This is a genomic window from Rhodohalobacter barkolensis (genome assembly GCF_002834295.1).
GTDB lineage: Bacteria > Bacteroidota > Rhodothermia > Balneolales > Balneolaceae > Rhodohalobacter > Rhodohalobacter barkolensis.
Genome location: NZ_PISP01000006.1, coordinates 1 through 115,343, shown reverse-complemented (window position 1 = coordinate 115,343; position 115,343 = coordinate 1). Strand labels below are relative to the sequence as shown.

Annotated in this window: 95 protein-coding genes and 1 tRNA gene (1 of these 96 running past the window's edge); 45 read left to right on the top strand and 51 right to left on the bottom strand. The window is 44.1% G+C overall.

Annotated features, from left to right (window positions below; translation table 11 throughout):
• A protein-coding gene (gene tyrA, locus CWD77_RS13970; protein WP_101074202.1) for a bifunctional chorismate mutase/prephenate dehydrogenase crosses the window boundary here: on the top strand, window positions 1-344 show its end. It extends 787 nt beyond the left edge of the window; the window shows 344 of its 1,131 coding nt (coding positions 788-1,131); its start codon lies off the left edge, out of view; the stop codon is at window positions 342-344.
• A gap of 165 nt (window positions 345-509) precedes the next feature.
• Here the strand turns inward: tyrA and CWD77_RS13965 are convergent, their stop codons facing one another.
• Window positions 510-1,271: a peptidase gene (locus tag CWD77_RS13965; protein ID WP_101074201.1), complete on the bottom strand. Its 762-nt coding sequence runs from the start codon at window positions 1,269-1,271 to the stop codon at window positions 510-512.
• Between the two features lie 117 nt (window positions 1,272-1,388).
• Between CWD77_RS13965 and CWD77_RS13960 the strand changes: the two genes are divergently transcribed.
• The gene (locus tag CWD77_RS13960) at window positions 1,389-1,856 is read left to right on the top strand and encodes a GNAT family N-acetyltransferase (protein WP_101074446.1); all 468 of its coding nucleotides are present in this window, start codon (window positions 1,389-1,391) and stop codon (window positions 1,854-1,856) included.
• A gap of 267 nt (window positions 1,857-2,123) precedes the next feature.
• Here the strand turns inward: CWD77_RS13960 and CWD77_RS13955 are convergent, their stop codons facing one another.
• Entirely contained in the window at window positions 2,124-4,181 is a 2,058-nt protein-coding gene (locus CWD77_RS13955) for a glycoside hydrolase family 97 protein (protein ID WP_101074200.1), read from the bottom strand.
• Window positions 4,182-4,421: 240 nt separating this feature from the next.
• Between CWD77_RS13955 and lpdA the strand changes: the two genes are divergently transcribed.
• The 8 genes from lpdA (at window position 4,422) to CWD77_RS13915 (ending at window position 11,473) form a co-directional block, all read left to right on the top strand.
• Entirely contained in the window at window positions 4,422-5,843 is a 1,422-nt protein-coding gene (gene lpdA / locus CWD77_RS13950; RefSeq protein WP_101074199.1) for a dihydrolipoyl dehydrogenase, read from the top strand.
• Between the two features lie 226 nt (window positions 5,844-6,069).
• Window positions 6,070-6,771, top strand: coding sequence for an energy transducer TonB (locus CWD77_RS13945; protein ID WP_101074198.1), 702 nt, complete (start codon window positions 6,070-6,072; stop codon window positions 6,769-6,771).
• A 79-nt stretch (window positions 6,772-6,850) separates the two neighbouring features.
• Window positions 6,851-7,591, top strand: a complete 741-nt coding sequence (gene lipB / locus CWD77_RS13940; protein WP_101074197.1) for a lipoyl(octanoyl) transferase LipB — start codon at window positions 6,851-6,853, stop codon at window positions 7,589-7,591.
• 32 nt (window positions 7,592-7,623) lie between these two features.
• On the top strand, window positions 7,624-8,502 hold the full coding sequence (gene lipA / locus CWD77_RS13935; RefSeq protein WP_101074196.1) for a lipoyl synthase: 879 nt from the start codon (window positions 7,624-7,626) through the stop codon (window positions 8,500-8,502).
• Between the two features lie 68 nt (window positions 8,503-8,570).
• Complete coding sequence (gene plsY, locus CWD77_RS13930; protein ID WP_101074195.1) at window positions 8,571-9,266, top strand: glycerol-3-phosphate 1-O-acyltransferase PlsY; 696 nt, start codon at window positions 8,571-8,573, stop codon at window positions 9,264-9,266.
• Window positions 9,263-10,273, top strand: a complete 1,011-nt coding sequence (locus CWD77_RS13925) for an NAD(P)H-dependent glycerol-3-phosphate dehydrogenase (RefSeq protein WP_101074194.1) — start codon at window positions 9,263-9,265, stop codon at window positions 10,271-10,273. Before plsY ends, CWD77_RS13925 begins: the two co-directional genes overlap by 4 nt.
• A 60-nt stretch (window positions 10,274-10,333) precedes the next feature.
• Complete coding sequence (locus tag CWD77_RS13920) at window positions 10,334-11,011, top strand: AlbA family DNA-binding domain-containing protein (RefSeq protein ID WP_101074193.1); 678 nt, start codon at window positions 10,334-10,336, stop codon at window positions 11,009-11,011.
• Window positions 11,012-11,029: 18 nt separating this feature from the next.
• Entirely contained in the window at window positions 11,030-11,473 is a 444-nt protein-coding gene (locus tag CWD77_RS13915) for a HesB/IscA family protein (protein ID WP_101074192.1), read from the top strand.
• Between the two features lie 70 nt (window positions 11,474-11,543).
• Here CWD77_RS13915 and hslO read toward each other — a convergent pair whose 3' ends face one another.
• From hslO to CWD77_RS13895, 3 genes are all read right to left on the bottom strand, one after another.
• Window positions 11,544-12,449: an Hsp33 family molecular chaperone HslO gene (hslO, locus tag CWD77_RS13910; protein WP_101074191.1), complete on the bottom strand. Its 906-nt coding sequence runs from the start codon at window positions 12,447-12,449 to the stop codon at window positions 11,544-11,546.
• Window positions 12,450-12,642: 193 nt separating this feature from the next.
• Window positions 12,643-13,467 carry a DUF6159 family protein gene (locus tag CWD77_RS13905; protein ID WP_133120244.1) on the bottom strand — a complete coding sequence of 275 codons (825 nt, stop codon included), beginning with the start codon at window positions 13,465-13,467 and terminating at the stop codon, window positions 12,643-12,645.
• 110 nt (window positions 13,468-13,577) lie between these two features.
• Window positions 13,578-14,750 carry a Glu/Leu/Phe/Val family dehydrogenase gene (locus CWD77_RS13895; protein ID WP_240596830.1) on the bottom strand — a complete coding sequence of 391 codons (1,173 nt, stop codon included), beginning with the start codon at window positions 14,748-14,750 and terminating at the stop codon, window positions 13,578-13,580.
• 336 nt (window positions 14,751-15,086) lie between these two features.
• Between CWD77_RS13895 and recJ the strand changes: the two genes are divergently transcribed.
• The 6 genes from recJ to CWD77_RS13865 all read left to right on the top strand — a co-directional run bounded on the left by recJ (window position 15,087) and on the right by CWD77_RS13865 (window position 22,266).
• The gene (gene recJ / locus CWD77_RS13890; RefSeq protein ID WP_101074188.1) at window positions 15,087-16,799 is read left to right on the top strand and encodes a single-stranded-DNA-specific exonuclease RecJ; all 1,713 of its coding nucleotides are present in this window, start codon (window positions 15,087-15,089) and stop codon (window positions 16,797-16,799) included.
• A gap of 83 nt (window positions 16,800-16,882) precedes the next feature.
• Window positions 16,883-16,955 (top strand) — tRNA-Phe (locus tag CWD77_RS13885).
• Window positions 16,956-17,343: 388 nt separating this feature from the next.
• On the top strand, window positions 17,344-17,817 hold the full coding sequence (locus tag CWD77_RS13880) for a response regulator (RefSeq protein ID WP_101074187.1): 474 nt from the start codon (window positions 17,344-17,346) through the stop codon (window positions 17,815-17,817).
• A gap of 10 nt (window positions 17,818-17,827) precedes the next feature.
• Entirely contained in the window at window positions 17,828-21,265 is a 3,438-nt protein-coding gene (locus tag CWD77_RS13875) for a CheR family methyltransferase (RefSeq protein ID WP_101074186.1), read from the top strand.
• A complete protein-coding gene (locus tag CWD77_RS13870) occupies window positions 21,262-21,711 on the top strand; it encodes a response regulator (protein ID WP_101074185.1) in 450 nt (149 codons plus the stop codon). The genes CWD77_RS13875 and CWD77_RS13870 overlap by 4 nt, the downstream gene beginning before the upstream one ends.
• Before the next feature lie 141 nt (window positions 21,712-21,852).
• Complete coding sequence (locus CWD77_RS13865; RefSeq protein ID WP_101074184.1) at window positions 21,853-22,266, top strand: response regulator; 414 nt, start codon at window positions 21,853-21,855, stop codon at window positions 22,264-22,266.
• Here CWD77_RS13865 and CWD77_RS13860 read toward each other — a convergent pair.
• The 3 genes from CWD77_RS13860 to CWD77_RS13850 are packed head-to-tail and all read right to left on the bottom strand — an operon-like array spanning window position 22,250 to window position 25,454.
• A complete protein-coding gene (locus CWD77_RS13860) occupies window positions 22,250-23,257 on the bottom strand; it encodes a YhdH/YhfP family quinone oxidoreductase (protein ID WP_101074183.1) in 1,008 nt (335 codons plus the stop codon). The genes CWD77_RS13865 and CWD77_RS13860 overlap by 17 nt on opposite strands.
• 2 nt (window positions 23,258-23,259) lie before the next feature.
• Window positions 23,260-24,627, bottom strand: a complete 1,368-nt coding sequence (locus CWD77_RS13855; protein ID WP_206018031.1) for an aldehyde dehydrogenase family protein — start codon at window positions 24,625-24,627, stop codon at window positions 23,260-23,262.
• Window positions 24,624-25,454 carry an SDR family NAD(P)-dependent oxidoreductase gene (locus tag CWD77_RS13850; RefSeq protein WP_133120243.1) on the bottom strand — a complete coding sequence of 277 codons (831 nt, stop codon included), beginning with the start codon at window positions 25,452-25,454 and terminating at the stop codon, window positions 24,624-24,626. Before CWD77_RS13850 ends, CWD77_RS13855 begins: the two co-directional genes overlap by 4 nt.
• Before the next feature lie 295 nt (window positions 25,455-25,749).
• Between CWD77_RS13850 and CWD77_RS13845 the strand changes: the two genes are divergently transcribed.
• The 7 genes from CWD77_RS13845 (at window position 25,750) to CWD77_RS13815 (ending at window position 34,826) form a co-directional block, all read left to right on the top strand.
• Window positions 25,750-27,408, top strand: coding sequence for a M28 family peptidase (locus CWD77_RS13845; protein ID WP_101074181.1), 1,659 nt, complete (start codon window positions 25,750-25,752; stop codon window positions 27,406-27,408).
• 150 nt (window positions 27,409-27,558) lie between these two features.
• On the top strand, window positions 27,559-28,431 hold the full coding sequence (locus tag CWD77_RS13840) for a ChaN family lipoprotein (protein WP_101074180.1): 873 nt from the start codon (window positions 27,559-27,561) through the stop codon (window positions 28,429-28,431).
• A gap of 14 nt (window positions 28,432-28,445) precedes the next feature.
• On the top strand, window positions 28,446-29,438 hold the full coding sequence (gene hemB, locus CWD77_RS13835) for a porphobilinogen synthase (protein ID WP_101074179.1): 993 nt from the start codon (window positions 28,446-28,448) through the stop codon (window positions 29,436-29,438).
• A gap of 195 nt (window positions 29,439-29,633) precedes the next feature.
• Window positions 29,634-30,524: a protease HtpX gene (gene htpX / locus CWD77_RS13830; protein WP_101074178.1), complete on the top strand. Its 891-nt coding sequence runs from the start codon at window positions 29,634-29,636 to the stop codon at window positions 30,522-30,524.
• A gap of 154 nt (window positions 30,525-30,678) precedes the next feature.
• Entirely contained in the window at window positions 30,679-31,983 is a 1,305-nt protein-coding gene (hemL, locus tag CWD77_RS13825; protein ID WP_101074177.1) for a glutamate-1-semialdehyde 2,1-aminomutase, read from the top strand.
• 966 nt (window positions 31,984-32,949) lie between these two features.
• The gene (locus CWD77_RS13820; RefSeq protein ID WP_101074176.1) at window positions 32,950-33,438 is read left to right on the top strand and encodes a YehS family protein; all 489 of its coding nucleotides are present in this window, start codon (window positions 32,950-32,952) and stop codon (window positions 33,436-33,438) included.
• A 137-nt stretch (window positions 33,439-33,575) separates the two neighbouring features.
• Window positions 33,576-34,826, top strand: a complete 1,251-nt coding sequence (locus CWD77_RS13815) for an MFS transporter (RefSeq protein WP_101074175.1) — start codon at window positions 33,576-33,578, stop codon at window positions 34,824-34,826.
• Window positions 34,827-34,917: 91 nt separating this feature from the next.
• Here the strand turns inward: CWD77_RS13815 and CWD77_RS13810 are convergent, their stop codons facing one another.
• The 9 genes from CWD77_RS13810 to pckA all read right to left on the bottom strand — a co-directional run bounded on the left by CWD77_RS13810 (window position 34,918) and on the right by pckA (window position 44,659).
• Window positions 34,918-35,277, bottom strand: coding sequence for an MmcQ/YjbR family DNA-binding protein (locus CWD77_RS13810; protein ID WP_101074174.1), 360 nt, complete (start codon window positions 35,275-35,277; stop codon window positions 34,918-34,920).
• A gap of 40 nt (window positions 35,278-35,317) precedes the next feature.
• Complete coding sequence (locus CWD77_RS13805) at window positions 35,318-36,214, bottom strand: cation diffusion facilitator family transporter (protein WP_101074173.1); 897 nt, start codon at window positions 36,212-36,214, stop codon at window positions 35,318-35,320.
• A 5-nt stretch (window positions 36,215-36,219) separates the two neighbouring features.
• Window positions 36,220-36,987: a ZIP family metal transporter gene (locus CWD77_RS13800; protein WP_101074443.1), complete on the bottom strand. Its 768-nt coding sequence runs from the start codon at window positions 36,985-36,987 to the stop codon at window positions 36,220-36,222.
• A 461-nt stretch (window positions 36,988-37,448) separates the two neighbouring features.
• Entirely contained in the window at window positions 37,449-39,662 is a 2,214-nt protein-coding gene (locus tag CWD77_RS13795) for a carbohydrate binding family 9 domain-containing protein (RefSeq protein ID WP_101074172.1), read from the bottom strand.
• A 122-nt stretch (window positions 39,663-39,784) separates the two neighbouring features.
• Window positions 39,785-40,180: a DUF423 domain-containing protein gene (locus tag CWD77_RS13790; RefSeq protein ID WP_101074171.1), complete on the bottom strand. Its 396-nt coding sequence runs from the start codon at window positions 40,178-40,180 to the stop codon at window positions 39,785-39,787.
• Between the two features lie 440 nt (window positions 40,181-40,620).
• Window positions 40,621-41,082, bottom strand: a complete 462-nt coding sequence (gene tnpA / locus CWD77_RS13785) for an IS200/IS605 family transposase (RefSeq protein WP_101074170.1) — start codon at window positions 41,080-41,082, stop codon at window positions 40,621-40,623.
• Between the two features lie 536 nt (window positions 41,083-41,618).
• On the bottom strand, window positions 41,619-42,272 hold the full coding sequence (locus tag CWD77_RS13780; protein ID WP_101074169.1) for a CDGSH iron-sulfur domain-containing protein: 654 nt from the start codon (window positions 42,270-42,272) through the stop codon (window positions 41,619-41,621).
• 89 nt (window positions 42,273-42,361) lie between these two features.
• Window positions 42,362-42,928, bottom strand: a complete 567-nt coding sequence (locus tag CWD77_RS13775; protein WP_101074168.1) for a DUF3347 domain-containing protein — start codon at window positions 42,926-42,928, stop codon at window positions 42,362-42,364.
• Window positions 42,929-43,069: 141 nt separating this feature from the next.
• The gene (gene pckA, locus CWD77_RS13770; protein WP_101074167.1) at window positions 43,070-44,659 is read right to left on the bottom strand and encodes a phosphoenolpyruvate carboxykinase (ATP); all 1,590 of its coding nucleotides are present in this window, start codon (window positions 44,657-44,659) and stop codon (window positions 43,070-43,072) included.
• A gap of 258 nt (window positions 44,660-44,917) precedes the next feature.
• Here pckA and CWD77_RS15455 point away from each other — a divergent pair, with 258 nt between their 5' ends.
• The gene (locus tag CWD77_RS15455) at window positions 44,918-45,088 is read left to right on the top strand and encodes an LPXTG cell wall anchor domain-containing protein (protein ID WP_108722900.1); all 171 of its coding nucleotides are present in this window, start codon (window positions 44,918-44,920) and stop codon (window positions 45,086-45,088) included.
• Between the two features lie 70 nt (window positions 45,089-45,158).
• Here the strand turns inward: CWD77_RS15455 and CWD77_RS13765 are convergent, their stop codons facing one another.
• The 11 genes from CWD77_RS13765 to CWD77_RS13715 all read right to left on the bottom strand — a co-directional run bounded on the left by CWD77_RS13765 (window position 45,159) and on the right by CWD77_RS13715 (window position 60,628).
• A complete protein-coding gene (locus CWD77_RS13765) occupies window positions 45,159-45,656 on the bottom strand; it encodes a DUF411 domain-containing protein (RefSeq protein ID WP_101074166.1) in 498 nt (165 codons plus the stop codon).
• On the bottom strand, window positions 45,653-46,039 hold the full coding sequence (locus tag CWD77_RS13760; protein WP_101074165.1) for a DUF302 domain-containing protein: 387 nt from the start codon (window positions 46,037-46,039) through the stop codon (window positions 45,653-45,655). Before CWD77_RS13760 ends, CWD77_RS13765 begins: the two co-directional genes overlap by 4 nt.
• A 113-nt stretch (window positions 46,040-46,152) precedes the next feature.
• Window positions 46,153-47,535, bottom strand: coding sequence for an MBL fold metallo-hydrolase RNA specificity domain-containing protein (locus tag CWD77_RS13755; protein ID WP_206018030.1), 1,383 nt, complete (start codon window positions 47,533-47,535; stop codon window positions 46,153-46,155).
• A gap of 4 nt (window positions 47,536-47,539) precedes the next feature.
• Entirely contained in the window at window positions 47,540-48,382 is an 843-nt protein-coding gene (locus CWD77_RS13750; protein ID WP_101074163.1) for a restriction endonuclease, read from the bottom strand.
• A 161-nt stretch (window positions 48,383-48,543) separates the two neighbouring features.
• A complete protein-coding gene (locus CWD77_RS13745) occupies window positions 48,544-50,181 on the bottom strand; it encodes an alpha/beta hydrolase (protein WP_101074162.1) in 1,638 nt (545 codons plus the stop codon).
• A gap of 263 nt (window positions 50,182-50,444) precedes the next feature.
• Window positions 50,445-51,284 carry a universal stress protein gene (locus tag CWD77_RS13740; protein ID WP_101074161.1) on the bottom strand — a complete coding sequence of 280 codons (840 nt, stop codon included), beginning with the start codon at window positions 51,282-51,284 and terminating at the stop codon, window positions 50,445-50,447.
• Window positions 51,281-53,725, bottom strand: a complete 2,445-nt coding sequence (locus tag CWD77_RS13735) for a Lon protease family protein (protein WP_206018029.1) — start codon at window positions 53,723-53,725, stop codon at window positions 51,281-51,283. Before CWD77_RS13735 ends, CWD77_RS13740 begins: the two co-directional genes overlap by 4 nt.
• Window positions 53,726-53,934: 209 nt before the next feature.
• Window positions 53,935-54,606, bottom strand: coding sequence for an SDR family oxidoreductase (locus CWD77_RS13730; RefSeq protein ID WP_101074160.1), 672 nt, complete (start codon window positions 54,604-54,606; stop codon window positions 53,935-53,937).
• A gap of 183 nt (window positions 54,607-54,789) precedes the next feature.
• Window positions 54,790-58,050 carry a S41 family peptidase gene (locus CWD77_RS13725; RefSeq protein ID WP_101074159.1) on the bottom strand — a complete coding sequence of 1,087 codons (3,261 nt, stop codon included), beginning with the start codon at window positions 58,048-58,050 and terminating at the stop codon, window positions 54,790-54,792.
• A gap of 141 nt (window positions 58,051-58,191) precedes the next feature.
• Window positions 58,192-60,255, bottom strand: coding sequence for a copper-translocating P-type ATPase (locus CWD77_RS13720; protein WP_101074158.1), 2,064 nt, complete (start codon window positions 60,253-60,255; stop codon window positions 58,192-58,194).
• A gap of 79 nt (window positions 60,256-60,334) precedes the next feature.
• Entirely contained in the window at window positions 60,335-60,628 is a 294-nt protein-coding gene (locus CWD77_RS13715) for a hypothetical protein (protein WP_101074157.1), read from the bottom strand.
• A 611-nt stretch (window positions 60,629-61,239) separates the two neighbouring features.
• Between CWD77_RS13715 and CWD77_RS13710 the strand changes: the two genes are divergently transcribed.
• From CWD77_RS13710 to CWD77_RS13680, 7 genes are read left to right on the top strand one after another with little or no spacing between them, the layout of a single operon-like run.
• Complete coding sequence (locus CWD77_RS13710) at window positions 61,240-62,028, top strand: MotA/TolQ/ExbB proton channel family protein (protein ID WP_165779159.1); 789 nt, start codon at window positions 61,240-61,242, stop codon at window positions 62,026-62,028.
• Entirely contained in the window at window positions 62,028-62,780 is a 753-nt protein-coding gene (locus tag CWD77_RS13705; RefSeq protein ID WP_101074155.1) for a hypothetical protein, read from the top strand. Before CWD77_RS13710 ends, CWD77_RS13705 begins: the two co-directional genes overlap by 1 nt.
• A 17-nt stretch (window positions 62,781-62,797) precedes the next feature.
• The gene (locus CWD77_RS13700; RefSeq protein ID WP_101074154.1) at window positions 62,798-64,366 is read left to right on the top strand and encodes an FHA domain-containing protein; all 1,569 of its coding nucleotides are present in this window, start codon (window positions 62,798-62,800) and stop codon (window positions 64,364-64,366) included.
• A gap of 60 nt (window positions 64,367-64,426) precedes the next feature.
• Window positions 64,427-65,827, top strand: coding sequence for a protein phosphatase 2C domain-containing protein (locus tag CWD77_RS13695; RefSeq protein WP_101074153.1), 1,401 nt, complete (start codon window positions 64,427-64,429; stop codon window positions 65,825-65,827).
• A gap of 11 nt (window positions 65,828-65,838) precedes the next feature.
• A complete protein-coding gene (locus CWD77_RS13690; RefSeq protein ID WP_101074152.1) occupies window positions 65,839-66,558 on the top strand; it encodes an FHA domain-containing protein in 720 nt (239 codons plus the stop codon).
• On the top strand, window positions 66,555-67,868 hold the full coding sequence (locus CWD77_RS13685) for an FHA domain-containing serine/threonine-protein kinase (protein WP_101074151.1): 1,314 nt from the start codon (window positions 66,555-66,557) through the stop codon (window positions 67,866-67,868). Before CWD77_RS13690 ends, CWD77_RS13685 begins: the two co-directional genes overlap by 4 nt.
• Before the next feature lie 5 nt (window positions 67,869-67,873).
• Window positions 67,874-70,084, top strand: coding sequence for a serine/threonine-protein kinase (locus CWD77_RS13680; protein ID WP_101074150.1), 2,211 nt, complete (start codon window positions 67,874-67,876; stop codon window positions 70,082-70,084).
• 50 nt (window positions 70,085-70,134) lie between these two features.
• Here CWD77_RS13680 and CWD77_RS13675 read toward each other — a convergent pair whose 3' ends face one another.
• The 12 genes from CWD77_RS13675 to CWD77_RS13620 form a co-directional block, all read right to left on the bottom strand.
• Window positions 70,135-71,925 (bottom strand): LytTR family DNA-binding domain-containing protein, encoded by a 1,791-nt coding sequence (locus CWD77_RS13675; RefSeq protein ID WP_101074149.1) that lies wholly within the window; start codon window positions 71,923-71,925, stop codon window positions 70,135-70,137.
• Between the two features lie 281 nt (window positions 71,926-72,206).
• The gene (locus tag CWD77_RS13670) at window positions 72,207-74,021 is read right to left on the bottom strand and encodes an efflux RND transporter periplasmic adaptor subunit (protein WP_101074148.1); all 1,815 of its coding nucleotides are present in this window, start codon (window positions 74,019-74,021) and stop codon (window positions 72,207-72,209) included.
• A gap of 84 nt (window positions 74,022-74,105) precedes the next feature.
• A complete protein-coding gene (locus CWD77_RS13665) occupies window positions 74,106-75,623 on the bottom strand; it encodes a TolC family protein (protein WP_165779158.1) in 1,518 nt (505 codons plus the stop codon).
• A 131-nt stretch (window positions 75,624-75,754) separates the two neighbouring features.
• A complete protein-coding gene (locus tag CWD77_RS13660; protein ID WP_101074146.1) occupies window positions 75,755-79,522 on the bottom strand; it encodes an efflux RND transporter permease subunit in 3,768 nt (1,255 codons plus the stop codon).
• A 322-nt stretch (window positions 79,523-79,844) separates the two neighbouring features.
• Window positions 79,845-80,291, bottom strand: coding sequence for a hypothetical protein (locus CWD77_RS13655; protein WP_101074145.1), 447 nt, complete (start codon window positions 80,289-80,291; stop codon window positions 79,845-79,847).
• 283 nt (window positions 80,292-80,574) lie between these two features.
• The gene (locus CWD77_RS13650) at window positions 80,575-81,657 is read right to left on the bottom strand and encodes an NHL repeat-containing protein (protein WP_101074144.1); all 1,083 of its coding nucleotides are present in this window, start codon (window positions 81,655-81,657) and stop codon (window positions 80,575-80,577) included.
• A gap of 80 nt (window positions 81,658-81,737) precedes the next feature.
• Window positions 81,738-84,494, bottom strand: coding sequence for a TonB-dependent receptor (locus CWD77_RS13645; protein ID WP_101074143.1), 2,757 nt, complete (start codon window positions 84,492-84,494; stop codon window positions 81,738-81,740).
• A 318-nt stretch (window positions 84,495-84,812) separates the two neighbouring features.
• Window positions 84,813-86,204 carry an alkaline phosphatase PhoX gene (locus CWD77_RS13640; protein WP_101074142.1) on the bottom strand — a complete coding sequence of 464 codons (1,392 nt, stop codon included), beginning with the start codon at window positions 86,202-86,204 and terminating at the stop codon, window positions 84,813-84,815.
• Between the two features lie 153 nt (window positions 86,205-86,357).
• Window positions 86,358-86,951, bottom strand: a complete 594-nt coding sequence (locus tag CWD77_RS13635; RefSeq protein ID WP_101074141.1) for a choice-of-anchor V domain-containing protein — start codon at window positions 86,949-86,951, stop codon at window positions 86,358-86,360.
• Between the two features lie 95 nt (window positions 86,952-87,046).
• The gene (locus CWD77_RS13630) at window positions 87,047-88,063 is read right to left on the bottom strand and encodes a Vgb family protein (RefSeq protein ID WP_101074140.1); all 1,017 of its coding nucleotides are present in this window, start codon (window positions 88,061-88,063) and stop codon (window positions 87,047-87,049) included.
• Between the two features lie 420 nt (window positions 88,064-88,483).
• Window positions 88,484-88,864 carry a fluoride efflux transporter FluC gene (locus CWD77_RS13625; protein ID WP_165779157.1) on the bottom strand — a complete coding sequence of 127 codons (381 nt, stop codon included), beginning with the start codon at window positions 88,862-88,864 and terminating at the stop codon, window positions 88,484-88,486.
• Window positions 88,861-89,250 (bottom strand): fluoride efflux transporter FluC, encoded by a 390-nt coding sequence (locus CWD77_RS13620; protein WP_165779156.1) that lies wholly within the window; start codon window positions 89,248-89,250, stop codon window positions 88,861-88,863. The genes CWD77_RS13625 and CWD77_RS13620 overlap by 4 nt, the downstream gene beginning before the upstream one ends.
• 86 nt (window positions 89,251-89,336) lie before the next feature.
• On the opposite strand from CWD77_RS13620, the gene CWD77_RS13615 reads away from it, so the two are divergent.
• Window positions 89,337-90,008 (top strand): DUF4159 domain-containing protein, encoded by a 672-nt coding sequence (locus CWD77_RS13615; protein ID WP_101074137.1) that lies wholly within the window; start codon window positions 89,337-89,339, stop codon window positions 90,006-90,008.
• 967 nt (window positions 90,009-90,975) lie between these two features.
• Here CWD77_RS13615 and CWD77_RS13610 read toward each other — a convergent pair.
• Window positions 90,976-91,977, bottom strand: a complete 1,002-nt coding sequence (locus CWD77_RS13610) for an NAD(P)H-dependent amine dehydrogenase family protein (RefSeq protein ID WP_101074136.1) — start codon at window positions 91,975-91,977, stop codon at window positions 90,976-90,978.
• Window positions 91,978-92,251: 274 nt separating this feature from the next.
• Here CWD77_RS13610 and CWD77_RS13605 point away from each other — a divergent pair, with 274 nt between their 5' ends.
• Entirely contained in the window at window positions 92,252-92,509 is a 258-nt protein-coding gene (locus CWD77_RS13605) for a hypothetical protein (RefSeq protein ID WP_101074135.1), read from the top strand.
• Here CWD77_RS13605 and CWD77_RS13600 read toward each other — a convergent pair.
• A complete protein-coding gene (locus tag CWD77_RS13600; RefSeq protein WP_101074134.1) occupies window positions 92,506-92,844 on the bottom strand; it encodes a TraR/DksA C4-type zinc finger protein in 339 nt (112 codons plus the stop codon). The two genes, CWD77_RS13605 and CWD77_RS13600, sit on opposite strands and share 4 nt — an antisense overlap.
• A gap of 69 nt (window positions 92,845-92,913) precedes the next feature.
• Between CWD77_RS13600 and CWD77_RS13595 the strand changes: the two genes are divergently transcribed.
• Together CWD77_RS13595 and CWD77_RS13590 are read left to right on the top strand one after the other, a co-directional pair.
• Window positions 92,914-93,270 carry a hypothetical protein gene (locus tag CWD77_RS13595; protein WP_101074133.1) on the top strand — a complete coding sequence of 119 codons (357 nt, stop codon included), beginning with the start codon at window positions 92,914-92,916 and terminating at the stop codon, window positions 93,268-93,270.
• 136 nt (window positions 93,271-93,406) lie between these two features.
• Entirely contained in the window at window positions 93,407-93,898 is a 492-nt protein-coding gene (locus CWD77_RS13590) for a hypothetical protein (protein WP_101074132.1), read from the top strand.
• A gap of 72 nt (window positions 93,899-93,970) precedes the next feature.
• Here the strand turns inward: CWD77_RS13590 and CWD77_RS13585 are convergent, their stop codons facing one another.
• The 3 genes from CWD77_RS13585 to CWD77_RS13575 all read right to left on the bottom strand — a co-directional run bounded on the left by CWD77_RS13585 (window position 93,971) and on the right by CWD77_RS13575 (window position 99,154).
• Window positions 93,971-95,539 (bottom strand): Na+/H+ antiporter NhaC family protein, encoded by a 1,569-nt coding sequence (locus CWD77_RS13585; RefSeq protein WP_101074131.1) that lies wholly within the window; start codon window positions 95,537-95,539, stop codon window positions 93,971-93,973.
• A gap of 207 nt (window positions 95,540-95,746) precedes the next feature.
• The gene (locus CWD77_RS13580; RefSeq protein ID WP_101074130.1) at window positions 95,747-98,449 is read right to left on the bottom strand and encodes a serine/threonine-protein kinase; all 2,703 of its coding nucleotides are present in this window, start codon (window positions 98,447-98,449) and stop codon (window positions 95,747-95,749) included.
• 144 nt (window positions 98,450-98,593) lie between these two features.
• Complete coding sequence (locus CWD77_RS13575) at window positions 98,594-99,154, bottom strand: ECF-type sigma factor (protein ID WP_276307528.1); 561 nt, start codon at window positions 99,152-99,154, stop codon at window positions 98,594-98,596.
• Window positions 99,155-99,369: 215 nt separating this feature from the next.
• Here CWD77_RS13575 and CWD77_RS13570 point away from each other — a divergent pair, with 215 nt between their 5' ends.
• Window positions 99,370-100,212: an alpha/beta hydrolase family protein gene (locus tag CWD77_RS13570; protein ID WP_133120242.1), complete on the top strand. Its 843-nt coding sequence runs from the start codon at window positions 99,370-99,372 to the stop codon at window positions 100,210-100,212.
• Between the two features lie 131 nt (window positions 100,213-100,343).
• On the opposite strand, the gene CWD77_RS13565 is transcribed toward CWD77_RS13570, so the two are convergent.
• Entirely contained in the window at window positions 100,344-100,577 is a 234-nt protein-coding gene (locus CWD77_RS13565; protein ID WP_101074127.1) for a hypothetical protein, read from the bottom strand.
• A gap of 17 nt (window positions 100,578-100,594) precedes the next feature.
• Here CWD77_RS13565 and CWD77_RS13560 point away from each other — a divergent pair, with 17 nt between their 5' ends.
• The 6 genes from CWD77_RS13560 (at window position 100,595) to CWD77_RS13535 (ending at window position 106,034) form a co-directional block, all read left to right on the top strand.
• Entirely contained in the window at window positions 100,595-101,992 is a 1,398-nt protein-coding gene (locus CWD77_RS13560) for a M28 family metallopeptidase (protein ID WP_101074126.1), read from the top strand.
• Between the two features lie 216 nt (window positions 101,993-102,208).
• Window positions 102,209-103,639, top strand: a complete 1,431-nt coding sequence (locus CWD77_RS13555) for a pyridoxal phosphate-dependent decarboxylase family protein (protein ID WP_101074125.1) — start codon at window positions 102,209-102,211, stop codon at window positions 103,637-103,639.
• Window positions 103,640-103,726: 87 nt separating this feature from the next.
• Window positions 103,727-103,933 (top strand): MazE family transcriptional regulator, encoded by a 207-nt coding sequence (locus tag CWD77_RS13550; RefSeq protein WP_101074124.1) that lies wholly within the window; start codon window positions 103,727-103,729, stop codon window positions 103,931-103,933.
• 4 nt (window positions 103,934-103,937) lie between these two features.
• Complete coding sequence (locus tag CWD77_RS13545) at window positions 103,938-104,324, top strand: type II toxin-antitoxin system death-on-curing family toxin (RefSeq protein ID WP_101074123.1); 387 nt, start codon at window positions 103,938-103,940, stop codon at window positions 104,322-104,324.
• 97 nt (window positions 104,325-104,421) lie between these two features.
• Window positions 104,422-105,024, top strand: coding sequence for a hypothetical protein (locus CWD77_RS13540; RefSeq protein WP_101074122.1), 603 nt, complete (start codon window positions 104,422-104,424; stop codon window positions 105,022-105,024).
• A 77-nt stretch (window positions 105,025-105,101) separates the two neighbouring features.
• The gene (locus CWD77_RS13535; RefSeq protein WP_101074121.1) at window positions 105,102-106,034 is read left to right on the top strand and encodes a response regulator; all 933 of its coding nucleotides are present in this window, start codon (window positions 105,102-105,104) and stop codon (window positions 106,032-106,034) included.
• Here the strand turns inward: CWD77_RS13535 and CWD77_RS13530 are convergent.
• A complete protein-coding gene (locus CWD77_RS13530; protein WP_101074120.1) occupies window positions 106,031-106,999 on the bottom strand; it encodes a mechanosensitive ion channel family protein in 969 nt (322 codons plus the stop codon). The two genes, CWD77_RS13535 and CWD77_RS13530, sit on opposite strands and share 4 nt — an antisense overlap.
• A 153-nt stretch (window positions 107,000-107,152) precedes the next feature.
• Here CWD77_RS13530 and CWD77_RS13525 point away from each other — a divergent pair, with 153 nt between their 5' ends.
• Together CWD77_RS13525 and CWD77_RS15580 are read left to right on the top strand one after the other, a co-directional pair.
• Window positions 107,153-108,568 (top strand): L-lactate MFS transporter, encoded by a 1,416-nt coding sequence (locus tag CWD77_RS13525; RefSeq protein WP_101074442.1) that lies wholly within the window; start codon window positions 107,153-107,155, stop codon window positions 108,566-108,568.
• Window positions 108,565-108,705, top strand: a complete 141-nt coding sequence (locus CWD77_RS15580) for an MFS transporter small subunit (protein WP_165779154.1) — start codon at window positions 108,565-108,567, stop codon at window positions 108,703-108,705. The genes CWD77_RS13525 and CWD77_RS15580 overlap by 4 nt, the downstream gene beginning before the upstream one ends.
• 251 nt (window positions 108,706-108,956) lie before the next feature.
• Here CWD77_RS15580 and CWD77_RS13520 read toward each other — a convergent pair whose 3' ends face one another.
• From CWD77_RS13520 to CWD77_RS13505, 4 genes are all read right to left on the bottom strand, one after another.
• Window positions 108,957-111,416: a glycogen/starch/alpha-glucan phosphorylase gene (locus tag CWD77_RS13520; protein ID WP_101074119.1), complete on the bottom strand. Its 2,460-nt coding sequence runs from the start codon at window positions 111,414-111,416 to the stop codon at window positions 108,957-108,959.
• Between the two features lie 69 nt (window positions 111,417-111,485).
• Window positions 111,486-112,355, bottom strand: a complete 870-nt coding sequence (gene ispE, locus CWD77_RS13515; RefSeq protein ID WP_101074118.1) for a 4-(cytidine 5'-diphospho)-2-C-methyl-D-erythritol kinase — start codon at window positions 112,353-112,355, stop codon at window positions 111,486-111,488.
• A gap of 30 nt (window positions 112,356-112,385) precedes the next feature.
• Window positions 112,386-112,643: a SemiSWEET transporter gene (locus CWD77_RS13510; protein ID WP_101074441.1), complete on the bottom strand. Its 258-nt coding sequence runs from the start codon at window positions 112,641-112,643 to the stop codon at window positions 112,386-112,388.
• Between the two features lie 16 nt (window positions 112,644-112,659).
• On the bottom strand, window positions 112,660-114,084 hold the full coding sequence (locus CWD77_RS13505) for a CCA tRNA nucleotidyltransferase (RefSeq protein ID WP_101074117.1): 1,425 nt from the start codon (window positions 114,082-114,084) through the stop codon (window positions 112,660-112,662).
• A gap of 96 nt (window positions 114,085-114,180) precedes the next feature.
• Between CWD77_RS13505 and CWD77_RS13500 the strand changes: the two genes are divergently transcribed.
• The gene (locus tag CWD77_RS13500; protein ID WP_101074116.1) at window positions 114,181-115,116 is read left to right on the top strand and encodes a cation diffusion facilitator family transporter; all 936 of its coding nucleotides are present in this window, start codon (window positions 114,181-114,183) and stop codon (window positions 115,114-115,116) included.
• Window positions 115,117-115,343: the final 227 nt, after the last annotated feature.

Sequence of the window (115,343 nt, the reverse complement as noted above, 5' to 3'; positions counted from 1 at the left end):
CCCTGCTGCACGGATCGTTTATGAAAGAGTATGATTTGAATCCGGAGGAGATGTTGGAGTACTCCAGTCCAATTTACCGCGCGGAGCTGATGATGACCGGACGGATATTTGCCCAGGACGCTGAACTTTATGCGGATATTGTGTTTGCCAATAAAGAGCGTCGGGAACTGCTTCTTACCTTTTTCAACCATCAGAAAAAACTGATGGAGATGGTTGAGAAGGATGACAAATCTGGCTTTATCAAAGAGTTTGAATCGGTTACAGACTTCTTTGGCAGTTTTGCCTCACAGGCACTGAAGGAGAGCGGATACCTGATAAATCGGCTTGCAGATCGGTTTTCATAAGTTTTCCCGGGGATAAATCCCCGGCCTGCCTTCCAAAGCTAAAGCGCAGGCAGGCTCGTGCATGAAACCCATGAATGGGTTTTTCAATAGCAAGATTTTGATGAGCAAAAAGCACCAAAGCTGTGGGGCTTAATACACGAGCCGGTCATTCATGACCGGGCTATACTACTTCCCGCCCACTGCCTGTAAATCCGCCACACAATTTTCATCCAGTTCAGGAATATTTCCTCCAAAAATATTAGCGAACAGATCAGCATTACGGAAAGCGTAGAACATCAGACATTGATCGTTGTCGCAGTGACGGCCGTTATCTGTATCCTGATGGTTGGTTTGCATATCCACCCCATTATTTACAAGCCCTAAGATGTGCCCAAATTCATGCCTCAATACAATAGTCTCGACATCCTCTTTAGAAGGGCTCCCAATTCCGCTGCTCACTTCATTAAACTTTGGCCCGAAGAGTGCCATGGATGTATTGAAATGGGCAATACCGAGAACATCACTTTCACTATACTCTCCGTCCACAATAATAAAATAAGCTGCAATTTCATTTTCTGAAGAGAACTGAGTTCGGTGTTCACGCTCCAGATCGCGAATATCATTCGCTGTGTAGGAACTCTCGCCGGAAGCCGGTATTTCTTCCGGTTCCATTATTGTAACAGTTGATTTATTCAACCGGTCACTTAGAAATGATTCCAGATTTTGGAGTCCTTCCTGCGTCGGTTCATATCCCTGCATATATTGAACCTGAATAACCAAACGTTCAAAATCATCATCAGTCAGAAATTCCGTGGCCGACTGACCCGGGTTGATTTCGTGATCGAACGAAAATTCATTTTCGTCTGTATCGGTAACAGAACCGGAGTCGCAAGATGTAAGAATCAGCAGAATTGTTATTAGTAATGATAGAATGTATCGAATCTTCATGTCTGTCAATCTATGATTTGTAATGGTTTCTGCTATTTTTATGGTTTACAACTGCAAATGTTTCCGCCGGAACAATTTAAAAAATTACAAAAAGATAAAATTCAAACAAATCCAGGTATGAAGGAGTTGGTAATTGTTGAGACCGATTTGAATAACCCAAAACATGCAGAAGCTGTTTTGTTCAGTACCGATCAGTATGCCAGAGATGCCATGGGTATGAAGCGGCCGTTGGATGAAAATGTTAAGAAGCAATTGATTGGTCGCTTGAAAGAATTCCCATCCTATGTAGGGTTTTTAGCATTTATGGATGATCAGCCGGCCGGTGTTGCTAATTGTGTGTACAGTTTTTCCACATTTAAAGCCCAAAAGGTGATCAATATTCACGATCTGGCGGTAAATCCACAGTTTCGCGGAAATGGAATCGGAGAGGCACTGTTGGCTGAAGTGGAGCGAAAAGCAATAAAAGAGAACTGCTGCAAAGTCACTCTTGAAGTTCGGGAAGATAATCGGGCCCGGAATCTCTATGAACGAGCCGGATTCTCTTATGGTGAACCCCGAATGTTTTTTATGGAGAAGGAGATTTGAATTAGCCACGGAAAAGCATAGAATTTTCGGTGTTAATCCGTGGTTCCGTGGCAAAGTGGGAAGGCAATGTTTAAACGTATAAATCAATTAAACACACCCCTCAATCCCCTCTCGAGAGGGGAGGAATATCACGAAAGAGAAACCGGGATGAATTCCGCGCTCTTGTGTTAAATCCATGAATGGTTTTTGATGTTTAGTATGTTGTATAAAAAAGCCCCAAATCTGGGGCTTAATATGCGAGACGGTCATTCATGACCAGTAATTCTATTATTCACTCACATGCATAAACCGAACGGCTTGTCCGCCACCCGGCGCAAGGTTAACGGTAAACTCAGTGTCTGAATCCACCTCCATCTCCTCAACTACAAACCCGTAAGGATTGGAATCCCAGTCGGCATCTTCACTGTCACGATAAATTTGAGCGATGTACGAGTCTCCATCATTCAAAAAGTCGAGTGTAAAGGTAAACTCGCGAGGTTCCTCATCGGTGATGCTGCCCAAGTACCAGTCCTCACTGTCTCGGTCTTTTCGAACCGTGGTGATATACTTTCCTATCTCACCGTTCAGCACTTTGGTATCGTGCCAGTCAGCCGGAACATCCTTGATAAACTGAAGGGCATCGGAACGCTCTTCGTAATTTTCAGGCAGATCGGCCGCCATTTGCAGCGGACTGTAAATGACTACATAGAGAGCAAGCTCCTTCGCCAGTGTGTGGTTGATGCGATTATCCGGTTTGTACTCATCAAAAAGTAGGTCTACAATTCCCGGTGTGTAGTCAAACGGTCCGGCAAGATTCCGGTGGAATGGTAAAATGGTTACATAATTGGGTGGATTTCCGGGACCGTCCCATACATTCTCACCGCTTCCCCATGCATTGTACTCTTGCCCGCGGGCTACTTCCCGGGTCATCAGGTTGGGCCAGGTTCTGCGAAGCCCGGTGTCTTTTACGCCCTCATGTACGTTCAGGGATATGTTATATTTCGCTGCCAACTCCACTACTTTTTGATGATGACGAACCATGTGTTGCCCGTGATGCCATTCATAATTTCGGTTGCCATCCTCATCGGTCCAGAAAATCTCCTGTCCGTGACCCACATATCCCATTTTAACAGATCGAACTCCCAGCTCTTCATATAGCTGGAAAGCCTCTTCCATCTGGCCTTCATAGTGTTCCACAGAAGCGGATGTTTCGTGATGCCCCATCAGTCTTACTCCATTATCGAGAGCATATTCGGCAACCTGTTCCAGATCAAAGTCGTCCATCGGGCGGGTGAAATCGAACACAACACCGTCAGCAAACCAATCGCCGTCCCAGCCGGGATTCCAGCCTTCAACCAACACGTGGTCAAAACCGTGCTCTGCGGCAAAATCAATATACTTCATCGCGTTTTCGGTTGTGGCGCCGTGAATGGGTCCGGATCCCCATGTAGATTTGTCGAGGTGCATTTCCCACCAGATGCCTACATATTTTGCGGGTTCAATCCACGAAGTATCTTCAATTTTATTTGGTTCATTCAGGTTCAGAGTCAGATATGACTCGACCAAATCTCCGGCTTGTTCACCTATTTGAAGTGTTCTCCACGGCGTTTTGAATGGCGTGGATGCGCGAACCAGAACGCCATCATGCCAGGGGATCAGGTTGGCTTTCAATTGGTTATCCCCGGTATGCTCAATATTCATCGTTGAGTAGTCAACCAAAGCTGCTTCGTGCAAAGCCAGATACAGGCCGTCTTCCGTTTTCATGGTGAATGGAGTAACTACGGTATCCACTTCAGCCAGACGGGTGTGCTCGGGCAGGTACTCATACCGGTTCCACTGAAGTGCGCCGATCCACCAGCTTTCGTGGTCACCGGTCATGTTAAATTCGGTGAGTTCATCCATAATATTGAACTCCTGCAGATTGGATTGATCGGGGAATTCGTACCGGAAACCGATACCGTCATCGTAAGCGCGGAAAACGACGGATAGTTCACGGTTTGGCTCTTCGGTCTCTTTCAGGGTTACTTTTAGTTCGTTGTAGTGATTCCGTATCTCTTCTTTTTCACCCCAAACCTGTGTCCAGGTTTCGTCAAAAGAGGATTTTTCAACAGATGAGATCTCAAATCCGCCATCCAAAGCCGGTTGATCCTGTAACTCAAACCCTAACCGGGATGAAGTTATGACCGGAGAGTCTCCATGTTGAACTGCGTAGTAGGGGACTCCTTCATCGAGGAAAAATTCGATGCTGTTGGCGCTTCCCGGCGACTCAATTCGAGTGTTTTGGTTGGTGCAGGCTGAAAACAAAACGAGAGAGATGACTGAAAAAAGAATGGTTTGAATTCGCATAAGTTCGGCTTGATAAATGAATAAATTGAACCTGTAAAATAGCTGAATTTTAACTTCCTATTAAAGTCAAAAGTGACGTGGGTTTGTAATCATGAATTGGCTCGTCGATCCATTTAATTATCTGAATTAGATTCCGTAACTTTATGTGCTGTTTAAATACGTATTCAAGCAGCAGGGCTGATTTTTGGAATAGAGGATGGTCCTGTAATAACTATTGAAATCATAAGATCTTAATTCGACATGGCAAAAGAATTCGACGTTTGTGTAATTGGAAGTGGACCTGGTGGTTATGTAGCCGCCATTCGCGCTTCTCAACTGGGCTTTAAAACTGCAATTGTAGAAAAGAGATTTTTAGGCGGTGTTTGCCTGAATATTGGTTGTATTCCAACCAAGGCGCTCCTTCGTTCAGCAGAAGTAATTGAAACGGTTTCACACGCTTCAGACTATGGAGTGGATGTAAAAGAGTTCTCCCCTAACTTTGAAGGGATGATTAAAAGAAGCCGCGGTGTTGCCGACAAGATGAGCAAAGGCGTTCAGTTTTTAATGAAAGCCAATAAAATTGAAGTACTGAATGGAACCGGCGTATTCAAATCGAATAAAGAGCTGGCTATTCAGGATGAAAAAGGAAAAGAACAGGAGACTGTAAAAGCGAAGCACTTTATCGTTGCAACAGGTGCTCGTCCGCGTCAGCTTCCAAATCTTGAGATCGATGGCGAAATGATCATCGATTCCGAAAAAGCAATGCAGCTTGATAAGCAGCCAAAGAAGATGGTGATTATCGGGGCCGGAGCCATTGGCGTTGAGTTCGCCTATTTCTACAACTCCATTGGTACAGAAGTGACCCTGGTTGAACTCCAGAAAACGCTGGTTCCTGTTGAGGATAAAGATGTTGGGAAAGAGCTCGGCAAGATCTACAAGAAGAAAGGAATTAATATCTTTACCGAAAGTTCGGTTGAAAAAGTAGAAAAGAAAGGGAAAGGCGTAAAAGCGACCATTAAGACCAAGAAAGGTACCGAAGAGGTGGAAGCCGATGTGGTTCTTTCTGCCGTGGGTGTTACCGGAAATATTGAAGATATCGGTCTTGAAAAAGCCGGTGTGAAAACCGAAAAAGGCGCTATTAAAGTAGACATGAGCACTTACAAAACCGATGCTGACGGTATTTACGCCATCGGTGATGTGATCGGTGCTCCATGGCTGGCTCACAAAGCTTCTCATGAAGCTACGGTTTGCGTAGAGCAACTGGCCGGCGAAAATCCTCATCCGATTAACTACAACAATATTCCTGGCTGTACCTATTGCGAGCCGCAAATTGCTTCTGTAGGAATGACCGAAGAGCAAGCGAAAGAGGAAGGATACGACGTGATGGTCGGCAAATTCCCATTCTCTGCCAGTGGAAAAGCTTCTGGTCTTGGTCACGAAGAAGGCTTTGTAAAAGTTGTTTTTGACTCGAAATACGGTGAATGGCTAGGTTGCCATATGATCGGTTCACATGTTACTGAACTGATCGCTGAAGCCGTTGTGGCGCGCGATCTCGAAACCACCGGACACGAAATCATCAGCGCGGTTCATCCACATCCAACGATGAGTGAAGCGGTGATGGAAGCTGTGGCTGAGGCGTACGGAGAAGGAGTTCACCTCGGATCCAAGCCGAAGAAGAAATAAGCGCTGATTTATATATCGGTATTGATTTCACGGGCCAAGATTCGTGAATATTTTTAAAAAAGGCAGGTTTAACGACCCGCCTTTTTTTATTTCCATTTATTTTTAGATAAAAAGGTATTAAACTATAAATAGTACATCGTTTCTTTACAATTATGTACTAAATTGAGAATAGAGAGTAAAAATAAGTCACATAACAAGCTATCGTAGAAAAGATGAGAGGTTGGATATGGAAGCAAAGAATAATAAGCCCGGAATTGAAGGGAAAAAGAAAAAAGAGTTAGACCTTCGTAACTACTATACCATTTTATGGGAAACAGGTTTAATAGTGGCTCTTCTGATATTCATCATTCTGTTTCGGATTGATTTTGTGCCGACACAGGAAGAAGAGAATTATGTTGTAGAAACTCAGGAAGAGGTCGTTGTGGAGGAAATTGTACAGACGCGGCAGCAGCCTGAAATTCCGCCGCCACCCCGCCCACCGGTTCCGGTTGAAGTACCCAACGATGAAATTATCGAAGATATTAATATCGAAATAGATTCCGAGCTGGATATTTTCTCCGAAAGCAAATTACCGCCCCCACCACCTCCATCAGCAGAAGAAGAAAAAGATGAAGAGGAGGAAGAGGATTTCTTCGTGTTTGTAGAAGAGATGCCTAAACTAAAAGGGGACTTGATGGAGTTACAGTCAAAAGTAAGATATCCGGAATTAGCCCGAAAGGCAGGTATTGAAGGTCGTGTTCATATTCAGTTTGTTGTAAACGAAATGGGCGAGGTAGAAGACCCCCGGGTGATTAGAGGAATAGGAGGGGGTTGTGATGAAGAGGCGCTTCGTGTAATCCGACAAGCAGAATTTACGCCAGGACTGCAGCGAGGTAAACCGGTCAGAGTTCAATTTTCACTGCCTGTATACTTTAAAATTAAAGAGTAAAGTAAAACGAATTACTATGTGGTAATGATTCATAGACCGGGAAGATTAATTATGCAGAATTTTAATTATCTTTCCGGCTATGATGAAGTATATCGATGTATATGACTTGGGCAATGCACCCTACCGCCCTGTTTGGGATCTTCAAAAAAAGTTGCAGCACGGATTAATCACTCAGAAACGAAATATCCGTGACGGACTCTTAGACACCTATAAAAGTAATGACATACTCCTTTTTGTGGAGCATCCGCATGTCTATACCCTTGGAAAAAGCGGCGATTCCTCCCATCTTCTGAAAGCCATTGAAGAGCTTTCGCAAATAGAGGCAGAATATATTGAAATCGATCGCGGTGGTGACATCACCTATCACGGCCCGGGCCAGATTGTAGGCTATCCCATTCTCGACTTGGATCGTCATTTTACCGATATCCATAAATATCTTCGCTTCCTGGAAGAGGTAATCATTCGTACCTGCGCCGATTTCGGAATAAAAGCAGGTAGAATTGATGGACTAACCGGTGTTTGGGTAAGTCAACAAAAGATATGCGCTATGGGAATACGTTGTTCGAGATGGGTAACCATGCACGGTTTTGCCTTCAACGTAAATACCGATCTCTCCTACTTCGACCATATAGTGCCATGCGGCATAAGCGATAAGTCTGTTACCAGTTTAGCTGATCTAACGGAGAGCTACATCGACCCCGAAAATGTAAAAGAGTGTTTGGTTGAGCACTTTAGCGAAATATTTGATGTTTCGATAAATCTGAAAGAGCAAAAACCTGAACCCGAGCAACAATTTTCTTACCTTAGTACACTTAAATAAAAAGCCGAATAACGGCGAAGACAGATTGTGTTATGATTAAAGAACTTGAAATAATTGACAAAAAAGGACCTTCTAACCGGCGACCTGATTGGTTAAGGGTTAAACTGCCATCCGGTGAGAAGTTTAAAGAAGTTTCACAGACCATTCGCGACAATAATCTAAACACCGTTTGTTCCGAAGCGCGCTGTCCAAATATGGGCGAATGCTGGGGAGCCGGAACGGCTACCTTTATGATTTTAGGTGATGTTTGTACGCGGTCATGCTCATTCTGTGCTGTTAAAACCGGTCGGCCGGTTCAGGGACTCGATTGGGATGAGCCTCGCCGTGTTGCTGATGCTGCTGCAAAAATGAAACTAAAACACGTTGTTCTCACTTCAGTAAACCGCGATGAACGCAAAGATGGCGGAGCTCCAATTTTTGCAGAATGTCATAAAGTGCTTCGCGAAACGATTGACGGCGTAACCATTGAGTCGTTAATTCCGGATTTTAGAGGAGTATGGGATGCACTGCAAACGGTGATCGATACCCCTCCTGATGTTTTAAGTCATAACCTGGAGACAGTACCAAGACTCTACAGAACAGTTCGACCCCAGGCTAAATACGAACGTTCACTGGAACTTTTAAAAAGAGTTAAAGCTCAGGGAGTTCGTTCCAAAACTGGAATTATGGTTGGGTTGGGAGAAACCCGGGAAGAGGTTATTGAACTGATGCAGGACTGCGTGGATCATAACGTTGATGTACTTACCATTGGCCAGTACATGCAGCCTACAAAAATGCACCATCCGGTAGTGGAGTGGGTTCACCCCGACCTTTTTGCTGAATACAAAGAGATTGGCGAAAAATTAGGTATTGAACACGTTGAAAGTGGCCCGCTTGTAAGATCATCTTATCACGCAGAGCGTCACGTCTAGTTATTGGTTTTCGTTATTGTGATGCGACTTTGGATGAATACAAACCCTGATTAAACGGAACCGCTTCCATGCTATCCATACTTGTTGTTTTTATTCTCTGCTATCTGGTTGGAGCCATTCCAAGCTCACTCTGGATGGGTAAAATATTTTTTAAGGTAGATATCCGTAAACATGGAAGCGGGAATGCAGGAGCTACCAATACATTTCGGATTTTGGGATGGAAAGCCGGAACCATTGTACTCCTCTTTGATTTCGGGAAAGGATTACTGTCCACCTTGGTATTGAGTCAGCTTGCCTACAGTATCGGAAGCGGACCGGTTAGTTTTTATGAAGGCTGGGATGTGGATTCCATGCTGCTAATCCTGTCCGGCCTGGCTGCGGTTATCGGGCACATGTTTCCGGTCTATGCAAACTTTAAAGGCGGAAAAGGGGCCGCCACCGCATGCGGTATGCTCTACGGAATTGAGCCGGTTTCGATTAGTGTCTCTCTGGCGCTATTCCTGATATTGATGTTTTCCACACGATATGTGTCTGTGGGATCCATATTTGCTTCATTGATCTATCCATTTTCTCAATTATTTCTACGGTATGGTTTAGGTTGGGATATCGATGGAAGTATAATCCTATTTAGCAGCGCAATTGCATTGGGAATTATCATCAAACACAAAGGAAATATTAAACGCCTTTTGAATGGTACGGAAAATCGAATTCAGTCGTTTAAACCATCAAACGGTAGATTGAAAAAAGAAGAGAATTCAGCGTGAAAAATATAAGTATCATCGGAGCCGGAAGTTTTGGAACGGCATTGGGTGTCGTTTTGGGTAGTAAAGAATACACTGTAACCATCTGGGCCAGGGAAAAAGAAGTAGTGGAAGGGATTAACAATAAAAAATTTAATCCGGCCTACCTTAAGGATGTTGGACTACCTCATTCTGTTAAAGCAACAAACTCGTTAGAAGAGGCTGTTAAAAGTTCAGAAATGATTGTATTTGCAACTCCTACTCATGCATTGCGGGAAGTTGCTGCTAAAGTAAAACCCTTTTTGAACGGAAAGGAAATCATTGTCAGCATCGCCAAGGGAATAGAGAAAGATACCCTGATGACTCCCTCTCAAATTTTAGTTGATGTACTGGAAGGAACCGTTCTTGAAGATCAGATTGGCGTGTTGACCGGGCCGAGTCACGCCGAGGAGGTTGCCACGTTAAAGCCGACAACGGTTGTATCTGCAGCCTATTCAAAGCGAGTGGCTCGAATCATACAGGAAACTTTTATGACTGCCCGTTTCCGGGTGTATTTGAATAATGACATTATTGGAGTGGAAATTGGCGGTGCACTGAAAAACATTATGGCCATTGCGGCCGGAATAGTTGATGGGGCCGAATTTGGTGATAATGCCAAAGCAGCACTGATGACCCGCGGTCTGCACGAAATGAAGCGTATGGGCGCTGTGCTGGGAGCTTCAATGGATACATTTTCGGGGCTGACCGGAATGGGAGATTTGATTGTTACCTGCACAAGTAAACATAGCCGAAATCGGTTTGTTGGATTTCATATTGGTCAGGGTAAGAAACTTGATGAAATCACTTCAGGTATGAACATGGTTGCAGAAGGTGTTAAAACGACGGAATCTGTATGTCAGTGGTCACAAAAAAATAATGTTGAGATGCCGATCACAAATGCCGTTTATAAAGTTCTTTTTGAAAACATCTCTCCGGTTCAAATGGTGGAAGAGTTGATGACCCGAAATCCCAAAGAAGAAAAAATGATCTAAATACTCTTCACTTTTGTTCGTTGACAAATAGTTATCAGAAAAAACCAGTTAGTTAGCATTATGAAATTGCCGAACGGTGAAATTGTCATTTCAGACATGAACCCCTCCGACCTCCGCCATCTGATTCAAACCGGTGAAGGCACTTTTCTTGAATTTAAAAAGACAGTACCGGCACCGGCTAAAATTGCACGCGAAATCGCTGCATTTGCAAATACATCGGGCGGAACCATCCTTATTGGTGTAGAAGACAATAAACAGATTACAGGGATTCGTTCTTATTTCGAAGAGGAATTCTTGCTACAGGAGGCAGCTCAAAAACTGTGTGTGCCTGCTGTTCAGATTTATATCGAGTTAGTGCATCTTCCGGATACTGATGTGATGGTAGTTCGTGTTCCCGAAGCAAAGAAAAAACCGGTCTACCTGAAGGGAAAGAAGAAGCGACAAGTGTTTGTCAGGTTTCAGGATGAGAGTGTTCTGGCCAGCGATGAACAGACCGAAATATTAAAGCAACAATATTCAGATACCGGTGTTACGTTTGAATATGGAAAGCATGAGCAGATGCTCTTTCGATATTTGAATGAATATGGTGAGATCAATGTTCAAAAGTTCTCTGAATTGATTAACGTAACGACCTATCGTGCGTCCAAAATTCTTGTTAATTTAGTGAGTGCCGGAATTCTGAAACTGTTCAGAAAATCGGAAAAAGATTATTTTACCTTTGCAAACCCTGTGAAGTAACTGCAAAAGATTTTATTTATGGCTATTAAAGATGAAAATTTAAACGACGTAATTGCTTCCCTTATCGATGATGAGCCGAAAGAGGATAGCGGGGAAAAGCAATTTCATCAACAATTTGAAGGTCAGCCTGAGAAGAAAAACGTAGAGCTGACTGAACGTGCGGCGAAACAGATTCAAAAAATTAAAGAGAAAGAGGATCTGGATGCTGAACTCTATCTTCGTGTAGCTGTCGAGGGCGGAGGTTGTTCGGGCCTCAGTTATAAACTTGGTTTCGACATTCGAACGGACGAAGATGAGATCATAAAATCCCAGGGAATGGAAATTGTGGTCAATCCCGATCACTTGATGTACCTGAATGGAATTGTGATCGACTACCCCGACGGACTGGACGCCCGCGGATTTACCTTCGACAATCCCAATGCCAGCGAAGCGTGCGGCTGTGGTTCATCATTTGCTATTTAACAGCTATGTTTTGCTGATTTCGTTTGCAACACTTTGTAAACTCAGCGATTTGCCAAACCTTACTTAAATATCAGTTCAGTTTGGCTTTCGCTGTTTCAGCCATCTCTGCAATCTCCTCTTTTGAGATCTCCATTTTTGTGCCACAGTAGTTACAAACTACTTCCTGGCTCTCGCCTTCCATCTCTTTCAAATCTTCATATCCCAGCATGGAAAGGGCGTTTTTAAACCGTTTTGGAGAGCAACGGCAGAAAAAGTGAACCGGTTGACGGTCCAACTCTTTTACTGAAAATGGCTTGGTTGCCATCTCCATGATATCATCAATGTAGTAGTCATTCTCAAACAGCTCACTGAGTGGTGGCAGGCTTGTTAATGTTTTCTGCAGCTGCTCCACTTTTTCCTCTTCAGCTTCCGGCAGTCGCTGCACTAAAACTCCCCCAGCGTGCTTGACAGATCCGTCGTCGTTCAGACTCACATCCAGTAAAAATCCGGATAGAATTTGCTCAGATTGTGCCATAAAGTGAGCGACGTCGGCATTGATATCTCCGGCTACAAGTTCTATTGAACTTCTTCTCGGTTCCGCTTCATTGTAAAGCGTTTTGGTAACCGTGAGTATCCCGGCCCCAAGCCCGTCTCCGATGGTTGTGTCCGGATGGCTGTAATCCAATTCCGCGGATGGATTGGCAGAGTAACCCCGCACTTCACCAACACGGTTAGCTTCGGCTGTGAGCATGCCTACCGGGCCACTGCCTTCAATACGAACCTGAATACGCTCTTCTCCCTTAAGTTCTGATGCGAGCAGCATCGACGCAGTAAGGGTTTTGCCCAGCAGAACCGTATTCAACAGAGATAAATTGTGATTTTGCTGAGCTGTTTTAACCACATCCGTTGTTTTAACAACGCTGATTTTAAACTGCCCGTCAGGGTCGATTCCCTTGATTAGCCTGTCTTTGAACTGAAACTTCTTTTTGAGTGACATAAAAATTACTACCTGTCTGTAAAATGTTTATTTAAACGTTGGTTGCTTTGAAGTTGTATCGGATTTTTGCTTACATCCTCTTATGAAGAGGAGGAATTGCAGGTGAATAGTTCATCCCGAAACAGCTTATTGTGAGTTGAAACACAGTTGCGTATCCATTACCGGATATGAAACGAAAGGATTCGGGTTGATATTATCTGACAGCCTGATCAATCTGTGTTTGTGTAAATGAACTCGCAAGCCGATCCTCACGTACGTAAAGATAAAGAGTTGCCATGAAAATAGATTGAAGAATCCATTGAAATATTCCGAGTACCAAACCAAACAGAATCAGCAGCGCAATTCCGATAATTATGAAGATCTCTCCGAGTAGAAACAGAGGTATGGTGATAGCTCCCGCTCCAATGAGTATGATTGCAAATATCAGTCCAAAGCTGAAGTGACCAATCAGCTGTTCACCCCATGATTTTTTAAGCATACCTGCCGACTCTTTCAGAGATTCAATGGGGCCCTTTTTCTCAATCACCAAAACCGGCAAAACCAGGAAGCTGGTTACAGTCCAGCTCAAACCGATTATGCCGGCCACTATTTTTCCAATAAAATCCGATTGGTTTTCGATGGAATTGATGATGATTCCTACGGTTGCAGCGATAGCCGTCCATCCCAGCAGATGTCCGAGCCGATCTCTCAATTCGTTGAAAACCTCACCGAATGTAGGCTCCTCTCCCCGGATATGTTTGATTGCATAAAGAATAGCTCCCGAGTTAAAGAATATGATCACAAAGTAGTTCAGGTAATAGAACATGAATAGCGTAAAAAACATCATTGTATCGGACAATGATTCAAAGATGCCAATCGAATTGATGCCTTGGGTAAACAGTAGCGGCATAATAAACGTGAACCCCACGATAAGAGTACAAATTCCTGAAAAAACAGGGAATAGTAACATTCTTTTGTCTTCAAGAAGAATATTTAATGAGCTCTTCATGAGCGACCAGGTAGCGGAAAATCTATTCATAGGAAGAGGTGATTGAGTTGTAAGGTCAGGATAATCTTACACTTTCACATAAAAAAAGCAACCCGGTTCTCACCGGGCTGCTCAGTTGAATAGTCAGGGTATGTAGTATGTTAGGATCTGTCTCTCAAATACTGCTCGCCTTTTCGATTTGAAAAGTGACTTTTTGAAGAGTAGATCGTACCGACTTTACCTACAGCTTCAATTCTCTTTTCTGCAAGAGCATTGGATGCTGCAATAGTCGGGATATTGTTCTCTTCGGCGTAATCAAAAATATCGAGAACGGTGTCGTAGATTCTGGATGTCTTGTTCATTGCCAGATTCTCGTTATACCCTTCAAGTTCGCTGGCAACGTTTATCAAGCCACCGGCATTGATTACATAATCCGGTGCATAGAGAATTCCTTTTTTAATCAATTCATTCCCATGTTTGTCCTCATCATCCAGAATATTATTGGCACCACCGGCAATAATATCGCATTTGAGGTATTCAATGGTGTCGTCGTTCACCACGCCACCTAATGCACATGGACTGAAAATGTCTACATCGAGCGTGTAGATATCATCCGGTTTTACAACTTTGGCACCGGTAGCTTCAGCCAATTGATTGGCTTTCTCTTCAAAAATATCGCTAATGAAAAGTTCTCCATTTTCCTTACTGATGTAGTGCGCCAGGTGAGAGGCAACTGACCCTGCTCCCTGAATAGCTATACGTTTGCCTTCAAGTGAATCACTGCCGTAGGCTCGTTTAGCTGAAGCTTTCATCCCCATGTAGACTCCATATCCTGTTACCGGAGATGGGTTGCCGCTTCCGCCAAGCTCTTTAGGGATGCCGGTTACAAATTTCGTTTCAGAGAAGATCCACTCCATGTCTTTCTCTGTCATTCCTACATCTTCGGCGGTGATGTAGCGTCCACCGAGCCCGTCCACAAATCGGCCAAAAGCACGGAAAAGTGATTCCGTTTTTTGAGTTTGTGCATCACCGATGATTACGGCTTTACCGCCCCCCAGGTTCAAACCGGAAATAGCCGATTTATAACTCATGCCGCGAGACAGGCGAAGTACATCACGAATAGCCTCGGCTTCAGATTTGTAATCCCACATTCGGGTTCCGCCAAGTGCCGGTCCGAGTGTAGTGTCGTGGATTGCGATGATCGCCTTCAATCCAACTTCCGGTCGTGAGCAGAATACAATCTGTTCGTGCTCAAGGGTGTTTAAATCATTAAAAAGTTGAAAATCTTCGTTGATGTCGCTCTCTTTGTCAAGCATGTTTTTCAATTCATTCATAACTACAGGTTTTAATTTCGTATCGGATACCATCCTTATGGAAACGCTTCCAAATTACTAATTTTCAGTGAGAATTGACAGGATGAGGAGTTCTAATTTTATGGTTCTCATGGGTCATAACGTTCTTAAGTTTATGATAAATTACGAACATGTGATGAAGAATAAGTCACTAATCCTTAAAATTCAGAATGGGATTTAATCTCATTTTCTCCTGACCTTTTGTTATAATAGAATATTAAGCTATTGTTAAGGTTATTACTGTATAAATGTACAGTTTGGCATTGTCGGGATGACACTCCTCTGCCTTTTAAATGAGAATAAAACAGGAAACAAATCATGGCATATCGATGGGTTTATGCGCAACCCGAAAGGGAGGAGTCTGTTCATTATTTACAGCAGGAACTTAATGTACCCTCGGAGATTGCCCGCTTACTGGCAATTCGGGGCATAGAGAGTTTTGATGATGCGAAATCTTTTTTCCGCCCGGAAAAACAGAAGCTCTACGATCCTTTTTTAATGAAGGATATGGATAAGGGAGCTTCGAGATTAGCCGAAGCGATCTGTAATCATCAAAAAGTATTGATTTATGGTGATTATGACGTTGATGGCACAACCGCCGTTAGCATACTTTACACATTTCTCAGAAGTTTCGGGATTGATGTTCACTACTACATTCCTCACCGGTTTAAAGAGGGTTACGGTATCAATCCGGATGGTATCCGCCACGCAATTGATATTGATGCCGACCTGATCGTTTCTGTCGATTGTGGAATTACCGCATTTGAAGAAGCAAAAGTTGCAAAGGAGAATGGGATCGACCTTATTATTTGTGATCATCATACAGTGGGAGATGAAATCCCGGAAGCCTTAGCAGTACTGGATCCCAAACGCCCCGATTGTAACTATCCGTTTGACGGACTTTCGGGAGCGGGAGTCGGTTATAAACTGGTACAGGGCACAGTAGAAAAGCTGGGCTTGCCGAAAACACTTCCCCACCAGTTTCTGGATTTGGTTGCCATCTCCATCGCCTCAGATATCGTTCCGATTGTTGAGGAGAATCGATATTTGATGCGTCGCGGCCTGAAGCTGATCAATACGGAACCGCGGGTGGGCATAAAGGCTCTTCTGAATCGAATAAAAATTCCCCCCGGCACCGTTACCACCTCTTCGATCGTCTTTTCTATCGGCCCCAGAATAAATGCGGCCGGACGTATGGGGGATGCCACAGCAGCTGTGGAGTTGATGATTTCTGAAGATGAAACAAAGGCGGCAAAGTATGCCAGCGAACTCGAGGCGATCAATATCCGGCGCCGCTCAACGGACAGCGAAACGATGGAGCAGGCTGTGGATATGCTGGAGAATAATTTCAACGTAGATAATATGTCGACTATGGTGCTCCATCACCCCGAATGGCATTTAGGCGTCATTGGAATTGTAGCTTCCCGTTTGGTGGATGCCTATTATCGCCCCACAATTATGCTTAGCACGGTTGAGGGTAAGATCAAAGGGTCGGCGCGGTCCATCAAGGGGTTTAATATTTACAATGCCCTGAAGAAGTGTGAGGATCTCCTGGAACAGTTCGGCGGACATGAATTTGCTGCAGGTCTGACAATGGATGCGGAAAATCTGGATGAGTTTCGGCAGCGAATGAACTCGATTGGTTTTCAAAAACTGTCTGATAATGATTTTTTGCCCGAACTGCAGATTGATTCTGTTCTAGACCTCGAGCAGGTAGACCCGAAATTTTGGAAACTCCTGACCCAGTTCGAACCATTTGGTCCTGGGAATATGCGTCCTGTTTTTGTATCGCAGGATGTTTGTATAGAAGGGGTTCCCAGTATTGTTGGAAATGGACATCTAAAATTTAAGGTACGTCAAAACGGTTCAGCCGTTCTTGATGTGATCGGTTTTAACATGCACGAGTACCTGCCGATGCTCAGAAAGTGTGATGACGGTCAGATGGATGTTGCCTATGTGCTTGAGGAGAACCATTGGAATGGAAAGCGAACCATTCAGATGCGTTTAAAGGATATTAAAGTGCACAATTGAACGCGATGAAAATTATTTCCGGAAAAAGAAGAATCGGTTTTGAGTAAAGGTTTAAAAGCCCTTATATTTGGAGTCTTCCGAGAGGGACTGTAGCTCAGTCGGTAGAGCAACGGACTGAAAATCCGTGTGTCGGCGGTTCGATTCCGCCCGGTCCCACACTCGAGTAAAGCCTTGCAACGCATAGTAATATGATGTTGTGAGGCTTTTTTGTTTTGCCCTTCAGGAAGCGTCAATTTCACGCATGTTACAGTTCTGTTACAGAAGAACTAATATTGCAATCTACATTCTAAATAAAAATTGAACTACACTCACTACCATTGAACATCTTGCCATCCATTGTGATTTAGATCACATAGTGTCTGAGATATTCCGGTCCAATCCGTAATTCATACAACACTTACGAGAAAATCCGTAACCACAAAAAGGTATAATACCTGCATCTTACCAGGTGAGAGCTTCATCACAGTAAAATAAATACCGTTTAAGCTACGTCTTGAGGATTAATTAGACTAGAAAACACTCGCAATTTTAGGTACGTTCAATTATGGGAAATGCAAAAGAATATAAACCAATCGATCGCAAACTAAACCTGATACTGGCAGAAGATGATCGTGACGATCAGCTTCTGTTTGAAGAAGTGATTGCCGAGTTGCCGGTATCTGTTGAGCTCACGACATTTAGTAATGGTGATGATCTGATGGAATGGCTCACTAATCATGAAAATAATCTGCCTGATGCTCTGTTTCTGGATCTGAATATGCCCCGAAAAAATGGATTTGCAGCTTTGGGCGAAATAAAGAGAAACATGAAATTGCAGGATCTGCCCGTGATCATTTTTTCCACAGCTACAAACAGGGAGATGATAAAGCAGGTTTTTAAAGATGCAGCACACTATTACATCCGAAAACCTGCCAGTTTTTGGGAACTTAAAGAACTGATCTATAAATCACTTAAATTGATAGCAGAAAATGATATGGATCTTCCGGGAAAAGGAAGCTTTATGCTAACCATAGACTAAAAAAACTGCAGTGAAGTCAGACAAAAAGAAAAAAAAGAGTCGTGACCCTGAATCCCAATTTCCAGTTGTTGGTATAGGTGCATCAGCCGGGGGATTATCCCCGTTTAAAAAATTACTCAAAGCCATATCGGAAGAGTCCGGCATGGCTTATTTGTTTGTACAACATTTAGATCCGGAACACGAAAGCCTGCTGCCCGACATACTTCAAAAAGAGACAAAAATGCCGGTAGTGGAGTTGTCGGAGGAGAGTGTAATTGAGCCCAACCACGTCTATGTGATGCCCAGTAACAAATTGATGAGTGTGTCAGATGGTAAATTGCGGCTCACTAAGCGGCCCAAAAAGAAAAAATCAGAACGTGTTCTTCCCATCGACCTGTTATTTTCAGCGCTTGCTGAAGTTTATGAATCACGTGCCATTGGAGTGGTGCTGTCGGGTACGGCTTCGGATGGCACCAAAGGGTTAAAGGCTATAAAAGATGGTGGAGGCATTACCTTTGCACAGAATGTAGAGTCGGCTGAATACGACGGAATGCCCGGCAGTGCCATTCAGGCAAGAGTCGTTGATTTTGTGCTTCCACCTGAAGAGATCCCGAAAAAATTACTTGAAATTAAGCACTTTATTAAAACCGGGAATGCTTTAGATACCCCTGGTGAGAAGAAAGACGAGGGTGACTTCATGCAAATTATCACCCTGTTACGGGTTCGGAAAGGCACAGACTTTACATATTACAAACAGACCACAATCCGCAGGAGAATTCTTCGGAGGATGGCGATCAACAAAATTAAAAAGGTGTCGGCCTATCTTGAATACTTGAGAGAAAATAAAGAGGAACAGGATACTCTGTACAGTGATTTTCTGATTCCGGTTACCTCATTCTTTCGTGATCCGAAAATATTTGAAAATCTGGCCAATAAATTTTTACCGGATCTTATCGACAAAATTCCCGACGATCAAACCATCCGGGTATGGGTAGCGGGTTGCAGCACAGGTGAGGAGGCCTATTCACTGGCCATCCTGTTTAGGGAACTGTTGGAAACGCGTACTGTGGGAAAGCCCGGAAAAAAAGTACAGATCTTTGCATCTGATTTAAGCGAATCCGCAATCGATAAGGCTCGTTTGGGGATATATTCGACATCAGACTTGGCGGGCGTCTCTGAGAAACGAATCAAAAAGTACTTTGCCAAATCAAATGGAAATTATCAGGTAAACCGGCAGGTTCGGGATATGTGCGTATTTGCCGTTCATAATTTTTTGAAGGACCCTCCATTTGGCAAAATTGACCTGATTAGCTGTCGTAATGTACTGATCTACTTTGAACCCTATTTACAGAAAAAAGCACTTACCACGTTTCATTATGTGCTGAACCCAAACGGGTTATTATTGCTTGGCAAATCAGAAACAACCAGTGGCGTGCCCGACCTGTTTTCTGAAGCGGCCAAAAATGATAAAATATACACGCGGAAAGAAGCATCCAGTAAGTTCGTGCAGGTGGTGAACCGGAGATCGGAGCTTGATTATAATCAGAGAACGAAAAGTGAAATTCCTGAAAAGAAGAGTCCCGACTTTCAAAGAACGGCCGATGAATATATGCTCAGAAATTACACCCCTCCGGGTGTAGTGGTAAACGAGGTGATGGATATTGTCCAGTATCGGGGCAAAACCGGACCTTATTTAGAGCAATCGTCCGGGAAACCGAGTCATAATTTAATGACACTGGCCGTACCGGGCCTGGCTTTCGAACTCCGAAATGTTCTGCATAAGGCAAAACAGGGGCATGAAGAAGTCAGAAAAGAGGACATTCCGGTTAAGCTGAATGATGAACTACATACGATTTCCATCGAAGCTATCCCTCTTGCCAATACTATAGAGCCGCATTTTTTAGTACTGTTTCACGATACCTCCTCTGAAAAAAACAGACAGGGTCCTGAAAGTGAAGGCGCAGAAAAAGGTGAAGTGCAGGATGCCGATAAAAATCTTCGCATTCAGCAATTAGAGCAGGAACTGGTTGACACCAGGGAGGACATGCGAAACATTACGGAGGATCAGGAAGTTGCTATCGAAGAACTCCAAAGCGCCAACGAAGAGTTGATGAGCAGCAGTGAAGAGCTCCAGAGTTTAAATGAAGAACTGGAGACCAGTAAAGAGGAACTTCAAAGTACGAATGAAGAGCTGATTGTCCTGAATCAGGAGATGAGCAGTTTAAATGAACAGATTGAAGCTGAAAGAAATTACTCCGAATCTATTGTCGCAAACATTCGCGAGCCACTATTGGTGCTGGATAAAAACCTTCGGGTAAGAACGGTTAATAACGCTTTTTATAAACAGTTCAAGCTTAAAGAGGAGGAAACTGTTGGGTCACTGATTTATGAACTGGGTGGCAAAATGTGGGACTTTCCTGAAATTAAAAAATTGCTTGAAGATGTTCTTTCCGATAATCCTGTTGTTACTGATTATGAAGTTAACCATACCTTTCCCGGTCTTGGTGAGCTTCATATGCTGTTGAATGCACGGGAAGTTGCGAAAGATGACGAATCTGAAAATTTGATCCTCTTATCGGTTGAAGATATTACCGAACAGGTTAAAGAGATAGAAAAACGGCGTGAAATTCAGGAGCAGTACACCAAAGAGCTGGAAGAGAAAATAGAAGAAAGGACGGTTGAGTTAAAGAATGCTATTGAAGAACTCCGGGAAATGAACATGGAATTGGTGGAAATGAATAAAGAGCTGGAAGCTTTTACCTATGTATCCAGTCACGATTTGCAGGAGCCGCTCCGGAAAATTCAAACCTTTGCAGGCCTGGTGCTCGAAAAGGAGAATCAAAACTTATCCAATAAGGGTAAAACCTATTTCAATGTTATGCAGGGCGCCGCAAACCGAATGCAGAAACTAATTGATGATCTGCTCGTATTCTCACGCCTAAACACGTCGGAAAGGGTTTTTGAATCCGTGGATCTGCAGACCATTGTTGAAGAGGTTGTGGCAAATTTCAGCGATGTTATTAAGGAAAAAGAAGCCAATATTGAGCTTCAGGAAATGTGTGAGGCAGATGTAATCGTCTTTCAGTTCCGTCAGCTGATGCACAATCTAATCAGTAATGCGCTCAAGTTTTCAAAATCCGGTGAAAAACCTCACATCAAGATCAAAAGCCGGATGGTAAAGGGGAGTGAACTGAAGGAGAAAGGACTGTCTGCGGATCAAAAGTACTGCCATATATCCGTTTCGGATAACGGCATTGGGTTTGATGGAAAGTTCAATGAAAAAATATTCGAGGTCTTTCAAAAGCTTCATTCAAAAGATGAATATCCGGGTACGGGAATCGGGCTGGCAACGGTAAAAAAAATTGTGACTCACCATCATGGGGAGATATTTGTTGACAGTACCTTAAACAAAGGAACTACATTTGATATTTATTTCCCGAAAAAGAACCAAACATCAGCTGAAGAATGAGCAACTATAAAACTCCACTTCGAGTACTTCTGACAGATGATGATGAAGACGACAGGCTTATTTTCAAAGAGATCATGGATGAGATGGATAAGGAAGTCTCTGTCAATATGGTGAATGATGGCAACCAGCTGATGGATTTTCTCGCTAATGAAAATACCCCCCCCCATATTATTTTTCTGGATCTAAATATGCCGAATATGAACGGGATTGAATGCCTGAAGGAGATCAGAAGCCATGAGAAGTACAGCGATATCTCAATAGCCATCTACTCTACCTCAACGTCTGAAAAAGATATCGATGATACATTTCGTCACGGAGCCAATATCTATATAACCAAACCGGCTGCCTATCATGACCTCAAAGAAGTGTTGGAGAAGTCTCTGTCTGCCGTTCGTCTGAACCGGAATTCGGATTTAGACATGGCAAATTTTGTACTGAAGATTTAGGATTCGATTTTTATACTACTTTCTCTTGGTTTAAAGCATACCCACCTTTTATTTCACCCTGCATAACATTAAAATTTCTTAATATTAATAAAAGTTAATATATTTCAGGTACAAGACATCAGTTCTCATAATGCTTAGTTAATGAAAAAATCAAAAGGTTCAGTTGTTATTGTAGAAGACGATATGCTGCTTTCTCTTGTAGAGACGCGAATCATTGAAAAGCTTGGCTACAAAGTGATTGGAAAGGCTATGTCCGGCGAAGAGGCTATTACAATGGCGAAAGAGCTAAATCCGGATGTTTTCGTAATGGATGTTGGATTGAAGGGTGATTTGAACGGAATTGAAGCGTGTGCTCAAATCAGGAAATTTACAGATACACCGGTCATCTTTCTCTCCGGTAATTCAGATCAGCACTCTATTAAAAGTGCAAAAAGTGTTGGGTACGCCGATTACCTGGTTAAGCCGATCAGGGCAGACGATATTTTGATTCCCCTGAAAAAGGCTGTGGCACGGAAAAACATGGATGGCGATAAACACCTTAGTCAGGCAAGCTAACCAGGATCTTTCCAACCTGTTGCCCATTTAAAATCTTCTGTATCTCTGCGGGAAGCTGCAGTAGAGAAATCTCTCTGTAGATACCTTCCATAAATTCCGGCTTCCACTGTTTTGCAAGCAGATTCCAGACTCGAAGCCGGTCACTCATGAGCGCAATTCCGGAATCGATCCCCATCAACGATATACCGCGAAGAATAAATGGGAATACATTCGTGTGCAGCTCATGACCCAAAACATTACCACAGCATGTGACAACTCCATTATGTGCCGTTTGCCGAATAACCGCATCGAGCATATCTCCCCCAACGGTGTCCAGTGCAGCAATCCAGCGACTTGCTAAAAGGGGTTTTGAGGCGACATCCGTAATATCATTTCGGTGAATAATCTTTTCAGCCCCAAGCTTTTTCAAAAAATCCTTTTGATCCATTTTACCGGTGGCGGCAGTAACCCGAAATCCAAGCTGACTCAGTAAACCGACAGCAAACGATCCCACAGCCCCGGTTGCACCGGTCACAACTAGTTCTCCATCCGCTGTACCTACAGCTTGTTTAACAATCTTTTCCACACCGATCGCTGCTGTCAATCCGGATGTGCCAATCATCATACTCTCCTTTAAGGAAAGTCCGCTGGGAAGAGGTACAATCCAGTCGCCCGGAACAGAGATGAATTGGCCAAACCCACCGGGAGTGTTCATACCCAGATCGTAACTGGTTACAATCACCTCGTCGCCTTTAGTAAATCGGTCATCACGGCTTTCTTCCACAACACCGGATGCATCCACACCGGGTGTGAAGGGATAATTTTTTGTTACACTCTTGTTTCCCGATGCGGATAAGGCGTCTTTATAGTTGAGTGAGGAGTAGTGTACTTTAATCAAGACATCATTATCAGGTAGATCAGAGAGAGCTCGTTGCTGAATTTTCTGGATGAAAGTACCGTCCGATTCTTCTGCCACCAAGGCTGAATAGGTATTGTCTTTATCAGATGTCATGTTTATCCCAAAAGTTTTTTGAGCCACTTTAACTTGTCGGGGTCAATGGGTGGATATCGGAAATCAGGGTCAGGCCATGTAGATTTTTTCAGAACAGACTGTAGACGTGTAAAAGTGTCGAAGCTGTATTTGCCATGATAGGCTCCCATTCCGCTGTGACCCACTCCTCCAAATGGCAGATTAGGGTTTGTAAGATGGCTAATGGTTTCGTTGATGCATCCTCCGCCAAAAGGCACGTTTGTTATGATATCAGATTCCACATCCCGGCTTTCGGTGAAAAGGTAAAGCGCTAACGGCGAGTCTCTGTCAATCAGTTTCTCTTTCGCCTCTTCAACTGTTTGGTAGGTTACTATGGGCAGTAAAGGTCCGAAAATTTCATCTTCCATGATGGGTGAAGACCAGTCGGCCTCGATCAACGTCGGTTCAATAAAACGGGTGTCTTTATTTGTAGTGCCGCCGTGAATTACATGACTCTGATCCAGTAAATTGGCCAGCCTGTCGAAATGATCGTTGTTTATGATTTGGGTATAATTTTCTCCGGTTATGTAGTCATCGCTAAAAAATTGTGACAGTACATTTCGGCTCATCTCCACAAACTGCTCCTTTACGGAGTGATGAACGAGTGCATAATCGGGAGCTACACAAATTTGTCCGGCATTCATTGTTTTTCCCCACCAGATACGCTTGGCAGCTATTTCGATGTTAGCATCAGAATGAACAATCGCCGGGCTTTTTCCGCCAAGTTCTAACGTGACCGGAATGAGCTGCTCTGCAGCTGCTTTCATTACAATTTTGCCGACACGCGTGCTGCCTGTAAAAAAGATTTTATCGAAGGGTTGTGCAAGGAGTTCCTGAGTTTCATCCACAGCTCCCTCAACGACAGACAGTACAGAGCACTCAAAATATTGATCAACCAAATCCTTAATTAATGCGGATGTCTGAACTGCCAGTTCAGAAGGTTTTAAAACGGCATTATTCCCTGCAGAAAGTGCACCGACCATGGGCTGAAAAGTAAGATGTACCGGATAATTCCAGGCGCCAATAATTAAAACGGTTCCGAAAGGTTTTTTGTAGACTGTATTTTTGGAAGGAAATGTAAAGATTGAATTGCCGACATGATCCGGCTTTGCCCATTTATCGAGATGCTTAAGGTGGTGATCAATTTCATGAAGTACAGTTGCAACTTCAGACGTATAGGCTTCAAAGTAGGGTTTGCCAAAATCATCATGAATAGCATCACAAATGTTTTGCTCATTCTCCTGGAGTAACTTTTTGAGTAATGAGAGAGACTCTTTCCGTTTATTGTGCGTACTTATATCTCCCTCTTTAAAAGCCTTTTTTTGATGTTGTACCAGTTTTTGAATAATCATGATTTTTTTGATTTAGGCTTTCTCCCTTCGAAAGAGTCCATAGACTTATAGACACCCAGCCAATTTCCGGCCACCCAGTCAAACAATTTGTAGGGCAGAATCGCTTTAATGAGTGGAACAAGTTTCACCATGAAAGGTGCCTGAATGGTACGCTTTCGGGATGCGATTCCCTTTAGCATGAGATCGACAATGTCATCTGTTTCTAAAAGAGGAACTAACATCGGGGCTTTTACACCATCGAACATACCGGTTTTAATATAGCTTGGAATCACAGCCGTAACTCCAATACCGGTGTTCAGTTTTTCCATCTCAAGCCGAAGAGATTCAGTCCATCCAATTACCGCCCACTTACTTGCGGCATACACACTCATCCGTGGATTACCAATGTAACCGGATGCTGAGGCTAGGTTTACAATTTGTCCTGATCCGCGTTCTATCATCTCATTTAAAAAAGCACGGACTACCCACATGCTTCCGGTTGTATTAATCTGAATTGATTTTTCGATTTCAGTAAACGAATGCTCGTGGAACATTTTGCCAACCACGATTCCGGCACAGTTGATGATAATGTCGGGGACCAGGTTCTCTTTAATAAAGTGGTCCGCTTCGAGCTGAATCAGATCTCTGTCTGTAACGTCAATCCCGGTAATATGGATTTCAGCCCGGTCTTTAAGTTCATTTTTAAGTTTTTGAAGATCATCCGGATTGCGATCCCAGAGAATTAGTTTTAAATCGGCAATGTCGGCAACCTTTTCGGCAAAACGTTTACCAATTCCGCTTGCCGCTCCGGTAATTAAAATGGTTTTATGGTCGTAGAAATTTATCATATCAATTAAATCATACGAAAAAAGGGTACGGTACAAAAATCAATTCATGGAATTGTTAAATCACTGTTTAAAATCCTACATTTAACAACAAATAAAAGCAATGGATAGGTGTTGTTTTTAAAGTGAAATTTTTCACAGCATGAGATTGAAACCTTGAAGAATTCTCCCCTTGAGGGGAGCGTCCGCGTTAGCGGGCAAGGGGTGTTCATCCCCCCTAAATCCCCTTCAAAGGTGGGCCTCTTAAGTCATCACAACAAGAAATAACCACACTATCCCAAACAAACTTTATAACACCATGAATCGGAATCTACTTTATATCATCCCCGTTACAATACTCTTTACATTTTCCTGCAGTGAACCTCCCGTGGAACAAGCTGTGGAATCTATCACGGCTGAATCTTTAATGAGCCATATAGAAGTACTCTCATCCGATGAATTTGAAGGCCGGGCTCCCGCAACGCGTGGCGAGGATTTAACGGTAGACTATCTGATTGAAACCATGGAGCAGATAGGAGTTGAGCCTGGAATGGTTGACGGATCCTTTGTTCAGGAAATTCCGCTTTTGGGACAACAGGTGGATGGTTCTGCGGCAACTATGAATATTCGCAGCAACGGTCAGATAGAAGAGGAACTGGGGTTCAGAACCGATTTTATGGCGTGGCCGAGCAATGAGGCTGAACGGGTTGAGCTTCAGAATGCTGAGCTGCTCTATGTGGGCTATGGAATTCAAGCCCCCGAATTTGACTGGGATGACTATAAGGAAACCGATGTGGAAGGAAAGGTTTTGGTTTTTAAAAACAGTGATCCTTCAGGCGATCCGGAAATTTTTGATGGTGATTCCCGTCTCTACTATGGCCGATGGAGCTACAAGTTTGAGAAAGCGGAAGAGATGGGGGCATTGGGTGCAATCATTATTCACACTACTCCAACAGCCGGCTATGGCTGGTCGGTGATCGAGAACAGCTGGGGCCGTGAGCGTTTTGCCCTGAAGGAGGAGGGTGATTCCGGTTCAAAGCCTGAATTTAACGGCTGGCTGACCGAAGAGCATAGCGAAAATTTGTTTGAGCTTGCCGGCCTGGATTTGGAAGAGATGCTGGATGCCGCCGAAGAGCGTGATTTTGAACCGGTTCCGATGGAAGGAGTATCACTGGATGTTGAATTGACCGCAACCTACAGCGACATGTCGAGCCGAAATGTGCTGGGTCAAATCGAAGGAAGTGATGAGGACTTGAAAGATGAATATGTTGTGTTTACCGCACATTACGATCACCTGGGTGTTACGAACCCTGTGGATGGTGACTCCATCAACAACGGTGCGCTCGACAATGCGGCCGGAGTAAGTGCTGTACTGGAGATGGCAAATGCGTATAAGCAGCTTGAGCCGGAGATGCGACGAAGTGCTCTGTTCCTTTTTGTAGGTGCTGAGGAGATGGGACTATTGGGATCGCTCTACTGGTCGCAAAATCCAACGGTTCATCCCGGAAAGGTAACTGCCAACTTTAACATGGACGGTATGCAGGTGTATGGCGAAACGGAGGACGTGGTTCTGGTTGGATACGGCAGAAATTCCATTTCAGATGTGATTGAAATGTATGCTGAGCAGGAAGGGCGTGTTGTGAAACCGGATCCAAATCCGGAGCAGGGCTTTTTCTACCGCTCGGATCACTTCTCGCTGGCTCGAGTCGGTATCCCGGCTATCTTTCCGAATCCGGGACGCGATTACGTAAATAAGCCTGATGACTTTATCGAAACGGTTGACAGCCTCAGTGCTGTAAACTACCACTCTGTGGGCGATGAAATCAATGAGTACTGGGATTTAAGCGGAATGGAGAAAGATGTTCATTTATTCTTCAGATCCAGTTTCAACATACTGAACGATGATGAGATGATGAGCTGGGAAGATGGGGATGAGTTTCAGGCGGTTCGGGAAGAGATGCTGATGCAGGCTCCCTGATTCTTTACTTGAACTTCATTATTTCTGACTATTTTCAGATCGATCAGATGTTATGTTGCACCAGACTGTATGAAGCCGAGTACAAAATGGAAGTATATCTGAAACAAAGGAATAAAAGATTGCACCTAGTAAAAACGTAATCGTTCGTAAATGAAACATCTACTGAATTCGATTTTAGCCCTTACTGTACTTTTTTTGTATACCGGATTTGTCCCCGAATCCGGCAAGCCGGCATATCTGATCTACAGTAAGAATGGAAACACGGTCTCTTATCAAAGTCTGATTATACAGTCGAAAAACAGCGACCTTGTTTTTTTTGGTGAACTGCACAACAACGCCATTGCTCACTGGCTTCAGATTGAAATGGTTCAGGAGCTGGCTGCCGATACATCCAAAACCACAAAGGTTGGAATGGAGATGTTTGAAGCGGACCAACAGCTGCTGATTGACGAGTATTTTACCGGTAAGATCAGCCGGTCCAGTTTTGAAAATGAGGCACGTCTCTGGAATAATTACGACACAGACTATAAGCCGGTGCTTGAGTTTGCAAAGGAGAATCAGATGAAACTGATTGCCACAAACATTCCGCGCCGATACGCCTCATCCGTTTATGGCAACGGTTTGGAAATTCTGGATGAGCTGTCGGATGAAGCGAAGCAATGGATGATGCCTCTGCCTGTAGAGGTAGATACCACGCTTCCGGGTTATCAAAGTATGCTGGAGATGGCGCAGGGTCACGGCGGAATGAACATCGTGTATGCCCAGGCTGTTAAGGATGCTACCATGGCCCATTTTCTATTGAAAAATTTTAGTGAGGGCGATCGAATCTTCCAACTGAACGGATCGTATCACTCTAATGACTACGAGGGAATTGTTTGGTATGTGAAAGATCAGCGCCCGGAGCTAAGAGTTTTAACAATCAATACCATCTCTGTGGATGATGTGCAGAATGTAGATGATGAACAGTTACAGTCTGCCGATTTTACCCTGGTCGTTCCCTCAACGATGACAAATACCTATTAAAGAGAATTTATAAAATGAGTTATTCAGAGTTTCCATATTCACGTCCGAGACGCCTTCGCCGTTCTGAAAATGTGCGACGAATGGTTGCAGAAAATCAGCTTTCCGTAAACGATTTTATTGCTCCGCTTTTTGTGATGGAGGGTAAAAATGAGAAGGTAGAGATTCCATCCATGCCGGACTACTACCGGTTTACTCTCGATCTGTTGTTAAAGGAGATTGAAGAGGTTCAGAATCTCGGAATTCCGGCGGTACTTCTTTTTGCCAAGGTTCCGGACGATAAGAAAGATAACGAGGGAACTGAAGCTTTAGATCCAAACGGTTTGATGCAGAAATCGGTTCGAACCATCAAGGAGGAGTTTCCGGAAATGGTGGTTATGACCGATGTTGCAATGGACCCCTACTCCAGTTTTGGACACGACGGTATTGTAAAGGAGGGTGAAATCCTGAACGATGAGAGCGTGGATATACTGGCAAAAATGGCGGTGAGTCATGCCGAGGCGGGTGCCGATTTTGTGGCTCCGTCTGACATGATGGACGGACGAATTCTGATGATGCGTGAAGCGTTGGAAGAGGCCGGTTTTCCGAATACGGGAATTATGGCATACAGTGCCAAGTATGCTTCCAGCTACTACGGACCCTTCCGCGATGCTCTCGATTCTGCTCCCGGTTTTGGTGATAAAAAGACGTACCAAATGGATCCATCGAACGTTACAGAGGCTGTAAAAGAAGCCATTACAGACGAGCAGGAAGGCGCGGATATCATTATGGTAAAACCGGGTCTGCCGTACCTCGATGTTGTTCGGGCCGTAAAAGAGGTAGTAAATTTGCCGGTATCCGTTTATAACGTTTCCGGCGAATATGCGATGATTAAGGCCGCGGCTGAAAAAGGCTGGCTCAATGAAGAAGAGGCGATGATGGAAGCGTTGATCGGGTTCAAACGAGCCGGCGCCGATTTGATCGCAACCTACTTCGCCAAAGATGCGGCAAGGCTTCTTTTAGGGAAGTGAGAATCTATTCCCCTCTGCAGAGGGGTCAGATTGCTAAGCGTTCAGCGCAGCAATCAGGGGTGTGTTACCGGATTACGTGTGAAACTACATGTTAAGATTTTATACGAAACGTTTTAACACACCCCTAAATCCCCTCTCAAGAGGGGACTTTTAAATAAGAATATTATTAACAACACAAGTAACGAAACTTAGAAAATGAAAAGAGTACTTCTATTTTTAGCGACAAACCTGGCCATTATTATTGTTGCCAGTATTACCCTCTCCATATTGGGTGTGGGATCCTATCTCAATGAAGCCGGAACAGGACTGGACCTTCAGGCACTTTTGATCTTCTGTTTTGTGTTCGGAATGGCGGGTTCTTTTATCTCGCTCCTTCTCTCCAAGAAAATTGCAAAGTGGTCGATGAAAGTTAAACTTATCGACAAGCCGCAAAACTCCCGGGAAGAGTGGCTGGTTCGCACCATCGAGAAACAGGCCAAAGATGCAGGGATCGGTATGCCCGAAGTGGGTATTTTTGAAGCACAGCAGGCAAATGCTTTTGCAACCGGAGCAAATCGCAATAAAGCACTTGTAGCTGTGAGCAGCGGTATGATGCAGCGGTTTGATCAGGCAGAAATTGAAGCGGTATTGGGTCATGAAGTTGGTCACGTCGCCAACGGCGATATGATTACCCTTGCTTTGATTCAAGGAGTGGTAAATACGTTTGTGATGTTCCTGGCACGGGTTATTGGATTTGCGGTAGACCGCGTGATATTGAAAAATGAAAATGGGCTGGGAATCGGCTACTTTGTGACCACCATTGCTGCTGAGATTGTATTAGCCATCCTGGCTTCCACCATCGTATTCTGGTTCTCACGTCGCCGCGAGTTCCGAGCCGATGAAGCCGGTGCACGGTTTGGAAGCCGTCAGGGGATGATTGGTGCACTTCAGCGTTTGAAAGCGGAGTCACAGGTACCCAACCAACTTCCGGAATCGATGCAGGCATTTGGAATTACCGGTGGGAAGAAAAAAGGATTTAAGGCACTTTTCATGACTCACCCACCGCTGGAAGATCGAATCGCCGCACTACAAAACATGACAGACTGAGAACAAAGTCCCCTCTTGAGAGGGGATTTAGGGGTGTGTTAATTATAACTCACATTGGTTTTAACTTTTCATGAATTATACCACCCCCAAACCCCCTCCTATTTAGGAGGGGAGCTTTTTAGCTCCAATTCTAATAATACAAAGACTACAATCTATGCTACTGAACAAGAGCGAGTTTCTTTTTAAACAGGCACAGAAATTTATTCCGGGTGGGGTAAACTCTCCGGCACGGGCGTTTAAATCGGTGGGGGGAATTCCGGTTTTCTTCAAAAAAGCGAAGGGCTCGATCATCACTGATGAGGATGAAAATGAGTATATCGACTATGTAGGTTCTTGGGGTCCGATGATTTTAGGACACGCCTACCCGCCCGTGATCAAAGCGGTTCAGGATGCGTCATTCAACTCTACCTCTTTTGGAGCCCCGACTGAAATTGAGATCAAGATGGCGGAACTGGTTCGACAAATGGTTCCCAATGTGGATCGTGTTCGAATGGTGAATTCAGGCACGGAAGCGTGCATGAGCGCCATTCGTGTTGCCCGCGGTTACACCGGAAAAGAGAAGATCATCAAGTTTGAAGGGAACTATCACGGCCATGGAGATTCGTTCCTGATCAAAGCGGGGAGTGGTGCCTTGACTCTTGGAAAACCGAGCAGTCCGGGCGTGACAGAAGGAACAGCCAAGGACACGCTCAACGCTAACTATAACGATTTGGACAGCGTTGAAGAGCTCCTCAAGAAGAACAAGGATAATGTGGCGGCCATCATCGTGGAGCCCGTTGCCGGAAATATGGGGTGTATTCCTCCTCAACCCGGTTTTCTGGAAGGATTGCGAGAGTTGTGTGATGAACACGAAACAGTTCTCATTTTTGATGAAGTGATGACCGGATTCCGTTTGTCTCGGGGCGGTGCACAGGAGCGTTATAACGTTTGGGCTGATCTTGTAACGTATGGCAAAATCATTGGCGGTGGATTGCCGGTAGGTGCTTTTGGCGGGAAAAAAGAGATTATGGATGTGGTTGCTCCGGTGGGTGATGTCTATCAGGCCGGAACGCTATCGGGTAACCCCTTGGCAATGAGTGCCGGGTTTGCTCAGCTCAGTGCATTGGATAAACACCCTGAAATTTATGTGGAACTGGAAGAGAAGACCGAATATTTGAAGAAACGTCTGCAGACAGTACTCAATGAACATGAGCTGGATTACTATTTGAACCAGGTGGGTTCGATGATCAGTATTTTCTTCACGCCTGAAGTAGTTACCGATTTCAAAACGGCAAATACCACCAATCAGGAGTTCTTTAAGGTGTTCTTCCATGAGATGCTGAAACGTGGGATCTATCTCCCGCCTTCTCCATTCGAGAGCTGGTTCCTTTCTAACACGCTCACCTATGATATGCTGGATGATACCATACAGGCAGCCGATGAGGCATTGGGGATTGCTAAACTAAAGGCTGAGAAATAAAAGCCTGTCAGGATTAAAATGACAAGAGTTCAGTGCTATGTATGAGCTCGGAGTAGAAAAACCCTGAAAGGGTGTAACAACATTAGCCCCGGGTGAAATCCGGGGAACAAGAAGCGTAACCCACCATCCGCCGAACAGAGGGAGTTGTTTAAAACAAGAAACTGGCAGAGGCGGTAACACTCAAGGCTGGTCTATTTCTAAAAACATGGTATTTATATTCTGAATCCAAATGACAACTTGTTGAAATGTTGGTTTTGGCCTATTCATTAAAAACGAGCACCTACAGAAATACCATGTTTAGGGCGGCTGCAATCATGAATAATCCCGAAGGGATGGTATATCAATAGCCCTGTGCCTGAGCGTGGGGTAGAAAAACCCTGAAAGGGTGTAACAACATTAGCCCCGGGTGGAACCCGGGGAACAAGAAGCGTAACCCACCATCTGCCGAACAGAGGGAGTTGTTTAAAACAAGAAACTGGCAGAGGCGGTAACACTCAAGGCTTGTCTATTTCCAAAAACATGGTATTTCTATTCTGACCCCAAATGACAACTTGTTGATATTTTAGTTTTTTGCTTATTCATCAAAAACGAGCACCTACAGAAATACGATGTTTAGGGCGGCTGCAATCATGAATAATCCCGAAGGGATGTAATATCAATAGCCCCGGGTGGAACCCGGGGAACAAGAGGCATAACCCACCATCCGCCGAACAGAGGGAGTTGTTTAAAACATGAATCTAACAGAGGCGGTAACACTCAAGGCTTGTCTATTTCCAAAAACATGGAATTTCTATTCTGACCCCAAATGACAACTTGTTGATATTTTAGTTTTTTGCTTATTCATCAAAAACGAGCACCTTTAGAAATACCATGTTAAATCACCGCGAATGTGACAAGATCACCAATGATGCTTGATGATATTTTCTGTATTTTTGTCCTCATATAAATATTAATGCAATTCTATCCATGCGAAACGACGAAGTTATAAAGAGTATCCGCTACATTTTAGATTTGGATGACGCCCAAATCGCTGAATTTCTAAAACTGGCTGATTATCAGCCTTCAAGAGAAGAGGTTTCCGAAATTTTCAGCGACAACAAGGAGACCATCACCAAAATAGACGGTACTGAAGTTGAAAAGGATACTGATGATAAACTGACGGCACATTTTTTGGATGGAGTGATATTCCATCTTCGCGGTAAAAGCGATAAACACCCCCCTCAGCCGATACAAACTCCGGTTACCAATAATATCGTTCTTAAAAAACTTCGGGTTGCATTCAAACTGAAAGACACCGATATCATTGATATTCTGGAGAGCGAAGGTTTAAGTTTGAGTAAAACTGAGCTGAGCGCATTTTTCCGTGATGATACGCATCGGAACTATAAGAATTGCGGTGATCAGGTACTGAGGAATTTTCTAAGGGGACTGGCCAAGAGACAACGCGGTGAGTAAACCGTACAACGGATTATCTGAAACATTGTAACCATACATCGATCAAAGTTCATCTTCTCATTTCAACTTCTTCATGAAATGTACATTCAAAGCAACTATCTTAAGCAGTCTTTAGAATACCGGATCATAATCATTTCATGAATAAATCTGCCTTAGCAACTGTTTTTCTTGTTGTTGTTATCGACCTGCTTGGGTTTGGCATCATCCTTCCGCTTCTGCCATTTTATGCACAGGAGTTTGCTGCATCCGCTGTGATGATCGGGCTTCTGTACAGTGTTTATTCATTTATGCAGCTTATCTTTTCACCGATATGGGGTAGCTGGTCGGATCGAATTGGTCGCCGGCCGATTATGCTTCTCAGTACATTCGGCGCGGTCATAGCCTATATCGTTTTTGGGCTGGCGGAATCGCTTGGAGTCCTTTTCTTTTCCCGTGTAATAGCAGGCATGATGGGAGGAAATATTTCAACGGCTCAGGCATACATTGCAGATGTAACCGACAGCGCCAATCGCGCTCGAGGAATGGGATTGATTGGAGCCGCATTTGGAATTGGCTTTGTGATTGGTCCGGCCACGGCCACCGCGTTGATACACCCTACATTTCATGAAATGGTAGCCAATGCGGGATTTACAGACTTTGCCGCCTGGATGGGAGAAAATCGTTATGCCCTTCCGGGATTTTTTGCGGCTTTTCTGTCATTCTGTAGCTTTTTGATGGTACTGTTCAAGCTGCCGGAGACTGTGGATACATCCAAACCCAGAGAGAAAGTATTTCGCCGGCCCAGCGTGTTTACGCCAAAATTCTGGCGTTTGTTGAAAGATCAGAAAGGAAAATCAGCCCGGGGATACTTGATTCCTTTGGTGATCGGTTTCTTCCTGCTTTCGTTTGGAGAATCAAGCCTGTACAGCGCCTTTCCTCTTTTTGCCGAGAGCCAGCTGAACATGACGGCTGAACAGGTAGGAATTCAGTTTTTCTATATAGGCATCATTGCCGTGATCGTTCAGGGTTTTTTAATCAAATCGCTGACCAATGCTTTTTCAGAAGAGAAGCTCTTTATGGTCGGTAATATTCTGATGGTAATCGGGCTCGGTTTGATTCCATTTTCTACAAGCATGCTCACGTTAGCGCTCTTTCTCGGTTTGATGGCTCTTGGGAAAAGTTTGAATACACCCACGATTACAAGCCTTATTTCAAAAGAGGCGAGTGAAGATAACGTGGGGGCCGTGATGGGCGCTTCTCAGGGCCTGTCGGGACTCGGCCGGATGATTGGTCCGACATGGGGCGGCGCGCTCTTTGCCGTCTATTTTGGGTTACCTTTTGTGGCTACGGCGGTTATTGTAGCAGCAACCGTTTGGATTGCCTTTGGATTGATTTCGAAGTCTGCCTGAAGAAAACCTGTCAGCGTACCGACAGCTGTCGGTTCCTGACAGCGGTTGATTTTTTTTGCCACGGAAGCACGGAAATGAGAGTAACTAAGTTTCAGCCGGAGCTGTTTATTAATTCCCGATCACTCCTTGGCAGCTTTGCCACGACCAGATCATATGAATCCTTAATCCATTCCTTGATTAAATCATCCGGCAGATTTCCCTGCATGCTTACTGTATTCCAGTGCTTTTTATTCATATGATAACCCGGTTCAACCAGCCCGGGATACTCTTCCCTCAGCTCAACTGCTTTTTCCGGATCGCATTTCAGATTAATGCTTTCAAACTCATCCACATCACAAAGGGCAAACATCTTTCCCATTACTTTAAAAACTAGAGTATTCTCATCAAACGGGAATTCTTCGGTTATGCCAGAAAAGGAAAGGCAATAGTCGCGAAAAGATTCAATGTTCATCCGTAAAAATCATTTTGTATTAAAATGTGTGTCGAGTTAATCAGGGGTGGTGAGTACTGCTTTCGCAGGGTTCCAGTTCAAATTCAATGGCGGAGTGAGTGATATCAAAACGATCGGAAAGACAAGCTTTTATTTCGGATTTAATTTCTTCCAGTAAGCTGCTATATGATTTGTCAATATGGGCATGGCACTCTAGCATTTTTTGATGTTCATCAACTTTCCAAACGTGAATATGGTGCACATCACGCACATGTGAAATGGATTCCAGCTCGTCTTTGATCGAGTCAACATGTATGTCTTCAGGTGTGGCTTCCATCAATATGGAAACAGTTTCGCGAAGCATATTGTAGGTGGTGTAAAGTATGTAGAGTGCTATCCCGATGGTTAAGATCGGATCAATGATGTATAGATCGTAGTACAGGATTAAAACGCCGCCGACTATTATCGTGAGTGAGGCTGCAGCATCCCAAAATAGATGGACGTAAGCACTTTTGATATTGAGACTCCTTTTTGAATCGGAATGGAGAATGTAAACCGATAGCACATTGCCGACCAGGCCTACCAGAGCGACCCAAAACATGATACTGCCGTCGATCTCTTCAGGCTGTAAAAACCGTTCAATCCCCTCTTTGACGAGAAATAATGAGACTCCTATAAGTATGATCAAATTGATAAATGCCCCGATTATGTCTGCCCGGCGATAACCGAATGTCATCTGTTTGTCAGCACTTTTATTGGCATACTTCCGGGCAACGAGTGATACACCTACAGAACCGGTGTCACTGAGATTGTGAACCGCATCAGAGATGAGGGCCATACTGTTAGACAGGAATCCCCCGATAAGCTGAGCAACGCTAATTCCAAGGTTCAGAAAAAATGTAAACCACAGGCGAGAAATCGCTTTGCCGGTATGGTCGTGAGAGTGTGTATGAGCCATTTGTTTTAGCCTTCTATGACGAATTGGAATAGAATCATTGCTGCGGCGGTAATTGTCATAATAGCGTAAATCTGTTTTATGCCCAGTTCTTCTTTTGCTTCCGGGATCAACTCTTTAAAAACCATCCAGAACATGGCGCCTGCTGCGAGCCCCAGTCCAAACGGAAGAAACTCCTTAAATAACAATACAAACAGAAAAGCCGGAATGGCCATGAGAGGTTGGGGTAAACTACTGAAAATGCTCCAAAGTGCAGCTTTCCGAACACTTGTTCCTCTTGGGATCAGAATCAAACTAATGGCCAGACCCTCAGGGATATTATGGATTGCAATAGCGATAGAAATGAATGCGCCAAATGTGTTGCTATCACCAAATGAGACGCCAACACCAATTCCTTCAGCAAAAGAGTGGATGGTCATGATTCCCACAATCATCAGCATTTTAATGGCATCTGCACCCTGAACCTTGCCAATGGAGTATTCATCGTCTCTGTTGTTGAGAAATTTTTGAGAAAGGTAAACCAGGATGCCGCCTAGTGAAGCTCCTGCAATAACTCTCAGGTACGAGTAGGTTACTCCTTCTGTTGTAAACCCTTCATAAACCAAGCCAACACTGGCTCCGAACATAAGTCCGGCCGCCATCGCGTTTCCAATGCCAAGCCACTTATTGTCGAACTTTTCTACAAACAGAAAGGGAAGAGCTCCAAAACCGGTAGCCACAGCAGTGATTGATGCGGCAACAAAAACATGAAAAACGGTGACATTTCCATCAGACATATCACCGATAACCCAGAAAGCACTTCCGATAACGGCCGCAAAAAGAACGAAAGCTGTCAGGCTATCTAATAGCAGATGATTATTCTTCCTACTGTTTTGACTGTTTTTAGATGACATTCAATTGAAAATTATTTGTTGCCCCTGATAAGGGCTGAAAATATTCAATTGCAGCAAAATGGATGACTTAGAGTACATTTTTCATAACTTTCTATAAATCTTATGGATTCCTTTTTTCTTTTCATGAATGATAGCATTTTTATCCAGGTCAAAGGCATCTAAATTTTCTCTCAGAGAGATTCGTAAAAAGTATTCTATGATTTGCAGATTTTTCGTAGAAATCTTTAGTGTACTCAGCGCTTATTTTAAAAACCTGTTATCTGTACAGGTTGGGATGATGTAAACATATGCGTGGAAAAGAGCAGATACCATCTTAAAAAAGGAAGGATGCTTTAATCTGAATATCAGAATCGGTAGGTATAATTAATTTTGATGGCTGCCTGCGACTCAATCGCCTCCAGTCGGTTTTCGGTATCGAGCCAGTTTCTCGTAAAAACCAGGAAGAGATCCGATCCCGGAGTGAGGGTCCATCGAAATCGGTTATAGAGTCCCAGAAGATTACTTAAATCGTCGTACTGAACAATTTGCGTAAACGCGATATCGGGTGTCAGATCTACATTACTGCGAAGTACAAACAGGTTGGTCGTAAAAGATGTTTCAGGAAGTTTTACATAGCTTCTTGCCCAGTTGGCCGAGAGATTGATTCCTCTGTATGGACGAACGGTTCCTTCGAGCTCTATTTCTTCTCGCGTTCCGGTCCAGAATCCCTCATAACTATATTCGATTTCTCCGGAAAGTTTTCTAAAACCGGCTGTTTCAAAACCTGAATTAACACCCCAATTTCTGTATCTGCCCGGGAGGATGATTACGGTTCCGTCACGTAGAATATCAAACCCCTCATAGATCTGTTCAAAATTTCTACTGACGCTCATCTCCAGCTGTTCTCCGCTTTCAAACTGAATTTCGATGGGTGTAAGGGTAGTATTAATGGTTTCTGGTTCAAAATCGAGGTTTGTCAGATACTCAAATCGTAACTGTACCTCCCAGGAGCGAAGCATTGGGCTTTCAGAAAAGATCCAATTGTAACCTGCTGTAGGTTGTAGCCTGCGAAAGCCGTTCCGGGGTGTAAATCCGATGGCGGGATTAAAAGACGATCCGAATTCTCTATATGACACCCAGCTATAAAAAGGGAAATTTGGGTAGTTAAGTCGAATTCCCCTGCTCGTTCGGTCCCAAAATTGGTTTGAAAACCCTGAGCTTCCTTCGTTGTGCCAAACAAAGAACGCTTGAAACTGCAAATTTTTGTTTCCCAAAAATGAGGACGTTCCGAGTTCCAGATCAGTTCCCAACGTGTGGTCAGTATTAAGCGGATTGCTTCCGGTTTTTCCACGGCGTGTATAAATCAATCCGATTGAACTTTCAGAAAAAATGTTTTGTGAAACACGCGCAGCAGTAAAGTCTTCGGCTGAGCTTACATCGCTCTCGCCTGTTCGGATTTGGTACAGTCCGAGATTTGTATTGCCTTCCCGTCCTAAAATCCGAAGGCCTCCGGTGATCGGAACAGGTTGCCCGCCCACAAGCCCGATTCGTCTGCTGAAAAAGGGTTCCACACCACTGGATGGTACGAAACTGAAAATGCCCGATCCCTCTAGAAAAAAGTCGCGCTGTTCCGGGAAGCGCAATGGGAATCGAGTTAGATTTACCCTGCGCTGATCTACTTCTGTTTCTGCAAAATCGGTGTTTATGGTTAGTGAAGCCCGAATGCTAGGGGTGAAACTATAGGAAGCATCGAATCCCGCATCTACGGATTTGTCTACTGAACGGTCGCTGGCGGGTGGATGGGTCATATTTCGGTTCCCGGTTGTAAAAGGCTTTACTTCTAAACCCACTCCCTGCGATAATCCGGTAAGACCGGTAAGTGTGCCAGCATCCTGTGGTCGGAAAAGACCCTGATTTCGTTTCCATCCCGACCAGAGAATCTCTTCATTCACTCTTCGAATAGTACGCTGAAAGTTGATGCCCCAGGTTGTATTTTCCGGATCAAAATCGATAGAACTAAAGGGAATACGGATCTCAACTGACCATCCTTGATCGGTTATCTGAGTTTTAGCGTCCCAAATTCCGTCCCATGCTTTATTGAGATTGGTACCCTGGCCAACGGTCAGCAGACCATCACCGCGAAGTGCAGCGGGATTTGTTTCAAAAAAATAGGCGGTTCGGCCACTGTTGAATGTATCCAGAATCCACATAAAACGGTCGTCAGCTCCAAGCCCCTGATCCCTTCGCTTCTGATATGCCAGGATCTGGTTGGGAGAATTGTCGTAAAGTATGGCGCCGATGTATAAGTTGGATTCGTCATACGAAATATAGATTTCCGTATTCTCGGAAGGGATACCACCTTCCTTGGGTTCCTGTTGGGTGAAGTTTGTTGTAGGAGATATGCGTTGCCAGATCGATTCATTCAAATGACCATCGAGCTGTACGGATTCATTATCTGACAGCTTGTGAGCCCTGATGCTGTAGTCTCCGTCATTGGAGCTAGCCTGTTTTGCGATTAGTTCTCCACCGTAGAGCAGAAATAGTGCAAAAGTGAGTAGTATGAAATTTGTTTTGAACATTTGTCAAATGTACTCAGATCAGTAATAATTGCGCAGTAATTAGATGTAAAATGCTTCTCCTGTTTCTGAATGGTTTCAATAAGTCTCGGTCTGCCATCAGTCCCATAAGAGTGAGAGTTCGTTTAAAGGTTAGGGTTGTTTTTTAATCCTGTGGAAGCACTCACGGCAAAAAAGATCCATCCCAAAATGAATGCCACACCACCAAGAGGAGTAATTGCGCCAAGCCAGCCTGTATCGGTGAGTGTGAGGATGTAGAGACTGCCGGAGAAAATGAGGATTCCTGTAATGATCAACCGGCTACTCCATGTTAGCCAAACAGATTTCTCAAGATGAAACGATGCGACACCGATCAGCAGCAACCCAATGGCGTGATAGAAATGGTATTCAACACCGGTTTTATACACTTCAAACCGCTCCGGAGTGAGCATGTCCTGAACGATGTGTGCGCCAAAGGCACCGAATGCTACAGCAAGGGTCAAAAATAGTGAGCCGGAAATGAGGAGGGATTTAGATTTCATCTGTGAATCAGAGAGTTTTTAATGAGGGTTTCATCAGCAATATTGACAATTTAGTTGAAGATAAGAAGAATTATTCGTCGGGAATTTGAGGTGGGGAAGGGTGTCTTGTGGGATATTTATTGACTTATATTTTACCCACATACCGTACCTAACGGCACGGGTGAGATGTATGGTCAACAACCTCAACTACCCATGTTACGTCTCTGACGAGACGTGTTTTGAATGATAAAAATGGAAAACAAAAATTGGGCTCTTGTTTTCACATTATCCATTATTCGTATATGCAGGCATTGAGGTAAAACAACAATTCTAAATCGCACAAACCGGTTTATGCGGGGTCGTATTTCGTTACATGATGTTTGTCTCATAGAGACAAAACATAGGTAGAAAAATGAAATGCGCTATCCTCATTGGCGTGCCTTTAGGTACGCAACATGAACCTACGATACCGGTTTAAATATATACCGCTCATCAAAATCGACCTCATATTTGTCTAGGAAATCAAGATACTCCTCACGAAAACTTTTCCTTTTGTGATGCACCTCCTGATTTTGGATATATCGAATCACCTGTGGGACCTGAGAGGCGGAATGTGAAAAAGCAGCATAACCCTTTTGCCAGGAAAACCGGCCGTTGACATATCCATTTTGATTAATCCATTTGGAGGAATCCTGTTTAACATATTTCACCAATTTAGACAGACTTTGTGTTGGGCGTAGTCCAATCAGAATGTGAACATGGTCAATCACACCATTAATCTGAAGAACTTTATGTTCATGGTTGGTTACGATTCCCGAGATGTATTTAAACAAATCGGAGTGCCATTTTTTATGAATCAGACTTTGTCTGTTTTGAACTGCAAAGATTAGATGAATGTGGATTTTTGTGTAGGTGTTGGCCATTTTCTCCCCCTCTTTTTTTAGAAAATAAATGGATTGGTGTTGGTTAGGTTCTATTGGTATCGTCCCTAATGGGACTTTTAAGGAATTTGTCTCACAAGATACTACCCATGTTACGTCTCTGACGAGACGTTTTTGTCATAAAGGGCATTATTTACAGAAAGAAAAAGCCTCTAATTTTTCAATTAAACAATGTTGTTACCACGTGGCATTGAAAATGATGTCTGAATCTCTTGATATCGTAACGCATCATTCTCATATGTAGAGACAATAACTATATTCTATTATGTGTAGTCCCTGACGGGACTTACAATGGGTGGTGTCTCTCGGTTTTCTACCCATGTGCCGTCGCTAATGCGACGGGTGGTTAAGTTTTTAAAACTCTATATAAAATCTTTTAGGCTAACTATTTTAAAACAATCATTGTCTCGTAGAGACAAAACATGGGTAGAAAATGAATTACGCTATCCTTATCAGCGTGCCGCTAGGTACGCAACAAATAATTTCTGCGTCCCCTTGCGTCCCTGCGGTGAGCCAAATCACCCCTCAAACCCAATCTCTTTGTGGGTCCCGTCGCAGAATGGTTTGGTGGACGATCCCCCACAGCGGCACAACGCCACACCCTTGTCGGAGGTGTGTTCGCCTAATTCGGAGGATTCCATTGTATAGTTCCCATCCAGTATCGCCGGACCGTTTTTCATTAGCTTGATGAGCAGTTTATCGTGCTCCACGTCTTCGATAGGCGGCATTTTTTCCTTATTGGCATTTGCATCCGCTTTCCACTCTATCTTTTCGTGGGAGTTATCACAGGCAGGTTTATTGTCTGATGAGCCGCATCGGCAGAGCGCAAACCGGGTATCCTTCAGAACGGTATTTCCTTCATGATCCTGAACTTCAAGATCACCGAAGAAATAGACCGGGCCGTTTGCATTGAGTTTGATCCTGTTTTTGGAGGAGGGTTTTTCGCGTTGTTCAGATTTCTTCATTTCGTAGTGAAGTGCACCGGTCGGGCATCTTTCTATGACATTGGCAATCTCTTTGGCTGAGGCGTTATCAGGATTAATCCACGGTTTTTTATCAGGATCAAAAACATTCGGTAACCCCTTAACACATTCTGCCGCGTGGATGCACCGCTTAATATCGTAGTTTACCCTGATCTCATCATTTTCGTAGTTGAGAATTTTCTTTTCCATGATCCCTTTTGTTTGATTTCTGTTTCGAATTCAATTAACGCAAATCAAAACAGTTTTGAAAAGAAAAAAAGAACCTTGAGATATTAGATCTAAATCCTCTCGATGATCTCCCCGCATCTCATCATACGGTCGCCGTGATAGGGATTGGCGATCTGTTCTTCACGACTCAGCCAGTCGGCCGATCCGCCGCGTACCATCGGGCAGCTTTGATGGTAGATCGTATAACCTACCGGGCGAAACGTTTTAATCATTTCGATCATCGCTTCTGAAATAAACTCAAAATGGTATCGCTGGTCATCCACGTCATCTTCCCTGATGAGTTCTTCAGATCCATTCTCAATGATTTCTTTGTATGAAAGCCAAAGGGCAAGACTCTCTTGACTGATTCCCTCCGGTTCAACCGTTTCTGTTTCACTAATCAGAGAGTTGGCTTTAATTTTGGCGCTCTCTGGGTCAGTTTCAACAAGAGCATTTTTCAGGTCAAAATATCGGTCGAGTACAACACTTAACTGTTCATCAAATTCCGGGGTAGATTCAATGAGCTGATTCTGTAACTGTTGCCGCCTCTGATCTTGCTGAGCCTGTTCTTGTTCAGACGGACTACATCCTGAAATAATGAGCAACGGCAAAGCAAATAAAGTGAGAATGGATTTCATGTGAATCAATCAGGTGAAATTATTTAATTAGACATAAAGTAAGCATTCTCATAAAAAAACCGGTACAGTGAACTCACACTGTGCTAAAATGAGTTCACTGTCCGGTATGATTGAACGAAGGAATTCGCTTTAAATTAAATATTAAACATTTGGTCCGGCTTTGATGATCTCCATGCTGCTGTCTGCCTTATACTTTTCAAAGTTCTTATTGAAAAGAGAACCAAGTTTTTTAGCCTGCACATCGTAAGCATCAGGATCATCCCAGGTATTTTTTGGAATGAGGATCTCAGGTGCTACGTTCGGGCAAGTTTTTGGAATTTGAACTCCAAATACATCATCCTGAACGGTTTCTGCAGTTTCCAATTTTCCGGATAGGATTGCATTAATGATAGCACGGGTGCTTTTCAGGTCAATCCGTTTTCCGGTTCCATAGGCTCCTCCGGTCAACCCGGTATTTACGAGCCACGCTTTTGCGCCATGCTTCTTCATTTTTTCAGCAAGCATTTCTGCGTATCGAGCCGGTGGCCAGACAAGAAATGCGGCTCCAAAACAGGCCGAAAATGTAGCTTGAGGTTCTGTAACACCAACTTCGGTTCCGGCAACTTTCGCAGTATATCCACTAATGAAGTGATACATTGCCTGCTCGGGCGATAGTTTACTCACCGGAGGCAGTACGCCAAATGCGTCATAAGTCAGGAATATGATATTCTCCGGATGACCTGCTTCGCATGGAATTTTTGCATTGGAGATATACTCAATTGGGTAGCTGGCCCGTGTATTTTGAGTAATACTTACGTCCGTGTAATCCACTTTTCGGGTAACCGGATCATATACGACATTTTCCAGTACAGTACCGAATTTGATGGCGTTATAAATTTCCGGTTCGTTCTCTTCAGTCAGATTGATGGTTTTCGCGTAGCAACCACCCTCAATATTAAACACGCCATCATCACTCCAGCAGTGCTCATCGTCCCCAATCAATTTACGGCTGCTATCGGCAGAAAGTGTGGTTTTCCCCGTTCCGGAAAGTCCGAAGAAAAGAGCTACATCATCGTCTTCTCCTTCGTTAGCAGAGCAGTGCATGGATAGAACATCTTTTTTTGGCATCAGGTAGTGCATTACGGTAAAGATGCCTTTTTTCATCTCACCGGCATATTCACTGCCCAGAATGACCATAGAGTTTGTTTCGAAGTTAACATCCACACTGGCATCTGAAGTCATTCCCTCGGTAAAGGTGTTAGCCGGAAATTTACCGGCATTGTAAACCACAAAATCCGGTTCGCCAAATTCAGCAAGTTCTTCCTGTGTTGGTCGGATTAGCATATTTTGCATAAACAGTCCGTGGTAAGGGCGCTCTGCAATAATTCTAACCTTCAGGCGGTACTTGGGATCCCAGCCGGCAAAGCCATCAATTACATAGAGTCGTTCGCGGGTGTTCAGGTAATCAACTGCTCTTCGGTGGTTAATTTTATAGGTGTGTTCATCCAGCGGTATGTTGATGTCTCCCCACCAAATGTCTTCGTTCATTCCTTCAGTTTTTACAACTCTTTTGTCGGCAGGACTTCTACCGGTCCGTTTCCCCGATCGAACAACCAGTGCTCCGTTGTCAGTAATAACTGAACCGGGGTCATACTTGATTGCGTCTTCATAAAATTTTCCGGGAGCCGGATTTCTGATGATTGTCTCTACATCAATTTCGTGTTTTTTCAGGTTGAATAATTTTTTACTCATGTCTTTTTCAGCTTTAGTTTATCTGTTATGTAAGCCTACTATTAAATACAAAAATTACATGAAGAAAAGATTAATTAATCTGTCTAAACCATTGATATATTATCAATTACGTATTTATATAGCAGAAAACCGCTTACATGATGAAAATTATTTTCACCCTTCTTTGTAAATATTTTGTAGAATTAGATAAATCAACATTAAATAGTAGATTTAAAGTAGGGGAAGGATTAAACTTTACATCAAAAACAAGGAGATGTCATGAAAGTATTTGGAATTGTACTACTGCTATCGGGGATTTTATTTACCCTTTATACAGGTCTTGGAGAAACGGCTGTTGATACACCGACAACAAGCTGGGGGCCGTGGATTGGGGTGTTGGTCTTTTTGACCGGGGGTTTTTTCTACTTCAGAGCCAGAAATGAAGAGTAACACGATTACATGTAGTTGATAAGACCGGAGAAATTGCGCTGATCATTCTCCGGCCTATGAAAAGATTTTATCAGTTATGAGTATTGTATATGTACATATTCTCTTTGTCAAAGATCACTGATTGATACGTGTTTTCTACAGGTTGGTCCATTCCGGGTGAGTTGGGTGGCATTCCCGGAACGGAAACACCGATCACAGCCGGACGTTCAGCAAGCAATTGACGGATATCTTCAATGGGAACATGCCCTTCGATTACATATCCATCAGCAATGGCTGTGTGACAGGAGCTGAGCTGTCCGGGTACTCCTTTTTCACGTTTCATTTCATGTAAATCTTCCACCAATTCAGAAGTCACATCTACACCATTGTTTTCAAGGTATTTTGCCCATTCAACGCAACATTCACAACCTTCTGCATGATACATCGTCAGCTCAAAAGATCCGTCGAAGTAATCAGGTGTTTCCGATTCGGGTTGTTCTGCTTCGGTTGATTGAAACATATAGCCCCAGAATACAGCGGATGCCAATACAATCAGGGCGATGACAGAATAAAACAGCTTATTTTTCATATCGATTGAATAACTTTTGTGAGCATTTCTTTGACTTCTCCGGCAATACCCTGGAGGTTGTCATTGTCAACCACCTGCATCGACGCGAGCGGGTCAACCGCAGATATTTCAACGGATCCATCCTCATGTTCTTCTACAATCACGTTGCATGGAAGCATAGTTCCGATTTTATCTTCTGCAGTTAAGGCTTTGTGTGCCATATTTGGATTGCAGGCACCCAGGATTCTGTATTTCTTAAAATCGACATCCAGTTTTTTCTTAAGCGTATCTTTCACATCGATTTCAGTAAGAATTCCAAACCCCTCTTTTTTCAATTCCGCGGTAGCTTTTTCGATAGCTTCATCGAATGAACCGTCGAACGTGGTGGATATATAGTAGCTCATAATAGTTTCTCCTTTAATTCAATTAAAACCTTTTGGTTTATAATACTCTATTTTAATCAACAGCAATTTTCTTAAAGTGATTCAATATATATTTAGAAAGCTTTGAAAAACCATCAATATTTAATTTTTCGGATTTCGTATAGCTCAGGGATTTCTGCCATCCATCCCTTCGTGTCCTTTAATTTTACCCGAAATGAATCCAGTGCCTGTGGTTCTCCATGAACTAAAAAAAGGTGATCGGGCGATTTACTTAAGTTCGAAGTCCAATCGATCAGCTCTTCTCTATCTGCGTGGGCAGAGAGTCCGTCTAATATGTCTATACTTGCTTTAACCGGATAATATTTTCCAAAGAATTTGATTTCATCGGCCCCTTCCAAAAGCTGACGTCCCCGGGTTCCTTCTGCCTGAAATCCGGCAAGCAGTACTGTAGTCTCTTCACGTGAAAGATAGATTTTCAGGTAACTGAGAACCCGCCCGCCGGTTACCATTCCGCTTCCGGCTATAACAATCTTTGGTTTTGGGTTGTCGATAATTTCCCACGTTTCTGCATAAGACTTTACAATATGAACACGGTCGATCATTTTCTGGCACTCCTCTTCACTCAACTTGTGCCATTTATGATATTTATTAAAGATGGAAAGAGCATTCGCACCCATAGGGCTGTCGAGAATCACAGGGAGTGAAGCCGGCAACTTTTTCTGCTGATGAAGTTGCAGTATTAAATACATCAAAAGCTGAGCGCGCTCAACAGCAAAGCTTGGGATAATTAAAGTCCCATTTTTTTGAACGGTATCGTGGATCACCCGTTCCAGTTTGTCCAGAACATCCTCTTTTGGATGCAGCCGGTCTCCATACGTGCTTTCGAGGAACAGAATATCAGCCTGCTCCGGTTTTTTAGGATCGTTGAGGAGCGGATCTTTGATTCGTCCAACATCGCCTGAAAAGACCATTCGTTTGTTTTTTAATTCAAGTTCAATGTAACAGGCACCCAAAATGTGGCCATTGTATTGAAATCGAACTTTTATCTCATTGTCGATTATCAGCCACTCACCTTCCGGTTTTTCCCGAAACAGAGGGAGTGTTTTTTCAACGTCAAGTGTATTGTAGAGTGGCAGGGCGGGATGGTGCTTAGTAAAACCTTCTTTATTGGATCGCTCGGCATCTTCTTCCTGAATTTTGGCACTGTCGCGCAGAATGATTTCAGCAATATCCAAAGTGGGTGCTGTTCCCCATATTTCACCGCTGAATCCCATATTTACGAGCCTGGGCAAATAACCTGTATGATCCAGGTGCCCGTGAGTGATCAAAACGATATCAATCTCTTCTGCATTGACCGGTAACTGTTGCCAGTTTAGTCCCCTGAGCTTTTTAACTCCCTGAAAGAGTCCGCAATCGACCAGGATTTTTTTCTGAGGAAGCTCAATTAAATATTTGGAACCGGTTACGGTTCCCGATGCACCAAGAAAGTGTATTTGAATAGACTCATCCATATTCATAGCCTCAGTGATTATGGTTACATATTTCGACAGCTTCTTTATAAATCGTATTTATTTTTCTCGGATTTATGTCTGCTTTTTTTAGTACTCCTTTATCATCAAATATCTGTTTGCAAAAAATGATGTTTTTATCCAGCAACTGGCTCTTTTCTTGTTTATTTAAACTGGAAAGGCAGGTAACAGGATGGAGATTCATACGCCCGATCAGATCTTTAATCCCTTCGTCTTTCGGATAATCCCAACTCAGCAGTTTCAGCCCGATACACTTACCATAAATTTCAGCATCACTTGTAAAGCGGGTATTGGTCACGACCCAACCCTTATGCGTTTTATTTTTGTGTCCCGGTTGGGAGGTCCAGTTTTTCTTTACATCCAGGAAGCGGGACTGGATATAGAGAGGTACTTTTACGTTGCAACGATTCTCTTTACGGTTGTGGAATTTACACTCTACCAAAAGATACTCTTCATCTTTATGAGCAATGACGTCCACCTCGTGATTCACGCAATCCCCCTTAACAATAACGCCGGTTTGAGTTTCATAACCGTGCCTATTGAGCAGTTCGCTCACAAATTTTTCAAACGGGAAGCCTGTGGGGCCTAATTCAAATAGAGCTTCCTTTAGTTTGTATCTGCCGGCAATCTTTTGGGATTTGGCTCTAAGCTGTCGAAAAGCCTCTTTGTAGATTTTTTGAGTGGAGATTCCCTCATGAAGCTCATCCCTGACACTTTTTGCAATATCATCAATAATGGATTGCTCAGCTCCGGCACTTCTGAGGGATCGTCTTAGCTTTGACTCGTCGTACTCTTCAGTTTCGCCGGAGTATTTGGTGACTTGAACCGGGGCCATAGCACTCCTTTTTTGCAGGTTAACTCTCCTTCATTAATATACGATGGTTTTTATAATCAGACCTGACAGGTTTTTAAAACCTGTCAGGTCTTGTGAAATCGAAAGCTATACTCAATTTTGTTAAGACACACTTTCAACAAAAAATTATTTAAAAAACTAACTTAACGATGTGACCTGTTTTTGAAAAACTGCTGAAGTCGTGCAATTTCCTCAGTACTCCAACCTGTCGGTTCTGTAAGAGCCAGCCAGGAGTCATAGTAATGTTCGGCCGCATATTCATGACCGTAACCTGGAGGTGTATTTCCTATTCCCGTAAGAAGATCAGCGGCTACTTGTAGTCCCGTTACTATGGGGTACCAGCGAAGGTAGAGCGATACGTCAGGTCCGCGTGGTGATTTCATCCAGTCCGGTTCGTGTGTGAAAATGGATGTGTCAAAAAAGGTAATTGGGTCGCTGGCATATTGTAAATAAGCAATTCTGAATGACGCCCACTCTGCATCACCGGATTCAAGCCCACCATTCTGGTTTGCAAAACGAACAACCGAACCGTCGCGAAATTCTGGCAGCCAGGCCGGTGAACCTTCATTTCTGTTTTCAGTAATAGTTCGCCAGGTAGTTTTTCTGAAGGGCGGTCCCACCCAAAGCACTCCGTGAAACGGATCTGAAATGATATCATAAAGGTCAAAGGAGTGATCAGAATTCAGGGCTCCGAGGCTGAGGCCATGCAGATAAAGCTCAGGTCTGGAGCTTTCCGGCAAGGAAGACCAGTAACCGTACACTTTTTGAAAGAGAGCCCGGGCCATTTCCGAACCATAATCTTCTTCGGCGATAAGAGACAGCGGGCTCGGCAGATAGGAGTACTGTGCTGCAACACTAGCGATATTCCCTTTGTGCAGATATTCAACTGTTTCAATTGCACCGGGATCAACCCAGCCGGTACCTGATGGGGTAATCAAAATCAGTATTGATCGATCAAATGCACCTTGGCGGATCATCTCCTGCAGCGCCATATCAGCCCGTTCATTAAAATCTTCGGATGCATGCATTCCCACGTAAACTCGTATGGGATCCATCGTTGTGCTGTCTGTAAAGTTCTGGATATCAGAGGCAGATGGGCCTTCAGTAAGAAATCGCCGGCCTTGTCGGCCCATTTCATCCCAGGATAAAATGGATTCTGCACTGCCTGTTTTCATCGGATTAATTGGTTTTTCATGGTCCGGTTCAACTAACGCATCCACCTGCTGGTAGGTTGAGTCGGCCATACGAACCAATTGTGAAAAAAGAACACCGTTTATAATGAGCCAAAAAAGGATAAACGTTATTATGAGTCCGAATACAAAAGAGACTCGCGGTGGAACATAATTCTCCATCTTGTTAGCCAGAAACCGTTTCGTTATTAGAAAAAGGCGGCCAATAAGAAGAACAGCGAGAAAGACAACAATTGCGATTAACCCTACCACAACCGGCTGCACGAACGCGTCAGCTTCCATACCCATTAGCTGGCGCAGTGAGTTTTGCCAAATCGTTGTTCTCCAAAGTGAGATCACAGTTATCAGGAGGAAAAATGAACCTGCTGCGATTTGTAAAATTCTCTGAGATTTTTCTTTGGGCTGAGGCAGTTCAAAATATTTCAATATCCAGATGCTAAAAACACCAACCCCATATCCTGAAGCGAGTGCCAGCCCGGAAATAATGCCCTGAACAGTATCAGGCCGGGGAATAAGTGTGGGAGACAAAGAAAGAGCAAAAAAAAGCGTACCAATCAGTAATCCCGTTGTAGAAAAGTAGCGTTTTATCATCTGTAAAGTAATTCAGTTCTTAAGCTGATAATGTACGAATTAATTGCAGGATTTACTGAAAGACGGACAGCTCTCTGATAAGATATACACTGCCGTACTACGTCATTTTGGTTGCAGTATTGGACTTATAAGTGATTCGGCCCCTCTTCTATACCTTGCCAGAACTGAAGTATTAAATGATTAAGATGAATGGAAATCAGCAGCGCAGTTGCGAAAACAGGGTCGCATTTAAGGTAAGTGACGATTGAGAAAAGAGTTCAGTTTTAGTTGATAAGTAATACCGGACAATCCGCACTATCCAGGATATGTTCAATGGTATTTATTCTGGTATACCGCTCATTCTTTGGCAGTATCAATAAACCGCCCTGAAGTTTATTTATCATAAAAAGAAATCTTCCCATATTTGGCTGATTCAACTGCAGAATCTTTGTGTCATTTTTCAAACCTGCCAAAGCCTGTCCACTTTTTTCGGTTGATGGAAAGGCTTTGGAAAGATCGATGACTGTCAGATGAGTTTCGTTTCTTCTGGCAATCTGTTCTGCAATTTTCAAACCTGAAATACTTTTTTTTGAACCGTCAAAGATTGCAATGGGCGGGTAATTGAGATTGTGTCGTTTTTGCAGTATCAGAATCGGTTTGTTCGCAGATCGGATAATAGTTGCCGCTGTACTGCCCAGCTTCTTTGTTCTTGAGTAAGATCTGCCTTTACTGCCAATCGTAATAATGTCGCAATTTTCAGCTGCTTCTAATACTTTGTCAGCAACTTCTCCCTTCTCGGTGCTCCACCGGTGGGGCAGCTGATGCTGCCTGGAAATAATCTCAAAATGTTTTCTAATGGATCTTTCAAGCTTTTGTATCTCCCTCTCTACGGCTTCCCTGCCGATAGGTGAGATTCTCCCTGTAAGTTCATCGATTTCGGAAAGGGATGATAATTTGCTGATCCGCAGCCATTGGTTATCGTGAACAAAGAGCCCGTGAATTTTTGCTTCCATTAGTTCTGCGATAAATGCGGCTGATTCAAGTGCGGCACGACTGTGGCTCGAATGGTCGAGAGCCACCAGTATTTCCGTCATCTTTATGGAAGTCTCTTCTGAATCAGTCATGATTGATTTTGTCCATTTTGTGGAGTTGAAAATGCACGTCTTTTATCTGCAAGCTGGTTGAGCTGATCTGTTACCTTACGATTGATTGTTCCCTCCGGATAGACTCCGTCATCGTCAGGTTTCCCAATCTCGAGCCCGGTAAGAATTTCCATACCCTCATCCACTGTTTCAACTGAATAAATGTGGAACTTATTATCTTCCACCGAATCTCTGACATCCTTTCTGAGCATCAGGTTTTTCTCGTTGGCTTTTGGAATTAATACTCCCTGTTCTCCTGTAAGGCCGCGTTCTTTGCAGATATCATAGTAGCCTTCAATTTTTTCATTCACGCCGCCTATCGGCTGTACCTTGCCATGTTGATTGACTGATCCCGTTACACTAAAATTTTGTTTGATTGGAATCTTGCCGATAGCAGAGAGCAGCGCATACAGTTCAGCAGTTGAAGCGCTATCTCCGTCGATACCTGAATAGGATTGCTCAAACACAATACTTGCTGACAGCGAAAGAGGTTGGTTTTTGGCATATCGTTCACCCAGAAATCCCTTTAGGATCAGGACGCCTTTCGAGTGAATGGGACCACCCATCTCCACTTCCCGCTCGATATCAACGATTTCACCTTTACCGAGCTGAACCCGTGCGGTTATTCGATTAGGTCGGCCAAATGTGGAATTTCCGATCATAGATACCGATAGTCCATTTACCTGACCGGTCTCTTCTCCTTCCGTATCGATAAATATATAATCACGGTTAATGGCTTCGTGAATTTTGTCTTTCAGTCGTCCGGAACGGTAAACTTTTTGTTCAATTGCTTTTTCAACATCTGAATGCTGCACGACGTCGTGGTCATTTTTTTCGGCCCAATGAGATGACTCTATCAGCAGGTCTACGATATCCTGCGTTTTGGCTGAAAGCTTTTCTCTGTCGCCGGCCATGCGTGCACTTTGTTCTATTACGCGACCCACGGCGTCTTTATGAAAATGCAACAGTTCATTCTTTTCAATCAATCCGGCGAGCAGCTGCGCATAAAGAGATTGATTGCCGTCATCCCTATCTATTTCATCTTCAAAGTCGGCTTCAATTTTAAAGAGTGAATGAAATTCCGGTTCCAACTCACACAACAGATAATAGAGCATCCTTTCACCGACAAGTACAACTTTTACATCAAGATCTATCGGCTCCGGCTCCAGAGAAACAGTGCTGATCAGGCTGTAAGATTCACCTAATGATTCAATTTTCAGTTCACCCGATTTCAAAGCTCTTTTCAATCCTTCCCAGGCAAATGGCTCCATCAGTAGCTGCCGGGCGTGCAATATCAGATAGCCGCCATTAGCCTTGTGAAATGCACCGGGTTTAATCAGATTAAAATTGGTTGTCAGTGCACCCATTCTCGACTGATATTCAACCCGTCCGACAAGATTTTTGTAGCTTGGGTTGTCTTCATAAATCACCGGCGCCCCCTCTGTTTCACTGTGATTTACAAGAACATTTACTTTATACCGGTCCAGAATCTGGTTTTGGGATGAATCTGCTTGCTGCTGAATTTGTTGGCCGCCACCGGCTAACTGCATCAGCTGATTTCCCTGCCCTTGCTGACCATGTGGAGTCATAATTTTTTGAACGTTATCTACGATATCCATCTCAACGCTATCCAGGAAATCCTGTACATTGTCCAGATCTGAAAACTCTTCTCTTATTTTTTTAAATAGTTCTTTGATGGCATAGGTTGCAATCTCTTTGTCCAACTCTTTCTGTTCATCACGGATTTTCCGTTTATTGACAGGCATTTTCTGGATGATTTTCTGCAGCTCTTTCTGCAACTTTTTAGTCTCTTTTTCCAGCCTCTCTTTTTCTTCATCAGAGAGTTCTTGGAGATCGTTTTCATCCATCAGGTCACCGTCTTTCATCGGAGTGAATGAGAAACCCGCAGGCGTGCGAACCAATGCAAGACCCTTTTCCTGAGCTTTTTTCTGTAAATCTTCAAATGTTTGATCCTGCTCTTCCTGCAACCTGTTCTTCAGTGCCTGTTTTCTATTTTGATACTCTTCTGTTTCAAAAGAAGATTGAAGAGTTGGAACCAAGTCTTCAATGAGCTGATCCATCATTTTTTTTAGCTCCATTCCTCTGCCTGCAGGAACCTTTAGAACATTTGGTTTATAGCGATCATCGAAATTATTTGTATAGCAAATATCTGAGGGAGTGGGTTTATCAGTAGCTTTCTCTTCAAGAAAATGCTGTATATGGCTCAAGCGATTGGTTTCATTTGGGCCAAGAGCAAAAATGTTGTATCCATCTTTGGAAATATCTACTCCAAGTTCCATGGATGAGGAGAGTCGCTCTTGTCCGATAATTGTTGTCTTTGCCGAGATCTCTTCTGTGGTTTCAAATTCAAACCGGCTTGTATCGCAAACAAGGTTAAGGTTCTCTTTTTTTAATTTTTTCACTGTATTCGCCTCTTAATTTTGATTAACCCAATAAGTCACTTATTAATAAAATGAATGATATGAAATGGTAGTTCCGCTAAATGCAGGAATCTATTTTAACACCAACTTAATTACGGCAGAATTCTGTATTACGAGTAAAGCTTTATACAGAGCATCTGTTTTACTGAATCCCGCTTCATAAATTTCAATCACGTTTCCACTAAAGTATTTTAAGGCTGCAGCGGCCGAACCTGAACATCTGTGTAGTGGAAGTTTTTCGGACACCTGAGCATGTGGACGACAGATGCGGCCAAATCCTCAGGCATCAGTTTGTTTTTCTTTGATTGGGAGAATCCGGTATCCACAGATCCCGGAGACAGACAGCTGACCTTGATCCCAAAATCACGAAGCTCCTGGTGGAGTGATTCTGTGATTCCGTTGACGGCGAATTTGGTGCCGCAGTAACAACTCATTTCTGCAATACCGTTTGTGCCCGCTCCCGACCCAATGTTAATGATGTGACCTGAGTTCTCTTTTTTCATCTGAGGTATCACGTGCTTTGTTGTATAAAACAGACCGTGCACATTCAGGTCAAAAAGCTGTCGCCACTTGTCGCTTGGCATCTCCTCGGTAGGCCCGCGGTATCCCATTCCTGCATTGTTGATGAGGATAGGGATAAAACTGCCCAACTTTTTTACGGTTTTCTCATAAGCTGCTTTGACTAAGTACTCGACGGTTAAATCCACTTTGATATGGTGAAAATATTCATTGGTGAACGAATCGGGTGGATTCCGGCTCCATCCTGCAACGGTTACGCCTTCATTGATGAGTGCTTTTGAAATCGCCAGTCCAATTCCTCGACTGGCACCTGTTACAATTGCTGTTTTGTTTTGAATGTCCATAAAACACTAAGATCGGTTTATGAAAATTGTCATCGGTTTTCTCTTTATAAAAGGTGATATATGAGGATTTAATTCAATACTTGAAAAATCTGTTCAGCACTCCTCTCAGTCTCTCCATTGGTGGGGAGACTTCCGTTTTTGCTTTAAATAATGCTCTGAAATTTTTGATGACCAAATTTTCTATTACTCGTTATCCATTTCAAATCGGTCAGGACGTTTCCATCGTACGGGATCTTCAGGGGTGGGCACTATCGGATTTTCATAGTTTTGGAGCATCCGCAGTGCTTCTTCAACCGCGCGTTCCAGCTGAGGATCGTGGCCTTCAATGACCTCTTTTGGAGTTTGGATCACTTCAATATCGGGCTCTACGCCTTCTCCTTCTACATCCCACTCTCCGTCAAGGTTATAGAACCCACCGCGAGGTGCTACAAAATATCCGCCATCTATAAAGGGTGGCGTATCCCAAGTTCCCACTAGTCCTCCCCAGGTTTTGGTTCCAACCAGCGGGCCAATCTCCATCTTTCTGAAAAGAAATGGAAGGAGGTCTCCGCCTGAGCCGGCTCGTTCGTTCATCACCATTACTTTGGGTCCCCATATTCCGGCACCCGGTGTAGTAAACGGTTTTCGGTCACCTGCTTTACTGTTAAAAAACCCGTGTAGTTCCCTAGCCATGATATCGACCATATAATCTGCAGCTGACCCTCCGCCGTTATTTCGTTCATCAATCACTGCGCCGAGTTTGTCTTGCTGTGAAAAATAGTAACGGTTGAAGTAAGTGTAGCCGCCCTGGCCTGTATTAGGTACCCACACATAAGCAAGCTGTCCGTCAGACATCTCATCAACCATTCGCCGGTTGGTTTCTACCCAGTCCCGGGTTCTCAAACCACCTTCATTGGCAATTGGAACGACTGTCACGAGACGGGCACCCTCTTCGTCGGGTGTATCGTTTATGAGCAACTGAACCTGACGGTTTACCGTGCCTTCAAAATAGCTGTAAAAATTTTCGTCCGGGCTGATGGGATTCCCATTTACAGCCAGAATGAAGTCTCCCTCATTCACGTCTAATCCCGGGCCTGAAAGTGGCGCCCTTAAATCAGGATTCCAGCTTTCTGCAGTGTAGATCTTGTCGATTCGAAATCTGCTGTTTTGCAGGGAGATATCTGCCCCGAGCAGACCGGCCTGAACCTCTTCAAGATCCGGAAAGTCACCGCCTCCCACATATGAGTGACCAACAGCTGCCTCACCACTCATGATATCCAATACGTAATTCAGGTCAGAGCGGTGTTTGGCGTGTTCAACCCAGGGAGCGTACCACTCATAAACTTGTTCCCAGGGAGCGCCGTGAATGTTGTCAACATAGAGGAAGTCTCGCATAAAACGCCATCCATCACGGAAAATCTGGGTAAACTCTTCATTGGGATTAACTTTTACGTTAATACCTGAAATGTCAATTGCGCCGTCGGCGGGTGATTTTTCACCGGTGGCTGTTTCTGCTATCCCCCAGGTGCTGCCGCTTCTGTAGAGCAGGGATTTTCTGTCGTGAGAAACCGCTCCCTCATTAAAACCGGCCATGAAAAGGCTGCTTTCCTGCGTATCAAGATCATATTTATGAAGCCTGGTTCCTTCGTTCGGGACTGCTTCCGTATAGAAAACTGAACCTCCGGGGCCGGGCAAAAGTCCTGTATAGTTCCGTTCGGGAATACTTATAGCCAAGGTGCGTTCAGCGATGCCTTCAGTGTCAATAACTACTCTGATTTCATCTTCAGATTCATCACTGTCATCTTCTTTATTTTCTGATTCTGCAATTTCATCATCACTTTTCGGCAGTAGCGGCGATGGTTCATCGTCATTGAGCACAATCATATAGAGGGCACGTGTAACCGGCATGTTGTATGAACTCATATCTAGCCAGCCGGTATTTAGTCCATAGTTGGTGCTGGCCAGGAACCAGATGTACTTACCGTCTTCGCTCCACGCCGGAGTAATTGTATCCGACATGCCATCAGTCAGTTGATGTGTCTCACCTGTTTCCACATTGTGTACATGAAGAGCTTTGAACTGGTTGTCGAGAAGCTTCACATAGGCAATCCATTGGCTATCGGGCGACCATACCGGATTCAAAGTGCGATTTGGGTGTGCGTATCCATCGGTGTCTACAAGCTCGGCATCACCTGATTCTACATTAACATACCAGAGGTTGTAGTCCGTATCGGTGTAAGCGATGTGCTGTCCGTCGGGCGACCAATCCGGACGGAAATAGAATGTTGGGTTGGGGAGTTCAATCATCCGGGGTTCTTCCAAACCAAACTGGTCAGAAATCATGAGTGTATATTCCCCGCTTTTATCAGAAAACCAGGCAATTTTATCACCCTGGGGTGACCAAACAGGATATCGTTCTGCTGAAGAGGATGAGTTTGTAAGGTTACGCCATGTTCCGTCTTCCTTTGGTACCGTTATGATCTCACCCCTGTATTCGAATACCGCTCGTTTTCCGGTAGGTGAAATTGAGGCGTTACTCAGATTTCCGGCCGATGGTTCCTCCCACCGGGTGCGGCCATAGCTCATATCACCGGCTACGTCTATCTCAAGTTGCTCACTGTTTCCGGTTTCAGGATCCAGTAGATGCAGGTATCCGCCTTGTTCATAGACGACCATGCCAAAACCGGCGTCAATATTTTTTGCATCAAACTGCGAGTGAAATGTCCACTGCTTCTCTTCACCGGTTTGAGGATTGTAGGACCAAATATTGTTTGCGTAATCTCTTTCAGACAGATAGAACACATCATCTCCGAGCCAGGCCGGATCGGTATGGCGTTCATTGTCGGTTCTTGGGGTTTGAATGAGGTCGTATGATTCAAGATCGACGATCCAGATTGGCTGCGCCTGCCCGCCGCGATAGTTCCTCCATTCGGGATCCCAGAATGTTATGGGATTGTATGCGATATATTGTCCGTCGGGAGATATATCACCACTGGCGATTCGCGGAATTGGTAGTACAGTGGGCGTACCTCCGTCAGGGCTTACCTTCCATATTCTATTTGTCTGAGTGGGATGGCCATCACGTGATGAACGGAACAGGATCTTCCCATCCGGTGACCAGCCTGTTACTACATCATCCCCGGGGTGCCAGGTTAGACGTTCGGGTGACCCGCCATCAGCTGAAACCACATATACATCAGAGTTGCCGTCGTATTGTCCTGTGAAGGCGACCATACTGCCATCGGGAGAAAAATGAGGCGCTCTTTCACCCCCGATATTGCTTGTAAGGCGGGTTGCTTTACCACCTGAGAGTGGAACTTTCCAAAGGTCGTAGGCGTGAACAAAAACAATACTGTTCTCGGAAATTGTAGGTTCACGCAGAAGCTGGGTTCCCTGAGAAAAGAGTGAAGGTGCTGCGATCAAAAAGATCAGAATAGAAGCTAAAAAATTGTAGCGATAGGACATAGGGCAAGAGATTAAGTAGTGTTCATTTTAAATATATAGAAATGACTCAAAAGAACCACCGGGTAAACTTCTCTTGTAGAAAAGAAATTATTTTTATGCTCCTTTGGGTTTAGAGCCCATTTTAAAATCTTGAATCAAAAACTACTCTTCCAACTTCAAGAGCCGCGCATTAATCGCTACAATCACCGTACTGAGCGACATCAAAATTGCTCCCACGGCAGGACTTAAAATAATTCCCCAGGCATAGAGAGTACCGGCCGCAAGCGGAATGGCCACTACGTTGTAACCGGTAGCCCAGAACAGATTTTGTACCATTTTCCCATAAGTTGACTTCGATAGCTTGATCAGTGCTGTCACATCTTTCGGGTTGTTTTTAACAAGCACGATATCACCGGTCTCTACCGCTACATCCGATCCGGCGCCAATGGCAATTCCGATATCGGCAGTTGCAAGAGCAGGAGCGTCATTCACACCGTCGCCGGTCATGGCTACGAGTTTGCCCTGTCCCTGTACCTCTTTCACTTTATCGGCTTTTTCATCCGGTAGCACCTCAGCGAATACCTGATCCATGTCAAGTTCACCGGCCACATATTCAGCGGTTTGTTGATTATCGCCGGTCAGCATGATGCACTCAATGCCCATCTCATGCAGGGCTTTGATTGCACTTTTTGACGACTCCCGGATCTGATCTCCGAGGGCTATCGCTCCGGCCAGGGAGTCGTCAATCACCACAAACACGACCGTTTTTCCTTGTGAAGAAATCTCTTCAACCTGTTCTTCAGGATAGTTTATCTCCTGTTCCCGAATGTAGCCCGGACTCACGACTTTCACCGATTTACCGTTTGCCCTGCCCTGAATTCCTTTTCCGGTAATGGAATCAAATTCTTCTACATCAAACGTGTCGTCCGCTTTTTCTAAAATCCCTTTGGCCAGTGGGTGCTCGGAGTTGGTTTCGAGCGAGGCAGCATATTTCAGGATTTCGTCATCAGAAAATTCATCGTCAAAATTCAGGATATCGGTAACGGTAAATGTACCTTCGGTAAGCGTTCCGGTTTTGTCGAAAATTACAGCGTCCAGGTTTCGCGCCTGTTCAAAAGCAACACGGTTTCGGATCAGGAATCCGTTAGAAGCGGCAATACTGGTAGACATTGACACAACCAGCGGTATGGCCAGTCCCAGCGCGTGCGGACAGGTAATCACCATTACGGCCACGGTTCGGTTCATGGCAAAATCGAAACTCTCGCCGGTAAAAAATATCCAGGCTCCAAAGGTGAGAAGTCCGGCGGTAATAGCAATGATTGTTAACCAAAACGCTGCCCGGTTGGCAAGATCCTGTGTTTTGGATTTGCTCTCTTGCGCCTCTTTCACCAGGTTCATGACCTGCGATAGAAAAGAATCATCGCCAGTTTTGGAAATTTCAATTGTGAGTGATCCTTTTTCGTTGACCGACCCACCAATGACTTCGTCCCCATCGGTTTTATCCACCGGTTTGGATTCTCCGGTAAGCATGGCTTCATTAACGCTGGATTTTCCATCAACTACAATCCCATCAGCCGGTACTTTTTCTCCGGGTTTGATCAGAACCTTGTCTCCTTTTTGAAGCTGATCGACGGATACATCTTCGGTAGATCCATCCTCTTTAACTAAATGTGCTTCTCCGGGAATCAATTCGGCAAGCTCTTCCAAAGCAGATGATGCGCTCATTACCGACCGCATCTCGACCCAGTGGCCCAATAGCATGATGCCCACCAGTGTGGCAAGCTCCCAGTAAAGCAGATCTCCTTCAAACCCAAACACAACGGCTGTACTGTAGAGGTAGGCAATCGATATCGCCAGCCCGATGAGGGTCATCATACCGGGCTGTTTTTCCTTAAGCTCATCCACCAAGCCTGTTAAAAACGGCCATCCGCCAAAGAAGAATACCACGGTGGAGAGAGCGGCCAAAATCCACTCGTCACCGGAAAAACTCCAATCCACTCCCATGAACTGTTGAATCATAGGCGAGAGTGCAAGAATCGGAATGGTTAAGGCCAGCACCCACCAGAAACGGAATTTGAAATCCTGTACCATCATTTTGTGATGGTCGTGGTGGGAGTGGTCACCGTGATCGTTTTCATCGTGGTGATCATGACCGTCAGGACTATGATCATCTTTTACTGAATGATTATTTGGTTGATTTGAGTGTGCTTCGGATTTGTTTTTCATTCAGTTGTTTATTTAGAAGTCTTTGGAGGAGTCGGGCCATTCCGACACCGACTATGTTTTTTCTGAACTTAAAGTAACATTACTGTTTTCGCTGCGTATCCAACCATTCTTCCAATTCCCCTTTGGAAATCCCATCCTCTTTTTCAAGTCTTTTCTGAAGCAGAGGTTCAAGATTACGTGCCTCTTCCTTTTCCGAGATATTGCGGCTTTTTGCATACTCATTTATAAAATCAAGTACCTTATTGCCTTCTTTCGGGCGGAAAACATTTGTATTAGAAGGTTTTTGTTGTGTTGCTTCCTTTCGGGGTTCTTTACCCGCTTCTGATGACCAATCGTAGTCGTATTTTAAATCGCTTCTATCTAAAAGTGGCATAATATTTCATTTCATTAAATGAATTTTTGCTCTCTGTATAATTAACAATGTGTCCAACGTCAAAGTTTCCTCTTAAAGTGTATACTCTTTTCTTCCAACTTATTCTCCCGCAATATCATCGCCTTAAACTCCTGGGGATTCTGAGTCTGTACTTTAATATTGATCTAATACCTTTTATGAAGTGGAATGTCACCACACATCACTGCTGATTGATCATACTTTCAACTCCAAATACTTTAAAGGAAATAACCGTCCCCGTTGATAAGAATACCCTCAAACCAATATTTAAAATCTACATCTTTTACTTGTAGGGAGTTGATAGGATTATTTGTAGTGATAGTGATCTTTACTGTGACTTCGTCTTTGATCCTCCATGCAAGGCTGTTTAGCAATTGGAAAAATAGGGGGGTAAATTTTCTCGTTCCGACAGAATTGGTTCAGTTTTTTAAAGGGAGGTAAGATTGGGATAAAAGGTTTTAACCGCTCGTTAGAGTCTCTGAGAAGTGTTTAGTATGCATTTCGTCACGTTTTATAAACCGTTCATCACATAAAATTGTCAGTACTGTTTTTTGTGATTTTATTTGGGCAAAGGATCATTCAACAGCACTATTTTGACAAAATCATCGAACTCGCTGGATCGGGCTAACAGGGTACTACTGGCATTTGCAACGGCCTTATTTATCCAGGCGATTATCGTTCTCATTTACATCAACACAGGAAGTGAAATCTTTCCTTCACTGCACCGCATCTCCATCCTGCTGGGCGGGAGTCTGTCAGCCGGTGGATATGTTCAGTTTATCACCATTTTCTGTTTTGTGTGGGGGCTATTGGAGATCCGTTTCCAAAGCAGAAAAAATCGATTTGAGCGGGCCTATTTCTCTACTGAATTACTGCCGGAAGAGGAGCACAGAGTGATCGGGGAAACCGAAATCAATAAGATTCGTCTTCGAATCAGCCAATATCTTCAGCAGAAGTACAGTGAGGGTCAAGGCGAAGATTACTTTCTTCTGCAGATCGTAAAAAAGGCGTGTACAAAATTCAGGGCCAATCAGTCTGCCGAGTCTGCTTTTATGATTGTGGAGTCGCAAAGCCGGATCAACAGGGATAAATCTGAAAGCCGCCAATCCGGTATCCGGTACCTTTTATGGGCTATTCCGTCCATCGGTTTTGTGGGTACCATTCTGGGTATTTCCCAGTCACTGGCTATAGCCAATACCGGAGACATCGACCTGATCACATCAACCCTTGCTGTGGCATTTGACACTACTCTCGTTGCACTGGTCCTGAGCTTAATTATGATGTTCAGCTACCACAGCCTACAGGAGGCCACTGAGACCCTGCATCACGACATTGAAGAGTATGTGATTGAGCATTTCATCAACAAAATTGATGTGACCTGATGGCTAAAAAGCAGATTAACGTATTTGGGGCGTCATTTCTGGACCTGCTTTCGGGAGCACTGGGGGCGGTAATCATTTTATATGTGATTGTACCCAAAATGGATGTTCCGGTTGAGGAGTATGAAGAGCAACAGCGCATTGCTGAGGAGATTGCGGCTCTTGGCTTATCAGTTGAAGAGATTTCTGAATTGATTCCCAGGCTTGATGAGGAGGAGCCGGCAGATCAGTTGAGATTGATTGAGGAGTTGGAGCAGCAGATTCGTGAGATGGAAGAAGAGGCTGAATCAACACGTGAGGAACTGGAACAGTGTGAACAGGGCCGTGCCGGTTGTGAGGAAGATCTGGAAAAAATTGAAGGGGATGCACGGTTTCTGGTTGTAGTGATGTCCTGGAGTACAGCAAATCACGATGTGGACCTTCATGTAGTAGATCCGGATGGAAACGAGTTCATGTATAACAGCAGAACATTTGAGGGAGTTGAGGGTGAGCTGACGGTTGATAATACCTGTGGCCCCGGCTATGAGGTCTGGAATATTGCGGCCCCGAAGGAGGGCGATTATGAAATCTACACAAACCTCTTCTCACGAAATGGGTGTGAAGACGGGAATCCCGAAAACGGGATGGCGGAGGTAACGATCTATCACCGGAACGGGGTAGAGTCTTATGAATCCATTGAATTGGCAAATGAGCAGGAAAAAGTTCTCATATCCACGGCAACTATACCCGATTCGGGGATCATTACTTTTAATTAAAACCAATACCGACAGTTATGGCAAACAGAGCTACACAATCTATTGGAACGGGAATGAAAATTCTCAGCGGGGCCAATATTCCAACCTATACCCTAGAGTATCTGACATCTACAGCAAAGAAAAACCAGGGCTCATTCGAAACCATTGTTGTTCCCTATGTGGAACTGGGGCGTGACAGTAAATGCGGGGTATCCTTTGGCGATGATACACCTACGGTTAGCCGTAAGCATGCCGCTATTGAGCGCAAGGGGGATGAAACCTTCATCATCAACCTGTCCAAATCGAACCCAACGCTGGTGAATGGTCGGCCGGTACAGAATAAATATTTTTTGAATAACGGGGATGAGATTCAGCTCTCTGTTGAGGGGCCGAGGTTGCGATATAACACCACCAAAGCCGGAACGGCAAAGATTGGATTTACTAATAAGATGAACCTAGTGATGCAGCAGGCGATCAAGCCGTATAAAACTGCGGCGGTTTCATTTTTGATGATTTTCATTCTGGCAATGAGTGGTTCCGGTTATATGATCTATAACTTAACTATGGAAACCGATTTACAGAGAGAGTTAATTGCCGAACAAAATCAAATCAGCCGAGCACAGGCTGATTCTATCGCAAGCTTGAATGCGAGAAATAGTGATCTTGCAGAAAATTTTCAGATTTCTCAAGAACAAATCGAGCGGGACAGGCAAAGAATGATCCGCGAGCGGGAACAGTTTGAACGAGAATTAGCCGCCATTGAAGAGAGAAGCCAGCGACAGCTGGACAGCTTGAGAAATGTATCCGGTGGAGTGAACTATGCTGACGTAATTGAAGAACTGAAGCCGTATGTAATGGCAATGTCTATTAAAGGGTGGGTAACAGAATTTGATGGAGAACGAAACGGGTACGAAATTCAGGAGGAAAATATAATGTGCACCGGGTTTTTAATAGAGGGAGGAATTTTTGTAACGGCCAGGCATTGTATAGATATGTACGGAACAAGTACTGAAGAAGGCTCGTTTTTTCAGGCAAATTTAATAGAGCACAGTGGTGGGAGCGCTTCATTTCATTTTACTGCACAATCGTATGATGGTCAGTTTAGCCTGGAGTTTACTAATAAAGATTTCATCCAGGATGAATCTATGGATAGATTCATTCCATGGGAAATGCCAAACAGTAATGGGGTGGGTTCTATAAGAATACCTGAATACTTCAGAGGAGCCGATTGGGCGTACATGCAAACCGACTATAGTGATGGTATGGCATTTGATAAGCCGTTGTCGGAAAATCTGAGAAACGGTACAGATCTGTTTGTATTGGGATATTCGTACGGTGCAGAGTACAGGGTTGAAGGAAATCTTGAGCCCTATTTTTCAACGGCAAAAGTGACCTTGTCAGGTATTCAGGATGGTACGGTACATGTCACCGAAGCCGGCTGGGATTCAGGGAACTCAGGAGGGCCCGTATTGACGATGAATAACGGGGTACCAACGGCGATCGGTCTTGTGACAGGAAGGTATCAGCAGGCAACGATATCAGAAGGGGGTGACGTAATTTACACACCTACTTCAATAAAGATGGTTACGCCACTAATAAATTTTTAATTATCCGGGTCGCCAGATAATGAGTAATCAAAATTTAAATCGCGGTTAAGAGCACACGGGATGATTAAAAAAATATCCATATTTGGAATTACCGATGTCGGTCGTTCCCGCACTCACAATGAAGATGATTTTGCGATCTGTAAAGATCTGTCCAATCATAAATGGGGGTTTAAACGAGGTGAAGTCCACTCCCTTTCCGAATTGGGTGCGCTTCTGATTGTTGCCGACGGAATGGGCGGTGAGAACGCCGGCGAAGTGGCTTCTCACCTGGCTCAGGAAACGGTAAAAGAGGATTTCGACGCACTCGATGAACTCCCGGATTCCGTATCAGAGCGGGAAGGCCTTCTTGCCCGTTCTATTCTGAAAGCACATCAGGCAGTTGTTAACCATCAGCATAAAAACCTCGACACGGCCGGAATGGGCACAACGCTCATTATTGCCTGGGTAGTGGAGGATTCGGTTCACGTGGCGTGGTCGGGCGACAGCCGCTGCTACATCTATAACGGATACAAACCACTTTATCCGTTTACCGAAGATCACTCCCTGGTGTGGCAGATGGTTGAAGAGAATCATATGACGCCCGAGGAGGCCAGAGTTCATCCGGAGAGCAACATTGTTACGCAAAGCCTGGGGGATGAAAAAAACCCGCCTCAGCCCTCTGTTAAAACAACAAAACTCTACAAGGGAAACCAGTTGATTTTGTGCAGTGACGGTCTGAATGGAATGCTGAGTGATGAACAGATTGAGTCTGTTCTGGAAGATGGCGGACCCATTGACGAAACCTGCGGAAAGCTGATAAAAGCTGCCAATGAAGCCGGAGGCGGCGATAATATCACTTGCCTGATGCTTGAAGTGCATGAGGGAGCAGAACCGTCAGAAGCAGATCTGGCTGCACAGAGTCAAATCAAATCTAAAACCACGACGACACAAATTCTGCGAAAGAAAAACTCATCCAAGAGCTTGATGATCGGGGTTTTGATTGTGGTAATAGCCGTATTGGCCGCCTGGATTTACTTTGATGGAAGATCACCCGAGGCGAATGCAGATCCGGTTATACAAGATCGAGATACCGGTCAGACCGAGGAACCGGTTGATTCTGCAGAAACGAATCAAGACCCGCCAATTGAAGATGAGCCGGGAGATGTTGATCCGCCTGAAGAAGAACAACCACCGGTGGCTGATCCTGATCCTGAACCTGCTGAAGAACCTTCAGAAACACCGGATGAACAAAGCCCACTTCCACCCGGAAACGCCGAGAGGCCTTCAGAGGAAGAAAAAGATTCTGTCAGACAGCAGATTCCTCCGGTTCAAAAAGACACAACATTGACAGAGCCCGGAAAAAAGATTCAAGAACCTAAGGATACCATGAGTACCCAGCCTGCTTTGCCTGACAGCACAAATGCTGATAGCACGGCAGATACGACCTCAACCGGTTCAATCGAAAAACAAGTCAATAACTAAACCCCGATACAATGAGATGTTACGAATGTGGATATCAGAATCAATCAGACGTGAAAGTGTGCGTAAAATGCGGCACAAAACTGACGTCTTCAGGCAGTGGTGGTCAGGCTCAAAGTAATCCTGCAGCAAGTTCAGGCGACCAGGGTGCGGCAACCGTACGGGGAAAAGTCGCTTCCGCTCCTGCATGGGATGGTGAGAATGCATCACCAAAGAAGATGTCTGAGCCCGTGGATGCGAGCATCTTAAAGTGCGATGCCTGCGGCTACTACCCCCTGCGTAACAAACCTGCCAGCGATAGCCCCTGTCCAAATTGCGGATATAAAGGGAGTGATGAATCTCTAAGCAAAGAGCAACCTGCTCCCATGCCTGAAAAATCAAAACCGGCAGCACCATCCGGCGCAAAGACAATGAGAATTGGGCAGGTTAATATTTCCAAAGAGGCTCCAAAACCCAAACTGATTCTGGTTGATGAAAATAAGAATGCTGAGCAGGCATATGAAGGTGAAAAAATATCACTGAATCGAACGAACCTGGCTCCGGAGAACAGCTCCATCTCTTCGAAAGAACATGCAACATTTACCCATAAAGATGGAAAATGGACGCTCGAAGATAAAAGCAGTAACGGGGCGACTTTTATACAGGTAAAGGGTAAGACGACTGTTGAAAGCGGGTCATTAATCATTTTAGGAGATAAGGTATTCAGGGTAGAAATCCCTGAAAGCGAAGAATGAGTTCACCCGGAGTTATACATATCGACAGAGGCAGTAAAGTTGCTTCGAAAAAAGCGACTTACCGGGTTGAAAATGAGCTGGGTGAGGGCGGCTTTGGCAGTGTGTACCAGATCAGCGATATGGAGAATCTGTACGCGTTGAAGCTGACCAAGATGTGGACCTTTATGCCGCACGAGCGAATTGAATTTGCCAAAAGGTTTCGCCAAGAGTACGACTACGGATCCAGGATTACCAGCCCCTACATTGTTCGCAGCCACGATTTTGATATGCTGGAGGGAAATCCATTCATGGTGATGGATCTCTGTACCGGCGGGAATTTGCGCGACCTGGTTGGGAAAACGTTCGGTTCTCAAAAACTGGATGAGATCGCTCACGGTATTTTGATGGGCTTGAAAGACCTGCATGATGAAGGAATTATCCACAGAGACATCAAACCGGAAAATATTCTGTTCGATGAGAACAGAGTCCCAAAACTGGCCGATTTTGGAATTTCTGCTTCCATCAAGAAGCGCCACACGGTTGCCAATTTTATGGGACATGCCAAAGAGGTTTTTGCCACGGGTACCTACTCACCCCCTGAACAGATTGACCCGAAGCAGGCGATGAAAGTGATGGGCCCGTCAAATGATGTTTACGCGTTCGGCGCCATGATGTATGAGCTGATTACCGGAGGCCGGTTGCCCTTTGGGCCTTTTGAGGAGTTTATGAAAGATATGGCGGCTTATGAGCAGAAAAAAAAGGAAGAGAAGTGGGATCGCGCTGCACTTGAAAAGAGCTCACCGGATCAAAAATGGGTGGAGATCATTTCCAGATGTATTCGATACCGGCCGGAAGATCGGTTTGGGACCATAGATGAAGTATTGTCTGTATTGGGTTATCAACCGGTCCGCGAAGAGCCGGGTCCGGAAGTATATCCACAATCGGACTGGGTGTTACGGGTTCAAAATGGAGAAGAGATCGGGCGTGAATATCACCTGACAAATTTAAAGAATTCAAAATCAGCCGGGGTGCTTACCATCGGCTGGTTCAATACCGAAAACCCCTTTTCAAACGACATCGGTATAGCCGAATATTTCACGGAGTATATCTCCAATTTTCACGCCACACTTGAATACAACAGTGATGACTATCACTGGTACATCCGGGATGGACAGTGGAGAGAAAAAGGCGGAGTGCCGGGATGGTACCGGTCAACAAACGGGGTTCTGGTACAGGGCAGCCGTATTGATGAAGGTGGGAAAAAACTTAAACCCGGGGATATTATCGCCATCGGGGATACAACTCTAAAAGTAGTTATTAATCAGAAATAACAGTTATGGAACCAAATACACTATTTGCAAATCGCTATCTGCTCATTGAAAGAATTGGAATCGGGGGATTCTCTGAAGTCTGGAAGGCAAATGACCAGATGGCTGAAAACGCAACCGTTGCGATCAAAATTTATGCCCCGGATAAAGGGATGGATCAGCACGGGCTGAAGCAGTTCCGGCGTGAATATGCTGTTGTTTTAAACCTCAATCATCCCGTATTGCTTACAGCCCGTCACTTTGATGTTTGGGAAGGGCGGCCCTACCTGGTGATGCCATTTATTGAGGGCGGTTCACTTCAGGGACGTCTTATTGAAAAGGGCAATATGGATGAGGATGAGCTGGCGAAGTTGCTGGCACAGATCTCTGCAGGTTTGCAGTATCTGCACAGCAAGGATATTCTCCACCAGGATATCAAACCGGATAATATTTTAATTGACGGCAACGGTTCCTACTTGTTGACGGATTTTGGAATCAGCGGAAGATTGAGAAGTACACTGAGAAAGCATACGGGAAGTTCAAAATCGATGACAATAGCCTATGCTCCGCCCGAACGTTTTACTGCGAATCCTGAAAATATGGAGGCGAGTGATATTTTCTCTCTCGGTGTATTGGTGTATGAGCTGGCAACAGGAAATGTGCCCTGGATGGGCAACGGCGGAATTAGTCTGAACAGCGGTGCGGAAGTTCCTGAGCTACCCGATCACTTCTCATCCCGCTTTAAAAATCTCGTTAAATTGATGATGAGTGCTAACCCGGGAGAAAGGCCAAAATCCGGGGATTTAAAAGAGGTTACGCAAAAGTATATGGAAACGGGGCACTGGCCTGAAATTAAAATACCGAAGGCCAAGACTCCAAAAGTTGGAGGTGGACGAAAAACACAAAAAATTGAGTCGGCACAACTTCCACAACAATCTGCTTCAGGCAGTGCAAAAACGAAGAAGGGAATACAAACTCCCAAAAAGGTAAAACAGAGCCGGGGAGGTTCCGATTCGATGAAAACATGGATTATTGCAGCCGTATTACTGATTGTTGTGTTCTCGGCGGGTGGATTTTATCTGATGACAGAGAACAGTGCTGAAGCACAGAGGCTGGCCGAACAGGAAGCCAACCAACAGGCTGTGGCAGAATTGGTTCAACAGGCAGACGAAGCAAGATCAACGGATGATTTAGAGGGGGCTGTAAGTTTCTATGAACAGGCTCTGGAAATCATGCCGGAGAATGAAGATGTGGAGCAACAGATGCTCGAAGTGCAGGAGGAGATTGAGCAGATTGCTCGTCAGGCCGAAATAGATCAGTTGGCGAGTGAAGAACGCCAAAGAGAACTCGCCGAACAGCGTGAACGTGAGGAAGCCGATAGGATCCGGCGCGAAGAGGAAGAGAGACAGCGAGAGCTGGAAGAGAGACGGTCTCGTCCGGACATTACCGCGGCTCCGCTTCAGGGAACGATTACCTTAGACAGCGACTTTACCCCCGATCCCTGGCCGCATTCCGTTCAGTTGAGTCCAAATATCGACCTTGAAAACTTCAATTATTTTGGATTCACAACATCACCGGCAACCGTTCACTTAGAATATAATTCAGGGGCTTATCCACTTTTTATCAGTGCAGAGGCCGATAACGATCTTATAATGCTGGTTTATGGGCCGGATGATCAATGGTACTTCAATGATGATTTTGTTGGGTACAATCCCGGCGTAGAATTTGAAGATCCTCAAAGCGGAACCTATATGATCTGGGTGGGCAGTTATGAAGAGACAGCCGGCAGCGCCCTGGTGAAAGTTTCTGAAGTGCTGTATGAAGAGGATGATGATATTTATGTGGATAGTGAAGGCGGGCCTGACGTAGGAGAAATACCAATCGGAGGAGATATTACTTTAGAGGCCGGGTTTTCACCGGATCCTTATACTCAATCGATTAGTCTGTCAGGGTCATACGATCTGTCTGAAATGGGTTACAGTGGGTATGTAACCATAGAGCCTTCGTTTGACTTCTATTATACACCGGGAAGCTTACCGCTTACCATAAAAGCTGAAAGTAATGATGACACGGTATTATTGATAAATGCACCAAACGGCGAGTGGTACTTTAGTGATGATTTAGAAGGTATTAATCCCGGAGTTGTATTTGAAGATCCGGAGGAAGGTTTATACAATATCTGGATTGGTACTTTTTATAACGAAACAGTCAATGCAACACTGGTAATCACCGAATACTGATTACATCAAAAAAGCTGATGTAAAGCCATACTCGCTATCGGGTATGGCTTTTATGTGAAAAACTCTTTCTTGGCTCGCCGGGCCATTTTAATTGTGGTTCCATCCTTGAGCGTAAGATGTTCACCATCAACCTGAACAATGTGAAGTAGATTTACAATCGTAGACCGGTGAACTTTTCGGAAGTAATCTTCAGGTAAAATGGATTCGCAATGTTTGAGAGTGCATCGTTCAAGGATAGGAGGTTTATTCTCATCGGCAAGAAAGATACGAACGTAGTTTCCATCAGATTGAATGTAGCGGATATCTTCAACAGCAAGCATTAAGCTGCTGTTTATATGGACAAAAACCTGGGTGTCCTTCTTATCAAAAATTTCTTTTTGCTTTTTGATGGCCAATTCAAGCTCTTTCCTTCGGGTCTCACTTTCGGAAAGTTTTTTTATGGCAAGGGCTTGTTCAGCTTTGGAATTGGAATATCGATAGTAGAGAAATCCTGATCCGAGACTTAGTAGTAAAAACAGACTTCCAACAACTCCCAATTGGTTGGTTAAGTTGTTTAAAACTGTTTGCGAACTTGCTAATTCTGTTTCGTACTGAATGAGCTGGTGGCGGACTTTCGCATTAGCAAGCTCCTGATTCTCTTTCTGTCGGCTGATATTCGTAGTTAGTTCAATCTGACTGTTTGCGGCATCAATCGCCTCATCCAAGTTGTCCAATCCGATATATGCCTCGGATCGCAGAGAGTAAACATCTTTTAAAAGCGGGGTCATATTCATTTGCCGGGCAAGTGCGATAGCTCGATTCGAATATGACAACACATCATCATAATCACGTCTCAGACTGCTTAGTTCTGCCAGAAACAGATGCTTATCGATTAAAATATTTGGTGGACCAGATCTGAACCGATCATCAAGGATTCTAATCTCAATCTCCTCGGCTTCATCCAGCATGTCTTGTTCAAGATAGAGCCTTCCCAATCTGACTTGATGAGCCAGCTCCATATTTGGAACACGATTTTCGAAGCTGATAGCTGCGGCCTGTTCCAAATATTTCAATCCTGATGTGATATCACCGGAGTCGAGCATGATTTGGCTCATATTTGACTGAACTACAGAAGCAATAGGTGGAATGAGATCTTCTTCATCCAAACAGGGGGAAAGCGTTTCTTGGGCACGCTTATAGTTTTCAAGCCTGGAGAGATTTACCGCCAGTGTTGAGAGGATATTACACCGGTCTGATGATCTTTCACTGTTGTCCAAAACATACCGGTACATCTCTACAGCCAGATCGTACGCGCCTACACGTGAGTAAATGTTTCCCAGGTTTCCATAGAAAAAGTGCTCCGGGTAGTCTGTTACTTCATTTTCCGATTGATACTCCAAAGCCTGCATAAAAACAGCTTCTGCACCTAAAGTATTGCCATAGCGGGCATACTCAGAACCCAGTAGATTTTGAGACCGTAAGTAGTTCACGTGGTTATTCAACTCTTTTAACTGATCGGATGCACGTTCTGCATAATTGCGAGAAGAGTCGCGGTTACTTTGCCGCCAGGCAAAGGCAAGCACAAAATTGCGATAGGCATCTTTTCTTTTCGCTGATGCCTGCTCCAGAGTTTCTATCTCTTGTGCAATTTTGAACAGAGAGTCCGGAATATTTCGAAATTCTGTAAATGAGAAAGAAATATAAGATTCGAGCTTTTCATCATCTGATTGGGCTTCATCCAATGCGGAACGGAAACCTTCAAAATCAACAGGCTGCCTTGGCTGTGATAAAGCAAGTTCAGTGATGATGCCGAAAAACAGAGTCAGTAAAAGAAAGCAGAGAGAACGAATAGAGAACATCATACCTCAATAGAGCCGAAATAATTGTAGAGATCGTTTTTTTACACGCCCCTAAAATAGATAAACTTTTTTATGGAACAACTCTAAACGCAGAGGTTAATTAGGGAAACCCACCCGAACTCAAAAATTTAGGTGGGTTTTGGATTTAGATAAGATCGGGATTTGAAATTTTTAAATGGTTGAATTCAAATAGATTATCGCGATAAATAGCGGCCTGTAATCTTTAGAATTTTGATAGCAGCCGACGGAACATTAAAAATTTCATAGATTACAGACGACTCTCACTATTCGATCGAATCAATCACTTCTCCACAGGTTAACATATTCTCCGGCAGATACGGATTTCGAATCTGTTCTTCTCTGCTCAGCCAATCAGCCCCTTCATTATCAAACGCCATGGGGCAGTATTGGTGATAAACCACTCCCTCAATACCAAAGGTTTTTACATCCTCAATGAGTTGATCAGACAACCGGCTGAATGCTTCCCGGTACTCCTCAATGTCATCGGTATTGCTCATACTTTCGGCATGATCCATAATAGCGGAATAACTTTCCATCCAGGCTACATGGGAATCACCTTCCAGGCGGTGTTCTCCGATCTCTTCTAATTGAGTAATCAAATCAGTAGCTGAGTTTACTGCACTTTCCAGATCAGACTCTATTAGCTCATCTTTTAGCGTAAGGTAGTTCTCCAGCAATTCGGTAAACTCTTCACGAAATGCTTCATCAACTTCATTTTCTTCCTCTCCGATACTTGCTTCAGACTGGTGTTCGCTGTGATCTTCTTCCTCCATTGCACTTTCGTCCATATCCGAGCCTCCATGCTGATGTCCTGCCGGAACTGCTCCGCTTCCCGGCTCACGGTTCATCATGCTGAAGCGATCGGCGAGCTGAAACTCACTGTCGATACGGAAATTTCCATTGAATACAACTTCTTCACCTTCAGTGAGGCCGCTTTCAATGATGTAATAATCTCCGGCTTGAGCTCCCAGTTCTACCTCACGTACTTCAAAGCGTGGGGTTTCGGCAGATGGATCTTTTACATAAACGAGAGATCTTGGCCCGGTCCACAGAACGGCAGAAACCGGTACGAGAATTTTCTCTTCACTTTCTTCAGCCTGAACAGTTCCACGTACAAGCATGTCAGGTCGCAGGGAGTGATCTCCATTCTCCACATTTGCCCTTAGACGGATGGTTCTTTTTTGGGGATCAAAGGCCGGATCAATAAAATCGATGGTAGCCTGATAATCCTGCCCGGGATTGGATCGGGTCTGGAAAGTGACTTCATTTCCTTCCGTAATCCAGGGAATGTCCTCTTCGTATGCATCCAGTGTAACCCAGAGCTGGTCCAGGTTAGCAACTTCATAAATGACGGTTCCTTCCATCACGTGTTGCTCATCCACCACATTTCGCTTCATCACAAAACCGTCTACCGGAGAGAGAATCTCCATATTGGTTTGAACTTCACCTCGATCTATGATGGTCTGAATCTGTTCATCAGAGAACTCCCAAAGCCTAAACTTTCGCACTGCAGCCTCATAGAGTTGTGGATTTCTATCTTGTACCTGAACGGCCTGAAGCAGCTCGCGCTGTGCACTGACTAAATCAGGAGAGTATATGGTTGCCATTACTTCCCCTTTTCGAATGGGAGCACCGGTGAAGTCAATTTTGACGTCCCGTACCCGTCCCTCAAAGTGAGCGGTGACATAACTGATTCGCCGTTCATCAATTTCAACACGTCCGGGCAGATGAATTTCCCGCACGGGCTGTTCACGTACTGCGGGTGTTGTCTGGATGTCTGCAAGCTGCATGGAGGCTTCCGTCATCACCATGCTGTAGTCATCCTCACGTTCTTCGGAAGAGGCGGGTATCAGGTCCATTCCGCAAATCGGGCAAGATCCGGGTTCATCTTCACGAACGGAAGGGTGCATGGAGCAAGTCCAGACCTGTTCGCCTGATTCATTCGTAACCTGTTCATGCTCGTGACCTTCATGGTCATTCTGGACAGTGCTTGATCCGCCGAAAAAGAGCCATCCGAGAATGATTCCTGTTATCAGGACAGATGCGTATGTGAGATATTGGGTTTTTGTGATGTTCATTTTGTTGTTGATTTAACTGTGATAAAATGTTGTGTAACACTTCCCTTCCTTGGAAAGGAGGGGAACGCCTGATGATGATTTTCCTCAATCTCGAAACTCATTCCTCAGCCCCCCGACCAATCGTTCAATTCTTGCCATGGCTTTGTTCTGGTTTACAACCGCCTCAACCCGCTCAAATTCCAGATCGAGCAGTTCCCGCTGGATTTGCAACAGTTCGTCGAAACGGGCATTTCCTGAAGTATACTCTTCACTCAGAATATCGAGCACCTGTCGCGCTCTCGGGATCAGCTCATTATCTAAAAGTTCAATAGATCGGTTGGATGACCGTAACGTTTCCTGGGTCGATTCCAGATCGGATGATATTCTGTTTTCGGCTTGAACCCGCTCCATCTCTACAGCTTGAAGCCGGCTCGAAATCTGCTGTTTTTGGGATTTGGTTCGGGATCGGTAGATCGGCAGCCGAATAGTAGCCATTCCGATAAAACTCTCCTTCGAATCCGGAAACATCGACATTGGGCCAAAATCTCTTCCCATCACTTCAAGTCCGATTCCAAAGGAGGGACGTCCGCTAAGCTCTGCCGTGCGTTCCTGTTGTTGAAGTGCAGATTCCTGAAGACTCAGAGTTTCAAACACTGGATTTTGATTTTTAGCCAGTTGCGCAATCTCCTCAGCAGAGTATGGAAGCTCTGCTTGCTGTTGCGGTTCAGCCGAAATGACCTCTTCACCGGTTTCCCGGTTTAAGAGTTCATTAAACTTTGCCCGAAGCGGCCAGAGTTTGTCTTCAAGATTTTCTATACGGTTTTGGATTCGTTGTTTTTCCATCTGAATTCGCAGAATATCTGCCTGACCGGTGCTTGCCGTCTCATATCTGATTTCCACCAGCTGCTCCAAATCACCGACTAGTTTGAATGTTTCATCGGCAATTCTAATCTGCTCTTCAACTTCAGCGATATCAAACCAAGTGATCTGAATGTCCCGTAGAATTTCAAGCTGACGACTGTCAATCATTGATCGTTGAGCTTCGGCCGAAAATTGCTGCGCCTCTTTTTTTGAACCGAGTGTACCAAACCAAGGAAACATCTGCATTGCAGAAACAGAAAATCGGCCCAGACGCGATTCGGACATCATTGGATTAAAATCGTAATTGATGTTCAACTCCGGGTCCGGCATTACCCCAAACTCATTGGCTCTTTCTCTTTCGGCTTCAAATAAAAACTGAAGAGATTGTAACTCAGGATTTTGCTCAATGGCAATCTGGAGATACTCTTCGAGTTGTGGGTATTGAGAAGTCTCCCCTAATAAGGGGAGACTTAGAGGGGTGTTTTCCTGATTTGGAGATGACTCAAAACCCTGCGCATGCAGTGTATTTGTAAATGCTCCCGTAAAAATAACAATCAACACAGCAATGGTTATCAGAAGTCCCCTCTTGAGAGGGGATTTAGGGGTGTGTTCGGAACGTACACTTAGCTTCGACCGAAAATCATCGTGGTTAGAAAACCCGTTAACACACTCCTGATCACTTAGCTGGATGATCCGTAATCTGTCTCCTCTCCCCGAATTACTCGGGACAGGCAAGAGGTGATTTTCGAGTTCCCCATCCATGTCACGCTGATTTTGGTGTGATAGGGAGGGGATCAAGGGGTGGGTCCTGACGAATACCCCTCGCCTGTGCTTCGCTTCGGCACTCCCCTCGAGGGGAGATTTCTCAATACTCAAGACTCGATTCTCACTACTCATATTTTCTCCTCCATTACATTCACGTTTCTCAACTCAAACTCCTTCCACATGGCATAGATTAGCGGAACCAGCAGCAGGCTCAGAACCTGGACCAGCATTCCGCCGAAGATTGGGATCGCCATGGGAATCATTATCTCTGACCCTTTTCCCGGGGATGTAATAATGGGCAGGAGTGCCAGTAGTGTGGTTCCGGTAGTCATCAAACAGGGCCGCACTCTTCGGAAACCGGCCTCGATTGCGGTGGCATAAATTCCCTCCCTGGCCTGAGGTTTTTTCTTCTCAAAAAGCTGTTCAAGATAGGTGGCCATTACTACGCCGTTATCCACAGCGATGCCAAACAGTGCCAGAAATCCAACCCACACCGCCACACTCATGTTAATGGTGCCCATCTGGAAAAAGTCGCGTAGCTCAATGCCGAATAGCGAAAAGTTGAAGAACCAATCTTGTCCATAGAGCCAGAGCAGGATAAAGCCGCCTGCCCAAACCAGTACAATTCCTGAGAATACGATGAGCGTAACGGGTGATGACCTGAACTGGAAGTAGATGATCAGAAAAATTATCAGAAGTGTGATTGGGAGCACAACAGATAACCGGTCGGTTGCCCGTTGTTGATTTCTAAACTCACCTTCAAATGTGTAGCTGATTCCATCCGGTACGCTAAGTGAACCTTCATTGATCTGCCCATCCAATTGTTCACGAACACGGTTAACTACATCGATCGGTGATTGATCCGGTTGACGATCAAACGTGACGTACGCACTTAAAAATGTGTTCTCACTTTTGATGTTCATCGGGCCGGTCTCGAAACGAATTTCTGTGAGCTGCCCCAGCGGAATTTGGCTTCCATCGGGTGTGGGGACTAAGATTCGCTCCATCATTTCCGGAGAATTTCGGTACTCCCGTGCATATCGAACCCGCAGTGGATAACGTTCACGCCCTTCCACCGTCATTCCAAGCATTTGCCCCCCAATGGCTGTACTGATAATCTGCTGTACATCCTGAATCGTTAATCCGTGACGCGCAATTTCCCGGCGGTCAATATCAATTTCGATGTAGGGTTTTCCCACTACCCGGTCGGCAAATACAGATGTGGGGCGAACTCCATCAACCTCCCGTATGATAGGTTCAAGCGAGGTGGCAAATTCGTCAATAACGTTAAGGTCTGAACCACTGATCCGAATTCCCATGTTTGCCCGCATTCCGGTTTGAAGCATAATCAGCCGGGTTTCAATGGGCTGAAGTTTGGGCGCAGAGGTAACTCCGGGAATATCTGATGCGTGTAGAATTTCTGTCCAGATATCATCTTCACTTTGAATCTGATCCCGCCACTGACGGTAGTATTGTCCGTTTCGATCGGGGATTAATTCATTGTTCTCATCCCGCACATACTCTCCATTTTCCGTTTTGAACCGAATACGGCGTCCACGCTCATCGGTTTTGTATTCACTTTTGTACTGAATAACTGTTTCGAACATGGAGATCGGAGCCGGGTCGAGTGCTGATTCAGCCCGCCCAATTTTACCAACCGCGGATTCAACTTCAGGAATAGATGCAATTCTCATATCCATCTCTTGCATCATCTGAAGAGATTCTTCCATTCCGGCATGAGGCATGGTTGTCGGCATCAGCAGGAAGGAGCCCTCATCGAGTGTGGGCATAAACTCTTGTCCCAGTCCGGGAAACCGATCATTCATAGCCGACCAAAAATCGGTTTCTTCAATTTCAATCCCGATGGCGTTGAATCCATTTGCAGCGTATTTGAATGAGGTATCAAATCCGCGCCAGCTAACAAATCCAATAACGAGAATCAAAATCGGTAATGAAAGAAAAAGTGCCTTATGGCGAAGTGCCCAATCCAGAATTTGTTCATAATATTTCATGAAGAGCCAGAAAAGTCCAAAAATCACCCCGACGGTTAAAAGAATAAACAGAAGGCTGAGTGAAATTGGATTTTGCGCTCCCAGTGGAAGCCAGTTTCCGGCAAGAAGCCAGGCTACTCCAAGCAGGATGATCCCGTTATTCACCCAGGGTGCCCACGGCTGATAATCTTCCCGGTAGAGACCGATAAGATTATTGACACCAAGCGCCATCAGTGTAATACCTGCCCAGCCGAGATAAAAAATCCCAATGACAAGTCCGGCAAAAATCAGCAACGAATTCCAGATAAACTTCCACTTTCGGCTTTTGATCGTTTGAGAAAAAAGCCAGTGGGCGAAAACAGGAATTAGCGTGAGTACGATAATGAGTGCGGCAATGAGAATGAAGGTCTTGGTCCATGCAAGCGGGCCAAACAGGCGACCTTCCTGCGCTTGGAGCATAAAAACCGGAAGGAAACTGACAATAGTGGTTAACAAGGCTGTGATAACAGCAGGGCTCACTTCTGCCGTAGCCCGGTAGATGGTTTCGAGTAACTTCTCGTCCAGACTTTTTTCATCCATATGCCGAAGCATATTTTCGGTGAGAATAATCCCCATATCTACAACGGTACCAATCGATATTGCGATTCCGGCCAGCGCCACCACATTGGCATCCACGCCAATATATTTCATCATGATAAAACTCATCAGAACCGCCAGTGGCAGAAGTGCTGAAATGACTAATGAGGTTCGGAGATGCATCACCATCACAATAATGACAATGATGGTGATCAATATTTGAAGGGTCAGCGCTTCTTCGAGTGTACCTAGCGTTTCGTAGATGAGGCCGGTTCTGTCGTAAAAAGGCACAATTTTCACCTGGGACGTTGTACCGTCAGCCAGTTCTTTAGTTGGTAGGCCTGTGGCAATGGTTTCGATCTCTTCTTTTACATTATTAATTACTTCCAGCGGATTTTCGCCATGCCTGGCTACAACTACTCCACCCACAGCTTCTGCCCCAGCTTTGTCGAGAGCTCCACGTCGCTGAGCGGGCCCCATCGTTACCCGGGCAACATCCTTGATTCGGATAGGGGTGTTATCTGTAGCGGAAACAACGCTCTCTTCGAGATCTTCAATACTTTCAATGTAGCCAAGTCCGCGAACGAGATACTCAGCACGATTCATCTCTATGGTTCGGGCACCTACATCCAGGTTGCTTTTTCGAACAGCGTTGGCAATCTGGTTCACATTTACTCCCGACTCCCGCATGGCAACCGGATCGATATCTACCTGGTACTCCTTCACAAATCCGCCGATACTTGCTACTTCAGCTACACCATCAACTGAGGAGAGCGCGTATCGAACCTGAAAATCCTGAATGGATCGCAATTCCTGCGAATCCCATCCCCCGGTGGGATTCTCATCGCTATCATATCCTTCGAGCGTGTACCAGAAAATTTGTCCTAAAGCAGTGGCATCCGGACCCAATGCGGGCTGAACACCCTCCGGAAGCGTACGGCCCGGAAGTGCATTCAATTTTTCTAAAATTCTTGAGCGGCTCCAGTAAAACTCAATGTCATCTTCAAAAATCACGTTGATGGATGAAAAGCCGAACATGGAGTTACTGCGAACGGTTCGAACCCCGGGGAGTCCCAATAGCTGTGTGGTTAGCGGATAGGTGATCTGATCTTCAATATCCTGCGGCGAACGTCCCGGCCATTCGGTAAAGACGATCTGTTGATTGTCACCGATATCGGGGATGGCATCCACCGGAACGGGATCTCGCGGGAGAAAGTCAATATCCCAATCGAACGGAGCCGTAGAAATACCCCAGCCTGCCAGTGCAAGAAACAGCAGCAGGGCAATGAGTTTGTTTTCGAGAAAAAAGCGTATGAGTTTGTTTGTCATGTTTTGACCCACCCCTTGTTCCCCTCCCTGTGTCGGAAAATCACCGACACAGGGAGGGAAGACGAAATAAAGGGTTTTAAATTGGTTTTTGGGTTTGGTGGTGTTGGATTTGGGAAGGGAATTCTCCCCTCCTTGTCCCGACTGTTTTTTAGTCGGGTGAGGGAGGGGTTGGGGGTGGGTCTATGTTGGGCAAGGAGTTTTATATTTAACTCTTTGCCAAATCAACACTCCGTTAACACACCCCTGAAAACTCCGCTGAACGCTTCGTTTTCTTTCCCCTCTCAAGAGGGGAGGAGATTTTCCTTCCAATAAAAAAGAAAGGCTACATCAAAAAGGTGTCGTACATGAGCCAAAGGGGAGGTTTATACTGGCTCAGATTGTGGGCGTTGCTAAACGTAATCGGTTCATCGGAGGTGATGAACGGTGTTAAATAAGTCTTTTTGGGGAGAATAACGGAAAACTCATTTGTAACTATGGTCCAGTCTGCGTCTTTTAATAGAGGTTGACTGGTGTTACAGGCACAAATCCCCAGGGATTCACATTCATGTGAATGAGAGCTGTCATCATTTTGATCATGATGAACGGGTTCTTTTTCCGTGCAACAGCTATGGTCGTCGGCCATCTCCATGGTGTTATGATGACCCATATCCATCATGCAGAAATCAACCAGCTGTTTGGCCTGGAGGCCTGCCGGAATGAGAAAAGCTATCAGCAGAAGTAGTGCTGTTGCATTTGTAAAGCGCTGATATGTTGTTGTAGAGATTTTCACAAGCTAAGAATAGTGGTTGTGCAGCACAACTTCATGCGAAACAAAAATATTACACAATTAGCGGACAAATCTGCAAAGGCGAATTTGTGGACAGTCTGGTACTGTATCAGTTAAGTGATAGAGAGTGTGCACTTAGAATAAATCAATTCGAAGACTTTTATACAGTTCATAAATGCTAATCAACTCGTAGATAGATAAATATATTAAAAGAAAGCCCGGCTTAAAAAAAACCGGGCGGTAAAGAATGACGTCTTTTAATAAATTAAGTGTGACTACTGAATAATCAGATGGTACAATTTTTTTCGAGATTAAGGGCATCGGAAATTTCAGCCCAACTTATGGCTGTCACACTTCCGTCGTCATGAACAGGGAAAAATGCTCCTTTTTCGAAATTTTCAAATGACTGTTGAGACAGCCAGATTCCATCCGTGTTTCGGGTCAGCTCTCCTTTAAAACCTCCAATGTAATCAAGCGATTCCCTATCGAACACCTGGAAGATGTTTCGTTCGTTGGGGTGTTGATCTGTAATAATCCAGTATCCGCTTTGATCATCACAGCTATAGAGAGCGATACCTTCGGGTTCGCTGGTAAAGTATCTGTCTGGAATGATATCTCCGGTGAACTCACCGTCGAGGTTGTAAATTTTTATCGTTCTCTGTGAGTAGGCCTCATCTGCAATCAGCAATCGATTATAAACCGGATCGGCATAGAGTGATTCCACTTTATGCAAAACTCCGTCTCCCGTAACATCCCCGAACAGGTTAAAATGCTCCCCATCCAGTTCGCCGTTCTCTATTGTGAACCTGAAATGATGAATACGTTCATCCAACTCCTCCTCGGCAGGATACCCTTCGAGATATGGATTAAAGTTGTCCGTGACGTACAGTTCATAAGAGCCTGAATCTGTTTTGAAGACGGAAAGGCCATACGGCAACCTGAGATCTTCATGCTTTAAAAACCCAATGGGTTCAAAATCGGGAAGTGAAAAGATCTGGACACGCTGGTTATCGCGTTCCACTATCAAAACCAGGTTGTCGATAACGGCAATACCGTTGGGCCGCTCAAATTGCCCCTCGCCGACACCTCCTTCACCAAACCGCTCAATCAGCGAGCCGTCGGTTGCATCGTAAGCAATGATGGTATTCCCCTCTTTTGCTGTAGCTAGCAGCCAATTCTGGCTGTCCGGTCCGTGCCATACCGCCGGGCTGTCAACGTTGTCCCCTTCGTCACGATCGGTATGGAAGGCTTCAGTAAGAATCACGGCCCGATTGTTTATGGTATCAGGATCAGGCGAAGAGGATCCAGATTGCAGATTACATGCCTGCAGGATCGGGAGTACCAATATCAAAGAAATTAGATATTTCATATAAAACTATTTTTAAAATCTGATTTTTTTGGAAATGAATAAAAGTACCCTTCAATACAAAGGATACTTTGCGAGTCGTATCAGAAATTGAGTTTTACACCCACGTTACCCCACCATGAATAGAACTCCTGCTGCTCAGGTCTGTTGGATACACCGTTATAATATCGCAGAGGTGCATTTGTAAGGTTGATCATTTCTGCAAAAACCCGAATGTTGGGCAATATCTGTTGGCTAGCGGATACGTCAAGCTGGTAGCGTTCGTCATATATTCTGTCGGAGCTGCTGCTTTCTCTGATTTCATCTACGAATGCTCCGGCATAGTTAAGCGACAGTCGCCCACTAAATCCACTTTTTTCATATGAAAGTGCTAGATTCGCCACATTTTCAGCCTGCCCCGGAAGACTCACAGTCCGGTCGGTTCCACCTTCGGTGGTTAGGCGGGCTTCTGACCAGGTATAAGTATAGTTTGCATAGATACCCAGTCCACTTAAGAACCCGGGTAGGAACGTAAGCTGTTGCTGCAGGTTTAATTCAAACCCAAACAGGTCTGCATCATCACCATTAATTGGCTGAACGGCTTCGTACCCCAGGTAAGGGCCTTGTTCCTGGAAATCAAAATTACTGATGAATATAAAGTCGTTGATTCGCTTGTAAAACACCCCAGCTGATAGGATCCCAACGTTGGAGAAGTAGTATTCTCCCATGAAATCCAGATTAGTGGAACGCGCGGGATCAAGATCAGGATTTCCAAGTTCAATCTCCTGATCCTGCCGTGCAATAATACGGTAGGGGGCAAGATCAAAATATTTTGGTTTGGAGAATGTATTGGTCCATGCAAGCCTCACATTCAAGTTGTCTGATGCACGGTAGGTAAGGTGGGCCATAGGGAGGAGAAAACCGAATGAATTCTTATCAGATACTGATGGAATCGGTGTGATAAGATCGTCCTGATCATCAAACTCAGTGATGTTTGCTGTATAATCAACCTGGGTATATTCGTACCTAAGCCCAATCAAAGAGCTAAGCTTCCCGGTTTGAATATTTGCCATCGCATACGCCGCAAAAGTGTCTTCTGTAGCATTGTAATCCTCTTCACCGGATGCTTCAATTGAATCTTCAGTCTCCAGCTCAAAGTCTGACTGGTTATTGTTGAAAAAATTCGAAACACCGCTTCTGTCAGGGAAGAGTCCAATGCCATTTGCGTACCGGTTCGAAAGAAAATCGTTGTCTTCAAAATCTCCCAATATCGATTGAAATCCAATAGAGCCGTTATACCCGTAAATATTTTCGGTTACGTCACGGTCTTTCTTTTTAAAACGGCCCAATGCACCGTATTTTACAAATCCGTAAGCGTCATCGGCAATGCTGAAGTTTGTTGTGACGTTCATTTTTGCCGTGAAATGCCTGTCTGTTGTAATCTCGGATGCATCTGCAAACTCATCGTATTCATAGCGGCTGTAATTATAGACGCCGGTAGAAGGATCAGCAGATGAAGAAACGCTGAATTGCGGATAGTCTGGATTATTTCTGTTGAACTCAATAAAGTCACCGCTGTCGTCTTCAAGAACGTAACTGATTTCTTTATCGGTCGGTGTATTTTGATCGGAGTATGAATAGGAGAGTTTATAGTCCAGGACCGTGTTTCCGACAACAGCGTGCTCACCTCCCGCTGAGGCACTGAAAATCTGCTGTTCTTCCAGCCTGTCCTTAAAGTCTCTGGCCACTTCGTCAGCTTCCAGAGTTACCCGGCGGCGGTACTCGAGATCAGAAAAGTAGTTGTAGTTCGCATTCAGGAAAAAACGGGTTTCATCATTTAACCTGTAGTCAAAAGCGGACACCAATCCAAGCCGCTCACGTGTAAGTTCATAATCACGGAGTTCCAGTACATCAAGTTCACCGTCATCGTACTCCATCTCATTGTTGTCGGAGGCCCTATTAGACCGATTGTAGCTTCCAGAGATCAGATAACCGAATTTATTATTTTCTCCTAATCGCTCACCAATTGAAATAGATCCTTGACCTAAAAGAGGAGAGTTTTGAACCACTTGGTTATTGTATCCGGTATTTAGAGTCATATTTATAACCCGCTCATCAGATATCGCTGAAAGAGTATTCAGATTAACGGAACCGCCAATTGCATCACCGTCCATATCCGGAGTAATGGCTTTGGTTACTTCAATACTTGAAAGAATATCGGATGGAATCATATCGAGGGCAACCGTTCGATCATCTCCCTCCGGTGCGGCGATCTGTTCGCCGTTAATCATTACATTACTAAGATTGGGATCTGTTCCCCTTATTTGAACATACCGGCCCTCTCCCTGATCACGCTGAATGGAGATTCCGGGAATTCGTTGAAGAGCTTCAGCCACATTGGGATCAGGAAAGCGACCAATAAGATCAGAAGAGACTACATTTTTGATGTTCAGCGCATTTTTCTGCATACTAAGTGCGCGAACTTGGCCCTGCCGGTTTCCAACAATTGTAATTCCATCAAGCTCCGTAAAATTATCATTCAACGAAACTTCAATCTCTGTTGTGGAATCCGAAATTACCTCTATTTCTACGGTTGCTGTCTCATATCCAATATAACTGACTTCCAGTTGGTATGTGCCGGGTTGAAGGTTCCTAATCCGGAAACTGCCGTTAGCATCGGTAGTTGTACCGCGGTCTCGGCTACTAAGCATTACTGTAGCACCCGGTAGCCGTTCCTGTGTGCCTGTATCAAGTACAACACCTCGAACGGAGCCGTTCTGAGCATGAACGTTTTGAGAGCAACATATTATCAATACCAGGCATGTTGCGAGTAAACCTGATATCTTTCTAAGAGAGAACATAAACAGATAGGTTTTGTTAAGGATTGATCCCAAAACCTATAGTGTTATTGTTATCCCTGTATATGTCTTTTATTATATTACTGTTAATGGAATATCACTTATAACTACGTTCTTTAACTGTTGCATAACAATTTGGAAAAGTAGAACCGAAGGATTACGGTTAAGGTTCTAAAGAAGCTCAAATTTACTTGTCTGCTGAGATAAGGAATAGGAACGTCACCGGATGAATCATTTATTAATCATATGTTGCTCCGGATCGACTTTGGCTTTCGAAATAACATAATGATTGTACAAATATTTATAAGTGATGACAAACGATCAGGCTTTATGTGTTTTCCACGGACCCGTAACTGCCAGTGTTAATCCTGCTTTCTGAATGTTGAAGAAAAGTGTAGAACCATCGGGGGAAAAAGTTGCTCCGGCAAGTTCTGATTCATTGAGCGCATTCCTGCCGAATTTATATAGAGAACCTTCCGGGGTTACTCCAACCAGATATTGATCGCCATCTCCGTCTTCACATACAATGAGATCACCCCAGGGAGACACAGTCAGATTATCTGCATTTTCGATTACGGTTGCGTCATTTGGTTCAACAAATAACTCCAGTTTGCCGGGGGCGCCTGACTCTTCTCCGGTTGCTTCGTAGGGGGAAGGGGTATATTTCCAAATCTGTCCTTTTTTAGCGCGGCCGCCATTTGTGCAGGCAAAAAAGACCGTGCCATTACCATACCACATACCCTCACCGCGTGCAAATTTTGCTGCTCCTTTCTCAAATCCTCGGTGGCGAAGGTCATCATCGGGAGCCAGGACATTTTCCATGGTTATCCACTCTACTTCCAAAGATGTATTGAGTTCTACAGTTCTCGCTGCTTCCCAATTTCGCGTGTCTAAGCTTCTCTGATCTTTTACAATCAGTGCCTGTAATTCGCCGCCTTCCAGCAGCTCACCTTTTTTGTTAGGGATAAATCTGTAAAGAAGTCCGTCAGAGCGATCTTCGGTGAGGTAAACCACACCACTGTTGGGATCGACTGCCACGGCTTCATGATTAAATCGCCCCATTTCCTTAATTGGTTGTGCATGGTATAGCTCAGGATTTGTTGAAGCAGGAACTTCAAATACAAAGCCGTGATCTTTTTCAAAATGTCCGTCAGCTTTTTGAACCGTTTCCTCACAAGTGATCCAGGTGTTCCAGGGTGTAGGGCCTCCGGCACAATTACGTATGGTACCGGCCAAGCTTAAAAACTGGCGGACTACTTTTTGATTTTTTGTGTCGTAAATGAGGTTGGTTGTACCGCCAAGGGCAGGCTTTCCACCACCCCAATCGTACACTTTGGAGTGGTCGAAACCGGAACTCTTTCCCGGAATAAATGGCCCGTCATGATCCGGTGCGTCCGCATTTACTTCATGATTTCTTACAACCACTGTTAAGCCGTTCTTTCCCGGAAACGCAGCCATTCCGTCAGGCACATGAGGTAACCTGAACCCATCATCCATGATTTCGCCAAAGCGTGAAACAATTTTATAAGAAAATCCATCGGGCAGATCGAATATTCCATCCGGATCTTCTTGCAAAGGCCCGTAACCCTCTGCGGCTGGTGAGTTGAAAGCTGATGAAAATCCGAAGCCGGCTCCCATTAACAGGTGGAGGCCGGAAAAACCAACAGAGACAGCTCCTGCTTGTTTTAAGAAATTGCGTCGAGAAATGGACATGTCAAGGAAATCTGGTTAACAGGTATATTTATAATGATATTCTTAAATATGCATTCCCTGTTAAGAGACTTTTACCATAATAATAAAAAAAGAAAAGCTTTCGTAAACCGGAAGGTTTGTGCATAAACCCCATTTTTAAAAAGAGATTACCATTCAATTATCTTGCTCAAGAGTAGTTTCATCTGCATAAATCCAGTCGCCGAAGGAGGAATCATCATAATTTCCGGAGTTTGCGGCTATGTTGAGTATAACCTTTTCACCGTCCTGTTCAGGTGCTTTCCAGGTAAATGACCATTGAATCGTTCGATCTTCTGCTTTTTGAGTACCGGATGCAGAGTGCTGCAGATATTTCACTTCATCAGAAACGGAAGGCGTAAACATCAGGTCATTTCCCTCCCATGAAAATTCACCGGCTTGTGAGCCGTCCTCAAAACGGGTTGTCATCTGAAAGCCTCCAACTTCAAGCTGCTCTGCCTTAAGCTTGATTGTTATTTCATAATCTTTACCGGCTTCATAAGTTTCAGGTACACCGTCCATAGTCAGGCTGCCGCCATCCATATTCAGATCATAATCAAAATGGCAGGAACGGCAGGTCTCTTCTCCAAAGCCACCTGTGAAAGCTCCATCAAGATGGTCCGGGTTTTCTACTTTGCTTATCAAGCTATGATTGCTTTTTACTTCGGGCATGGATAGACCTACTATAAACGGTATGGAGACAATGCCCAGTAGTTTCAGAAGGATCTTCATAGAGGCTAAAAAGGAGTTAGTTCAAGTGACCTTAAAAAATGACACACTTCAGCAACCTTTAAGTACTGAAGTGTGCCTTTAAAATTTCGAATCAATTAGTTAACAACGATTCTGCCGATGTGACCGGTATCTGTACCGAACCACATTGAGTTTGTTCTTTCATCAAAATCCATGTGGCGGATAGAACCTTCAGCAGACTCAATGACCTGGGATGCGACAAACTCTTCACTTTCTGTGTCAAATGCTACCAGCTTACTTGGGTCGGACCCGCTGACTCCAAGCCAAATTCTGTCTTTATGATCTTTCAGAACAGCATAGGGCCGAGAGTCTTCTCCGTCCGGCATATCCCACTCCTGAATTGAACCGTCGGTAGGATTGTATTTTCCTATTTTGCCTGTGGCATAGTCTCCGTACCAAACATTTCCGTCTGAGGTTACATCGAGTCTTCGGGGACGAATCTCTTCGCGGGGAAGCTCGATCTCCGTAAGCTCCATCGTTTCTGGATCAACAGTTGCGAGTTTGTTGGTGCCAAAGAGCGCAATCCATGGTGTTTCCTGGTCAGGTGCCATACGTATTCCATAAGGACGTGCCCGTTCTGTTGGCACGGGAATGACGGTAGCTTCTCCGGTTTCCACATTAAAGTAACCAACTCCGTTTCCGCCCTGAGCCGTAAACCAGATGTTACCATCTTTATCAAACGCGAACGTGTGAGGGTCACGGGCGTAGTCATCTTCCATCATATATTTGGTAATTTCCCCGGTTTCGGGATCCATTTTACCGATGTGTTGAGCACGGTTACCGGCATACCACACGGTTCCGTCATCTGCAACGGTAACGGTATGCGGACCGGCACCATCTTCAAGAGGGAGTTCACGGAACTCTTCCGTTTCCGGGTTGAAATGTCCTACATAGTGAGCTCTTTGTCCGGCAAAATAGACGGTTTCGTCAGGTGCTACATAAGGATCACGGGAGCGGGTGTCATCGAAGGGCACATCCCACTCTTCAACAGATACAATAACTTCGGCAGGTGCATTGGTTTCAGCCTGCTCAGCATCCTGATTGGCACATCCTAAAAACAAAAATACGGCTAACAGAGATAGTGTCGATTTCATAGGTATGATAGGCTTAATTCGATTGAAATAAGACAAATGTTAATTACTTGATAAAGGGTAGAATGTCAATTTATTTCAATCCGGTAATTGTAAAAAATTCCTTTAAACCGCTCTTGGCCTCTTACTTATAGTTCAGATATTTTCATAAAAAATCCCGCTCTCTTTGCGAAAGCTGGATGTATAAAGTGATTTTTCTTTTCTACTTCACATGCTCCCCAAACCAGTCAATCACGCGCTGCATAAAGTCGAGTTGATGCGCCCGTTCGGTCAAACCTTGAGGTTCGCGGGGATAGAGCACCAGACCGGTTGGAATCTTCGTTACAACATAATCCTAGATTAGCAGAAGAATTGAGATTATTTCGATTTCATAATCTTGATGATTTAGTTGCCTGCTATTATCAATATAAATGAAAATGTGAACTATTTAGACGCCTTCACCCCGATAATAAGCCCTACAATTCCCAAAAAAAGCTGACTAAATATGTAGGCAGAAAAGATAAGTGGAGACTCTCCGAAAAGTGCCATCGCTTCCAGGCCAAAACCTGAATAAGTTGTAAAACTTCCAATTAGTCCGGTCAGCAGAAACAATCTTTTCTCATTTGATTGTTGATGGGCTGCAATGTGAGTAATGAAGTATCCCATCAAAAAGCTTCCCAGAATATTAACGAATGAAGTAGCTGTAAAAAGTTCAGTGCCAGGTAGCAGAAATTCAAATCCGAGATTAGCAATATGGCGAAACACTGCGCCAATGGCTCCTCCAAGTGCAACCCAGCCTATCGATTTTAAATCCGGCCGATTCATGCTGCGCCCCCAAACCATTGCATTGTAAAAGAGTAACCCGCAAAGACCAGGCTGACTGCAACAACGAGTTGAACAAAAAGATAGGATAGAAGTTCACGAAGAGGCTTGTCTAAACGCTGGAAAACCTCGAGTGAAAACGTTGAAAATGTAGTGTAAGAGCCTAAAACTCCGATTGAGAGCATGCTGGTAATGTCACTGCCAAACGGGTTTGAAATGGAGATCCACGCGGTAAATACTCCGGCCGCGAGGCATCCAATGGAATTGACAAAAACAGTTCCTGTGAGAAATGTGATGCGTTTGCTGATTTTTTGAGCGGCCAATGAAGTAAGGAATCGAAGGGATGCCCCGATGGCTCCGCCGGCAGCGATCAAAAGTAGTTTAAGCAAGGTTCTGATTTTTCATTTTGTACGTTTGGGATGAAACTACCGTTTTCTATCTTAACATCGAATGAAAAACAGAGTTTAGGGTAATAATGATACGATTTACGATTTTAACAATCTGTCTGCTGTTGTGCGGTGTTTTTGATGCAGAAAGCAGGCAGACTGAAGATTCATTTAAAATTGCCCGGGTTCAATATCAGGGAGGAGGAGATTGGTACAGTTCTCCCTCCGCACTTAACAACCTGATTGAGTTCGCCAACCAAAATCTACCGATTCGAATTTCTGAAAGGTATGATGATGTGCAAATTGGCAGCCGTGATATTTTTAACTACCCGTTTCTGTTTGCAACCGGACACGGAAATATTACCCTGAACAACTCCGAAATGGAGAATCTTCGCCGCTACCTGGAGAACGGAGGTTTTCTGATGGTGGATGACGACTATGGAATGGATCAATATGTCCGGCCTCTTCTGGACAGGATTTTCCCGGATGAAGAATTGATTGAATTGCCAGCCAATCACCCGATTTACAGTGTTGTCTATCCGTTTTCTGAAGGAAGGCCTCCAAAAGTACATGAGCACGACGGAAAGCAACCTCAGGCGTTTGCTCTGTTTCGAAACGGAAGAATGGTTCTGCTCTACACGTATGAATCCAACCCAAGTGATGGTTGGGCGTATGATGAGCATGATAATCCGGAAGAGATCAACCGTGATGCCCTTCAATTTGGTGCGAATGTGTTGACGTATGTGTTTACCAATCCGTGAGAAGTTTTGAGATGTGAGATTTGAGACAGGAGATGTGAGTCTTGAGTCGTCTGTGGTAGGTATTGGGTATTAGGTAGTGAGTATTAAGTATCGGGTATCAAGTATTGAGTTAAAAAATCCCCATCTGACCGCTTGAAGCGGTCAGACGGGGATCTTGGAATGTGTCTCAAAAAAGTAGAGCTTGTCCTGCTTCTCATAGCTCCAAAGGAGCGACAGAACATAGCCCCGGGCTTCCGCCCGGGGTAAAGAGACAGAAAACACCATTCGCCGAACAGAGGGCTTCGATTGAAGCTCGTAGTCATCAGAGGCGATACTGCGATAAATTAATTTCAAGCAAAAGAATCTGAACTGAACGTTTTAGACAGGATTATTTTATCGTATTAACCGATTAATAGTGTTTGGTTGATAATGCTTTTTCTCAAATCTTTGTGTAGAACCGCCTCTATTTTGTTTAATAATATTAACCAAACACTCTATTCGGCGGCAATATGATATGAATTCAATTACCCCAGGTTCCGCCTCGCTACACCTGAGGCTATTTATATTTGACCCTTACAGGGCCTGTTTATTGAAAAACTAAATCTAATCCCCTGCCTCTGTGTTGTGTAATTCTTTCGATATAAGGAGAGATCGAAGGATGGTTGTTTAATGTTTTAGACAGGGTAATTTTATCGGTTTGGCAGAAGGATAGCTCCAAAGGAGCGACAGAACATAGCCTCGGGCGGGAGCCCGGGGTACTGAGACGGAAAACATCATGCGCCGAAAAGAGTGCATTGATCGAAGATCATAGTCATCAGAGGCGATACTACGATAAATTCATTTCGAACAATGGATTTTGAATCTGTTAAGAAGAGTCAATTGGTAAATCTCCCTTCTATGTGGGGATTTTACTGTGTTATGGGAAAGATCATAGGGAGTTAATAAAATTCCCGTCTGACCGCGCGAAACGGTCTGACGGGAATCTGATCTAAATATCAGAAAAATAGGCCGGAACAGGAACGTCCAGCATCGTTTTGAGTCCGGGTGTGGACGCTGTGGCAGATCGAACTGCATTCACGGTAATGGCGCAGGTGGCAACATCGCCATTCAATCCGCCATCAATTTCAGTCGTGATATTTGGCAATCCTTTGATCGTTATACGGTCGTAAGATTTCTCTTCACCAACAGCAGCACGGAAAACCAGTTTGATCTTCTCTACACCATTAATAAAACCTGAACCAACCTGTTCTACGCCGGCAGGATTTCCTTTCTCAATCGGTTTATACCCATTGGTGATTTTATCTCTGGCAATGACAGGATCCAGAGTTTCACGATTTTCGTCCAGAACCCAACCCATCGCGTGTGCAATCAGGTCTACTGATTCAGGCAGACCTACATGGCGAAGGCTTCCATCATCCTTTTTAGTCTGGAATTCTTCGTGAGTAAGAGCGGCTCCAATTTTTTGCTGGAATGGAATCCGGCGAACGGATGCATCCTGAACACGTTCAACGGTAATAGAATCCACTCGCTGACAAACAGAGGTGAAAGCTGATGGGAGATAGTCCATCAAAAATCCGGGATTTACACCGGTTCCAAGACAGGCTACGCTATTCTCCTTACAAACGGAGTCAATTTTGTTTGCTGCTTCGGGGTGCTGTTCCCACGGAAATGTGAGTTCCTCACAGGTTGAAACAATGTGAAGGCCTGCATTCGCTGCTTCCTCAACCTGAGAAACCAGTTTTTCAATAGAAGAAACAGTAGTTAGAACCGCTACCTCAGGTTTTTCAGGAGCGTTCGAAATTGCATCGTCCAGTGATTTGTAAACTGTTACATCAGATCGATTCGTATCAGCAATATCACTGATATTTTTACCGACTACTTCAGGGTTCAGGTCTACAAGACCCACTACGTTGATACCATCTCTGTCGGCCAGATATTGAAGCACCTGCTTCCCGAGTGCGCCGATTCCAATTTGAATTACATTAATCATAATTTGTTATGGTAGTTTAGTGAAATTATAATTCGATACTCTTTCAAGATAGGAAGTATTTAAGGTAAAAGTATCTATAACTCTTTGCCTGTAATAGCTTTTGAAATCTAAATAGACATAATTAAAAAATTAGTTCGAAAATAAAGGAGAGGTAAATTTTTTATGCTTTAAGAGCACTTTTCGATAGTGATTTTTTTGTTCTTAAAGCAAGGGAGGAACGAATTGGGTACAGTTGAAGCTTCATTGGGTATGATTTTTAAATAACCACATTCCCATGACCTACGAAAAAAAATGGTGGCGCCACTCTATTATCGGTGTAATGCTGATTGGCCTTGCAGTAAATTTAATTGCCGAAGCTACAATTATAAAGAGTAATAGCCCGGATGAGTTTGATTTGGGACATATGGCCTTGTGGTTTTGGATCGGCTTATTTGGGATTGGCTCGCTGAATGCCGGGATATCATTTATTGCTGATGCGGTAAAACAGCGAATTTATATGGAAATGAAGAAAGAAAAAGTTCAGCAGAACTAAGGACGATTTGCACATTTTACACAGCGGGTAGTGTAGGGCATAATCTTCAATCGGCCGAAGGGAATTTCTTCTCCACACTTCAGGCATGTTCCAAGTTTACCCTCTTTACTTCTCTCTTTTGCCCTTTCAAGTTTTTGGAGGATCTTCTTTTTTTCCCGAAGGGCACTTTCATTAATGGTTTTATTGTTGATGGCATCCATTCGTGAGAGTCTGCCAATGGAGTTATCGAGTGAAATTGGTTTGGTGAGCTCAATCAACTCTTTGACTTCCACTTTTGTAGATTCAATTTGATCGTGAATGATCTCTAAAAGCTCTTCTTTTTCTTGTTCAGTCATTATTTAAAACTGATTAAATTACTTACGAGTGATAGAACAAATTCTGTATTTTGTTCGTACTATTAAAGAATGCGAAAGGTACCCAAAATATTACTCAATTTTTGTCTTGCAGCTACTATTGCCATCCTCAGTGGAATAGCTGTTGGATCTGAATTCCAGAAGAATGACTTTTATGCCGGGATTGAAGTTAATGACGTATCCGGCAGTAAAGATCTGCTTTTTTCCACTCCATATCCTGCGCTGCTTTTATCAGAGATTATGGTTGATAGCGGTTCTGAAATTGAACCGAAAGAATCAGGCTCTGCATCTTTTTTAAATACTGCTGATCTCAGTTTTGATAACAACGCATACCTTAAGAAATCAAAACGGATTTTAACAAGCCTTACGATTCAGGATCTGATTTTCCCATTCCATACACACTTCTGAACCCATCTTTAATCCGGGAAACCTCCCGGATCACACTTCTATAAATATTTCAATCAACTGCATCAGAGTTCTTTTTTAATGAAAGGCTGCATATGGGATTGGAATACCTAATCAAGAATTTAAAAATATCAGAAAGATGGAAACAGATTTAACTTCAATTATTATTGGTTTAGCTTCACTGGCAGTATTTTTAGTACCAATAGGCTATTATCAACTTCATGAAAAGAAAGGCCTCAAAGAGGTAAAAAAACTATTTTTAAAGAAAGCGGATGACCTTGGTTTTCAAACCGGAGATATTGAGATTCTCCGAAATCATGCCGCGATAGGCATGGATAAAAACCATGAAGAGCTGCTTTATCTACATGAAAATCAGTTTGAATTGATCGAGTTGGCTGATGTGGTTCACTGTTCAATATATTCAAATCATAAAAAGGATTTGGATAGTGGTGATGGAGTTATTCAGCAAATTGGAATCCATATGAAGCTTCAAAAAGGGTTGAGCATTAAGCTTCCAATTTTTGAAGGTAAGGAAGGTACTTTGTTTGGTGATGAACGCTTGATCACCCAGCATTGGATTGGAAAAATAAATTCAGCCCACAATGAGCTTGATACTGCTATAAAAGCATAAATGAGAAATCAAATTGACACCTGTCCGTCAGTAATTGAGGAGAGGTGTCAAATTTGTAATGGAAAAATACTTTTATACAAATAACACAACCATGACTGCATAACTGATCATGGCTAAAACACCCGCCATTATGGCAATCGGAAGCTGTGTGGTTACGTGATCCATCAGATCACAACCGGTTGAGAGTGAACTGAGGATGGTAGTATCAGAAATAGGGGAGCATTGATCGCCCATTACACTGCCGCCGATAACCGCAGCAAAACAGAGCTGCAGGAAGAAGATGTCTTCCGGAACCACGGCCCAGGCAAGCGGAACAGCAATTGGAAAAACGACAGCGTAGGTTCCCCAGGAGGTTCCGGTGGAAAAGGCGATCAGCATGCACAGGATCATCAACACACCGGGCAAAAACGCGGGCCATACCAGGTCGCCGATCATCATCACAACGTAATTGGCCGTTCCAACAGCATCAGCAACCTCTTTCAGAGTAACAGCAAGAGCCAAAATAATGGCCCCAATGGTGACACCTTTACAGCCGTCAATGAAACCGTTAATGGCAACCTGCAGACTCATCCCCTTTGCTATGGCAATTCCAATTCCTGCAAGCACTGCAAGCACAAATGCCTCGGCAATCAACAATGTGGGTTCGTCCGATCCAAGAATAAAAAAGGTGTAGAGGTAGGGAATGATAGCGATGCCCAAAAGTGCACCAATCGGGCCGAAAAAGTCAATCAGGCCGGGTTTATATCCACTTGGAATTTTGCTTTGTGTCAGTTCATCGGCTGCCATAGGTGTAGCCCCTTTTCGATCGAGTGTTCCCTTGGTTCGGGAACGTTCTATGGCTTTTCGCATCTTTTTGCCGGGAATCCACGGCAATTTTTCGATGGCAAATAACAGCGTGATGAGAATTGCAAAAATAGCGTAAAAATTATAGGGCAAGGAGGCGAGGAAAAATTGAATTCCGTCGTTTGCAGTTTCAAAAATGGAAATGGTGCCAAGAACAAGCCCGGCTACATAAATGGGCCAAACATTAAAAGGAATCAGCGTAGCGGCAGGTGATGCCGTACTGTCTACCATATAAGAGAGCTCTTCGTGTGAAACCTTATGCTTATCGGCTATCGGCCTCACTGTTGCTCCGGTTAATACCGTACTGATGGTTCCGCCCTGGTGAAAAACCAGTCCCATCAGCCAGGTAAAAAACTTTGCAGACCTAGGCCCGACAACCATTTTTTCTGATGCCCACTTGGCAAAAACCTCAGCTCCACCGGTACGGGTCCAAATTCCAATCAGTCCGCCCAAAGCCCAAAGATAAACCAGCAGGATTAATGCAAAACTTTCAGTTCCGATGGAAGGGATCAGAAAGTCCTGTACGATATTCAATTGCCCGGCGATAACGCCACCCAGAAAAATACCGATAAACAGCGCACTCACAACTTCGCGAGTCCAGAAAGCGAGCAGGATGGCAACCAGTGGAGGCATGACCGACCAAAATCCGAAATGTCCATCCTGTTCCGGGAAACTGCCCCAGTTCAATGCATAATATACACCTGCTATAACCAGAGCCATAAAAGCTCCGAAATAGATTCTCCGTCGAATCTCGGGGGTTTTCCACTTTTGTACTGTATCCTCTAAAAAATTGCTCATGTGTATGGTATGGTATTTATTTGTGCGGCTATAAAATAAGAGATCACAATACAAATGCTCGACTCTTTTTGAAAAGAGATGTTAATAAAAAGTGGTTGCGGCAGAATTTGTTACGAAGAGCAGTTTACTGAAATTTAGTTCTAAACTTTTTATTTACAATGCTCGTAACTCAGGTCCACTGATGAGACAGTTTTGGGATGGAAAGGATTAAAGTGCTGCTAATTCATTTTCAAAAAGTTCGGCCTGTTCTATTTTGTCCCAGTCTCGGTACAGTGCAATTAAATGCTGAAGTGCACGTCGATAATAGGAACTTGAGATATTGTCACTTTCAGCAAAAAAATTGTAAGCGTTTAAAAGATGCACTTCGGAATCAGAATAATGGCCTGTTTCCAGAAGTGCCCGGCCAATATTATGCTGAACTCTTGCGATGGTAAATTTGGCGGAAGGTGAGATTTCCCGGTACATTTTCAGGGCATTTGTGAAGTGAGGTACGGCATCTACCGGTCGGTCGGTATTCAAGTAAAAATAACCCAGCCTGTTGTAGGAAATTGCCAGATCGATATTCCCGTCTGGGTAGAGTCTTTGCCGCATTTGCATGGATTCAAGGAAAAATTCTTCAGCCCTATCCGGATTACCGCCTTGCTGATAGATATCCCCAAGAATTGCCAGTGTATTGGCGATATGGGTATGATCTTCATCGTAAATGGCAGTTAGAATTTCAAGCGACCTGTTGGCCGCATCTTCAGCTGCATCAAAGTCCTTTTTCTCTCTTAAAACTCCGGCCAAAACGTTCAGACTTCGGGATACATTGCTGTGATTTTCTCCATATACACTTTCCCTTATACGGATAGACTCCCTGATCATCTCTTCAGCTTCATCCAATTTGCCCTGTTTTTGAAGAAGATCTCCAAGATTATTCAAATAAATTGCGACGTCCGAATGATCCTCGCCTTGTAATACCCTTACAGCATCAAGTCCCTCTCGATAGTAGTGTTCTGCTTCATCTATTTTCCCTCTTTCAGCCAGTAGGAATGCGAGATTATTCAGGCTGTAGGTTACCTTTGAATGGATGGGACCGTAGTAAGCTTTCCGCGCTTCCAGATTTTCGCGATATATGTTTTCGGCTTCGTCAAGTCGTCCCAGGTCTTTAAGTACCAGCGCATAATTGTTCAGGCTGGTAAATACATCGGGATGATTATCACCATGCAGTCGCTTTCGCATTTCAAGTGCTTCATACAGGTAGGGTTCCGCCAGAAGATCCTCATCTACCGACCAGTATACAGATCCAAGGGCATTGAGTGTGAATGCGATGTCAGGATGGTCATCAGGGAGGTGTTTCCGCTGAAGTTCAAGAGATTCTTTAAGGAGGGGAGCTGCTTTATCAGGCATCACCATTCCCCTGAATGAACTGCCAATGGCATAGAGCATGTCCGCCTGTAAAAGCGGCTGGTCTGAAAGGTTTTCGGCGCGTTCGATTCCAATCTCAAGAAGATCTATCGCAGTCAGAATTTCTCCCTGGGCATTCACTGGGTTCCCGGCACTGAAAAGACTGGTAAGAAAGTCGACCGCCTGTTCCGCTTTATTTCGTTCGAGCTCTGCGATATTTCGCTCCTGAGTGATATTCCAGGTATATATGAATGAAAAGCCAACGATTGTGATCAAGAAAAGGGCTGCAATTGACAGGATATTACGATTTCTTCTCATGAATTTGTTCATCCTGTAGCGAGCTGAATCGGATTTGGCTAACAAGGGTTTGCCGGCTTCAAACCGTTCCAATTCTTCGATTAGTTGACTCACCGAATTGTATCTATATCGGGGATCCTTACGCAGCGATTTCAAAACCATTGCATCCAGTTCAGCTTCGAGTGGTTTTATCAGTGATGTTATATTTGCAGAACGGGATTTTGCAATGTCGTCAATGTTGCCACTTTCTTTTATAGCTCGGCTGGGTGGAAGAGGATCACGTTCGAGGATGATCTGTTCAATATCATGGATATTTTTTTCGTCTAAATCGAAAGGATATGTATCTGTGAGGAGGTAATGCAACAGTACACCCAGGGAATATACATCGGTGGATGTAGTTATCTGATCACCCCGTACCTGTTCGGGCGAGGCGTAATACGGTGTCCAGAACTTTTGCCCGGGCAGTGTCTCTGTCAGATCAAGCTGTGAACGCTCGCTATCCAAGAGTTTGGCAATTCCAAAGTCCAGAATTTTAACAACACCGTTAGTCGTCACATAGATATTTGGCGCTTTCAGATCACGATGGATTACCAGGTTTTTATGTGCAAAATCTATGGCTCGACAGATTTGCGCAAAGATTTTTATCCGCTCGGCAAGAATCAGTTTCTTTTCATTACAGTATTCATGAATAGGTTTGCCCTCAATCAATTCCATAACCAGGTAGGGCAGTCCTTCATTTGTGAAACCGCCATCGTAGATCTGACCAATATTCGGATGATTCAAAGATGCCAGAATTTCTCTCTCTATTCTGAAACGATGAATGTTTTCATCTGAATCAAATCCACTTTTTAAAATTTTGACAGCTACTTCATGATTGAATTCGCCATCGGTCCTGCTGGCCTTAAAAACCACTCCCATCCCGCCAACAGCCAGCAATTGTGTAATGTTGTAGTTGCCTACCTTCTTGCCGATATAACTTTTTTTGGTCTCGGAGAGGGAGAAATCAGAAGTGAGTTCAGATAGAAGCTTTTCTCCGTCAAGCTTCACATTTTGCATAAAATGTTCTGCCTCAGCCTCTTCAATCAGGGAGAGCATTTCCAGAACCTCGTTTGCGATGGCCGGTTTCTCCTCAAGAATTATTTTCAGATATACGTCCCTCTCATCTCCCGAATAGGTTAGGGCTTCATCAACTACGGATTTGATAAGATTCCAGTGTCTCTTATTCACGGTAATCCTACTTCAGGTTGAAAAGTGATGTATTAAGAGCCGAGACTGTGTGGTCTTCGTCTAACATGCTGATTTCAGGCTCTCTCTATGCTTTTGGAAACCTAAGCCTGACTGAAGTAATCAAATCAATTTTAAAATAAAAATCTACTTATTCCTTTTTAGCTCCTTGTACAGCCAGGCGCGGGCTTTTGCCCAGTCTCTGTAAACGGTTCGTGATGAGAGGTCCAGTACATCTGCAATATCATCAAAACTCATTTCACCGAAATAGTGCATTTCCACAATCTCTGCAAGCCTTTCATCCAGTTGTGAAAGACGATTAAGTGCCTCGTCGATTTCAAGGAGTTCCTTCGCTTCGTCATCTACTTTCATTAACTCGTCGATATAGGTTATCGGCTGCATTTTGCCACCGCGCTTTTTTCTGTCGCGGGTCCGGGCATAGTCAATCAGTATCTGACGCATTGCGCGGGAGGTAATTGCAAAAAAGTGACGACGATTTTTAAGGTTCAGGGATTTTTGACCGGCTAGCTTTAAATAGACTTCATGAACCAAATCGGTTTTTGAATAGGTATGCTCTTTCGACTCAACTGAAATTTCTCTCCATGCAATATGATGTAACCGATCATAAACGATGGAAAAGAGCTTATCGTAGGCTTCCTTTGAGCCGCTCCTTATTTCATGCAATAATTGTGTTATTTCATTTCCCACTTCAAAAAAATTGAATGACAATCATCTGTAAAATCTAATTACCCGATATCAACCTAAATTTTAAAAGTATATGTCAGTTTTTAGGCTAAAGTGTCGCTTTATAATCGAAACCCCACCCAATTTGGGGAAAGGATTGAATAGAAAGGGGATTCGTTGATTGAACTGATAAAGTACTTAATAATAATATCATGAGGTTTAAAATGAAATCAAGTCTTTTGAAAAAAACGATCTTTAAATCAGGCAGAGATAATTGGTACTGGCCGCACTGCACAGAAGAGCCGTCTCACTGGAAGAAAACAATGTTTTTTAATCCAAATGGTGCAAGATTGACAGGTCTGTACTCACCGGCCGTTAAAAACTCAAAAGGAGTAATTGTCTGCGGGCATCCTATGCATCCCCTCGCAAAAGGCTATTATCTAAAAACCGGACATGCCGGCCGTTTAAAATCGGCCGGTTATGATGTATTTCTATTCGATTTTAATGGGTTTGGTGAAAGCGATGATGCATCGCTTGATTTTGCAGGTGATATTCTGGCGGCAGCAAAAGAAGCGTCACGTATATCTGGAAAGCAAAAGGTTGGGTATTATGGAGTTTCATTCGGTGCCGCCTGGTGTATTTGCGCCATGAAAAAAAGACATAATATTGAATCCGCTTTCCTGGAGCGTCCATTTACAACTCTTGAAGAGTTTTGCAGAGAAGATTTAAAATCATGTCTGATTCTTAAAATGCTAAAGTATCTCAATCCAAAAATGTTAAATGGATTGAATCCCATAAATCATGCTTTCGATGTTGCCGGGGTAAACAGAATTCAATTGGTTTATGCTGAAGGAGATCGAAGAACACCCCCGGTAACCGGAGAGAAGTTCTTGAAAAATTTTGATATTGAGAATAACTATAAGTCAGAACAGGTATCGTGGTTTCGGCTTCCAACAGTTGATGTTGATATTAAAATTTTACCAAAATCACCGGTTAGAAGAGATAAAGTAGATGCTGATTATTTTAATTTCCTGGCCGATTTTTTTGATCGATCACTGAACTGTATTGAAACAGCTTATTAAAATAAGATGTTTTAAAACATAAATTAGTCTGCAACCAAAACTGAATGGTTGGTTAGAAAAAACTCAGGTTTTTTTGTGCCGGTTGTTATAACCGGATAGGTCTTTGAATGAGCATTTAAATCGAGATGATCTCATCCTACTTGGTAGGTAATGCTTAATTCAACTGTTTTACTGTTCACTCTTCTGACCAATTCCCCGTGATCTCCTAAAATGCTTTTTGCTTTATCTACCACTCCACAAATATCATAGACATTTCCGTTGGTTATCCGGAGAAACGGATAGTTGTAAAAATTTACTTCCAAAACTCTCTGGTGTTGATATTCTGCCAAAGAACCCACTAATTCACTATGTTCTTTTTTGCTCATTAACCAATCAAACAGATATGAAATCGATTGCTACAACAACACTTCTTTTTTTAATAATGCTTACGGCCGGAACTGTTCAGGCTCAAACCAACGCCAATAGCGGGTTCTCCTCTCCTCCGCAATATCAGCCTTTTCTGAAACAGCTGGCTGATGATGTCTCTGCAGACTACATTGAAGACTATAACCGTACGCTGGCCGATTTTGATAACCGGCATACGATGTCTGATACAACATCGAATACCAAAGGTATTGGTGCAGCCCGCAGATGGATTAAAGCAGAGTTTGATAAAATATCTGAAGAGTGTGGCGGCTGCCTGGAAGTGTTCTATGTTAGCGGAACTGTTGGGGGCGAAAATCGGATCCCCGATCCCGTAGAGATTGTAAACGTGGTTGCCGTGCAGCGTGGTACGGCCGATCCAAGCCGTGTTGTGATGATGACAGGGGATATCGATTCACGAGCTTCGGATGTGATGGATGCGGAAACAGATTCTCCCGGCGCTAACGACAATGCATCGGGTATGGCCGGTACGATTGAAGCGGCAAGGGTTCTCTCCAAACACGATTTTTCCGGCACAATTGTTTACGCGGGACTCTCCGGAGAGGAGCAAGGATTGTTTGGCGGACAAATTCTGGCCGATTATGCCATCGAAAATGAGTGGAGAATTCAGGCGGTGTTGAATAACGACATGATTGGAAACATCGAGGGAATCAATGGAATTATCAACAATACCACAGCCCGGGTCTTTTCTGAGGGAACACGTGCGGTGGAAACGGAGCGCGAAGCCAGAATCCGCCGATTTACAGGTGGTGAAGTGGATTCACCTTCAAGAAACCTGGCACGCTACATTCACGTGATGGGCGAGCAGTATATCGACAATCTTGACGTGATGATGATCTACCGGCTCGACCGCTTTGGACGCGGCGGGCATCATCGGCCGTTTAATGATGTGGGTTTTCCGGCTGTCCGAATAATGGAAACCAATGAGAACTATAACTGGCAGCATCAGGATATACGCACAGAAGATGGTATTGAGTACGGGGATGTGATTGAACACGTAGATTTTGACTATGCCGCAAAACTGACGGCACTGAATGTGGTTTCGCTGGCGGGTATGGCGAAAGCTCCGGCACCGCCTTCCAATGTGGAGATCAGCGGTGCGGTTCGTCCCAGCACTACTCTGAACTGGGATGAACTTGATTCCGGTCAAAATCCGCACCTGGAGGGATACAAAGTATACTGGCGACTGACAACTTCACCGGTGTGGACACACGGACGCCTGACGGGGGATGTTTCCGAATATACCCTCGAGAATATCGTAATTGATAACTACTACTTTGGCGTTGCCAGCGTTTCGGAAGAAGGATATGAAAGTCCCGTTGTCTTTCCGGGTCCGGCCGGTTCATTTGATCGATAGTTCTGCGAAAATTTCAATTCATAGTGTAAAGATCAATTTTGGACTCCTCATTTCCCCTCCTTCGCAAGGAGGGGTTCGGGGTGGTTGAACCTCTACTTCTACTTTTTTTAGTATTTGAAAAATTTCTTTGCTCTGCGGAAATCCGCGAAAACCTCAGCGCAACTCTGCGAGAAATAGAAATTTCATTTCCAATTCTACTTAAAATTTTAACCCACCATGAATTTAGACTTCACCCCCAAAGAGCTCGCCTCATACATCAAAAAAGCGGGCGAACTTGTCCGGGAAATTTATGAAGAGAAGCTGGACCGGCACGTATTTCCAGGTAAAACCCCCAAAGATGTTCAGGCTCTGTTTGATGAACCGTTGCCCGAACAGGGACTAAATGTGGAGGCACTGCTCGAGAAAGTTCGCAGTGATGTCATTGGTTCAGCTACAATGAATATTGGTCCGCACTACTATGGATATATCACAGGGGGTGGGAACCAGGTGGCAATTCTGGCGGAGATGATCAGCGCTTCGCTCAATCAAAACAATCTGAAGTGGCACTCTTCACCTATAAGTACAGAGCTGGAGAAATTGGTGGTGAACTGGGTGTCACAGTTTATAGGCTATTCAGATCAAGTTGCCGGTGCCATTCTGGATGGCGGGTCCACAGCAAATTTTAACTGTCTGGCCGTAGCCCGAAAAAATATGTCGCCTGAAAATCTTTCTGCAGAAGGAATGTATGGGATGAAACCAATGACCATTTATGTTTCGGAAGAAGGCCACTCCAGCTTCGATAAGGCAGTAGATGCCCTGGGCATTGGATTAAACAATTTGCGGAAAATTCCGGTGAATGATCAATTTCAAATTCGTCCCGACCTGCTTCGGCAACAGATTAAAAAGGATCGCAAAGACGGTCTCAACCCGATTTGTGTGATCGGTATTGCCGGAACTACAAATTCAGGTGCGGTTGATAATCTGGGGGTGCTTTCTGATGTCGCCAAAGAGGAGAAAATGTGGTATCACGTGGATGCAGCCTACGGCGGGCCGGCAGCGAAATTGCCGAGTGTACAGCATCTTTTTGATGGGATTGAAGAGGCAGACTCGGTTGTGGTGAATCCGCACAAATGGCTTTATGTGCCGTTTGAGGCTGCCTGTATTTTGGTAAAAGAGCCTGAAAAACTCCGACGAACATTCAGCCTGATTCCCGATTATCTCCGATCAAATGAAGATGAAGGCGGGCGCACAGACTTGATGGAATATCAGCTGCCGCTGACCAAAAGTTTTAAATCGCTCAAGGTTTGGATGACGCTGAAAGCCTTTGGTTCTAAACGTTTGAGAGAAACTATTCAGGGAGATATTGAGAATGCGCAGTATCTGCAGTCTTTGATCGAAAAATCGGATGACTTTGAAATGCTTGCTCCGGTACCTCTTTCGATCGCCTGTTTTCAATATGCTCCCGCCGGACTGAGTGAAGAAGAGACAGATGAGTTAAATAGAAAACTGGCTCATGCCATCGAACAGGATGGTCGAATATTTCTCACGGCTACGAAAATCAGAGGCAAAACAGCGCTGCGCACCTGCTTCATCAACCCAAGAACGACAAAAAAGGATGTGGAGTGGATTCCTGAAGTGATACGGGATTTGGCTGGAAAGGTAGATTAGTAGAGATTTTTATCAGCTACATACTTTTATAGAAGGTTTTACGTATAATCATTGTAAGAACATAATAAGAACAAAATTTTCTAAGAAATGATTAAAAAGCTTCAAAAAATAGGTAATAGTCGTGGTATCCTTTTAGAAAAACCTCTGCTCAAATTGCTTAAAGTTGAAAATGACGATAGTGTAGAAATTGTACCACATGAAGATGGGCTTTTGATTAAAAAATTGGATGTTCAATCTGCATACAATGAGGTTAGTAAGAAGCATCGCAAATCTTTAGATAAACTTGCTGAGTAAAACGATGCCACATTTCCTTACTCTGGATGACATACTGTTCATTCACAGACAAGAAATAAAATTGGCGTGTGGAGAGACCAATATTCGGGATAAGGAAGGTGTCAGGGCATGTGTAGATGCACCTCAAGCAACTTTTGGAGAGGATTATTTGCAAGACATCTTTGGAATGGCAGCAAGTTATTTGACTTGTTTGGTTATTCGGCATCCATTTGTTGATGGGAATAAGCGAGCTGCACTGGCCTCCGCACTGACATTTCTATATCTAAATGGTTACAGTGTTAACGAAGAATTCGATTTAGAGTTAGCAAGGTTAGTTCTTGATTTTCTTGCAAAAAAGAAGTCTAAAGAGGATGTTGTTGAACATTTTAGATCAAAGGCTTTTAAGCGGTAAAGACTTGAATCCTTAAAAATGGGTTTTCACCTGAAAGTGAAATGCAGAGAAATCACTTCAGTATATTAATTCAACTTCCTTTAACCATAACCACTGTATGAAATCATTTCTAATTGCACTCCTCTCAATGTTGATCTTAACCTCTTGTGGGCAGCCTGAATCCGAAGAAACGGCAGCGGAACCGGAGCCCTTTGAACAGTTTTACAATGCACTGGCAGAACAGTGCGGAAATGCCTATCCGGGCGGTTTAACACAGGAACCCGAAGGCGATGAGATGCTTACCGGTACGGAACTTCTTGTCGTCCACTTCAGAGAGTGTGATGAAAATCAGCTGAAAGTACCCTTTCACATTGAGCTGGAAGAAGATGAGGACTGGGATCGGTCCCGAACCTGGATTTTCACAAAACACGATGATGGTCTTGAGCTCCGTCACGATCACAGAGAACGCGATGGCAGTGAAGACGAAGTAACTATGTATGGTGGATTTTCCGTTGGTGAGGGAACAGCAATCCGGCAGGAGTTTCAATCAGTAGAAAGAACGGAAGAGTCGGGGATATTCCGGGGCTGGCGAATTGAAATCGTGCCGGGCGATCGCTACACATATGGAACCATTCGTGGTGAGGAGTGGTCGTGGAGAGTGGATTTTGACCTGAGTGAACCCATGGAAGAATTGCCGCCGGCACCATGGGGTCATGAATAAAGTATAGCCAGTTTTCGTTACCTTAATTCATACCTCAGATCAATTTTAATTATTTGAATGGATTAATTGGTTACTGGATGATGAAGTACAAAATATTAGTAATTGATGATGATAAGATGACTCATCTGGTTGTAAAAAACCTGCTGGGTGAAGATTATGAAATTCTGCAGGCTTTTGACACACAAGAGGCGGTAAACCTGCTCGATGGAGAGAGTGTCAACTTGATCATGTCTGATATTCATATGCCGGGAGTGGATGGCTTGGAATTTCTGGAATCTCTGATGGCAGATTCAGAGAAGCGAAATATCCCGGTACTTATTATGACCGGTAAACCCACCGTTGAGAAAGAAAAAAAAGCCTTAGATCTCGGAGCTGCAGAATTCATCAGAAAAGAGCAGTTTAAAACGGAGCGAGAGGCGACGCTGGAAAGAATTCAGGCGAAGCTGGTTACAACGATTGAAATGGAGCTGCCGGCCTATCTGCAGTTCAATAAAAAAGAGTTTGTTAAAAAGCTGATGGATGAGGTCTATTTGGGCAACTTCTTTGAAGTAGCCCGGAAATTGAGTGAAATGTCACTTAATATTTTCAATATAGATCATACCTATTTCTGGACTATTCACGATGGAGACCCTCGAATGATTCACGCTATGGGTAAAGAAGAACTTCATCAATTTGGTCCCGATGAACTGTTGTCTGAACCAACCTACAGGACTTTTTTGACTGAGAAAAAACCCTATCTAAGTAATCACGTTTTCGGTGATAGTGATAAAGGAATATTTAAGGAGGCATCAAAAAAAGTAAACCTCCCGGCAGAAATCGGGATCCCGCTCTACAAAATGACCGATAAACAGTTTCTGAAAGCGGGAAGAAAAATTCCACCCGGAACCGAACTGTTTGCTTATATCGTACTAAAACGGAATAAACTCTTCTCAACGAAAGAGTTTAAACTACTGATGAGTCTATATATACAGGCAGGAACCATTCTTTGGAGAATGTACCAGAAAATTTAATCGTTCGAACTACTTCTCTGTTTATCAGATTCCTCGCCATTATCATCCGGTTGCTTTTTCTCGGATAACTCGTTTTTAACCGGCAGATTTACGGATGAGCGTACGTGAAGATCGCGCTGCGGGAATGGGATTTCTATCTCATACTCTTTGAATTTTCGTACGATGGCTTGATTCAGTTCATTCCGAACACGTGGGTAGTGTTTAACATCGGGGATCCAGGCCCGAAGCTCCATATCCCAGGCAGAATCACCAAATGAGACCAGGTGAATCTGTGGTTCGGGATTTTTAATCACGGTTTCGTTTTCATCTGCCACTTCCCGGAGAGCTTTTATTACAGTGTCAAGATCAGAACCGTATGATACTCCCACTTCAACATCAAGTCGATACTCGGGATCACCGTGCGAGTAGTTGATTACATTGCTCGACACAAATTCAGAGTTTGGAACAATGATCGACACTTTGTTTAGCGTCCGAATTTTAGTAGCCCGGATATTAATCTCAAGTACGTCTCCTTCAATATCTGCCACCATAACACGGTCGCCTACACTGATTGGACGCTCGAAAAGTACAATCAGACCCGATATAAAGTTAGAAGTGATGTTCTGAAGGCCAAAACCAATACCCACGGACAGGAAACCGAAAATAACGGCAAGGCTGCTGAGATTGATACCAATGAATTGAAACGAGATCAGAACACCTATGGTAACAATGATATATTGAGATATCCGGGCAAGAGTGTATCGTAAACCAGACTCAATTTCAAACCGCTGCAGAACTCGTTTGAGAAGTATTCCTTTTATGACTCTGCTTGCAATTATGAATGCAATCAGGAAAAGGAAAAAGATGATTAACGTAAGCAGACTGACCTGTGTGTCCTGCAGCTGAAACAGTGTGGTGGTGAGAAGGTCACGTCCAGAGCTGAAAATCTCTGAGTAGGATTGCTCAAAAAAGTTGCCGTCTTCCATAGTCGCAGACTGGTCTGTAAAAGTTGATTTATTAAGTTCTTAAAATATGAAAATTGACTTCTAATACAGAAGCTATCTTTTTTGACTTTGCAGGCTTGTTTGATTTTAGATTCAGATGATTTCTTTATATTGGTAAATATTCATCAGATGAGTATGTCACTGTTACTCTATCGGTTAAAAGATAAAGGCTTAAATATAATTCCATTGCACTCTTTTCTGGATCGAGAAAAAACGATTGCCCCTCCCGGGTATAGCCGATGGCTGATACCTCCGGCGGCATTGGCTATTCATCTGTCAATTGGCCAGGTCTACGCGTTCAGTGTTTTCAACTTGCCGCTGTCACAAATTATTGGAGTGACGGAATCTGCTCCCGGCGACTGGAAACTTACAACCATCGGATGGATTTTCTCCATCGCGATTGTTTTTCTGGGTTTATCTGCGGCAGTGTTTGGAAAATGGCTTGAGCGGGTTGGGCCAAGAAAAGCGATGTTTGCTGCAGCGCTCTGTTTTAGCGGAGGATTTTTTGTCTCGGCCCTTGGCGTACACCTGCACCAGATCTGGATTGTCTATCTCGGCTACGGTGTGCTGGGTGGAATTGGCTTGGGTATAGGATACATTTCACCGGTTTCAACACTTATTAAGTGGTTCCCTGACCGGCCCGGGATGGCGACAGGAATGGCAATTATGGGTTTCGGAGGCGGTGCCATGATTGGCTCCCCTCTCGCGGTTGCCCTGCTCGATTATTTTTCTACGGATGTATCGGTCGGTGTTTGGGAAACTTTTTTGGTGATGGGAGCCATCTATTTTGCACTGATGATGTTCGGTGTAATTACCATCAGAATTCCCCGTAAAGATTGGAAACCAGAAGGTTATGTCCCATCCACAAAGCCCAGAAAGCTTATTACCAGTAACCACGTAGATGCTGATACCGCGCTGAAAACTCCTCAATTCTGGCTTTTATGGGTTATTCTCTGTGTGAATGTGACAGCCGGTATCGGAGTGCTTGGGCAGGCATCGCCTATGATTCAGGAGATGTTTGAAGGAGTGATAACTGCAGAAGCTGCTGCCGGTTTTGTGGGACTGTTGAGTTTATTTAACCTCATCGGGCGCTTTTTCTGGTCATCACTTTCCGATAAAATTGGTCGTAAAACAGTTTATGCAATCTATTTTGGTCTTGGCATTTTAATGTATTCCCTCATCCCGTCGCTGGGTCGACTGGACACGGCAATCTTTTTCGTAGTCGGTTTTGGAATTATTATGAGTATGTATGGTGGTGGTTTTGCCACCGTCCCTGCCTATCTCAGGGATCTGTTCGGGACCTATCAGGTTGGCGCGATTCACGGAAGACTGCTAACGGCATGGGCAACAGCGGGGATTTTAGGGCCGGTACTTGTGAATTATATACGCGAAATACAGATCAATGCGGGTGTAGAGAAGGCAGAAGCTTATACTGTTACGATGTACATTATGGCCGGTTTATTACTCATCGGCTTATTCTGTAACTACCTTGTAAAAGAGGTGGATTCTAAATATCACCTGTTTAAAGACAAGGAGGAAGAATCAGAATGAGTGATGGTTCAATAAAAGAGATCGAAAAAACTCCGGTAATCTACATTGTATTGGCTTGGTTATTTGTCAGTATACCCTTGATGTGGGGAATTTATCAGGTAGTACTCCGCTCTATGCCGCTTTTTATGGGATCGTAGATATTTTAAAAATGTCCAATCAGTAAGAATGTATGTAACTGATTATCCGCATCAGTTACTCACTATGGTTTAGTTGATTTACTCTTCGAAACTCAGCGCCTCATTCTGCGAAAATCAGCGAGAAAAAAGATTATTTGTTGTTATTTAAAAACCGAAAAATGGACTACTGACCATCAGTTTCAAATAGAAAAGCCCTCCTGAAATCAGAAGGGCTTTTGAATTAGTTGGTTACAGAAAGTCAGTGAATGAAGTTACTTCTTCACTTCCACATCCCAGATTTCATCTGCATAATCTCTGATTGTACGGTCTGAGGAGAACTTACCCACTCGAGCTGTGTTGAGCAGCGCTTTGCGGTTCCATTCATCCTGGTCTTTGTATAGTTCATCCACTTCCGCCTGTTTCTTGACGTAAGCTTCATAATCTGCAAGTACAAGGAAGTAATCTCCTTTCTGCAGCAAAGCGTCAATGATCGGCTGATAAAGTTCCTTATCATCATTAAAGAACCCGTCTTTGATCTGATCCAATGCTTTTTTCAGCTCTTCGTTGGAGTTGTAGTAATCCCAGGGATTGTACCCTTCATGTCGGAGGCGCTCCACATCGTCCACGGTATTTCCAAAGATGAAGATGTTTTCATCACCCACTTCCTCTTTAATCTCCACATTGGCTCCATCGAGCGTTCCGATAGTCAGTGCACCGTTTAACGCAAACTTCATGTTGCCTGTTCCTGATGCTTCAAATCCTGCTGTTGAGATTTGTTCGGATAGGTTTGCCGATGGAATCATCTTCTCGGCAAGCGTTACACTATAGTTTTCTAGGAAAATGAATTTCAGCTTATCGCCTACATCCGAGTCGTTGTTGATCTTCTCTCCAATGTCATTCATCAGCTTAATGAAGAGCTTCGCCATTGTATACCCGGGAGCTGCTTTACCGGCAACTAAAATGGTGCGCGGTACATAATCTCCATCTGGATTTGCTTTGATACGGTTGTACTGTGTGATGGCATAGAGTGCCAGCATAAACTGACGCTTGTACTCGTGAATCCGCTTAATCTGAATGTCGAACATCGATTGGGTATTCACCTCAATACCTCGCTTCTCTTCGATGTAGTCTGCCATGCGCTGTTTGTTGTTCTGCTTCACCTTGGCAAACTTTTTCATGAATTTTTTGTCGTCCACAAACTTTTCCAGCTTTTTCAGCTGATCCAGATCGGTGACCCAATCCTCTCCAATTTCTCCGGTTATCAGGTCGGAGAGTTCACGGTTCGACTGTCGCAGCCATCGGCGAGGAGTGATTCCGTTTGTCTTATTGGTGAATTTCTCTGGGTAGATTTCATAGAAATCCTTGAAAAGAGTTTTCTTAATCAGGTTGCTGTGAAGTTCGGCAACACCATTTACTTTGTGCGATCCGACAATACCCAGCGACGCCATGTGAACGACCGGATCTTCGCCTTCACCAACAATTGAGAGGCGGCTGATCTTACCTTTGTCATCACCAATTTGATCGCTAATCTCATTCAAAAATCGTCGGTTGATTTCATAAATGATCTGCAGGTGACGGGGTAACAGACTTCTGAGAAGCGATACCGGCCATTTTTCAAGCGCCTCCGGTAAAAGAGTGTGATTGGTGTAAGCCATGGTTTTTTTCGTGATATCCCAGGCCAGATCCCAATTGAGACCCTCTTCATCAACCAAAATTCTCATCAATTCCGGAATGGCCAGATTTGGATGAGTATCGTTGCACTGAATGGCTACTTTATCGGGAAGTTTTCTCCAATCGTCGTTTGTTTTCTTAAATCGGCGGAGGATATCACGAACAGAGGCTGCAACCAGGAAAAACTCCTGCTTCAATCTCAACTCCTGACCTACAAAAACTTTGTCATTCGGATAGAGTACACGTGAAATATTTTCATTCAGCTGTGTGTCGCGAACCGCGTCGATGTACTGTCCCTGGTTGAAGCTCTTCAGGTCGATGGACGAGGATGATGAGGCTTTCCATAGACGTAAATTGTTTACAACTTCATTTTTATAACCGGGTATCGGTGTGTCGTAGGCAATAGCAAGAACATCATGTGTGTTGTCCCATCGGAAACGAAGGTCACCTTTATCATCATGATAGGCGTGTGAGTTTCCATAAAACGGAACATTGTATTGAATTTTCGGGCGAACAATGTCCCATGGATTTCCATAACGAAGCCAGAGATCCGGTTTTTCAATTTGATAGCCGTTCTCTATTTGCTGATAAAAAATCCCGTAGTCATAGCGAATTCCATAACCGATCGCCGGAATTCCAAGTGTGGCCATAGAGTCAAGAAAGCAGGCCGCAAGTCTTCCGAGTCCGCCATTTCCAAGACCGGCATCCCACTCTGCATTTCGCACTTTATCGTAGTCGAGGCCAACCTCTTTCATTGCTTCGGCTGCGACATCCTGCATTCCGAGATTGACAAGCATATTGTCGAGCAGTCGGCCGATCAGATATTCCATAGAGATATAATAAACTCTCTTCTCATCGTCGTTATAGTAGCGCTGTTGGGTGTTCAGCCAGCGATCATGCAGGCGATCCATAACGGAAAGTACTACACTTCGGTAGTTGTCCCACTCGGTTGAAGAGTACTTATCTTTGGCAAGCGTGTATCGCAAGTGCTGTTGAATATCTTCCTTAAATGAATCCACATCCATACCGGCGCGTGGGTCAGCTTTTTTATTTTTACCCATAATGTCAAATAATTAGTGATTCGATCGTTGAAGAAGCGCTGAACGTTGCAGCGAGTCTCTCCAAATTGTTTAGTCTTTTCTGTAAATGCCGTAATCGGGCTTAAAATTTGGTCTGGTTAGATTTGCTGGAAATCCAAGCTTATGAAACGATTCGTAAGCGTTAATTGCAACAAAATCTTGATCAAACACCCCGTAAACCGTGGAACCGCTTCCGCTCATCATGGCGAACTCAGCTCCAAATTCAAGCATTTGGTCTTTAATGTTACCAACCAGTTCGTGATTTGCAAAAACCGGGGCTTCCAGGTCGTTTTCCAATAAGAATTGCCATTGGTCGATCTCTTCTTCCAATAATACACCTTTTATGGAGAAATCGTGATCCGGATTGGGAACACATTTCTGATAAACTTCAGCAGTTGAGCTTTCAAAGTTTGGATACATCGTAACAATCCATGCATCGGGTTGAATGTCGGCCGGTTCAATATTGTGCCCCAAACCTGTGGCAATTCCCGGTGTTCCTTTAATGAAGAAAGGCACATCTGCGCCAAGTGTTCGTCCAAAGTCAATTAATTCACTATCTGATAATCCGGCATCTTCTAGTTTGTTCAGTATTCTTAGCGTTAAAGCTGCATTGCTGCTTCCGCCTCCCAATCCGGCCCCGGCGGGAATATTTTTAGTGATGTTGAAACTGTAGTGTTGATTCAATCCAACGTATTTATCAAAAAGATTGTAAGCCTGCGTGATCAGGTTTGAGCCGTCTGTTGGTATGGATTGATCGGATAACGTGAGCTGAAAGGATTTAGACTCTTCCACTTCAAATCGATCTTTCCACTCAATAAAGCATATGCCGGATTCAATTCGGTGATAACCTGTGGGGAGTTTCTCTAAAACATGAAGACCAAGATTAATTTTTCCGTACGAATTGGCAATCCACATATTCATGAAGTGTAGGTTGAAAGATTAAAGCTCAATTTAGTTTTTAAACGTTAGCTTAAAGAACAAAATACTGACAGCTAAAATTAAAGTGATGGCGTTTGCCAGGATAATTGGCAGATCTGAAATCATAATTCCGTAAATCAGCCAAAGCAGTACTCCGGTGCAAAAAATGGAGTACATCCCAAGTGAGAGATCTTTTGCAGACTTAGATTTCCAGGTCTTAATAACCTGAGGCAAAAAAGCTGCTGTGGTGCAAAATCCGGCTGCCAATCCAATGAAGGTCATAAGTTCCATTTTCGGTCGGGTTGGTTTAATTTTCAACTGAATTGACGTATTCTGATTTTATTTGCTGCAGATAATCATATGCGGCATCGTAATTATTTGGAATATCCCCATCAAGAATGGCGTTCTTGATTCGGTCTTTTACCTTACCAACAATGGGTCCGGGTTTTACACCAAGCTCCTGCATAATCTCGTCTCCGCCGATCGGATTTTTCCAGTTTCGCATCCGGTCTTTTTCTTCAACCTCAACTATTTTTTTCTCAACCCGGTCGAAGTTGTTGCGGTATTTTTTTCGCCGCCACTCATTTTTACTGGTAATATCGGCCCGGCAGAGAGTCATAAGGTCATCGATATCCTCTCCCGCTTCATATATCAGCCGTCGAACGGCGCTGTCGCTCACTTCCTCTGAAACAAGTGCAATGGGTCGCAAATGGAGTCGGACCAGTTTTTGAACGTAACGCATACGCTCATCGAGTGGCAGTCCCAATCGTTTAAAAATTCTTGGAACCCACTTGGCGCCGAGTGCATCATGCCCGTGAAAAGTCCATCCAATACCCTTTACAAATTTTTTGGTCGGGGGCTTGGCGATGTCGTGCATGATGGCAGCCCAGCGAAGCCAGAGATCATCACTCTTTTCAGCTGTGTTATCGAGAACTTTTAGAGTGTGCCAGAAATTGTCTTTATGACGCTGACCATTACGCTCATCCACTCCTATCAAATTTACCATCTCCGGGAAAAACTCCTTTAAAAGTCCGGTATTGAGCAGATGCGCGAATCCGATTGAAGGTTTGGGGCTGAGTACAATTTTGTTGAGCTCGTCCAGAATTCTCTCTTTTGAGATAATGGAAAGCCTATGTGCCATTTTGCTAATGGCTGCAAATGTGTCCCGGTCTATATCAAACTGAAGCTGCGTAGCAAAACGAACGGCACGCATCATCCGCAGCGGGTCGTCATCAAACGTTTGCTCCGGATCGATGGGAGTTCTGACGATTTTGTTCTTTAAGTCCTGAGTCCCGTTAAAGGGATCGTACAGAACTCCAAATTGATCAGGGTTTAGGCACCACGAAAGTGCATTAATCGTCAGGTCGCGCCGTAACTGATCATCTTCGAGAGTACCGTCTTCCACAATTGGTTTGCGCGAATCTCTGCGATAACTCTCTTTTCGGGCTCCCACAAACTCCAGATCTAAATCCTTATATTTAATCTGTGCGGTACCAAATTTTTTGAATATGGTGAGTTTACTTGTGTTGAGTTCATCGGCAATTTTTTTTGCCAATGCAATACCCGAACCGACCGTTACAAAATCGATGTCTGTGATATCATCAGGATTCAACCGTTGCAGGTAGTAGTCGCGTACATATCCGCCAACAACGAACACTTGTTGTCCGGCAGTTTCTGCGATGTTCCCGATGGTTTCAAAAATTTCTTTGTGTTGTTTTGGAATATCCAGCAAAACGAATCTTAATTTTTAATTAGCTTACTAAAATAAAAACTATCCGCATAGCATTCAGCTATTGTCCGGATTTCTTTTGAGTTAATATTTTATAGAATGACAGCATCTGCCAAAGTTAAAAATGCACTTCGGATCAGCCTGATTGTTTCATTTTTGTCTCTTGCTGTAAAAGTGGGGGCATTTCTGGTAACGGATTCAACTACGGCAATGTCTGACGCTGCAGAATCGATTGTTCATGTTCTAGCTGTTGGCTTTGTTTTATATGGGTATCACCTGAGTCTGAAACCGGCGGATGACAATCATCTATATGGTCATGAGCGGATTGAGTTTCTATCTGTTGGAGTTGAAGGTGTGGTCATTATTCTGGCAGGCATTACCATTCTTTTTTTAGCAATTCAGAATCTGATTACCGGATTTGAGCTCCAAAGTCTGGATACAGGGATTTATATGGTTGGGTTTGCGGCAGTGGTGAACCTGGTGCTTGGTTTGTATGTCCAAAAAGTTGGCCGGGAAGAGAACAGCATGATCGCCATTAGCAATGGTAAACATGTACTCACAGATGTCTGGACCAGCGGCGGCGTAATTTTAACACTGTTTTTGATCAGTATTACCGGTTGGATCTACCTCGATACCATTGTCAGTATTTCTATTGCATTCTACATTTCCTATGAAGGATTTAAGTTGATCCGTTATTCGGTGGATGGCATTATGGATGCGCGAAATCCCGCGGTGCATGATGCACTTGAAACAGTGCTGAATAGTGAACTACCCGCGGATGCTACGGGCTGGCATCATCTGCGTCATAGAACTTCGGGCTATACAACCTGGGTTGAGCTGCATGTTACATTCAAAAAAGAGATCAGCCTGCAAAAAGCCCATGATGAGGCTACCGTGTTGGAGCGAAAATTGATCGATGCACTGAAAAGTGATGCAATTGTTACGATTCACCTGGAACCGGAAGCACCACATGATGAATTGCACAAAGTGCTGAAAGGAGCCAATAAAAATCAAAGGTTTGACGATTTTGTTTGATGGGGCTGAACCTGAAATAAGTGTCATATTAAAACATGAAACCAGGATTTTAGAAAATCTCGTTTTTTAAAAAGTTCAATAATTCTGCAAAGATCCGCCAACCGGCGGATCAATCCAATTAGCACCGACTGCAAGTCGGGGTAAAAAGATTCAAAGAATTCAGAACCCTGAAGGGGTTCAATTCTACTCAGGCTAAACCAAATACTTCTCGTTAAAATCTATTTCGT

Bases quoted from the DNA above. Each gene is read 5' to 3' on its own strand.
- CWD77_RS13965 (WP_101074201.1), bottom strand. From the start codon at position 1,271: ATGAAGATTCGATACATTCTATCATTACTAATAACAATTCTGCTGATT.
- CWD77_RS13960 (WP_101074446.1), top strand. From the start codon at position 1,389: ATGAAGGAGTTGGTAATTGTTGAGACCGATTTGAATAACCCAAAACAT.
- CWD77_RS13955 (WP_101074200.1), bottom strand. From the start codon at position 4,181: ATGCGAATTCAAACCATTCTTTTTTCAGTCATCTCTCTCGTTTTGTTT.
- lpdA (WP_101074199.1), top strand. From the start codon at position 4,422: ATGGCAAAAGAATTCGACGTTTGTGTAATTGGAAGTGGACCTGGTGGT.
- CWD77_RS13945 (WP_101074198.1), top strand. From the start codon at position 6,070: ATGGAAGCAAAGAATAATAAGCCCGGAATTGAAGGGAAAAAGAAAAAA.
- lipB (WP_101074197.1), top strand. From the start codon at position 6,851: ATGATGAAGTATATCGATGTATATGACTTGGGCAATGCACCCTACCGC.
- lipA (WP_101074196.1), top strand. From the start codon at position 7,624: ATGATTAAAGAACTTGAAATAATTGACAAAAAAGGACCTTCTAACCGG.
- plsY (WP_101074195.1), top strand. From the start codon at position 8,571: ATGCTATCCATACTTGTTGTTTTTATTCTCTGCTATCTGGTTGGAGCC.
- CWD77_RS13920 (WP_101074193.1), top strand. From the start codon at position 10,334: ATGAAATTGCCGAACGGTGAAATTGTCATTTCAGACATGAACCCCTCC.
- CWD77_RS13915 (WP_101074192.1), top strand. From the start codon at position 11,030: ATGGCTATTAAAGATGAAAATTTAAACGACGTAATTGCTTCCCTTATC.
- hslO (WP_101074191.1), bottom strand. From the start codon at position 12,449: ATGTCACTCAAAAAGAAGTTTCAGTTCAAAGACAGGCTAATCAAGGGA.
- CWD77_RS13905 (WP_133120244.1), bottom strand. From the start codon at position 13,467: ATGAATAGATTTTCCGCTACCTGGTCGCTCATGAAGAGCTCATTAAAT.
- CWD77_RS13895 (WP_240596830.1), bottom strand. From the start codon at position 14,750: ATGAATGAATTGAAAAACATGCTTGACAAAGAGAGCGACATCAACGAA.
- recJ (WP_101074188.1), top strand. From the start codon at position 15,087: ATGGCATATCGATGGGTTTATGCGCAACCCGAAAGGGAGGAGTCTGTT.
- CWD77_RS13880 (WP_101074187.1), top strand. From the start codon at position 17,344: ATGGGAAATGCAAAAGAATATAAACCAATCGATCGCAAACTAAACCTG.
- CWD77_RS13870 (WP_101074185.1), top strand. From the start codon at position 21,262: ATGAGCAACTATAAAACTCCACTTCGAGTACTTCTGACAGATGATGAT.
- CWD77_RS13865 (WP_101074184.1), top strand. From the start codon at position 21,853: ATGAAAAAATCAAAAGGTTCAGTTGTTATTGTAGAAGACGATATGCTG.
- CWD77_RS13860 (WP_101074183.1), bottom strand. From the start codon at position 23,257: ATGACATCTGATAAAGACAATACCTATTCAGCCTTGGTGGCAGAAGAA.
- CWD77_RS13855 (WP_206018031.1), bottom strand. From the start codon at position 24,627: ATGATTATTCAAAAACTGGTACAACATCAAAAAAAGGCTTTTAAAGAG.
- CWD77_RS13850 (WP_133120243.1), bottom strand. From the start codon at position 25,454: ATGATAAATTTCTACGACCATAAAACCATTTTAATTACCGGAGCGGCA.
- CWD77_RS13845 (WP_101074181.1), top strand. From the start codon at position 25,750: ATGAATCGGAATCTACTTTATATCATCCCCGTTACAATACTCTTTACA.
- CWD77_RS13840 (WP_101074180.1), top strand. From the start codon at position 27,559: ATGAAACATCTACTGAATTCGATTTTAGCCCTTACTGTACTTTTTTTG.
- hemB (WP_101074179.1), top strand. From the start codon at position 28,446: ATGAGTTATTCAGAGTTTCCATATTCACGTCCGAGACGCCTTCGCCGT.
- htpX (WP_101074178.1), top strand. From the start codon at position 29,634: ATGAAAAGAGTACTTCTATTTTTAGCGACAAACCTGGCCATTATTATT.
- hemL (WP_101074177.1), top strand. From the start codon at position 30,679: ATGCTACTGAACAAGAGCGAGTTTCTTTTTAAACAGGCACAGAAATTT.
- CWD77_RS13820 (WP_101074176.1), top strand. From the start codon at position 32,950: ATGCGAAACGACGAAGTTATAAAGAGTATCCGCTACATTTTAGATTTG.
- CWD77_RS13815 (WP_101074175.1), top strand. From the start codon at position 33,576: ATGAATAAATCTGCCTTAGCAACTGTTTTTCTTGTTGTTGTTATCGAC.
- CWD77_RS13810 (WP_101074174.1), bottom strand. From the start codon at position 35,277: ATGAACATTGAATCTTTTCGCGACTATTGCCTTTCCTTTTCTGGCATA.
- CWD77_RS13805 (WP_101074173.1), bottom strand. From the start codon at position 36,214: ATGGCTCATACACACTCTCACGACCATACCGGCAAAGCGATTTCTCGC.
- CWD77_RS13800 (WP_101074443.1), bottom strand. From the start codon at position 36,987: ATGTCTGATGGAAATGTCACCGTTTTTCATGTTTTTGTTGCCGCATCA.
- CWD77_RS13795 (WP_101074172.1), bottom strand. From the start codon at position 39,662: ATGTTCAAAACAAATTTCATACTACTCACTTTTGCACTATTTCTGCTC.
- CWD77_RS13790 (WP_101074171.1), bottom strand. From the start codon at position 40,180: ATGAAATCTAAATCCCTCCTCATTTCCGGCTCACTATTTTTGACCCTT.
- tnpA (WP_101074170.1), bottom strand. From the start codon at position 41,082: ATGGCCAACACCTACACAAAAATCCACATTCATCTAATCTTTGCAGTT.
- CWD77_RS13780 (WP_101074169.1), bottom strand. From the start codon at position 42,272: ATGGAAAAGAAAATTCTCAACTACGAAAATGATGAGATCAGGGTAAAC.
- CWD77_RS13775 (WP_101074168.1), bottom strand. From the start codon at position 42,928: ATGAAATCCATTCTCACTTTATTTGCTTTGCCGTTGCTCATTATTTCA.
- pckA (WP_101074167.1), bottom strand. From the start codon at position 44,659: ATGAGTAAAAAATTATTCAACCTGAAAAAACACGAAATTGATGTAGAG.
- CWD77_RS15455 (WP_108722900.1), top strand. From the start codon at position 44,918: ATGAAAGTATTTGGAATTGTACTACTGCTATCGGGGATTTTATTTACC.
- CWD77_RS13765 (WP_101074166.1), bottom strand. From the start codon at position 45,656: ATGAAAAATAAGCTGTTTTATTCTGTCATCGCCCTGATTGTATTGGCA.
- CWD77_RS13760 (WP_101074165.1), bottom strand. From the start codon at position 46,039: ATGAGCTACTATATATCCACCACGTTCGACGGTTCATTCGATGAAGCT.
- CWD77_RS13755 (WP_206018030.1), bottom strand. From the start codon at position 47,535: ATGAATATGGATGAGTCTATTCAAATACACTTTCTTGGTGCATCGGGA.
- CWD77_RS13750 (WP_101074163.1), bottom strand. From the start codon at position 48,382: ATGGCCCCGGTTCAAGTCACCAAATACTCCGGCGAAACTGAAGAGTAC.
- CWD77_RS13745 (WP_101074162.1), bottom strand. From the start codon at position 50,181: ATGATAAAACGCTACTTTTCTACAACGGGATTACTGATTGGTACGCTT.
- CWD77_RS13740 (WP_101074161.1), bottom strand. From the start codon at position 51,284: ATGACTGATTCAGAAGAGACTTCCATAAAGATGACGGAAATACTGGTG.
- CWD77_RS13730 (WP_101074160.1), bottom strand. From the start codon at position 54,606: ATGGACATTCAAAACAAAACAGCAATTGTAACAGGTGCCAGTCGAGGA.
- CWD77_RS13725 (WP_101074159.1), bottom strand. From the start codon at position 58,050: ATGTCCTATCGCTACAATTTTTTAGCTTCTATTCTGATCTTTTTGATC.
- CWD77_RS13720 (WP_101074158.1), bottom strand. From the start codon at position 60,255: ATGAAAAACAAATCCGAAGCACACTCAAATCAACCAAATAATCATTCA.
- CWD77_RS13715 (WP_101074157.1), bottom strand. From the start codon at position 60,628: ATGCCACTTTTAGATAGAAGCGATTTAAAATACGACTACGATTGGTCA.
- CWD77_RS13705 (WP_101074155.1), top strand. From the start codon at position 62,028: ATGGCTAAAAAGCAGATTAACGTATTTGGGGCGTCATTTCTGGACCTG.
- CWD77_RS13700 (WP_101074154.1), top strand. From the start codon at position 62,798: ATGGCAAACAGAGCTACACAATCTATTGGAACGGGAATGAAAATTCTC.
- CWD77_RS13695 (WP_101074153.1), top strand. From the start codon at position 64,427: ATGATTAAAAAAATATCCATATTTGGAATTACCGATGTCGGTCGTTCC.
- CWD77_RS13690 (WP_101074152.1), top strand. From the start codon at position 65,839: ATGAGATGTTACGAATGTGGATATCAGAATCAATCAGACGTGAAAGTG.
- CWD77_RS13685 (WP_101074151.1), top strand. From the start codon at position 66,555: ATGAGTTCACCCGGAGTTATACATATCGACAGAGGCAGTAAAGTTGCT.
- CWD77_RS13680 (WP_101074150.1), top strand. From the start codon at position 67,874: ATGGAACCAAATACACTATTTGCAAATCGCTATCTGCTCATTGAAAGA.
- CWD77_RS13675 (WP_101074149.1), bottom strand. From the start codon at position 71,925: ATGATGTTCTCTATTCGTTCTCTCTGCTTTCTTTTACTGACTCTGTTT.
- CWD77_RS13670 (WP_101074148.1), bottom strand. From the start codon at position 74,021: ATGAACATCACAAAAACCCAATATCTCACATACGCATCTGTCCTGATA.
- CWD77_RS13665 (WP_165779158.1), bottom strand. From the start codon at position 75,623: ATGGATGGGGAACTCGAAAATCACCTCTTGCCTGTCCCGAGTAATTCG.
- CWD77_RS13660 (WP_101074146.1), bottom strand. From the start codon at position 79,522: ATGACAAACAAACTCATACGCTTTTTTCTCGAAAACAAACTCATTGCC.
- CWD77_RS13650 (WP_101074144.1), bottom strand. From the start codon at position 81,657: ATGAAATATCTAATTTCTTTGATATTGGTACTCCCGATCCTGCAGGCA.
- CWD77_RS13645 (WP_101074143.1), bottom strand. From the start codon at position 84,494: ATGTTCTCTCTTAGAAAGATATCAGGTTTACTCGCAACATGCCTGGTA.
- CWD77_RS13640 (WP_101074142.1), bottom strand. From the start codon at position 86,204: ATGTCCATTTCTCGACGCAATTTCTTAAAACAAGCAGGAGCTGTCTCT.
- CWD77_RS13635 (WP_101074141.1), bottom strand. From the start codon at position 86,951: ATGAAGATCCTTCTGAAACTACTGGGCATTGTCTCCATACCGTTTATA.
- CWD77_RS13630 (WP_101074140.1), bottom strand. From the start codon at position 88,063: ATGAAATCGACACTATCTCTGTTAGCCGTATTTTTGTTTTTAGGATGT.
- CWD77_RS13625 (WP_165779157.1), bottom strand. From the start codon at position 88,864: ATGAATCGGCCGGATTTAAAATCGATAGGCTGGGTTGCACTTGGAGGA.
- CWD77_RS13615 (WP_101074137.1), top strand. From the start codon at position 89,337: ATGATACGATTTACGATTTTAACAATCTGTCTGCTGTTGTGCGGTGTT.
- CWD77_RS13610 (WP_101074136.1), bottom strand. From the start codon at position 91,977: ATGATTAATGTAATTCAAATTGGAATCGGCGCACTCGGGAAGCAGGTG.
- CWD77_RS13605 (WP_101074135.1), top strand. From the start codon at position 92,252: ATGACCTACGAAAAAAAATGGTGGCGCCACTCTATTATCGGTGTAATG.
- CWD77_RS13600 (WP_101074134.1), bottom strand. From the start codon at position 92,844: ATGACTGAACAAGAAAAAGAAGAGCTTTTAGAGATCATTCACGATCAA.
- CWD77_RS13595 (WP_101074133.1), top strand. From the start codon at position 92,914: ATGCGAAAGGTACCCAAAATATTACTCAATTTTTGTCTTGCAGCTACT.
- CWD77_RS13590 (WP_101074132.1), top strand. From the start codon at position 93,407: ATGGAAACAGATTTAACTTCAATTATTATTGGTTTAGCTTCACTGGCA.
- CWD77_RS13585 (WP_101074131.1), bottom strand. From the start codon at position 95,539: ATGAGCAATTTTTTAGAGGATACAGTACAAAAGTGGAAAACCCCCGAG.
- CWD77_RS13565 (WP_101074127.1), bottom strand. From the start codon at position 100,577: ATGAGCAAAAAAGAACATAGTGAATTAGTGGGTTCTTTGGCAGAATAT.
- CWD77_RS13560 (WP_101074126.1), top strand. From the start codon at position 100,595: ATGAAATCGATTGCTACAACAACACTTCTTTTTTTAATAATGCTTACG.
- CWD77_RS13555 (WP_101074125.1), top strand. From the start codon at position 102,209: ATGAATTTAGACTTCACCCCCAAAGAGCTCGCCTCATACATCAAAAAA.
- CWD77_RS13550 (WP_101074124.1), top strand. From the start codon at position 103,727: ATGATTAAAAAGCTTCAAAAAATAGGTAATAGTCGTGGTATCCTTTTA.
- CWD77_RS13545 (WP_101074123.1), top strand. From the start codon at position 103,938: ATGCCACATTTCCTTACTCTGGATGACATACTGTTCATTCACAGACAA.
- CWD77_RS13540 (WP_101074122.1), top strand. From the start codon at position 104,422: ATGAAATCATTTCTAATTGCACTCCTCTCAATGTTGATCTTAACCTCT.
- CWD77_RS13535 (WP_101074121.1), top strand. From the start codon at position 105,102: ATGATGAAGTACAAAATATTAGTAATTGATGATGATAAGATGACTCAT.
- CWD77_RS13530 (WP_101074120.1), bottom strand. From the start codon at position 106,999: ATGGAAGACGGCAACTTTTTTGAGCAATCCTACTCAGAGATTTTCAGC.
- CWD77_RS13525 (WP_101074442.1), top strand. From the start codon at position 107,153: ATGTCACTGTTACTCTATCGGTTAAAAGATAAAGGCTTAAATATAATT.
- CWD77_RS15580 (WP_165779154.1), top strand. From the start codon at position 108,565: ATGAGTGATGGTTCAATAAAAGAGATCGAAAAAACTCCGGTAATCTAC.
- CWD77_RS13520 (WP_101074119.1), bottom strand. From the start codon at position 111,416: ATGGGTAAAAATAAAAAAGCTGACCCACGCGCCGGTATGGATGTGGAT.
- ispE (WP_101074118.1), bottom strand. From the start codon at position 112,355: ATGAATATGTGGATTGCCAATTCGTACGGAAAAATTAATCTTGGTCTT.
- CWD77_RS13510 (WP_101074441.1), bottom strand. From the start codon at position 112,643: ATGGAACTTATGACCTTCATTGGATTGGCAGCCGGATTTTGCACCACA.
- CWD77_RS13500 (WP_101074116.1), top strand. From the start codon at position 114,181: ATGACAGCATCTGCCAAAGTTAAAAATGCACTTCGGATCAGCCTGATT.